We start from the raw sequence: 112,926 nt of genomic DNA, 5'->3' as shown, positions 1-112,926 counted from the left end.
CGGGGCACTGCGACTGGCAGCGACCACACTCGGTGCAGGTGGAGAAGTCCAGCCAGCCCTTCCAGGAGAAGTCCTCCATGCGGCCGACACCGAGGTTGTCGACATCGGGGTCGACGTTCTCCATGTCGAGGACCTTGCCGTTGGACATCATCGGCTTGGCCGCGCCGAGGGCGACGGTGCCGTCGGCCTCACGCTTGAAGTAGATGTTGAAGAAGGCCGAGAAGCGGTGCCAGGCCACGCCCCAGGTGATGTTGCGGCCGACTACGAGCAGCCAGACCATGCCGGACATCAGCTTGACGAACGCGAAGATCGAGATCAGCGTGACGTTGGGCGGGATGATCTTGGCGAGCTGGCCGGTGACCGGGTCGGTCCAGGTGGAGTGCCCGGTCAGCGACAGCACACCGGCCTTCACCAGCACCATACCGATGCCCTCGGTGAGCACGACCCACTCGACGAAGTACGCCGGACCGAACTTCGAGCCGCTGAAGCGGGAGAGGCGCGCGGGCAACCGCGGGTGGTTCAGCTGGCGGATGATCATCAGCGTCGCGATGCCGACGACGGTGCCGACGCCGAGGATCTCGTCACCGAGATGGAACCACCAGGTCTCGCCGATGAACGGCCACGACCAGGTGGGCTCGAAGGTCTGCCCGTAGGCCATGAACCAGAACTGCGCGCCGGCCAGGAAGCCGATCATGACCAGCCAGTGCGCCCAGCCGACGGTGCGGAACTTGTTCATCCGCGTATGCGCGATGAACTCGACGAGCATGGTCTTGAACCGCGGGAAGAACGGTCGCCACCGGTCCGGCGCGGACTGGCCGATCGTCACGGCCTTGCCGATGCTCCATGCGCCGCCGAGGAACGACGCCCAACAGAACAGGCTGAGCACTGCTCCAATCGTGCCCAACGTGATTGTCAGGGCATTCATGTCGCGACCTTTCTTTAGAGGCAACACGAGGGTCTTGGGGCGAGACGAACTCACCCGGTTGGCTCGTATCGTAACCGGCGCTAAGTTACCGGCCAGTAACTACCGGTGTCCACCGTAGGATCGGCATTTGCGCTCTGACCTTGTTTACTGCGGCTTGACCTAGGGTTTGCCTGTGAGCAATATCACATAAATGTTTGCCGCAAGGTGTCCAAGTCTGCTGGTGAACACCGTAAACCGTGCGTGATCTGCGGCGGAGCTAAGGTCAGGCTAACTCCGTCGACCGAGATTACTTCTGGCTTCCCGGGTTTCGGTCCATTAGGCTCCAGCTGTTCTGCTGCTGTGCCGGTCTTCACACTGCTCGGGGAGAAGTAAGGGACACCTCATGGTGTGTCCCTGCTTGACGGGTCTCGCGTGTCGCGGATCGCACATCACATCACACCTGATGGATTGGAACCCGAATGAACTTCCGTAGGACCACTGCGGCAGCCGCACTGGTTATCGGCGCAATGACTGTTTCGCTGGGGACTGCGCACGCCGAGCCGGTGCCCGCCCCGGCTCAGGACATCAAGTACTCGGTGAAGCTGGTCGACAAGACCATCGTCGCCACCCTGCAGAACGGCACCTTCTCGATCGTCGAGCAGGACGGCGAGACTCCCGAGGCGCCGAAGACCAAGGTCGCCGAGATCAAGGACACCACCGGCGCCACGGTCGTCTCGCTGCCGATCGACTTCACCGTCAACGGCACCGAGATCCCGACCAAGTCCGCGGTCACCAAGGACAGCACCGTCCTCGAGCTGACCCCGGAGAAGCCGGAAGGCCTGCAGCTGGGCACCGAGCCGGTCGGCGTGAAGCCGGTCCTCAAGGCTTATCCGATCGCCTCGGCGCAGGAGAACCAGAAGGCGATCAACGACTTCTCCAGCAAGTTCAGCATCGGCACCGCGATCGGCACCTTCGTCGGCACCGCCATCGGCGCCGTCGTCGGTTGCGTCTTCGGTCTGCCGCTGTTCGGTGTCGGCTGCCTGGCCGGTCTGCCGCTGGGCGCCGCTGTCGGCGGCATCCTGGGCATGATCGTCATCGGCGGTCCGACCATGCTGGCCGCGGGCATTGAGCTGCTCAACGTCATGCAGGCGCCCGAAGGCACCACCGTCTGGGCCGAGAAGCCGAAGGCTGCTCCGGCCGCCGCTCCGGCCAACTGATCCACAGCTTCACCGCGAAGGCCCCGCTCCGATCCGGAGCGGGGCCTTCCGCGTTCTCAGCCGAGATCGACGACCCCGGACAGTGATTCCGAGCCGCCTGCTTCACCGTGACGGCCGAATGTGCGCTCGGCCATGGTGTAGTGACCGTCCTCGCGCACCAGCAGCACCGTGCTCGCGCGGGTGCCGTGCAGATCGTGGGCGACGAAGCGCGCCGAGACGGCTCGCTCGAACTCCAGCGGGATGCCGGTGCGCGGCAGGAGCTCGTCGGGCGCTTCGGTGCGGTCGGCGAGCAGCGTGAAGTAGTCCTCGACGGAATGCGGCGCGGTCGCGACGATGTCGTGCAGACCGGCCAGCCCGGTGGCGACCTTCGGCCACAGCGGCGGCGCGCCCGCGCCGGTCACCACCGGAGCCTGGGGACGGGTGTGGATCAATCCGGGCTCCGACGCCAGGTGGGCGGAATTGGACAGCGCGTGCAGACCGGGCGCGAGTTCGGCGGGGCCGGTGCCGCTGCGATTGGAATGCCACCACAGCGTGCGCAGGTCGCCGACGAGCAGGTTGTAGCCGATGTAGTCGTCCGGCGCGGTGGCGATCCCGCCCAGGTAGTCCGACGGCGCCGCGGCGCCGCGCAGGTAGTCCATCAGCAGTGCGCCGCGCGAGCGCGGGTGCGGCGGGACGTCGTGCGGATTGCGGACATTGGTGACCGTGGCGAACCGCGGGTCGTCGGTGCGCAGACCCAGCCACGTACCCGGTGCGACGGCGCCGAGATCACGCCCGGCCAGCAGCATCTCCCCTGGCCAGCGGCGTAGCGACTCGGTGTCGCGGGTGTAGAACTCGTCCCGGTTGGCGGCCACGATCAGCCGGTACTCGGGGTGCGCCCGCCAGGCGAGCAGAACCAGACACATGCCCCCAGCATGCCCTGGACGCCGGAAAGGCCGGTAGCGCACTGCTACCGGCCTTTCCGAGCTGCTCTGTGCCCGCGGAAACCGCGATCAGTTGGTGCGGACCGCCAGGCCCGGGTTGTCCGAGAGGACGACGCTCAGCGGCTGCGCGAACAGCTGCGGGACGTCACCGGTGATCGCGCCGATGATGTTCGGGATCTCGCAGATCGGGTAGTCGGCGACCGACGACGCGCTGGAGATGCCGAGCGCCAGGCGACCGGTGACGATCGCGCCGCCCGAATCGCCGGGCAGGGCGCAGATGTTGGCCGAGAAGCTCTGGGTCATCTGCCGATCGCCGACCTGCACCGTCTGGTCGACACCGTTGATGATGCCGCAGCTGAAGCCGGTACGCGCACCCGACTTGCAGACCGGGGCGCCGACCACCGGGGTAGCCACGCCGTCGACCGCGATCGGGGCGTTGCCCGGCACGCGCACGAGGTTGTTCTCGAAGCGGGGACGGGAGTTGTCGTTGATCCGGATGATCGAGTAGTCCTGCGCGCCGAGCACCGACTTCTGGAAGGTGCCGACCTGGGCGCCCGCGCGATCACCGTTCAGCTCGTAGACGGCGGCCGCGTCGGCGGTACCGGCCGTACCGAGATCGGGGTTGCAGTGACCCGCCGAGATGTTGACGACGTTGCCGGCGCGGTCGGTGCCGTTGAAGCCGAGCGAGCAGCGCAGCGAGCTGCGGCCGACCACCGAGGCGTAGCCGTCGCCGCCTGCCAGTGCACCGTTGCCGTCGCCGGCCACGGGGGTGGCGTTCAGCTCGACGCGCTCGCCTGCCACGGGCGGCGCGGTGACGACGACGCGGGACGGGTCGATGAAGCTGGGCAGCGGCAGCCCGGCCTGGTCGACACGCACCGCGATCGCGTTGTTCACGGGATCGACGACGACGCCACGCACGAGGGCGGCGACCTCCGGCGGTGCGGCGGCCAGCCAGTTCTCGAACGCGGTCTTCTCGCCGCGCAGCGCGGACTCGCTCTTGGCGACATTGCGGACCTCGAAACCGGCCGACTGGGCGGCTTCGCGGGCCTCGTCGATACCGGGGCCCTGCGCGAGCGCGACGACGGCGTTACCGGCGTCGTTCAGCCAGGCGCCGGCGAACGTCGCCGGGAACTGCCGCTGGGCGGTGGTGGAGAACGCGGCGACCTGCTGCGCGATATCGGCGCGGCGCAGGTACTCCTCCGGGGAGATCTTCAGATCGCGGGTGACCGCCTCCACCAGCTGGGCGGGCAGGTCGGGGGTGGGCTGCGCATCGGCAACCGCCATCGTGGGGCCGAACAGCAGAATCGCCGCCGAAGCGGCGATCATGGACTTCCGAGCTCTTCTCGAGCTTCGCGCGGACGGGGTGCGACCCATACGTGGCAGGAGCATGATCGAACTATATGGGCTGGAGCGGGTTATGCCCACTCGGACCGGGCAAGAGATTTCGCTCACCCGGTCCGCGTGGTCGGATCGTTATCGGATCAGCCCGCGTTCGGCTTGGTGCGCACCGAGATTCCGCTGCCGAGACCCCCGCCGGAGGTGGCCTCGATATCGGCCAGAATGGGCCGGATCGGCACGCCGAGCGAGGCCGTACCGCCGTAGGGGGCCAGCTGGGTGTTGGCCTCGGTGCAGTTGGGCGCCTCGGAGGCGTTGGAGCCGCTGGTGATGCCGAGCGCGAGGGTGCCGGAGACGATCGCGCCGCCGCTGTCGCCGCCGAGGGTGCAGGCGGTGCTGGCGAAGCCACGGATGGTCTTGCTGACGCCCTCGGCGGTGAACAGCTGGGTCTCCACCCGATCCGCCGACACGAAGCCGCAGGTGAAGGTGGAGGACTGACCGGTCTTGCAGACCGGGGCTCCGGTGACCGGTTCGGCGGTGCCGGTGATCGCCAGCGTCGTACCGTTCGCGCCGCGCACCCGTGGCTGATCCATGCCCGCGTTGACCGCGCGCTCGTTCAGCGTGATCACCGAGTAGTCCAGCGCGGCGGGCCCGCCGAGCACGGCCTTGGCGAACGAACCGACCTCGGGGCTGCTGGGGATGTCGCGCACGTTCGGCACGTAGACCGGCGCGCTGCCGCCCTTGTCGATGTTCGGGTTGCAGTGGCCTGCCGAGATATTGAGCGCGTTGCCTGCGGCGTCGGTGCTGTTGAAGCCGAACGAGCACACGTCGACGCCGCGCAGGGTCGCGTCGCGCAGGTCCTTGGTCGCGGTGATGTAGGTGTCGCCGCCCATCGGCTTGCGCTCGACCGGTCCGCCGCCGCCGGGGGAGAGCACCACCTTGATGGTGGCGATCAGGGTCGGCAGGTTCAGCAGGTGGCCGGTGCCGGTGTTGGCGACGTTGAGCACCAGCTGGCTGTTCAGCACGTCGATGGCGATCGAGCTGATCGGCGCGGAGATCTCGCGCGGCAGGCTCGCGATCCACTGGCTCAGTTGCAGCAGCGCGCCTTCCAGGCCGCCGGCCGAGATCGGCGCGAGGTGGGTCTGGTACCCGTCCGCCGCGGCGAGCTTGCCCGCCTCGGCGTTGGTGACCGCGACGACGGCCTTGCCTTCCGGGGTCAGCCAGGCGCCTGCGAAGGTGTCGGGGTTCTCGGCGCGGAAGTCGGTCGCGTAGTCGCGCAGCTGCTGCGCGCGGGCGGCGCGGTCGAGGTATTCGGTCGGGGTCATCCCGAGATCGCGCGAGAGTGCCGTCACCAGCTCGGCGGGCAGGGCGTCCGCGGAAAGCTGAAGCGGCGCGGCGGGTTCAGCCGCGGCGATGCCTGAGCCGAGCAGGGGTGCCAGGAGAACAGTCGCGGCGAAACCGGCGGAGGCTGCCTTGACTGCGGCGCGACGCGCCACCAACTTGCGCATGAAATCCCTTCGTCGGCACGAGTGATCGAGACCACCGCCGGCGGCTGTGATGTCGATCAGCGCATCACTCTAGGGCACGATCGCGCGGCGGGCGCGGTTACGGTACCCCCGCACCGGATCAGTTGTAGCCGGGAATCCGCATGGGTGAGGGGAGCGAGCCCGGCGGGTAGTTCTCGAACGGCAGCAGCGGGCGGGTGGTGCTGCGGCCGGGCGTGGTCGACGGCGCGGTGGTGGTCGGTTCCGGCGTGGTCGTCGGCGGTGGTTCGGTGCTGGTCGTCGGCTCCGGTTCGGGCTCGGTGGTCGTGGTGACGACCGGCTCCAGCGTGGCGGTTTCGGCGACCGGCGGCGGGGGCAGCACGGGCGTCGGCGTCACGGTGAGCGAGTCGGGGCGCGCGTCGGAGATCGGCGGCGGCGCGGTCGGCTCGGCGCCGCTGAGGACCACCGAGACCGCGACGCCGCCGAGCAGCAGTCCGACGAGCGCGGCGGCGGCGATCAGCAGCGGGGTCCGGCTGCGCTGAGCCGGCGCAGGCGCCGGTGGTTCCACGGGCACGACCGGCATGGCCGTGGTCGGGTTCAGCGCCTTCGTCGGCTGCGACATCACCGGCATCGCCGCCGAATACGCCTGCGCGGTCGCCGCCGGACGCGGCACCGCGGGCATCACATCGGTGGCGACCATCGCGTTCTCGGTGACGATCGGATCGGGCGGGGTAGCGCCCGCCGGTGTCGCCAGCACCGCGACCAGCGCGGCCTGGGCGGCGGCCGTCGCGAACGAGCGGCCTGCGTCGGCATCGTCGGCGGCGGGCGGCAGCTCGTCCTCGCCGAGCAGCGCCACCGACTTCAGGCCCAGATAGTCCAGCGCCTCGCGCACACCGCGCACGATCTCCGGCGACCAGTGCGCCGGATGCGTCGCGTAGAACTCGGCGGGGCCGCTGAGGTGCTCGGTGGTGAGATCGATGAGGCAGAACATCGCCGTCGCCAGCAAATCCTCGGCGCGGTAGGCCTCGCCGCCGTCGACATCCACCCCGGCCGGGTCGCCGACCGCGCGGACGAAACCGGCGATCGAGTGGGTGTGCCCGGAGGGCGCAGGCCCGCCGAGCGCCGCGTCACCGTCGTCGGACATGTGCAGCACCGCGTCGCGCGCGACGATCCGCACCGTGTCGTCCTCGGTGACCACCGCGGCGATGCACTCGTCATCGGCCATGCGCAGGCCGACCCCAGTGGCCATCCGATTTACCTCGCTTCGGCGTCGACGTCCTCCGCGTCGGGTTACACGAGCAGTGAACCGTGTCCCATGGCGCGGAGCATTGACAATAATTCCGATCGTGAGCGCGCGCCTATCCGGCGTCGGATTCGCGCGACGTGATGCTCCACGGTTTTCGCGGAAATGTACAGCCGTGCGCCGATCTCCCGATAGGTCAGACCGAGCAGCACCAGCTCGGCAACCTCGCGCTCGCGATCGCTGAGCGCGGCGGCCTCGCCGGTCAGCGGCGCCGGCCCGTCCGGTGTCTGCGGCAGCGGCTGCGCCGCGGGTCGCGACGGTTCGACGGGCTGGGCCTGCACCCGCACCGACCGGGCGAGCTTGAGCAGGGTGGTCGCGGTCGCCGAATCGCCCGCCGCGAGCGCGGCCTCGCTGGCCAGGCGGGCAGCGTCCCAGGTGAGCCCTAGTTCGGCCAGCGCCGATACCGCGGCCTGCACCTCGGCCGCGGCCACGTTGCCGCGCAGCACGAGCACCCACGTGCGTCCGGCGTCGGCCAGCACGACCGCCTGCCGGTCGCCCGCCTCCGCGGCCGTCTTCAGCGCGTGGGCGTGGGGTAGCAGCTCCTGGGGCGATTCGTCGGCGAGCGCGGCCTGCACCCCGTACCAGTGGAAGGAGTTGGTCCAGGCGGGTGCGCGACCGAGCTTGCGCAGCAGCGCCTTGGCCGCGTCGACCAGCGGGCCGATCCGGCGCACATCGCGCAGCCGGATGCCGGCCAGCCACAGTTCGCCGATCGGCAGCAGGCTCAACAGGTCGGCTTCGAGCTGGTCGAACAGCGGGCAGGCGGCTTGCCAGGCGCGCGCGAGGGCCGCGTGATCGCCGCCGCGGCGGGCCAGCCCCACCGCGAGGGCGTGCGCGAGGAGCTGATCGCGCGGGGCGAGCGCGGGGATGTCGATCTCGGCCAGTGTGCTCGCCGCGCCGCGTTCGTCACCGCCGAGCAGGGCGGTCCAGGCCGCGAGCACCGGCAGCTGAGCGCCGCCGGCCGCCCTGGCCAGCGAGTCCCTGGCGCGGCTCGGCTCACCGGCGCCGAGGCAGAGCAGCGTGGCGATCGAGACCGCGGTGCAGGGCAGGTATCGATCGTCGCCTGCGTTGCCGGCTTGGATCAGTGCGGAAATCGCGGCGGTCGTGCCCGCGCCGTGCGGGTCGAGCGATTCGTGCAGCGCGGAGGCGATGAGCCGCGCGCCGGCGTCGGCCTCGGTCGGCGGCCAGTGCTGTGCGGCGCCGGACATCTGGGTAGCGCCGGCGAGGTCGCCCGCGAGGGTGAGCACCATCGCCGCGGAGGCCCAGTCCGCACCGACGCGGTCGGGTCCGAGCCAGGTGTAGAGCCCGGCCGCGCGGCTGACCAAGCCGCGCCGGGTGAGCACTCCCGCGCAGATGCGCACCGCGGCAACGAGTTCGGTGTGGGAGGCGTTGTCGGTGGTCAGCAGTGGTTCGGCCAGGCGGAGCGCGGTGTCGGTGTCACCGGCGTGTGCGGCGGCTTCGGCCCAGCGCACCGCGATCGACTCGACCGGGGCGCCCGCCGCAGCCGCGGCGGCGAAATAGCGGGTCGCCTGATCGGACTTCTCCGCTGTGCGGCACAGGAATTCGGCGAGACGGGGATCGACGACGCCGGACTCGGCCAGGATCAGTGCCGTCCGATCGCGCAGCAGGCCGGAGTCGATCCGCGCGGTGAGCAGCCTGCGCTGCACCTCGACATAGCGGCGGTCGCCGAGCAGGGTGCGCAGCGGGGCCACCGCGGGCGCGAGGAGCAGGTCGGCATCGGTGACAAGTGCGCCCGCCCTGGCGCGGTCGATCAGGTCGTGCGCGGTGTCGGTGCCGACACCGAGTACTTCGGTGAGTTCGGTTGCGTCCAAACCGGTTCCGGTCGCGGCGATGACCAGCGTCTCGAGCAGGTCGGGTTCGATCGTGTCCAGGATGGTGCGCGTCCACGCGGCGACGGCGACGTCGACGGCGCTCACGCACGACTCGAGCGGCGCCGAGCGGGCCGCGGTCAGCGCCGCGACCACGCCGCCGGGAATGCCTGCGGTCAGCTGGTGGATGTGCAGCGCGAGTGGCTGGGACACGGCCATGCCGAGTTCCCTGGCGAACGACGCGATGTCGGCGCTGCCCAGCGCCCGTAGGTCCACCGTGCGGCCGTGGCGCGCGACGGCTTCGGACAGGGCGCGCAGCCGGGGATCGTGCGGGCGCGGCTGGGTGGCGAGAACGATCGTTCGATTCCCGGATTCGATTGCCGCGCACAGGGTGTGTAGCTCGGTGTCGGTGTAGCGGTGCACGTTGTCGGCGATGAGGACCGAGCGACCGTGGTCGCGAGCGGATTCGGCGACCGGGATGTCGCGGCCACGAAGGTGCGCGCGAACGGCCTTGAGCAGCATCGACTTTCCGGTTCCCGCCCGGCCGCGGATCAGCAGCAGTACCGGCTGCTGAGCGGCGGTGTCGAGTTCGCGGAAGATGGTTCGGGCATTCGGGAAGGTGTCGAGTGCGATATCAGCCACCGTTTCCTCCGAGGACCCGGCCCGGCAGCTGCGTGCCCGTTTCGATGGTCTCCTCGACCGCGCCGCCGACGCCGTCGAGCAGGTCGCCGGGGTTCACCTTGATGGGTGGGACCTGTGGGCGCGGGGCTGGGGAGGGTGCGGGGGCTGGTGCGGGAGCAGGGGCAGGCGCGGGGGCGGGTGCGGGCGACTGCGGCTGTTCGGCGGGTGGCGCCTGCGCGGGTTGACCGGTGGCGGGTTGTCCACCTGCCGGTGCGGGTGCCGTGGTGCCGTCGGCGGTCGCACCGGCCGGTGCAGGCGTTCCCGCCGCGGGCGCGCCGCCGGGTGTCCCGGCTTCGGTGGTGCCGACCGGGATCGCACCCGGCGGCACGGCGGCGCTGGTCGCGCCAGGCCGGGACGGATCGGCGACGGTCGAGTCCGTGGTGTTCGGCGCCGACCCGGGAGTTCCGCCGGTGCTGGTCGACGCGGCGACGCCGGGAACCTGCGGCGCGCTCGTCGTCGCGGCGGGTCCGCTCGGCGTTGGCTGGGTGACGCCGCCGATCGCGAGGGTGCCGGTGGCCAGGGCGGCCATGGTCAATGCCGCCGCGGTGACGAGCGCCGCGCGTTTGGCCGACGACATCCGGGCAGGGGCGGGATCGGCGGGCGGCAGCGCGAGTTCCTCGACGACCGGTGCCGCCGATACCGGCGCGACGGGCACGGCGGGGATGGCCTCGGTGGGCACGGAGATCGCGGCCACGTCCAGCGCGATCTCGGCCGCGCCGTGCGCCGCGCTGGTCGCCGGGTCGGCGCAGGCGGTGACGGGCAGCCCGAATTCGGTCGAGATCAGCTCGGCGACCAGCGGGATCGCCCCGCCGCCGCCGGTGAGCAGCACCCGGCTGACGTCGCCGGGGGTGAGCCCGGCGCGGCGCACCGCGTCGCGGAGCAGGTTCATCGAGTCGAGCAGGATCGGCCGCAGCAGATCTTCGAGTTCGCCGCGGGTCAGCCTGACCTGTTCGATGCGGCCGGTGGGGTCGAGCATGCCCACCGGAACCACCGTCGCGGTAATTCTGGAGAGCTCCTCTTTCGCATTTCTGCAGCGGGCTCGCAATGCCGAGAGTTCTTCTTCGACGACCGGGTCGAATGGATCGATGTCATTTCCGTCCAGAACATTTGCCAGGACGTAGCGCATCGTCAGCAAATCGAATTCCGAGCCGGCGATCGCGGTGCTGTGCACCGGCGCGCCCAGCAGGCCCGCCTGTTCGCCGGTGCGTAGCACGGTGACCGTCAGGCCGCTCGCGCCCAGGTCGTACACGGCCAGCGCGCCGTCGTCGAGCAGGCCGTTCTCCATCTCGTACCGGCGCACCGCGGCCAGTGGCTCTGGGACCAATGTCACTTCGGGCAGTCCCGCGCGCGCGAGCGCGGCTCGCGCGTTCTCGATGGTCTGCTCCGGCCACCACGCCGGGCAGCACGCGACGATGGTCGCCACCTCGGCGGATTCGCCTGCGGCGCCGGACAGTTCGGTGACCAGCGCGCGTGTCGCGGCGGCGACGAGGTCGGCCGCGTCGTGTGTCGAACCGTCCTCTGCCAGCATGTCTACCGGGTCGCCGACCCTGGACAGGTAGTCGTCGACAACCACTCCGCGCGCGTGGCGGGTAGCGTCGGCGAACCCGATCGAGCCGTCCGCGCCGAGCAGCAAGGTGCTGCGGTGTCTGCGAACAGTGGCACCGGCCCCGTCGGCGGTCGTGGCCGCGGCGACCGAATTCGCGGCTCCGACAGTGATGCCGAGCGCCAGACGCTCTGTCATTGGACAACCCCGTTCGCAGGACTTCCGGTGGACCGGTAGGCAGTGTGGACAACGAGATCGCCAGGGTGGCCGACGTCCCACCCGATCTGTCGGTTGCCGATAGGCCGCTGTTACCTGCGCCGGGGCAAATACGGGGAAATGCCCCTAATCGGGGATGAGCCCCTAATGGACGCGCCCCGAGTGAACTAGGTATTCGCCCCATTACCTGTAACGACTGGCGGACCTAGCGTGAAAGACATTCCGACCACAACGGATCGGGCACCACCGCCCATGATCTGGAGGAGCTGATCTCGATGACCCCCAACGCGATTCTGGAATTCATCCTGAACCTGCTGCGCGACCCCGACGCGGCGGCGAGCTACTGCGCCAACCCGTGCGTCGCGCTGGCCCAGGCGGGACTCGAGGTGACCCCCGAAGACATCTCCGCCGTCGCCCCGATGGTGGCGGAATCCGCGCTGGTCAGCGGCGGCTCCCAGCTCCAGTCGATCGTCGCCGCGGGCGCCGCGGCAGGCACGAGCGCGGCCCTCGCCTCCACCGCCACCGCGGCCGCCGCCGTCACGGCCGCAGCCGCCGCCGACGCCGAACTCGGCCTCGACGTAGGCCTCGGCGCGGCCGCCTCGGCAGTCGCCGGCGCCGCCGCCCAGGTCGGCGCGGGCCTCGATGTCGCGTTGTCCACCGTCACCGGCGCCAACGTGGACGTCAACGCAGGCGTGAACGCGGCCGCCGACCTCGCCGCAGGCCTGAACGGCGCGGTTGGCGCGGGCGTCGACCTCGCTGCCGGCCTGAACGGTGCGCTGAACGGCGCGGCGGGCGTGGGCGCTGGTCTCGGGGGCGCCTTGAATGGCGCGGTTGGCGCGGGTGCGGACCTTGCCGCTGGTCTCGGCGGTGCCTTGAATGGCGCGGTTGGCGCGGGTGCGGACCTTGCCGCGGGCCTCGGCGGTGCCTTGAACGGCACGGTTGGCGCGGGTGCGGACCTTGCCGCGGGCCTCGGCAGTGCCTTGAACGGCACGGTCGGCGCGGGTGCGGACCTTGCCGCGGGCCTCGGCAGTGCCTTGAACGGCACGGTCGGCGCGGGCGTCGACCTGGCCACCGGCCTGAATGGCGCGTTGAACGGAGCGGCGGGCGTGGGCGCCGGTCTCGGAGGCGCCCTGAATGGCGCGGTTGGCGCAGGCGGCGACCTCGCTGCCGGCCTCGATGGTGCCCTGAACGGCGCCGTAGGCGCAGGTGCGGGCCTGGACGGTGCGCTGTCGGGTGTGGTGGACGCGGGTGGCGACATCACTGCCGGACTGGGCGGTGCACTGACCGGTGCGGGTGCCGGTCTCGAAACTGGCCTCGGGGGCGCCCTCAATGGTGCGGTTGGCGCAGGAACGGACCTCACTGCCGGTCTCGACGGTGCCCTGAACGGCGCGGTGGGCGCTGGTGCCGGCCTCGGTGGTGCGCTGTCGGGTGTTGTGGGCGCGGGTGGCGATGTCGCTGCCGGCCTGGGCAGTGCACTGAGCGGCGCGGCAGGAGTGGGTGCCGGTGTCGAAGCTGGTCTCGGGGGCGCCTTGAACGGCGCGGTGGGCGCTGGTGCCGGCCTCGGTGGTGCGCTGTCGGGTGTGGCTGGTGCGGGAGTTGGCATCGGCTCCGGTGTCGAAGCCGGCCTCGATGGCGCTCTGAACGGTGCGGCTGGCGCGGGCCTGGACGGCGCGTTGTCGGGTGCGGTCGACGCGGGTGGCGATCTCACTGCCGGATTGGGTGGTGCGCTGAGCGGTGGGGCGGGTGTGGGTGCCGGTGTCGAAGCTGGCCTCGATGGCGCCTTGAACGGCGCGGTGGGCGCTGGTGCCGACCTCGATGGTGCGCTGTCGGGCGCGGCTGGTGCGGGCGCCGACCTCTCTGCAGGCCTGAACGGTGCGTTGAATGGCGCGGCGGGTGTGGGTGCCGGTGTCGAAGCTGGTCTCGGGGGCGCCTTGAACGGCGCGGTGGGCGCTGGTGCCGGCCTCGGTGGTGCGTTGTCGGGCGTGGTGGACGCGGGTGGCGATATCGCTGCCGACCTGGGCGGTGCGCTGAATGGTGGGGCCGGTGTTGGTGCTGGTCTCGATGGCGCTTTGAACGGCGCGGTGGGCGCTGGCGCCGGCCTCGGTGGTGCGCTGTCGGGCGTGGCTGGTGCCGGCGCTGACCTCTCTGCAGGCCTGAACGGCGCAGTGGGGGCAGGTGCAGGTGTCGAAGCTGGCCTCGGGGGTGCTTTGAACGGCGCGGTGGGTGGTGGTGCCGGCCTCGGTGGTGCGCTGGCCGGCGCGGCTGATGCCGGCGCGGGCATCGGTGCCGGCCTCGATGGCGCCCTGAACGGTGCGGCTGGCACCGGCCTGGACGGCGCGTTGTCGGGTGCGGTCGACGCGGGTGGCAATCTCACTGCCGGACTGGGTGGTGCGCTGACCGGTGCGGCTGGTGTCGATGCCGGTATCGACGGTGCCTTGGACGGGGCGGCCGGTGTCGGTGGTGATGTCGCCGCTGGACTGGGCGGTGCTCTTACCGGTGCGGCAGGCGCCGGTGTGGACGGCGCGTTGTCGGGTGTCGTGGAGGCGGGTAGCGATCTCACTGCCGGACTGGGCGGTGCCTGGACCGGTGCGGCTGGCGCCGGCGCCGGTCTCGACGGTGCCTTGGAGGGGGCGACGGGTGTCGGTGGTGATGTCGCCGCTGGACTGGGCGGTGCCTTGACCGGTGCTGCTGGTGTTGGCGCTGGCCTCGATGGCGCGCTGACCGGTGCGGCTGGTGTCGGTGCCGGTCTCGATGGTGCCTTGAACGGGGCGGTCGGTGCTGGTGGTGATGTCGCCACTGGACTCGGCGGTGCCCTGACCGGTGCGGCAGGCGCCGGTGTGGACGGTGCCCTGAATGGGGCAGTTGGTGCGGGTGGCGATGTCGCGGCTGGGGTCGACGGTCTGGTCGATGGGGCCGCTGGGCTCACCATGGACTTCGGCGCGAACCTGGGGGGGCAGCTGGGTGGCGGACTGGATGCCGGGCTGAACGGTGTGGCCGGTGCAGTGGGTGGGCTCGGCGCCGGGGCCACTGCTGGGCTGGGTGCGGCGGCCAATGCCGGTGCGCAGGCAGCCGGCAGCCTCGGTGCTGCCGCGACCACCACGGCGATCACCGGGCTCGACGGTGTGGTCGGAGCGGGCGCGGAAATCGGTACCGGGCTGGAAACCGGTTTCGGCGGCGCCGCGTCGGCGGGCGGCGGTCTCATCGGCGGCTTGACCGGAGGTGCCGGCGGTAGCACCGGCATCGGTGTCGATGGGCTGATCACCGGCGGTGCTGCCGCGGAGGCCACCACCGGGCTGGACACGGCACTGTCCGCCACGACAGGTATCGGGCTGACCACCGGTCTGCAGGGCGGCCTCGATACCGCCGCAACCCTCGGCACCGGAGTGTCCGGCTCAGTCGCCACCGGTGCGCAGACTGGACTCGGCGCGGCGGTGGAGACCGGCGCCGGCCTGACCGGTGGCGCGCAGGCAGGTCTTGGCGGTCTCACCGAAACCGGTGTAGGCCTTGCGGGTTCGGCCGCCGGTGGGGCTCAGGCCGGTCTGGGCGGTGCCGCGGACGCGGGCTTGGGCTTGGCGGGTTCCGCGGCGGGCGGCGCGCAGGCGGGTCTCAGTGGTCTCGCGGAAACCGGTGTCGGCCTAGGGGGTTCGGCTGCTGGTGGTGCGCAGGCTGGTCTGGGTGGCGCCGTTGACACCAGCGCAGGCTTGGCGGGTTCCGCTGCCGGCGGCGCACAGGCAGGTCTCGGCGGTCTCGCCGAAACCGGTGTCGGCCTTGCAGGTTCGGCTGCCGGTGGCGCGCAGGCAGGTTTGGGTGGTGCCGTCGACACGGGCTTGGCGGGTACCGCCGCCGGTGGCGCGCAAGCGGGTCTGGGCGGTCTCGCCGAGACCAGCACCGGCCTGGCCGGCTCCGCGACCGGTGGCGCCCAGGCGGGCACCGGCCTCGAGACCGGCCTCGGCGGATCCGCCGACGCGGGCCTGTCGAGCACGATGACCGGCGGCACGCAGATCGCCGGCGGCCTCGGCGGCACCGTGGAAGGCGCGGCGCAGACCGGCACCACCGCGACCACCGAATTCACCGGCACGACCCAGGCCGACGCCTCCGGCACCACCCAGGGCGCGGTGACCACCGCGGCCGACACCTGGTCCTCGGTCGACGTGTCGAGCGCGTTCGGTTCCGGCCTGCACGGTTCGAGCCTCGGCGGCGAGACATCGCTGTTCGGCGAGTCGAGTACTGTCGCCGAGACCGGTGCCGACGTGCACTCCGACGGACTGTTCCACTGAGCGAAACGGGCGCTGCGATGGGGACTCTCGCACCGAATGCGGTGCCGCTGACGACGGTGTTGGCCGACACCGTCGCAGCGGCCCGCGCCGCAGGCCGCGACGACCTGGTCGGGCGCCTGGAGAAGGTCACCGAGCGGGTGCGCGATCCGCGGCACCGCATCGTCGTCACCGGCCAGCTCGGTCAGGGCAAGAGCCGGTTCGTGAACGCGCTGCTCGGGCTCGACGTGTGCCAGGTCGGCGACGACACGACCACCGTGCTCCCGCTGCAGCTGTCCTACGGCGCGCAGCAGCGGGCATACCTGGTGCTCAGCGCGCCCGGCGCCGAGGACGAACGGGTGGAGATCCCGTTCGACGAGATCGGCGTCGTCGATCAACGCAGCCCGCTGGCACAGGGCAGGCAGATCGTGCGGATCGAGGCCGAGCTGCCCAACCAGCTGCTGGCCGACGGCATCGTCCTGATCGACACCCCCGGTGTCGGCGGCCACGGAAGCGCCTGTGCCGCAGGAGTTCTCGGCCTGGCCGCAGCGGCCGACGCGGTACTGGTGCTCTCCGACGCCTCCACCGAGCTCACCGAACCCGAGCTCACCTTCGTCCGCCAGATCCGCGAACTCTGCCCCACGGTCGCCGTCCTGCTCACCAAAACCGACCTGTACCCGCACTGGCACCGGGTACTCGAAGCCGACCGATCACACCTGACCCGCGCCGAAGCCGACGTCGCCCTGATCCCGGTGTCGGCCCTGCTGCGCGCCCACGCCCTGCGCCTGCAAGACGCGCAGCTGGGCCAGGAGTCCGGGTTCGGTGTGCTGTTCGGTTTCCTTCGAGACCGGGTGGTCGCCCGCGACCAGGCCGTCACACGTCAGGCCGTCGCCCGCGAATTGCAATCGGCAGCAGAACATTTGGCACTGGCCCTCGGCAGCGAACTGGTAGCCCTGCGCGACCCCGCGCTCGGCTCCGCCGCCGTCGACGAGCTCCAGTCCGCCCGTGCCGCCGCCGAGGCACTTCAGCGGCGAACCGCGAGCTGGCAGCAGACACTCGCCGACGGCATCACCGACCTCGTCGGCGATGTCGACCACGACCTGCGCGAGCGCCTGCGCGGCGTCGCCCGCACCGGCCAGGAATGGATCGACGAGAACGACCCGGGCAGGCACTGGGGCGCGATCGCCGAATGGCTGTCCGGCACCGTCGACACCGCGCTCGGCGACAACCTCCTGCTGACCCACCGCCGCGCTGAACTGCTGGCCGAACGCATCGCCGACCACTTCAACGAGGTCGGCGCCGTCGAGCTGCCCGAGGTCCATGCCGGAATGGACGACGAAAGCACCCTCGCCAGCTCGGGTTCCCTGGCCGACCTGGAACCCGACATCGGTTTCACCAGCAAGGTGCTGGTCGGCATGCGCGGCTCCTACGGCGGCGTGCTGATGATCGGCCTCGCCACGACCTTCGCAGGCCTCGCGATGCTGAACCCGATCTCCCTCGGCGCAGGCCTGATCGTCGGCGGCAAGGCCTACCGCGACGACAAGACCGCACGACTGGCTCGCCGCCGCGTCGAAGCCAACGCCGAGGTGCGCCGCTTCCTCGACGACGTCGCGTTCCAGGCGGCCAAGGACACCAAGGACCGCCTGCACCGCATCCACCGCGCCCTGCGTGACCACTTCGCCGGTGTCGCCGAGCGCAGCCTGCGTTCGATCGACGCCTCGCTGCGCGCCGCCCAGGAAGCGGCCGCGATGGCAGCCACGCACCGCGCCGAGCGCACCGTCGTACTCGAACGCCAGCTGAACGCGGTCGCCGAGCTGCGTCGCTACGCGGAAACGATGCAACTCGAACCAGGACGGGCCGACGGTACGGTATCTGGGTGACCCACCGTTTCGACACCGCCGCGCCCGGCGGTCAGGCACCCAGGATCCTGGCCGAGGCGCACGAGCTGGTCGGCGCGGCGGCGCGGGTATTCGGTCGTGACGAGTACGCGCGCACGCTGCTGGCCGACTGCGAATTCCGGCTGCGTGAGCCGCTGCGGGTAGCGCTGGCCGGTTCGATCAAGGCAGGCAAGTCGACGCTGCTGAACGCACTGGTCGGCCAGGCTGTCGCCCCGACCGACGCCACCGAGTGCACCCGGGTCGTCACCTGGTACCGCGACGCCTCGACCCCCACCGTCACCGCCCACGCCGCCGACGGCGCGAGGGCCAATGTGATCGTGCGGCGCGGCGGCGGCGCGCACGGTCTCACCTTCGACCTGAGCGCCCTGAACTGGGATGCCTACGGCCCCCGCGAGGTGGACCACCTCGAGGTCGGCTGGCCGTCGGCCGCCCTGGCCCAGACGACGATCATCGATACTCCCGGCACCTCGTCGCTGTCACGCGAGGTCTCGCTGCGCACCGCGCGCTTGCTCACCCCCGCAGGCGCCGAAGGTAACCCGCGCGGCCGGTCGGCGATCTCGGCGCCCGGCGCCGACGCGGTCGTCTACCTGCTGCGCCGCCTCGACGCCACCGACGTGAGCTTTCTCGAACAGATCGGCGCGGGCGCCGGTGGTGCCGGCCCGCTCGGCGTGATCGGAGTGGTGTCACGCGCCGACGAGATCGGTGCCGGCCGCATCGACGCGCTGCACTCCGCCCGCGAGGTGGCAGCCCGGTTCGCCGGCGAACTGGAGCGAACAGGCCTGTGCCAGGCGGTGATTCCGGTGGCCGGCCTGCTCGCCTTCGCCGCCTCGACCCTGCGGCAACCAGAATTCGCGGCCTTCGAGGCCCTGTCCACGGTCCCCGCGGAAGACCTCGGCATCGCCCTGCTCTCGGCAGACCGATTCGCCCGCGCCGACATCGCCCTCCCGGTCGCCCCCGAACTGCGCGCCCAACTGGCAGACCGCTTCGGCCTGTTCGGAATCCGCATGGCCACCATGCTGATCCGCCTCGGCGTCCGCGACTCCTCCTCGCTGGCAGCCGAATTGGCCGCACGCAGCGGCATCGAGGAACTGCGTTCGGTACTGGAGATTCAATTCGGCCAGCGCGCAGAAGAACTGAAGGCCCATTCCGCCCTGAGCACCCTGAACCGCATCCTGTCCGCCTACCCCGGAACCGAAGCCGACCGACTGCTACCCCGCGTCCGCGCCCGCCTGGCCGACGTCCACGGCTTCACCGAACTCCGCCTCCTCGGCCGCCTACGCACCGACGAACTCCCCCTCCCCCCACCGGTACTCGCCGACCTGCACCGCATCCTCGGCGGCACCGGCGTAGCACCACACCTCCGCCTCGGCCTCCCCGCCGAAGCCGACCCGAACACCCTCCGCACCGCAGCCTCCACCGCGGTCCGCACCTGGCGATCCCGAGCCGCCCACCCCCTGGCCGACCAATCCACCGCCACCGCCTGCCGAGCCGCCGCCCGCAGCGCCGAAGGAGTCCTCTCCGAACTCCCCCGCTGACGCGGGCCATTCCGCAAGGGTGGTGCTAGCTCTGCAGCACCGGCACGATCTCCTCGGCGAGGTACTGCTCCACCCCGCGCCCGGCCCGCTCCGCCGCCACCACGGTGGTCCCGCGCTCATCGGCCCTGGCCGTCAGCGTCTTTCGTGATTCCGTTTCGACACCGCCGCCGATGACGAGCAGACGAACCCGCTCGCGGTCGAGGATGCCCAGCGCTTCCTCGTCGAGGGTGGTGCCGAGAACACGGAAGCCGAGGCCGTCGATGTAGGCGGTGGAGGTGTCGACCACACTCTGGCCGCGGCCGACGACGAGAAGATCAACGGTGTGCACGGTTTCTCCCTTGTCTAGGTGGACGACCCGTCCATCGTCGCGCGCAACCGCGCGATCAGGGTCTCGAACTGCTCGAGCTGGTGGGTCGAGTATTCGGCCAGGATCGCGTCCTGCTCGGTATTGACCGCGTGAAAGAACTCGTCGGCGAGGCGGCGGGCCTGCTCGCTGCATCGCAATGTCACCACCCGCCGGTCGGTGTGCTCGCGGCTGCGGGTGACGTATCCCGCCTGCTCCAGCCGGTTGATCAGGGTGGTCATCGCCCCGGAGGTGAGGGTGATCCGCTTGCCGAGCAACGCGGGGGACAGCGGAGTGCCTGCTGCCTCGGCGGCGGCGATCTCCATCAGCGCGAAGGCGTCGGTCGAGTGCACGCCGAGCGTCTCGGCGAACCGGCGGCCCAGTTCGGTGAAGCTCGCGCCGTAGCCGATGAGCCCGGCGGCGAGCCGCCGCCGTTGCCCCGCGACATCGCCGGATGTCTTCGCCATGTCGTCCTCTCGTTGGCCGCTCATTGACAACCTACCGGCTGCAATTTACCTTCATCATAAAGTCACTTGATAATGGAGGTAAATTGCAGACCGAAACCGAGACCCCACCGCTGCGGTTGTGGCTTGGCCTGATCGCCGTCTCGCTCGGCGTCGCGTTGATCGTGGTCGACCTGACGATCGTGAACGTGATCGTCGCGCCGATCGTCGACGACCTCGCGATCACCTCGATTCAGGCGCAATGGATCCAGGAGTCCTACGCGATCGTCTTCGCGGCGCTCCTGCTGCTCACCGGCAGACTCAGCGACCTCTACGGTGCGCGCAAACTGTTCCTGATCGGTCTCGTCGTCTTCGGCGTGACCAGCCTGCTCGCCGCGCTCGCTCCGAGCGGCGGTCTGCTGATCCTGGCCCGCTTCCTGCAGGGCATCGGCGGGGCGATGATCCTGCCGACCTCCCTGGCCCTGGTGAACTCCGCGTTCACCGGAAAGGCGCGCGGGCAGGCCTTCGCGATCTGGGGCTCCACGATCGGCGCGGCCGCCGCGGTCGGCCCGCTGCTCGGCGGCTGGCTCGCCGACTTCTCCTGGCGCTGGGCCTTCGGCGTCAACATCCCGATGGTCGCCCTGATCATGGCCGCGGTGCTGATCTATCTCCCGGTGTCGCCGAGCTCGGCGGGCCGCGTGGACTGGCTCGGCGCCGCGCTGTCGGCACTCGGCCTCGGCCTGCTCGCCTTCGCCCTGATCGAAGGCCGGCACTACGGATGGCTGATCGTCACCGAACCCCTGAGCATCGGTGAATTCACCTGGCGTAGTGGACCATCGCCGGTGCTCGTCGCGCTGGCCGGTGCGATCCTCGCGCTCGGGATGTTCTGGCGCAGGCAAGCGAGGCTCGCGGACGAACAGCCCCTGCTCGATGTGCGGCTGTTCGCCATCGACTCGTTCCGCAAGGGCAATGTGGTGACCCTGCTCGTCGGCCTCGGTGAATTCGGCATCATCGCGGTCCTGCCGCTGTGGATGCAGTTCGCCCTCGACTACACCGCCCTGCAGGCGGGCCTGGCCCTGGTGCCGCTCGCGATCGGCAGTTTCGTCGCCAGCGGCGCGAGCTTCTCGATGACCGCGTCGGTCTCGGCGCTGGGTCAGGTCAGGAGCGGCTTGCTACTGGAAGCCGCCGGTCTCGCCCTGCTCGGGCTGTTCGCCGCGGCCGACAGCAGCTGGTGGTCGATCGCCGTCGCCTTGTTCGTCTACGGTATCGGCGTCGGCTTCGCCACCGCCCAGGTCACCAATGTCGTGCTCGCCGACGTCCCCGCCGAGAGCGCCGGGCAGGGGTCGGGAATCCAGAGCGCCGCACGCGAACTCGGCTCGGCCCTCGGGATCGCCGTCCTCACCACCGTCTTCTTCAGCACCCTCGGAACCGGCCTGCGCGACCGCCTGACCGATACGGGACTGTCCGAATCCGAGGCACACCAGCTGACGTCGACAGTCACCGACAGCGCCGGATCGGTGATCCCGGCCCTCGCGGAAGACGCGCTCCCCGTCGCCGAGGCGGCCAGGGGAGCCATGGCGGCGGGTATCGAGGTGTCGAGCTACCTGTGCGCGGGCCTACTCGTCCTCGCCTTGGCGACAACCGCCTTCGTCGAACCCGCGCGAAACGGCATGAACGATCCGTCACGATCGCGCATCAGCCGCCGCAGTTGAGCGCGGTCGTGGCAAGAATGGCCCGGGGGCGGGAAAGATTTTTCGGGTGGCGGGAATGAATCGCCGCAGCTACCGGTTGTGCTGATCAACGACGTTGAGTGTGATGGACTCAAGTTCGGGTTGACGCCCGGAGGCCTCGGAAGGCAGGATTGAGCCCACCCCACTCAGCGTTGCTGAGACTATTGCCCCAAGTACGTCACACAGGAGGAAATCACTATGGCTCGTGCGGTCGGAATCGACCTCGGGACCACGAACTCGGTCGTCGCCGTTCTCGAAGGCGGCGAGCCGGTCGTCGTCGCGAACTCGGAAGGCTCGCGCACCACCCCTTCGGTCGTCGCGTTCGCGAAGAACGGCGAGGTCCTCGTCGGCCAGCCTGCGAAGAACCAGGCCGTCACCAACGTCGACCGCACCATCCGCTCGGTCAAGCGCCACGTCGGCACCGACTGGAGCACCGAGATCGACGGCAAGAAGTACACCTCGCAGGAGATCTCCGCGCGCACGCTGATGAAGCTGAAGCGCGACGCCGAGGCCTACCTCGGTGAGGAGATCACCGACGCGGTCATCACCGTCCCGGCCTATTTCGAAGACGCCCAGCGTCAGGCCACCAAGGAAGCGGGCCAGATCGCCGGCCTGAACGTGCTGCGCATCGTCAACGAGCCCACCGCGGCCGCGCTCGCGTACGGCCTGGACAAGGGCGACAAAGAGCAGACCATCCTGGTCTTCGACCTCGGTGGCGGCACCTTCGACGTCTCGCTGCTGGAAATCGGCGAGGGCGTCGTCGAGGTCCGCGCGACCTCCGGTGACAACCACCTCGGTGGCGACGACTGGGACGAGCGCGTCGTGACCTGGCTGGTCGACAAGTTCAAGGCCAGCTCGGGCATCGACCTGACCAAGGACAAGATGGCGCTGCAGCGTCTGCGCGAGGCCGCCGAGAAGGCGAAGATCGAGCTGTCCTCCAGCCAGAGCACCTCGATCAACCTGCCCTACATCACCGTCGACGCGGACAAGAACCCGCTGTTCCTCGACGAGCAGCTGACCCGCGCCGAGTTCCAGAAGATCACCTCCGATCTGCTGGATCGCACCCGCGCGCCGTTCCAGTCCGTCATCAAGGACGCGGGCATCAACGTGGCCGACATCGACCACGTCGTGCTCGTCGGTGGCTCCACCCGTATGCCCGCCGTCTCCGACCTGGTCAAGGAACTGACCGGTGGCCGCGAGCCGAACAAGGGCGTGAACCCGGACGAGGTCGTCGCCGTCGGCGCCGCCCTGCAGGCCGGTGTGCTCAAGGGTGAGGTCAAGGACGTCCTGCTGCTCGATGTCACCCCGCTGTCGCTGGGCATCGAGACCAAGGGTGGCGTGATGACCAAGCTCATCGAGCGCAACACCACCATCCCGACCAAGCGCTCGGAGACCTTCACCACGGCCGACGACAACCAGCCGTCCGTGCAGATCCAGGTCTTCCAGGGTGAGCGCGAGATCGCCTCGCACAACAAGCTGCTCGGCTCCTTCGAGCTGACCGGCCTGCCCCCGGCCCCGCGTGGCGTGCCGCAGATCGAGGTCACCTTCGACATCGACGCCAACGGCATCGTGCACGTGACCGCCAAGGACAAGGGCACCGGCAAGGAAAACAAGATCAAGATCCAGGACGGCTCGGGCCTGTCCAAGGAAGAGATCGACCGGATGGTCAAGGACGCCGAGGCGCACGCCGCCGAGGACAAGGCCCGCCGCGAGGAGGCCGAGACCCGCAACCAGGCCGAGTCGCTGGTCCACCAGACCGAGAAGTTCATCAAGGACAACGAGGACAAGGTGCCCGCGGACGTGAAGTCCAAGGTCGAGGCGGCCATCGCCGAGGCCAACACGGCACTCGCCGGTACCGACATCGCCGCGGTGAAGTCCGCCGTGGAGAAGCTGGCCACCGAGTCGCAGGCCCTTGGCCAGGCGCTCTACGAGGCCGGCGCCGCCGAGGGCCAGTCCGGTAACGGCGCGGGTCCGAGCCAGGCCGACGACGACCAGGTCGTCGACGCCGAGGTTGTCGACGAGCCGGTGGACACGGAGAAGAAGTGACCGAGGCCAACTCCGAGCAGGAGCTGATCGAAGACATCGTCGAAGACACCGAGACAGACTCCGCCGCCGAGGTGGCGGAGCCCTCCGGTGACGGCGAGGCCGAGGCGCCGGTCAGCGACGAGCTGGCCGAGCGCACCGCCGACCTGCAGCGGTTGACCGCGGAATACGCGAACTACCGCCGCCGGGTCGAGCGGGATCGTCAGGCCAACATCGACGCGGCCAAGGCCGTGGTGGTGACCGAGTTGCTCGGTGTGCTCGACGATCTGGACCGCGCCAGGGCGCACGGCGACCTGGAGACCGGCCCGCTCAAGGCCGTCGCCGACAAGCTCGAGACCGCGCTCACGAAGCAGGGTCTGGTCGAGTTCGGTGCGATCGGTGACCCGTTCGACCCGACGCTGCACGAGGCAGTGCAGCACGAGGGTTCGGGCGCCGACCCGGTCATCGGCGTTGTGATGCGCAAGGGCTATCGGTTCGGCGAACGGGTGCTTCGGCACGCGCTGGTCGGGGTAACCGATGCCGAGGCCGTGGGGGCATCGGATTCGGATGCCGACGGCGACGACCAATAGGAACGCGAGAGGAGGAGATGCTCGGTGAGCCAACGGGAGTGGATCGAAAAGGACTTCTACAAGGAGCTGGGTGTCTCCTCCGGCGCCTCGCAGGACGAGATCAAGAAGGCCTACCGCAAGCTCGCTCGTGACCTGCACCCGGACTCCAACCCGGGTGACACCAAGGCCGAGGAGCGGTTCAAGGCGGTCAGCGAGGCCAATGCCGTGCTGTCGGATCCGGCCAAGCGCAAGGAGTACGACGAGACGCGCCGCCTGTTCGCCGGCGGTGGCGGTCGCGGTTACGGCGGCGGGTTCACACCCGGTGCGGGCGGCGGCTTCTCGCAGGACTTCAACATCGGTGACATCTTCGGTCAGGCCGGTGGCGCAGGCGCACCCGGCGACGGCGGCCTCGGCGATCTGCTCGGCGGGCTGTTCAACCGGGGTGGCGCGCGCGGTTCGAGCCGTCCGCGCCGTGGCGCCGATGTGGAGACCGAGACGACGCTGGGCTTCCGCGAGGCGGCCCAGGGTGTCACCGTCCCGCTGCGGATGACCAGTCCGTCGCCGTGCACCACGTGTCATGGCAGCGGCGCCAAGCCGGGCACCAGCCCGCGGGTGTGTCCGCACTGCAACGGTTCCGGCGTGGTCAGCCGTAATCAGGGCGCGTTCGGTTTCAGCGAGCCCTGCGACGACTGCCGCGGCACCGGGTCGATCATCGACGACCCGTGCACCGACTGCTCGGGCACCGGCATCCAGAACCGCACCCGCACCATCACCGTGCGTATCCCGCCCGGTGTCAGTGACGGGCAGAAGATCCGGTTGGCCGGGCAGGGCGAAGCCGGCCTGCGTGGAGCGCCCTCCGGCGATCTCTACGTGACCGTGCACGTCAGCCAGGACAAGGTGTTCGGCCGCCAGGGCGACGACCTGACCCTGGTGCTCCCGGTGAGCTACAGCGAATTGGTGCTGGGGACAACTGTTTCCGTGCCGACGCTGGACGGCCGGGTCGGCGTGAAGGTGCCGCCGGGCACCGCCGACGGGCGTATCCTGCGGGTACGCGGTCGCGGTGTGCCCAAGCGCGGCGCGGCGGGCGGCGCCGGTGACCTGCTGGTCACGGTGAAGGTCGCGGTTCCGCAGAATCTGGACTCCGACGCCACCGATGCGCTCAAGCGCTATCAGGAGGCGGAGAAGGCCGGTGGCTTCGATCCGCGTGCGGGATGGGCGGGTGCTTGATGTCCGATAGTCCGAAGTCCGCGTCGGGTGGGACCTCGCGTGCCGAGTTCTTCATGATCTCGGTGGCGGCTCAGCTGGCGGGTATGCACGCGCAGACGTTGCGTACGTATGACCGGCTGGGTTTGGTCACCCCCCAACGCACTTCGGGTGGCGGACGCCGTTACTCGACCCGCGACGTCGAGCTGCTGCGCGAGGTGCAGCGGCTGTCGCAGGACGAGGGTGTCAACCTCGCGGGCATCAAGCGCATCATCGAGCTCACCAATCAGGTCGAGGCGCTGCAGCAGCGCGTCGAGGAGATGAGCGCGGAGCTGGAGCAGTTGCGGGCGGGCTACCGGCCCGACCTGTCGCCGCCCCAGCGCAGCACCGCGCTCGTGGTGTGGCAGCCGCGGCACCGGCGGTAGGGTTCCACGATTCGCCCGAGCCCCTGGTTCGCGATCCGCTCCGGCGGACGCGGGCCGGGGGCTCGTTCGTGCCCGGTCAATCCCCGGCGATCGGCTGGTGACTATCCAGCAACCTACTTATTCGCGATCTTGGCCGGGGCTTGTGGGGCCGCAGGGCTCTGAGGTGGGCGTATATCTCGGGATCATCACGAAAGGTTGCTGATAGGACGCTGAATTCGGCTCGATCGGAGGCTAATTCCCTCCCGTCGACCAGCCACTCCGGCACACCCTCCTCGCGTGTCGTGGCACGGCGCGTCGGGCCGGAGAGATTGGGTCCGTAGCGGAAAGGTCGCTCTACCAGGCACATTGGGTCGCTATTGCCGCAATTGCCGGGAAGATCGGAGAATCTTGAGGTCATGTTCACCCAAGATTCACGGTCCACTGGTATGTTTTTAGCTGGTACTGAACAGGTACCGCCCGGTTTTAAACGAATTACATGCGTGATGTTTAAGAGTACGATTCCTAAGCTGGCAAACCTCGCCTAGACTTCTCGCATCGGCTGCTGACGAGTGTCCTCCCCAGCCCGTCACTCGCCGGCGCGGCTAGCGTTCGATGGCGAAACGAGGTTGTGACACATATGGATTCGCGGACTGTCGCTTTGATCCGTACTACGTTCAAGGCGGTTGCTGCGGAAGACGGTGGGCCCGAGAAGCTAGCCAGGTCGTTCTACTCGATCCTGTTCACGGACTATCCAGGCATCCGTGACTACTTCCCGGCGGCCATGGATTCCCAGCGTGAACGGCTCGTCTCGGCGATCGGCTACGCGCTGGACCGGCTGGAAGAACCCGACAAGCTGCTGCCGTTCCTCGCCCAGCTCGGGCGCGACCACCGCAAGTACGGTGTGCAGCCGGCCCACTATGTCGCGGTGGCCAACTCGCTGAAGTCGGCCATGCGCCAGTTCGCGGGCACCGAGATGTGGACCGACGAGGTCGCCACCGCCTGGGACGAGGGCCTGGCCACCATCAGCGGCGCGATGATCAGCGCCGCCGACAAGGAGACGACACCCGCCGCGTGGTCGGCGACCGTGGTCGAACGCCGCGAGGTGCTGCGCAACCTGGCCGTCATCCGCGTTCAGCTCGACCAGCCGATGCAGTACGCGGCGGGCCAGTACCTCAGCGTGCAGATACCGGCGCGGCCGCGGATGTGGCGCTACCTCTCCCCGGCCAACCCCGCGAATGCCAACGGCGAGATCGAGTTCCATGTTCGCAGCGTGCTCGGCGGCTGGGTCAGCCCGTCCATGGTCTCGCACACCGCCGTCGGTGACCAGTGGCTGCTCGGTTCACCGCTCGGCGGCCTCGGTGTGCCGCGCAACACCAAGCGCAAGATGCTGATGGTCGGCTGCGGCACCGGCATCGCGCCGCTGCGCGCCCAGATCATGGCGATGGCCCAGCGCCGGGTCAACCCGAAGGTCCACCTGTTCGTCGGCGGCCACCACCCGTGCGACCTCTACGACCTACAGGTCCTGAGCCAGCTGGCCATGGCCAACAAGTGGCTCTCGGTCACCCCCGTCACCGAGAGCGACGAGAACCCCTGGTGGTACTACGAGTCCGGCGAACCGCAGGGCGACCTGCCCGGCCTGGAACCGCGAATGACCGGCCAGATCGGCAAGGTCGTCGCCAGCTACGGCTCGTGGGCGGATCGCGATGTGCAGATCGTCGGATCGCCATCGATGGTGCAGACCACCAAGTTCCGCCTGATGGCGGCGGGCACCCAGGCCAAGTCGATCCGCCACGACCCACTGTTCTGAGCGCGCGCCCCCGCGCCGTGAATCGACCTGTCGGTTCGCTTCGTCCTGGTTAGAGTGGTCTGACGAGGATGATCACAGTGAGGGAGGGCGGATCGATGGATGACGTTGTGCTGGTGATCAATTCCGGGGGGCGTCGCGACGCCGAGTGGCTGGACGAGGTGACCGGCGAGCTACAGACCGATCTGTCCGAGATCGGTGGACTACACGTCAGCCGGGTGACGACCGCCGCGGCGGACGGCCAGAAGTCTGGCGCCGTCGAGCAGATCGGTCAGCTGCTGGTGTCCAGCGGGACGATCGGTGCCGTGGTGTGGTCGATTCGGGATGTCAGCCTCAGGTTCCTGGAGCGAACCAAGGCGGATTCGATCACGATCAAGAAGGGTGATCGAGAGGTGACCATCGTCCGCCCGGGCATGGCCCAGGTCGACAATGCCATCGAGAAGTTCGGCGACCTGCTGGCCGATGAGTAGTCCGACCGGACGGCGAATCGCGCTCTTCGTAGCGAACGACACCTACCACTTCGACGGCTTGTCGCGGCTCTACGCGCCGATCTCGGACGCGGAGCAACTCCGGGAACTGTTGCGCGACCCCGAGATCGGCGGCTTCCGGCCGACCGAGCTGCTGATCAACGAGTCCAAGGCCGAGATCGAGCGCAGCATCGAGCGGGTCTTCCGCGGCGCCGAACCAGACGACGTCATCCTGTTCTACTTCTCCGGTCACGGACTGCGCACCCGCCAGAATCTGTACCTGGCTGTCGGAAATACCGACCCGCAGCTGCTGAGCAGCACGGCGGTGTCCTCGACGTTCATCCGCGAGCTGATCCGGGAGTCCGCGGCAGCGGCGAAGATCATCGTGCTCGACTGCTGCTACAGCGGCGCGTTTCTCGGCTCCGAGGTGATGAAGTCCGCACCGACCATCGACGATGTCGCCCAGCAACTCGCGGCGGGCGACGGGATCTGCGTGCTGACCGCGTCGAGCGCGGTGGAGACCGCGGCCGAGGGGCGCGCCGACGGTGACTCGGCACCCCTGTCGGTGTTCACCTCGGCGCTGGTGAAGGGAATCGGCACCGGTCAGGCCGACAACGGCAGCGGCTTGATCGGCACCCACGACCTGTGGACGTTCGTGCACGCCGATGTCCGCAGCCGGACAACCAGGCAGACGCCGAACCACTACGGGGTCTTCAAGGACGAGGTCTATATCGCCCGGGTTCGGCGGCGGCAATCGAGCCTCATCGAGGTGGGCGATCGAGTGCAGCTCGGGTCGCTCGTCGGGCGGCTCGAACAGACGCCCGACAGTGGACTGCGGGCGGCGAACTGGTGGGGGACCGGCCGATTGAAGGTTCCCATCGGGCAGGAGCGGCGGACCGACGGTGTGCCGGGCGAAACCGTGTGGCTGGACCTGGCCGGCGCGGATCGCAACCTCTTCATCGTCGGCCGCGCGGGGTCGGGCAAGAGCACGCTGCTGCGGACGCTCACCGGATCATTGGCGCTGACTCATTCACCCGACGAGGTGAAACTGTATGTGCTCGAATCCAGCAACCGTCTCGGTTCGATGAGCGCGCTACCCCATATCGCGAGCGCGGTGGGCGACGACGAGCTGGACAAGGTGGGCGCGGTCCTCGACCGGGTAGCCGCCGAGATCCGCAGCCGCAAGCGACTGTATCGGGAATCCGGTATCGATTCACCGGCCAGTCTGCGCGCCGCCCGGCCATCCCTGCCCGGCCCGGTGCCCGATGTATTCCTGCTCATCGACCGGCTCGGCGATTTCCGCGAGCAGATCCCCGGGTTCGACGGCCGGATCAAGCAGATCGCGAGCGCGGGCCCGGAGTACGGCGTCCATCTGGTGGTGACCGCGCGCGACTGGAACGAGGCGCCCGGTGAGCTGGTCGACTTGCTGTCGGCGCATATCGAATTGCGCTTGCACCGACCCGCCGATTCGCGTCTGCATCCGGAGCGCGCCGCCCGCCTTCCCGACGGGCCGGGGTGGGCGCTGTTCGGGGAGCGGCCGTTTCGCGTCGCGATGCCGGATCTGCGCGAGTTGCAGCCGGAGTTGCTGAGTGCGGCGGAAATTTCCGATGGCGCCGCCGAATTGGTCGATCTGGTGCGGGGATACCAGCAAGAGCTCGCGCTCGACGGCCTCGGCCGGTCTCCGCTGGACGGCGAGGTGGACTTCACCGATCTGCTCGGCATCGGTTCCGGTCAGGACTTCGACGTCGATGAGATGTGGCGGCCCAGGCACGGTCGCGACCGGTTGCGGGTACCGATCGGGGTCACCGCCACCGGGGACGTCGTCGAATTGGATCTCAAGGAGGCGGGCCAGTACGGCATGGGCCCGCACGGGCTGTGTATCGGCGCCACCGGTTCCGGCAAATCGGAGTTCTTGCGCACCCTGATCCTCGCCTTGGTCACCACCCATTCCCCGGATGCGCTGAATCTGGTTCTGGTCGACTTCAAAGGTGGTGCGGCCTTTTCCGGTCTGGAATCGCTGCCGCATGTGTCGACCGTCATCGCCAACGTGGAACAAGATCTGTCCCTGGTGGACCGGTTGCAGGACGCGCTGGCCGGCGAGCTCAAACGCAGGCAGGAGATACTCAGGGCGACGGGGAAATTCGCCGACGTTTCCGACTACGAGACAGCCCGTGCGGCGGGCATGCAGGTGGGTCCGCTGCCCGCGCTGTTGATCGTGGTCGACGAGTACTCGGAGCTGCTCGCCCAGAAACCGGACTTCATCGAGCTGTTCGTGATGATCGGCAGGCTCGGACGTTCGCTGCACGTGCACCTACTGCTCGCCTCGCAGCGGTTCGAGGAGGACAAGGTGCGCGGGCTGGAAAGACATCTGTCCTACCGGATCGTGCTGCGCACGTTCTCCGCCGCCGAGTCGCGGGCGGTCATCGGCACCGCTGACGCCTACCATCTGGCCAGCGATCCTGGCTCCGGCTATCTGAAGGTCGATGCTTCCGATCCGCTGCGGTTCAAGTCGGCCTACGTGAGCCGGTCGGAACGGGTCGGCCCCGGCGCGAGCACCGGCAGTGTCGAGCAGCGCACGTTGCTGGAAGCGGTGGTGTCGAGGATCCACGGGCACGGCAAGCCGGCGTATCCGCTGTGGGTGCCGCCACTGGACGAATCTCCGACGCTGGATCAGCTGTTGCCCGACCGGGATTGGCGGTCGACCGTGAATCGGGCCGGCCGGTTGCGGATGCCCATCGGAGTGATCGACAAGCCGTCCGAGCATCGTCGCGAAGTGCTGACGATCAATCTCTCCAGTGCCAAAGGGCATGTCGCCGTTGTCGGCGGTCCGCGCGCGGGCAAGTCGACGACGTTGGAGACGATCGTGCTTGCCGCGGCGGTGACGCACACTCCGGAGCAGGTGCAGTTCTACTGCCTGGATTTCGGCGGCGGCGGTCTCATGAGGTTGGCTCGGGTGCCGCATGTGGGTTCGGTGGCAGGCCGTTTGGACGGTGATCGGGTACGTCGCACGATCGCCGAGCTGACGACGTTGCTGCGCCTGCGCGAGCAGCGATTCGCCGAACTGGGTATCGAGTCGATCGTGGAGTATCGGCGACGGAAGTCCGCCGCGCCCGAGGCAGCGGATTCCGCGACTTCGTCGTCACCGGACAGGTTCGGTGACGTCGTCCTGGTCATCGATGGCTGGCGGGCGGTCGGTGAAGAGTTCGAAGTGCTCGAGCCGCAGATCAATGCCATTGCCACCCAGGGATTGTCCTACGGTATCCACCTGATGATCAGCGCGTCGCGCTGGCCGGAGATCCGGCCGATGATCCGGGATCAGATCGGCACCCGGATCGAACTGCGATTGGGCGATCCCTCTGATTCGGAAATCAATCGTCGTGTCGCGCAGCAGGTTCCGGACGAACGGCCCGGGCGTGGGATAACCGCCGATCACCTGCACATGCTGATCGCGTTGCCCCGCTTGGATTCCGACTCCGATCCGTCGTCCCTCAGCGAGGGGCTCGGCGAGGCCGCGGCCGAACTCAGCGCGATGTACGGGCGGCGCCGAGCGCCCGAGGTGCGGACGTTGCCGCTGGAATTCAGCCGGGAAGCGCTGCCCGCGCTCGCGGCGGAGCACGGTATCTCGCTGGGCCCGACGAAGGTGGTCGTCGGCCTCTGCGAATCCGAGTTGCAGCCTTTTGTACTCGATTTCGCGGCCGAGCCGCACTTCATGGTCTTCGCGGACGTAGCGCACGGCAAGACGACACTCTTGCGGAATATCATCACCGGCATCGTCGAGAACGCGAGCCCGGCGGCGGCGCAGGTAGTGCTGATCGACTATCGGCGCGGAATGCTCGGCGAGTTCGGGAACGCGCTGGCGGGATATTCCACCTCATCGCAGACGACGGCGCCGATGATCGCGGAGGTGGTGAATGCCTTGGCGGCGCGCATCCCCGGCCCCGGCATCACCGCGCAGCAGTTACGGGAGCGCGCCTGGTGGTCGGGGCCGGAGATCTACCTCGTGGTCGACGACTACGATTTGGTCGCTCCCAGTTCGGTGGCGAATCCGTTCCAGTCACTGGTGGAGTATTTTCCGCAGGCCCGCGATGTCGGACTGCATTTCATCGTCGCCCGCCGCACGGGTGGTGTCTCGCGGGCACTGTATGACCCCGTCCTCGGCGCTTTGCGGAACCTGTCCGTCGAAACGCTGGTGATGAGCGGCCCCCGCGACGAAGGAAGAATCATCGGCGACGTCCGGCCGATGAAGCTTCCCCCTGGCCGCGGCATCCTGGCGTCGCGCACCCGGGAGCAGGAAATGGTTCAGATAGCCAATTTTCCCGCGCCGCAGTGAATCTCAGGCGCCCTCGGCGGTGATGTTGGCCGACGGCGTGCCTGCGGCGACGAGCGTGTCCACCGTGGTGCGCACCATCGCGGGCGAACCGCAGACCAGCACCTGATGCTGGTGGAACGGGCCGTGGGCGGCGGCGACGTCGGCGAGGGTGCCGTGCAGCATCTCCGTCGGGGCGAAGCCGATGTCGACGCGCGAGTGCTCGTGCCATTCGTCGCGGACGGCGGGGTCGTCGGGGCTCTCGACCACCGGAATCACTGTCAGCCACGGCAATTCGCCGGATAGCAGGAACAGCATGTCCGAGGCGTAGAGGTCGCGGGGGGAGCGGCCGCCGTAGAACAGGTAGGTGCGCGGCGGGTTCTCGTGCCGGGCCAGATCGAGGATCTGCGCGCGCAACGGCGCCAGACCGGTGCCGCCCGCGATCATCACGACCTCGGCGGCCTCGGGATCGATGTGGAAAACGCTGTGCGGCGCGTTGATTCGCCACTGATCGCCGGGCTGGGTGTCGGCCACGATCGAACTCGAGCACCAGCCACCGGGCACGATGCGCACGTGGAACTCCAGCTTGCCGTCGAGCGAGGGCGGCAGCGCGGGGGAGAGCCTGCGCCGCACGCCGGGATGCTGCGGCACCTCCACCTCGACCGACCCGCCCGCCGCGAACGGCACGAAATCACCGATCAGCCGGATCACGGCGAGGTCGTTGCGCAGGCGGTGATGACCGACAACGGTCGCCGTCCAGCCGGTATCGGGGTACTCGCTGCTGCTCATCGGCCTCTTTCACGAAGGGCGGGAAGGGTTCTCAGCCGACCGGGTCGGCGGCGATGATCTGGGGCGGGGTGCCCGCCCTGATCAGCGCGCGGCGGGTGTCGGCGATCATCCGGGGCGACCCGGCGATCTGGATCTGGCGGTCGGACCACGCGCCGAAGCTGGTGACCACCGCACCCAGATTACCGACGAGACGGCGGTACATACCCGTCGACGGGGAAGCGGGCGCCTGCGGATACCACCAGGGATCGTCGCGTTCCTCGCACACCGGTACCACGGTCAGCCACGGGTTGGACTGCGAGAGCTGCCACATGTTGTCCACGTCGTAGAGGTCGCCGGGGTACCGGCCGCCGGTGAAGAAATGCACCCGCGGGTTGATGCCGCGCTGGCTCATCTCGATCAGCTGCGCGCGCAGCGGCGCGATCCCGGTGCCGGAGCCGATGAGCAGCACATCGCGCCCCGACTCCCGGTCGATGTGCAGGCCGCCGAGCGGACCGGCGATCTTCCACCGGTCACCGACCTTGGTGTCGTTGACGATCGCCGGGCTCACCCAGCCACCGCTGATCCGGCGCACGTGGAATTCGATCTCACCATAGGGATTGGCGGGGATCGCGGGGGAGAGGTAGCGCCACATGTTCGGCCGCTGCGGCACCTGCACCGGCACGTACTGGCCCGCCTTGAACGGGATCGGGCCGTCGGCCTGCAACCGCACGATCGCCAGGTCGTCGAGCACCCTGCGGTGCCCGACCACCGTCGCGCCCCAGAACGGCTGCGACTTGTCCTCGTTGGCGCCGATCGCCATCGACGCCGAGACGAGGATGGTGATGTCGCTCCAGCCCTCGTGCAATTCCCTGGTCCAGCGGTTGCCGTGGAAGGTGCGCAGCGCCGAGAGCAGCGCTCTGCCCGCCATGTCGTAGTGGTCGGCCTCGACCCCGTATTTCCGGTGGTCGCGGGCCAGTTGCTCGAGGAACCTCTGGGCGCGCTCGAAGTCCTCCAGATTGTCCAGGACATACTGCAGCGCCGTCACGAGACGCTTGGGCATCATGTCCATGGCGGGTGGGAAAAGCTCCCGTAACGCCGGGTTCTGCGCGAACAGGTGACCGTAGAAAGCGCTGATCAGCCGCTCAGGACCACCGGGTGTCTCCGACACCCCGCGGAAATCGGCGCGGACCAGCGCAAGCGAACGCGCATCCACGTCGTCAAGCTCCCTTTCCCTGGAATTGCTGCAATGTGGCCCCGCCTCGGAGCGGGTGCCGTGTCAAGTATCCCCCGAAACCTGCCGCTGGGTGCAGGGATGCTCGTCACGGTCCCATTCGCCGGACGGATCGTAAGCCCTCGACCGCGCCTCGGCGCGGTGTCGCCTGCATCGATATGCGTCGGTGACCTTGGCGGGTTCGGACCGCCAAGATCGACTGCACGGCGATACGCTGACGCAACTCCCGCAGGTGGCGCCCGTCCCGCTCTGGCCGCTGGACACACCCTTCGCTGTCGCCCATAACGCCAAGGACGCGGCAGAAAGCGTTGGGAAAATCCCAACGCCGCAGCTAGGCTTGATGCATGGACAAGGAACTGCTGGCGGCGGGGGAGCGGATCCGTTCACGAATGCCGTCTGAGATGAGCCAGCGAACGCTAGCCGACCTGGCCGGTATGAAGCCCGACGCGTTGTCGCGCGCTCTGAACGGGCAGCGTGGCTTCTCGTCGGTCGAGCTCGCGAGAATCGCCGATGTGCTCGGTGTCGAGCTCTACTGGCTAGTCACCGGTGAGCGGGACCCGCAGCGGGTCAGGATCGCCGCCCGGCACAGCTGGGACGTCGATCGTGGGGTGCGTGCCAATCCCGGCCGCGCGCGCGATGAGGCCCTCCTCGAGCAAGTTGCAGCCACCTACAACGCAGCATTCCCCGCAGGCCCTCCGCCCAGCAGACAGCTACCGGAGAGTCCCGCGGACTTGCGTGCCGAGTTGGGCGAGGACTTCGTCGAGAGCTTCGGCGAAGTCGTGGAAACCCGGCTCGGCGTCGATGTCATTCGCCTCCCGAGGATCACCACGTCCTACTCGCTCACCATCGGCACGCGCGGGATCGTCATGCTCGCGACCACGTCCAATTGGTTCTGGAGCAACTGGTCTCTGGCGCATGAGCTCGCACATCTAGCGCTCGGTCACCACGGTGGGAGTGCGGAGCCCGGAGAAAGGGATGAGCGCCCGGCCGACGACTACGCAGCGCAGCTCCTGCTCCCCGAAAGACTCGTCGAGCAGGAAGATTGGCATGAGATGGACGAGAGCGGCCTAGCGAGATTTCTCTGGCGAACAGGTGTGTCCACGAAGGCGCTGAAGAAGCGCTTGGCAGTGCTCAGAATCCAACCGTCGACAGAGGTGGCCTCGGCCTTGAAGCAGTCCACACCAACACTGATCCGAGCTCATGCGACTGGTGATCGAATGATCGGTGACCGGACGTACGTCACCTTGCGACAGCAGGCGTCCTCCGCCCGCGAACTACCTTCGCTGTTGGTCGAGGCGCTACAGCGTCGAGTCGAGCAGGGCGCCATCTCTCCCGAATACCTTGCGTGGGCGCTGGATGTGCCAGTCGACGAGATCGACTTTCCAGAACTGGAGGATGCCGACGAATCGACCGCCTTCTACCAGCAGGCGCTCGAGAGGCGGCCTAGCCGAACAGCTTTGGAGGATTGGCTGTCGACGAACGGCCTTCCTGCCCAGTGAATCCGACGACGGTCCGCTGGCAGACGATCACCGATCGCCGCGGAGCCACAGAACTCGAGATGTTCTCGTGCACGACCCCGCGGCCGCAAACCTCGAGTGGTCGGAAGATGCCGCACCCGAAACCATGGGAACGCGCTGCGCAGAGCATCATTCGACAGAGTCCGAAATGCCTGAAGGCCGGAAACATCCTCATTGTGGGCAGGCGAGAAGACAGCGAGGAGATCATCGCCGCAGCGCACCTGATATTCGAGAAGACGTCGCCCCCGCTCTTTGCTGCACACGTTGCAGCGATCGGGATAAGCGTCACTGCGCGAGGTCAGGGCGGCAAAGTCGCGGACGGTGCTCTTGACCAAGTGTGCAGGGTAGTCGGCGAACGAGCGCATCGGCCCACCGCTGGTCCGGTGCTGGTCACCGCGAATATTCACACGCGGAACTACCCGAGTCAGCTCCTGTTCGAGCGCGCAGGCTTCGAACCGCTCTCCCTTCCTGTCGGCGAACACCAACAGTGGATCCGCAACCTCGGAACTCGCCATGGCGAGTGACTCGTGCGCCGTGGCCCCATCATCGGACCCGCCGTGCTCTCAGGTTGCGTCGCAGATGGCCCGCAACTCGATCATGGCAACGATCACCGCTGGTCAGCCGACAACCAACCGCACCGCCGCCTGGCGCTCGTCCTCGCCGACCTCCCCGATCTCGAAGTTCTTGCCGACGATGTGCTGGACCAGCGCCGGTTCCGGCGGCAGGCCGTATTTGCGCAGGTAATGCGGGACAGCGCCCGGCCACACGAACACCCCGTCGGTGTGGAAGTTCATCGGCACATCCCGAACCTGCGCGTCGAAGTCGTCGGTGTCGTAGCTGCGTGCGCTCAAAACCACCGGCGCGTGGGCGAGGTAGTCGAGCACCCGCTCGCTGATCCGAGGGTCGATCGCCGGACGATTCACCACCGGTTTGCCCCCGGCGTCGCGCCCGTCGAACGGTGCCGAAAGTCGAAGTTCACTCATGATCGACCAACCTACGCGGCACCGTCCTCAGCCGCTTTCCCGTGCTAATGTCCCTGGTCAGAGCAGTGTCCGGCGAGAAGGGGTGGGGATGAAACGCGCAGGTACAGCGGTGCTGGTTGCGGGGTTGGCGGTGGCCGGGCTGGCCGGGTGTGCGGCGGGGGAGACGTCGCCCGAGGTGACGACCGCTGCGGCCAAGCCGGCGTTGTGGAATCCGTGTACGGAGATTGCGGATGATGTGTTGCGGGCCGCGGGGGTGGATCCGGGTACAGAGGAGACTGGACTCGCCGGTGTTCCACAGTCCGGCTGGGAGATCTGTGGTTGGCGGGGCCCCGAATACTCACTGACTGTCTATACGACGGACAAAACCCTGGCGCAGTTTGAGCAGAAGCCCGGGAACATCAACTTCGCCGACGTCACGATCGCGAACAGGTCAGGCCGCCAGTTCCGCATCGAGGGCGATACCCGCAACGCGTTCTGCGATGTGGTGTTCCCCGCAAGCCAGGGTGTAGTCCAGTTGGGGGTCAACAACTCTGCTATAGCGGATGGGCCGTTGGACGACCCGTGCGCGTACCTCCAACGTGCGGGGGCCGTGCTCGTCCCGGCGTTCCCGAAGTAGGCGGCAATGGCGGAATCGACGCCCTACAGCCAACTCCTCGCGCAGGCCCGCGGCGGGGAGGTCTACTTGAACAACGAAGCCGCCGCGTACCACATGTACAAGGCGTGCGATCAGCGCCTGACTGACCTCCAGGGAATGGTTGATTTCTCGAGGCGAACCCAAAACGTCACCGGATTCGGCGATTTCGATATGGCTCGCACACTCGAAGCAAAGTTTCGCGCCCAGGCCATCGGCGACCCGAACTCGCTGTATGAGGTCCTCATAAAGGACATCGAAGCCGTGAAACAACTCCGCGAAGTCTTCTCCATCTCCTTCACCCGCCTCACCGGCCAAGACATCGAAACCGCCAACGCCCTCGACTACACCGCAGGCCAGGTGTAACCCATGACCAACCCCACCTCACACCTCGCAGGCGTCGACTTCCTCTCCACCTGGAAGCGCCAGATCGGCGACCTGATCACCGGCAACGGTGAGGCCGAAGCTCCCGACGCCGCCGAGGTCCAGAACAAGTTCAACGACCAGCGCGCGACGGTCCGCCAGAATGCCAAAGATCTCGGTTTCGACGGTGAATACCGCCCGAAGGCGGTGAACGGCACCGATGAGTTCGACAAGCCGAATCTCGCCACTCTGCGGGCCAAGGTCGACCAGATCAATCTCGAGGCCGTGACGAACCTGGTCGACGCGTGGAAGGAGATAGCGACCCGCAACACCACCTCGCTGGACGAGTTCCGCAAGCAGATCACCCGCGGCATGTCTCCCGACGTCTGGTCCGGTGCGGCGGCGACCGCGGCCGCGCAAACCGTTGCGGCATATGACAACACCGGCAAGCGGGTCACCACAGCGGCGGCCCTCACCAGCAACAAACTCGACGAACTCCGCACCGGATTGGAGCCGACCAAGAATCTTGTGCCGTACCCGCCCGAGCACCGCAGCGGAGGCGACAATCTGCACAGTTTCCTGGCGGGCCGTGGCTGGCGCAATGACGATGTGGCGCAACGGAATGCGAAGGCCGAGGCCGTTCGGGTACTCGAGTCCGTCTACGCCCCGGTGGTCCACGAATCCGACACCGACGTTCCGGTCATCCCCATCCCGAAGGCCATCGACAACAGCGGCGACCCCGGAAATCCGGGCGGCACAAGGCAACCCGATTCAGGCAACCCGTCGTCCGGCACGCCCGATACGACGCAGCCGTCGTCGGCGGACCCCGGAACCACCCCGGAGCCTACTGACGAAACACCCGACACAGCGACTGACGACGACTCGCCCGACACCGCGACGTCAGACGACGACTCGTCGTCCCCCGAATCGACGAACCCGCAATCGACGAACCCGCAATCGACCGACCCCACGGCGACAACACCTTCCGGCGTCAACCCCGCCGGCGCCGGGAGCCCGTCCGGAAGTCCGGGCGGCGGGGGAAGTCCCGGCGGTGGCTCCCCCGGCGCGGGCGCTCTGTCCCCCGGCGGAGCGGTCTCCGGCTCACCCTCGACCGCGGGCAACCCGTCGGGCGTGGCGCGGGTGGGTGGTTCGTCCGCGGGCGCGGCAGGTCGCGCCGGGATGCCGGGCATGATGTCGCCCGGCGCGAGGGGTGGGGGCAAGGACGACGAGTCCACGAAAGGCATTCCCGACTATCTCGTCACGCAGGAACACGGTGACGAACTCACCGGCCTGGACGACATGCCCAAATCGGTCCCGCCCGTCATCGGCGCGGATTAGTCGTTGGTTTTCTGATGGAGCAGAGTAGATCTTCCGTGCACACCTGGCATCTCACCGCATTAGAGTTCCGCACGCTGTGGGAAGCGACGGGCCGCGACGTCCTCCCGTACCCCCTGCACCATCGCCACACGACCGATTTCCGCGCTGATACCGATCGGCTCCGCCGCAAGGCCGCCGAGTCACTGCAAGCCCAGTTCGACACCAATCTCGACTACGCCGTCGCGGCTCTGCTGGCCCCGCACGCACGCGTCGAGGTCGCCGGATCCTGCCGTGGCACAAGAACTATCCGCGCATACGGCGGCACCCGCGACAACTACGCCGCGCTGGCCGTCCAAGCCCCCGGCGACGAGGAGAACGCAGGCGATATCACCCTCCGCCTCCTCGCCACCGAAACACTCGCCGCCGCAGTTCTTTCCACGCTTCCCCAGGTCGCCCCCGGAAACGGCCGCGAAATCAGAGTCACCGCAGCAGAACTCGCGGCCCCCCGCCCGCACGTCCGCGACCCGTGGAACCCCACCCCACGGGAACAACTCGAAACCTTCCTCGCCAAACCCACCGACACCCTCACCCACATCGGCGTCTATGCCCACGGCAGCGTCGACAACCGCCACACCGAAGGCCGCGACGACTTCCAGCTCCACGACCTCACCAACGACGGCCGCTACGTCTTCTACGGCGAAACCACCTTCATCGCCAAACCCACCACCCCCACCCGCCTCCAGGCCACCCTCACCTCGATCCTCACCACCACCGCCACCAAGGCCCGTGCAGGCGCCTACCGCCCCCACTGACCACAGCGGTGTTCAGCTCGCCAGAGCCGACAGCTCACCGGCCTCGCCACCCATCAGCCGCCTGGCCCGCACCAAATGATCTGCGGCCGCGATGATTCGGTCGTAGTAAGTGGTGGTGTCCGGGATCCCGTAATGCTCGGCGAACCATCGAGCGACTTCGGTCCACGAGTACAGGGAATAGCCGTCGCCGCTCATCGGTGTGGGGAAGCCCCCTGGGCCGCGGTCCCCGTTGGCAAGTCGGCGGACCGCCTCGTAGGTCCGTGCGGTTCTCGCCGCGATAGTCTTCAGGGTGACCAGGTTCTCGGTTCGCACACCAACGACGGCAAATCCGGCCGCCTCGGTCTGCCCGACGGCACTGATGATGGCGGACGCCAACGAGTCGGCATCGCGATGTACATGCAGGACCGGGGTCGTGCGTGGTCCGAACTCCGGCGTCGAGTCGTCGAGCCCCGCTTCATACAGCGAGTCGAGCTCCTTGTCAGTCGGTGTGTGATCGAGCACCAGCGTGAACTCGTGGTGACTCATCGCGACTCCTTCGTATCGGTGTGCTGCCGCGCGAACCGTCGAATCGCATCGGCATTGTCCTCGGGTACACGTGGGGTCGACCAGATGGCGATTGTGTCACCGGTCGCCCGGTGGCGAACGACACCCCACCGGTGTCCACGGTGCATTTCCTCGACCTCGAAGTGGCCGAGGTCGAGCTCAGCGAGTGCCGCATTGATTGCCTTCTTCGGGTGCCGCCCCCTGCTGACCATGTGGTGTGACTATACACCAGTGCTGGTGTGTAGTCACACCGGCTGGGTGGCCCTCGGCTGCGCTACTCGAACCGTCACCTTCTTGCAGTCAGGCGCGATCGGCTCCGGCGCCCGTCGAGTGTGGTGAGGAGCCCCCAGCGATTCCGGGTAGTGGGATCGGGCGGCCATCTCGGCGGGCACGCCCGACCTCCAGAACCGCCATTGTGAGAGTTCTGTCCCAGCCGTCAGCATGTGCCATGGTTCCGAATCCGTTGTTCACCACCAGCGCATCTGAGGAGACCACTGTCAGAACGTCGCGGAGGAACTCGACTGTCGACGCCCAGACGGCTTCTCGATCGGAGCTCACCTCGAAATCGCAGTACAAAACTTGCCCGGCATGGCCGACAGTACCTGGATGAGAGTCCACTGCGACGGCTTCGTCGGCCGTGGCCAGGAGTGGGCACCACCGGCGGTCCCACCACACCATGCGCGCCGCGCCCTGGGCTGACCCGTCTAGTCTCGCGTATGGTACGCCGGGGCCGAAGGACTCCGCTTCGCTGGCGCGGGCGTCGCATAGTTCTCCAGCCGACTGGGGACTCTCCAAGCACATCCCCAAGATGTCTCTGCCGCCGAGAACCGACCACAACGCGATCGCTTCTGCCGGAGCTGGAACACCTGTCAGCTCTTCATATCGGGTAGCGGCATGGTTCTCGCGCCGCCGAGGAAGCTCGAAACCTCTGTCGGCGAGTGCTTCCCGGATTCGATGCGCCGAGACCGCTACGTCGCCCATCGGTCGCGTATCCTCGTCTTTCGCATTGATCAAAGATCCTGTGGGCGAAGTATTTCCACGAGTTCAGCAGGTTCGAGACCGCTGAAGACCTGATTTGCCCACTTGATTGCTTCGTCGATATCGTATGAATATTCGATCCGGAACTTTCCGGATCGCGCTACAGTGCATTTTATTCCCATGCACTCCTCACCCTGTGCGGTGAGCAACTTGTCTGTAGACATCTGTACACGGCGGTCCACCTCAACGTGGTCGAACAGGCTGACAACGGCTCCTTCGTCCGCACGGTAGGCGACGACAATCCAGGTGCCGACTCCCTGTACAGCCTGGACCCTCGTCGATACCGCGTACGTCCAGTCCGGATATCCGAGCGTGGCAGCTTCCCCGGTAGCAACCACCAGCTCTGTGGTGACTTCGGCCTCATCGATGTCTGTCATGAATCCTCCTGGTCTGATCGGAACTGTTACTCGCGATAGTTTTTGAAGTCGGCGGATTCGATTCCGTAAGCCTTACGTGCGAACGTATTTCCGCCATCTTGATGCCAGTATCAGACTCGGCTTGGGGGCCGATCATCATTGCGCGGACAACGAGCCGTGTCCATCCTTCGGAGAGAGTCTCGAGGATATCTCTGGTGATATCTGCAAGCTTTTCCTGCTGTTTTACCGGGCTGAGCGGTGGCCAATTGGCCATTGTTGAATTTCCTCCTCGTATCCTCCGGCTAGGAGAACCCAAGTGAATCTTCTTGTGCTCGATCAATCTTGTGCTGCAGCCATTTTGGTGTATGTGCCGAAGCTCGAGGGTAGCGTTGCTGGTCTAGGAGATATATGCCATTGACTAGACGTGGGAAGAAATCTGGTTCGCCATCGTAATCGAACTCGAGGGTCACGTCTCCTGAGTTGTCCAGGGTGTATACGGCGGTGAACCAGGTGCCGGTCCCGGGCACGTACATTCTCGTGCGCAGTGCGGTGAAAACGGCGAATATCTCTGGCTCACGCCAGTTTGTGAGTGGCCTGGGTGGGCACTTCTTGGCTGCGATTGCCTTCCTGCCCTCTTCCTGTGTGGCGAAGCTCAGCAGGGACTTGTTCGGCTCGTAGTCCGTCGCTTCGCCCCCGGCGGAAATCCACTGAAATTGCCTGGATGCGGAGGTGTCGACCTCACTGAACGAGTATCTGATCTTCGACCAGCCGTTCGGAGCGGCGCCGCGCAGACGTTCGCCGACAGCGACCAGCTGGTCGACCGTCGTCTTGTCGAATTCTGCACCCTCGATGGCTATGGCTGGGAGCGCTGAGGGCGCGGCAGGTGGCGGATTGAGCGGGACTCGTTCGGGGACTGTCAGATCTTGGTGACCGATGAGATTCGTCCCGGGTCGGATCCGCGTGGGGCGGTCCACCTTGCGTCGTGGCAGCCGAGATCCATCAGGCCGCGGTTGAACGAACCAGTCCGGAGGTGTTCGCGCAGCGGACAGTTGGGTCCTCAGCCAATCCGGGACGAACTCGATGTCGCGAGGAAAAAAGTCGAAGTCGTCAGCGTATGACTCAGCTGCGAGTGCTGGGTCGAAAGGGGCGTCGTCGTAGTCGAACAGCAGCTGCCAGCGATCGTCGCTGTGCACAGTGTAGTGCACCGAGAACCAAACTCCGAATGGTGCCATATTCATACGGGGCCGAAGGTCTCCCAACATTTCGAGCGCTTCCAGGCTCGGATCAAATTCCCTTCTGGAGCCATCATTCAGAACGGCAGTTGCGTCATAGCCGTAGTTACCGATCAATGTCCTCGCGCGAAAGGATATCTGGACCCAGTCATCAGGCGCGTCCTCTGTGACTATCTCGTACAGCTCTTCGTGAAGGTCCTCGGCGAAGGACTCTCGCCAAGCCGACACGGCTGCTGGGTCGCGTGGGTCTGGTCGACCAGGTATCGTCACGGATCTACCTTTCATCCGGCATCAGTACAATCGAATTCGCCATAGAAACCGAATCAGTTTTGGTTTCCGGCCTCGATCAATGCATCGGCTAGCCATGCCGGAATATGTGCAGGATCACGTGGAAATGCTCTCAGGTCTGACTCAAACACTCGGTTCGGCAGCGGAGAACCCAGATGTGGGGGTGACTCATAGTCGAACGAAGCATCGTATTCACCACTGTCCGTCACGGTGAGCGTCATGGTGAACCAGGTACCCTTCCCGGCCTCGTACATGCCGATCCGGAGCGCGGCGACACGTTCTGCTTGAGATGGCATGGCGAGAAATCGAGACTTGTCCACGGTGCCGTCCGTGCCGACAACTTCGTAGCTATGCCGATATGACTCGATCGTAGCCTCCATCACCAGACGCAGTTGTTTCCACTCAGGCGGTGCAGCCGAGACCATATCCACCCCGATCGAGCGCATGATCGTAGCTCTCTCCAACGGGGGCATCGATACGTACTGCACTGTTCACTCCTGAAATGGTGGCATATTCGGATAGCTGTGTGCTCCGAGCTGCCGGAGCACGCCGTCTATGTGTATGGTGGGTTGTATTGATATCGGTGTAAGGTCCGTTCGAGAAGGATTGTACGTCAGCTCGATTGTCAGGTGGATCACGGGTGGCGGAACTCTGGAGAGTTCGTTTCCGATCGCTATTTCGAGTGCACGCCAGTTATCCATGGCGGTTCGGCCTTCGCCGATCAGCCTGTTGAGATTACTCAATTCTGGAACCATGTTTATTTCCTCGCCGGGACCGTCGAATTGAGTAGCGAAGAGATGCCCGCCGTCGAAATTGACCAATTGGTATAGGGCCACCTCCTGCGGAGTGGGCTCCCGATCGTAGAGTTCCTTGAATGCGTCGATAGCTTCCTGGTTGATCTGTTCGATCTCGGCTTCTCCGATATTGCCGACATCGGCTTGTCGAGGTCCTCGTCTGGAGTCGAGGGAGTCAACCAGTTCGAGTCGTCCTCTTGCCTGTACCACTCGCCCGTGCTCGTCGGTGGTGTACGTGAACCGGCCACCGTCGACGGTGTACGTGCAGTTGGGCAATGGCATCCGGAGGTCCGGATTGAAGCCCTCTAGCTCTGCATCACCCGAATCTGTGTAAACCTCGGTGATATCGCCGTTTTCATCGGTGATGAACAATCCGCGATCTCGACCTTTTCGATCGGTTACCCGGTATGCGGTGTTCGGGCTGAGCCGTTCAGGCGCGGGCGGGTTGGCGAATGTGCCACCACGCTTCCGGCCGAATGGCCTCGATTTGGCAGGTGATCGGCGATCCGGTGGGCGGATGTGTTCGATTGGTCGATCGCCCGCAAGCGCGGTGTAGTCGTTGGGTGGATTGCGATCGGACCGATGGAAGACACTTCGGTCGACTGCAGTCTCGGGTGTCAAAGCCGTCGGCGTTGTCCCAGGCGCGTGCGAGTTGGGCCCCTCCGGCTTGGAGGTGCCGTCGGGCCGGTGCGTTTGCCATTGTCCATCCGGCGGCATTGTCGGACTTCGCGTGCCGTCTGGATTCACCGTTCCGCTGGCACTGAAGACATTTCCGTTGCTGTCGGTCCACGCTGCTTGGGTCGGCGCGAGTACTTCGACGCCCAGGTGCTGGGCCAGGCGGTCGGCGAAGCCGTTGGAGGAGGCGTCGCAGCCGATTAGGCGGATGGGGGTTACGCCGTCCCAGCCGGAGCGGCGGAGGAGGTCGCCGTATTGCTCGGGGGTGAGGGTGTGGGGGCCGATTCGGGCTTGGCCGTCGGGGGTGATGTGGGTGTCGGCGGTGAAGCGGGTGGGGTCGGTGGGGACTCGGTGGGGGAGGTCGCCCATGGTGGGGTCGCCGCGGTGGTGGGAGACGCCTGCGGGGGTGTTTTCGGCGAACTGGTTGTGGATGGCGTCGAGGTCGACCGTGGTGTCGGTGTCGGTGTCGGTCTCGGGCCTGGGAGTGGAGTCGGTGGGGGGTGGGGTGGAATCGGTGTGTTGGTCTGCCCAGGACGGGGTGGTGGACCTGGCTAGGTCGGCTCGGGAGATGTCGGCGCCGAGTTGTCTGATGTCGTCGGGGGTCAGAGTTGGGGTCGAGCTCGGTGGTAGGCCGAGGTTGGTGCGGACCGTGTTGGCCAGGTCGGTGAGGGTTGGGTCGGTGTCGGCGTCGATGGTGAGGTCGGCGGTGGTCGGGTCGGTGGTGGGGACGACGTCGACCATGAGCCAGTCGCCGAGGGGGAATTGGCTGCCTTGGTTGAAGGTGTGGTCGGTGGCCAGTTGGGTGCGGTCGGTGATGGTGGCGACGGTGTCGGGTGATGTTGTGGGGGAGCTGGTTACGGCTGCTGTAACGCGGACTACGCGGACCGGTGCGCCGAGGGCGTTCGGGTAGCTGGCGCTCAGGTAGGGGCGGCCGGTGGTGGGGTTTACCTGTAGGGCTTGGTTGTTTTCTGGAGAGAGCGGGCGTAGGGATTCGCGGGCCTGGCGGGCGCGGTTGGCGTTCTCCAGTTGTTGCGGGGTGAGATCGGTGTTGTGGGTCGGCCGGGTGTCGGTCGGGGTTGTGGGGTCGGTAGGCCGGGCCGGGTTTGTTGCGGGGTTGGATTCTGACGGGGTCGTCGAAGTGGCTGCAGGCGAATTGGTGTCGATGCGTGCAGGCGAGGCTGATCGTTCCGGCTCGGTATCGGCAGTGCCGCTCCCCGGCCGGGAAGTGGCTGGAGTAGGCGTCGTTGCCGGAGTTGATGTCGGTGTGGGGGTGGGGCTTGGCGTGTCTCGTGGCGGTGCACTCGACTGGTTGCCTGTGGACAACTGTGGAGTATTCGTCGTTGCCGGCTGATTCGTCGGCGGCGTGACCGGAGTGGTGCCGATCGGCGGGGTCGATCCAGGGAACGTGGAGGCGGGGTTGGAAGGTATTGCGGCAGTGGACGGCGGGGGCGTCGTCGTTGTCGGTGCGGTGGGTGTCGTGGCTGTCGGGGACGGAGCAGTTGTTGTCGCGGCCGCGGTGGTGTCTGTGTCGGTCGACTGGTTCTGACGGCTGGGGTCGGCTGGCGTCGGCGTCGTCGGCGTTACGGCCGCAGTCGACGGGTTGCCGGATTGCGGAGTCGTTCCGGGCACCGTGGTCGACGGGTTGGTGCTGGGGTTCGGGGTGGTGGAGGCCGGTTCGGCCGTGTTCGTCGGCTGGTTGACGGGCGCAGTAGATGTGGGGTTGGACGGCGGAGTCGAATTCGGCTGGGCTGGGGATGAATCAGTCGGCGTGGTGGGCGCGGTCGGCTGCGTGGTCGACGGGGTGTCGGCTGGCGGAAGGTCCGGTGATGACGGGCTGGGGGAAGGTGCAGCCGGTGTGCTGGGCTGACCGGTTGAAGTGGGAGAGGGGGATTCGGCTGGTGTCGCGGGGCTGGCAGGCGTGCTGGGGTTGCCGCTGCTGGGGGTCGAGGTAGGCGCGGTCGAGTCGCCATCATTCGGCGCGGCAGGTGCGGTGTTTCCGGCATCGTTGGGCGCGGGCGACGCGGTGTTTCCGGCATCGTTGGGCGCGGGCGACGCGGTGTTTCCGCCATCGTTGGGCGCGGGCGACGCGGTATTTCCGCCATCGTTCGGCGCGGGCGACGCGGTATTTCCGCCATCGCTCGGCGTGGGAGGCGCGGCATTTCCGTTGTCGCTCGGTGTGGAGGGGGCCCCGGGGTTACTCGGGTTTGTAGGAGTGGTGTCGCCCTGCGGCGACCGTCCAGGACTCGATTCGGCTGGCGTGGCGGGTGAATCGGTGTTCGGTGCGGGGGTCGAATCGGCAGGCGAGGCGGGGGTGCCAGGCTGTGTTCCACTGGGCTCGCTCGGGGAGTTCGGCGTGCCGCTCGGGTTGTCCGGTGCACCGGAATCAGACGGCGAACTCGGAGCCCCGTCGCTGGGTGTGTTGGGGCTGTCGGCTGGGCCGTCATTCGACGGAGTGCCGCTGGCTGGATCGCCGCTTTGTCCCGTCCCGGCGGGATTGGTCGAGGGCGATCCCTCACCCGGTGACGAGGGCGTTCCCGCCCCATCGGCCTGAGTTCCGTTGCCCTCCGCCGCCGACGGCGTCCCTGCTCCGGTCGACGCGGGAGAGGTGGCTCCCGGATCACCCGTCGACGCGGGTGAAGTCGGCTCCGGTGCCGAATCGCCCGGCTCACCAGTGCCCGCAGGTGTCGTGGGCGCGTCGGTATCGCCGGGCACATCATCGCCCAATTCGGGCACAGTCGGCGCGGGCGAGTTCCCGTTTCCACCACTGGATTCCAGCGCGCTCTGCACACCACCGGCACCCGCGCTGGTGAACGTGTCCACCCCGATATCGAGGTTGAAATCCTGCCCCATGAACAGGGATGCCGCTCCGGCGGAGGCGACCTGGGCGGACAGGTCGGCGCCGAGTTCGGTGGCCGCACCGGTCGCGGTCTTCGCGGCGAGCTTGCCCAGCCCGGACGTGATGCCGTCGCCGACACCGTCGAGCTTGCTGCCGAGGCTGCCGCCGACAGCGCCGCCGACAGCGCCGCCGAATGTCGCCAATCCCAGGTCGGACCAGCCGAATTCGTCCATCGAACGGTCGCCGTTGGCGACCTGGATGGTGCGCGCGATGCCGTCGATCCCGCCTTCTTCGAGCGCTTCGAACGCCGCTCCGCGCAGTGCCGCTCGGGCCGCCGCCTTGGCGATGCCGCGGGCGATCATCCGGGTGAGCAGTGATTTCATCGCGATGCGCACCGCGACCTGCGCCGCGATCCGCGCGGCTACACCGGCGGCGGCACCGATGCCGGTCCACGAGGTCGCCAGTGCGACACCGATTTCCACGGCGGCCACGATCATCGTGCCGATGATGACCATCTTGGTGTGCTCGATGTCGTTGGCGCCGTCGTCGAGGAGTTCGGCCTGCTTCTCACACCATTTGCGGATCGCGGTGAACGCGGCCTCGTCACCGGCGAGGAGTTTGTCGCGGTAGGCGGCGAGCGCGTTGTGCGTCTCGCCCTCGGACAACGCGGTCAGCGCGGAGTTGAGCGCCTTGGCCGCCTCGTCGTCGACGCTGTTGAGGGTTTGCGCCATGCTGGTCCACGCGTCGGCGGCTCGCCGCATGGCGGTTTCGTCGCCTTCGGGCCAATCACCGGCGCCGAGAATGTATTTCGCTACCCATTGCAGCGAATCGGGGATTTCGATTCCCACGCGGTCAGGTGCCGGTCTGGTTCAGCTGGGCCGCCGTCGCCGTGTCCTGCTCGGACAACTTGGTGGCGATGGTGACCATGTTCGTCCCGAGCTGAGTCATCGATTTCGCCAGATTGGTGACCGATGTCTTGCCCTTTTCCACACCCGGCGTGTAGTTCTGGGCGAACGCCTGCCCGATCTCGTCACCGCCCCAGCACTCGCCTTCGGCGGCGAGGGCGGCCGCCAGCTTGTCGACCGCGGTGGTGATGGTCGATGCGACAGCGTCGAACGAGGGTTGCGTGCTGCGTAGCGCAGCGGGATCAGCGTTGATCGAACTCACGGCAGCAGTCCCCGGAAAGGCTTCGGCGCCAACGAATCCGACGCCGGTCCCCTCTCGGTACGCGCCACGTCGTTCTCAGCCCACACCGCCGTGGGCAGCTCGTCGATCATCGAAAGTCCCACTCTCGGCACCAATGCTGTCGAGATATTGGACGTTTCGAATCAGACCGCGGATCCCGATTGTGCGCTATGTCTCGATAGTCGATCGCTCGCTATCAGTGCCCCATCTGCACGTCGATGCTCTTGGTTCGCGCCAGCTCGTCGAAGGTCAGGGTGGCCGTGAAACCTGGTCCGGTGACGGTGGATTGGGTGTAGTCGGCGGACCAGGTGATGGTGAGGCCGCGGTGGTTGGCGTAGGCGTGCAGGGCTCGGCGGTGGTCGTTGAGGGGGAATTCGGTGAGGCCCTGCTGGAGGACTCGGGTGATGCGCGGTGCCGCGGGTGCGGGGAGCTGGAAGAGCGGGTGTTCGATGAGGAATGCGGCGCGGGTGCCGCCGCCCACGGGGCCGTTGTAGGCGGTCCAGGCACCGGAGATCGCTTTGCAGGCGTCCATGAAGGTGTTCACCGCGCCCTCGGCCTGGGTTGGGGTGCCGGGTAGGGCGGCGAAGGGGACTTCCACGTTCGCGAGTTCGCTGATGCGGTGGTGGATTCCGAAGTCGCGGGCCGATTGGGCCAGGCCGGTGACGGTCTCCGGGTAGCCGGCCGGATTGCCCCACGACCACAGCCAGGATTGCGGACCGGGGGCGGCCGAGCCGAGCAGGTGGACGGCCGAGCATTCGATCGGCTGCTCACCGGTGAAGGTGAACCGGCCCGCACGCAGGTCGACGCTCCACGGGCGATCCCCCACCACGTCCATCAGATGCAGTTGATGCTCGAACGAGAACAGGGCCGCATCGTCCAACAGGTTCGCCAGTGTCACTCCAGACATGGTGGCGAGGGTACCGAGATAAACGGCGAATCAGATTGCGAGGACGGTCTTTCCGCGGGCGCTGCCGGCGCCGAGGACGGCGGGGGCGGCTTCCATGGGGACTGTTGCTTCGACCGGTACCACTACATCGCCGGAGGCGACTCGGGTGAGCAGGCGGGTCAGTTCTGGTCCGCGGCCCTTGGATTCGAAGTTGCCACCGGTGATGTCGTGCTCGTGCAACGAGTTTTCGTCGGCGGCCCAGGTGGTGGAGTAGGCGCGGCCGCCGCGGCGGACGAGGGTGGCGTGGGAGGCGAAATCGGCGGGGCCGCTGATCAGGTCGAAGAGGACGTCGATGCCGTCGGGGTGGGTGAAGCGGACGGCGCCGGTGACGCTGGAGTCGCGGCTGGTGGCCGGGTCGGGGTCGACGACGTCGGGGTCGGCGGGGCGGGTTTTGGTGTAGTCGATCGTTTCGGTGGCGCCGAGGCGGGCGACCTGGTCGGCGGCGTCGCCGCGGGCGGTGGCGATGACGTGGCCGCCCGCCATATTGGCCAGCTGGACCAGGAAGGATCCGACGCCGCCGGTCGCGCCGACGATCAGCACCGTCTGGCCGGGCCGGATCTGGGCGGCGTCGACGAGGTCCTGGGCGGTGACGCCGGCGACGGGGAGCGCGGCCGCGGCCACCGAGGTGACGCCGTCGGGGATCGGGACCAGGGTCGCGTCCTCGGGCAGGGTCGCGTACTGGGCCCAGCTGCCGTGGCCGGCCGGCGCGGTGAGGAACTTGCCGACCACCCGGTCACCGACGGCGAACGCGCGCACGCCAGGCCCGATCGCCGAGATCGTGCCCGCGCCGTCCACGCCGAGGATCATCGGGAAATCGGTGGGCATCTTGCCCTCGAGGATGCCGTCGGCCATCTTCAGGTCGAACGGGTTGACCCCCGCCGCGTCCAGCGCGACCTGCACCTCACCTGGTCCCGGCTCCGGCACCGGCACGTCGGCCAATTCAGGGGTGGCGCCGAACTTCTGAACCACGATCGCGCGCATATGTCTCCTGTGTCGGTGGAGCCGGGTGGTCGTCGAGCGCGCCGCGAAACGGGTTGCGGCAGATCGAGCATCTCGTTGCGCAATCTTAGGTGGGCAGGGCTGCGACGTGCGGTGATTGATCGTCTTCGGTGGTGTCGCGGCGTAGCGTGAACACCGATTCCGGCGTCCATCGGGAAAAGTTGGAGTTGAGCGGAACAGACTCAACTTTGTGCGCGTTGAACCAGTCGATACCGGACACACCCAAGGAGATCTGTGGACTCGTTCAATCCCACCACCAAGACACAGGCGGCGCTGACCGCCGCCCTTCAGGCCGCCTCGGCGGCAGGCAATCCGGAGATCCGTCCGGCGCATTTGCTGGTGGCGTTGCTGGATCAGACCGATGGCATCGCCGCCCCGCTGTTGAAGGCCATCGGAGTCGACCCGGCGACAGTCGAGCGCGAGGCGGGCGACATCGTCGACCGGCTGCCGCGCGCGACCGGGGCGACCACGACACCGCAGCTGGGCCGCGAGGCGCTGGCCGCGCTCACCGCCGCGCAGCGGCTAGCCACCGAGCTCGGCGACGAGTACGTCTCGACCGAGAATCTGCTGGTCGGGCTCGCCGACGGTGACTCCGAGATCGCCAAGTTGCTGCGCAGGCACGGCGCGAGCCCGGAGACGATGCGCGATGCCTTCGCCACGGTGCGCGGCAGCGCGCGGGTCACCAGCCCGGAGCCGGAAGCCACCTACCAGGCGCTGGAGAAGTACTCCACCGACCTCACCGAGTTCGCCCGCGCCGGCAAGCTCGACCCGGTGATCGGCCGCGACACCGAGATCCGCCGGGTCGTGCAGGTGCTCTCGCGTCGCACCAAGAACAACCCGGTGCTCATCGGCGAGCCCGGCGTCGGCAAGACCGCCATCGTCGAGGGTCTGGCGCGCCGCATCATCGAAGGCGACGTGCCGGAATCGTTGCGCGACAAGAAGGTCATCTCGCTGGACCTGGGCGCGATGGTCGCCGGCGCGAAGTATCGCGGTGAGTTCGAGGAGCGGCTCAAGGCCGTGCTCGACGACATCAAGAACAGCGCGGGCGAGATCATCACCTTCATCGACGAGCTGCACACCATCGTCGGCGCGGGCGGCACCGGCGATTCCGCGATGGACGCGGGCAACATGATCAAGCCGCTGCTCGCCCGTGGTGAGTTGCGTCTGGTCGGCGCGACCACGCTCGACGAGTACCGCAAGTACATCGAGAAGGACGCCGCCCTGGAACGCCGGTTCCAGCAGGTCATCGTGGGTGAGCCGTCGGTGGCCGACACCATCGGCATCCTGCGCGGCATCAAGGAACGCTACGAGGTGCACCACGGCGTGCGGATCACCGATTCCGCGCTGGTGGCCGCCGCGACGCTGTCGGACCGCTACATCACCTCCCGGTTCCTGCCCGACAAGGCGATCGATCTGATCGACGAGTCGGCCTCGCGGCTGCGCATGGAAATCGACTCGCGGCCGGTCGAGATCGACGAGGTCGAGCGGGCAGTGCGCCGGCTCGAGATCGAAGAGGTCGCATTGGAGAAGGAAACCGACGAGGCCTCCAAGCAGCGGCTGGAGAAGCTGCGCTCCGAACTCGCCGATGACCGCGAGAAGCTCGGCCACCTCACCACCCGCTGGCAGAACGAGAAGAACGCGATCGACTCGGTGCGCGGACTGAAGGAACAGCTCGAAACGTTGCGCGGTGAGTCCGAGCGCGCCGAGCGCGACGGTGACCTGGGCAAGGCCGCCGAGCTGCGCTACGGCCGGATCCCCGCGCTGGAGAAGGAACTCGCCGCGGCCGAGCAGGTCACCGGTGCGGCGGCGGACGGCGACGTGATGCTGAACGAGGAGGTCACGCCCGACGACATCGCCGACGTGGTCTCCTCGTGGACCGGGGTGCCGGTCGGCCGGATGCTCGAAGGCGAGACCGCGAAGCTGCTGCGGATGGAGACCGAGGTTGCCGGACGTGTCGTCGGGCAGGAAGAGGCGGTGCGGGCCGTGTCGGACGCGGTGCGGCGAGCGCGGGCCGGGGTCGCCGACCCGAACCGGCCGACGGGGTCGTTCATGTTCGTCGGCCCGACCGGTGTCGGTAAGACGGAGCTGGCGAAGTCGCTGGCGGACTTCCTGTTCGCCGACGAACGCGCCATGGTCCGCATCGATATGAGCGAGTACAGCGAGAAGCACTCGGTGGCTCGCCTGGTCGGTGCTCCGCCCGGCTATATCGGCTACGACCAGGGCGGACAGCTCACCGAGGCGGTGCGAAGGCGTCCGTATTCGGTGGTGCTGTTCGACGAGATCGAGAAGGCGCACCCGGACGTCTTCGACATCCTGCTGCAGGTCCTCGACGAAGGCAGGCTGACCGACAGTCAGGGCCGCACGGTGGACTTCCGCAACACCATCCTCATCCTCACCTCCAACCTCGGTGCCGGTGGCGACAAGGACCAGGTGATGGAGGCGGTGCGCCGGGCGTTCAAGCCGGAGTTCCTCAACCGGCTCGACGACGTGGTGATGTTCCACGCGCTCGACGCCGAGCAGCTGGAATCGATCGTCGACATCAACCTGCGGCAGCTGCAGAAGCGGCTCGCGCAGCGGCGGCTGACGCTCGATGTCACCGACGAGGCCAAGAAGTGGCTGGCGGTGCGCGGCTACGACCCGGCCTACGGCGCGCGGCCGTTGCGCAGGCTGATCCAGCAGGCCATCGGCGACAGCCTGGCCAAGGAACTGCTCTCCGGCGCGGTCACCGACGGCGACACGGTGCGGGTGAGCGTAGACGACGCCACCGACAAGCTGGTCGTCGGACGCGAGGTTGTCCACAGCTCGTGAAATATCCACAGCGCGGTGCGTAGGGACCTCCCAACGCACCGCGCTGTCCTACGCTGGAGCTCATGACGAACCCGAACGATCCGTGGGGGCAACGCCCGGAGGATTCGCCGACCGAACGGCTGGGTTCGCCGGGCATGGATTCGACCAAGCCGTACGGCGGTGGCGGGTTCGACGAGTGGGGGCAGCCGTCGAACCCGACGCAGGCGCTGCCGCCGCACGACGCGCAATGGGGTGCCTACGAAAGTGGATATCCCGCGGCGCAACCACCACCGCACCAACCGCCCCCCGGCTACGACCAGGGTTATCCGGGCGCACCGCCGCCGGGTTACCCGCCCCGCCCGCAGGACGGTGACCAGGGCGAACCGCCGAGGCGGAACACCGGATTGTGGATCGCGCTCGGCCTCGGCGTCCTCGCGTTGATCGCGGTCGGCGGCGTGCTGGCCGGTCTGGTCGTCAGCGGCGGCGAGTCCGACGACACCACGGCGGCGGCGCCGACGACCACTCAATTCCTGGTGCCGCCGACCGGCAGACAGACGACTCCGGTCGTGCCGCCGACAACGAGCGGCCTGCCCGGGCTGCCCGGTCTCGGCGGTGGCGACGATCTCGGCGCGACGATGGGCAGCATCACCGCCAACACCGGCACCGAGATCACCATGAGCACCCTCGGCGGGTCGACGGTCCGGGTGCTGATCGACGATGCCACCCAGGTGATCTCGCTGACCAGCACGAAGGCGAGCGAGCTGCCCGTCGGCGACATGGTTATGGTGCAGGGCGACAAGAACCCAGACGGGTCGATCCACGCCAAGATCATCATCAGTACGGCGTTACCAAGCGGCCCCCGATGAGCGACCCGCGCGTCGAAAGCCCGGCACTGCCGGGCAATCACGGCGACGGCTGGATAGGCTAGGCGACGATGACGGCTATGTGGTTCGGGTTGGCGGCGATCGCACTCGTTGGTGCGGTCGTACTGCTCTATTTCGATCGGGTCCAGCGACAGCGGACCGGGCACGCGCGCCAGGTCTGGGCGAAGTCCCAGGGCTATACCTACGTCTCGGTCGAGCCGGCGCTCGCCTCGACGTGGCGTCGTGGCGCGCTGGCCAAGCTCGGCTATCTCTCCGCGGTCGACGTGGTCTCCGGCATCCGCAAGGGCGAGAAGTTCGTGCTCTTCGACCTGGAAGACGCGGCGACCCTGGTGGCGGTGCGCCGCCAGATCGGCTCCGAGATCGACGTCGACATGCGGCTCAAGACCGCGTCGCCGCCGAAGGACCACGATCTGGAACTGCTCGGCGCGATCGGCGACAGGGTCGTGTTCGCGACCGATCCCGAGATCGCAAGGCACGCGGTCGATCAGCGGATGGTCGGCTTCATCGAGTCGCTCTCGGACACCGTGCAGATGCTGTGGAGTGAGGGCAACTGGACTCTCGGCATGCTGCCCGTCGGCAGTGGTTCCAAGGACTGGGAGACCGCGATCGACGCGGTGCTTCGCCTGTCCGGTCTGCTGCATGTGCTGCCGCCGGTGGCCGAGCCGAGCGAATACACCCGTCCGCGCAGCAATGCCGACGAGCCGCTGGGCGCGGGCTTCCGCGACGAGTACGACGACGACCGCGAGCCCGCCGAATTCGGGCGTCCCGCCGCCGGTGACAACGACGAGCCAGGCCGCGCCCGCTTCCCGGGACCCGACGACGCCGATCCCGACGACCGCTACGGAGGCGACAAGCCGTACGGCAGCCGTGGCCCGGCCGCCCAAGCCCCCGAACCGGACGACTTCGGCCGTCGCGGACCCGCGGGCCGACCGCAGGCCTACACCGGCGACGACTACGACCCCGACCTCGACGATCCCGACTTCGAAGACCAGCCGGCCCCTGGCCGTCGTCCACTCGGTGAGCCGCCGAAGCGGCCGTCGCTGGCGGTCGTCCCGGAACCGCGTCCGCGCGCCGATGCTCCCGCATCGCGCGACGAGGACGCCGACTCGGGTCAGCCCGGCGGACCGTTCCACCCCGGTTTCCGTCCGTACCAGGGTCCCGTACCGAAGTGACCGACAGCCCGATTCGCCTGCCCGGCTCGCATCGCCCCGTCGCCATGATCACCGGACCGACGTCCGGCATCGGGCAGGGCTTCGCCCACCGCCTCGCCTCGCTCGGCTACGACCTGGTGCTCGTCGCCAGGAACGAGGAGCGTCTGCGCGCGCTCGCCGACGAGCTCGGCCGCCGCTACGCCACCTCCACCGAGGTGCTCGTCGCCGACCTCGCCGATGACGACGACCGCGCCCGTGTCGCCGATCGGGCAGCCAAGGGGCTGGAATTCCTGGTCAACAACGCGGGTTTCGCGCATTCGGGGGAGTTCTGGACCCTGGAGCCCGCGGAACTGCAGGCTCAGCTGGATGTCAACGTCACCTCGGTACTGCAGCTGACCAGGGCCGCGTTGCCCGCGATGATCGCCGCGGCCACCGGGTCGATCGTGAATGTGGCGAGCGTGGCCGGACTGATCCCGGGACGGGGGTCGACCTACTCGGCGTCCAAGGCCTACGTCGTATCCTTCTCGGAAGGGTTGGCGGGTGGATTGGCGGGCACCGGTGTCCGCATCCAGGCGCTGTGCCCCGGGTTCGTGCACACCGAGTTCCACGAGCGGGCGGGCATCGAGATGAGCTCGCTGCCCAAGCGGCTGTGGCTCGACGTCGACCAGGTCGTCGACGGGTGTCTGCACGACCTGGACGCGGGCCGGGTGATCAGCGTGCCGGGCGTGCAGTACAAGGTGCTCACCGCGGTGGCGGGCTTCGTCCCACGAACCCTGGTGGCCCGCATGAATCGCGGACTCTTCAACGCGCGCGGACGGACCTAGGGCATGAGCGTCGGGCCCGGACGCGGAGCGTAGCGTAACCATAGGCCCGGATCATGACCGAAAGGACACGCAAACGATGATCGACCAGGCACGTCAGGCGCTCACCGAGGCAGATCGCGACCAGCTGGCCGCGCTCGTGCGCGAGCTCGCGGTCGTGCACGGCAAGGTGACGTTGTCCTCGGGCAAGGAGGCCGACTACTACGTCGACCTGCGCCGCGCGACGCTGCATCACCAGGCCGGCCCGCTGATCGGTTCGCTGCTGCGCGAGCTGGTCGCCGACTGGGACTTCGACGCCGTCGGCGGGCTCACCATGGGCGCCGATCCGGTCGCGATGGCGGTGATGCACGCGGCGGGCCGCCCGATCGACGCGTTCGTGGTTCGCAAGGCGGCCAAGGCGCACGGCATGCAGCGTCAGATCGAGGGCCCCGACATCGTGGGCAAGCGTGTGCTGGTCGTCGAGGACACCACCACCACCGGCAATTCGCCGCTCACCGCGGTGCGCGCGCTGCGTGACGCGGGCGCGATCGTGGTCGGCGTCGCTACCGTTGTCGACCGGGAAACCGGTGCTGACCAGGTCATCGCCGCCGAGGGGCTGGAGTATCGATCCATCCTCGGTCTCGATGACCTTGCTCTGAGTTAGCCTGAACAACGGTAACCCTGGATGACGATGTGGTCGTCCGGAAAGTCTGAAGGACGTGTGAGTCACCTGTGGTGAGCATTGCAGTAAACAAGAGTCGTGACAACGTTGCGATGCTCGGGATCGGTGCGTACCGACCGCAGCGCATCGTCAGCAATGCCGAGGTGTGTGAACAACTCGACTCCACGCCCGAGTGGATCTTCGACCGCACGGGGATCCACAATCGCCGCTGGATCAGCGGTGACGAGACGATCCGGTCGATCGCGGTGGCCGCGGGTGACCGCGCGCTGAGGAACACCCCGATCGAGCGCACGAAGATCGGCGCCGTCGTCCTGTGCACGTCGAGCTGGCTCAAGCTCACCCCGCACGGTGCCCCGTCGGTGGCCTCCGATCTCGGCCTCAACGGTGTCGCCGCCTTCGACCTCACCTCCGGCTGCGGTGGCTTCGGCTATGGCCTCGGTGTCGCCGCCGACCTCATCCGGGCCGGTTCGTTCGACTACGTGCTGGTGATCGGCGCGGAGACGATGACCGTCGGCCTGGACAAGGCCGACCGCGGCACCGCGATGATCTTCGGTGACGGCGCGGGCGCTGTCGTCGTCGGTCCGGCCGAGGAGAACGGCATCTCCCCGACGGTGTGGGGCAGCGACGGCGAGAACGCCGAGGCCATCGCCCAGAACATCGACTTCCTCGCGTTCCAGAAGCGCGCCCAGGACATGCAGGGCACCGACCCCGAGGTCGAGCTGGTCGGCCAGATGGCGCTGCGGATGGAGGGCCCGAAGGTCTTCCGCTGGGCCGCGGTGACGCTGCCGCGCGCGCTGTCGGCGGCGCTGGACGCCTCCGGTGTGGCCAAGGAGGACATCGAGGTGTTCATCCCGCACCAGGCCAACGCGCGGATCAACGAGCTGATGAAGAAGAACCTCGGCCTGGCCGAGGGCATCCCGATGGCCAACGACATCGAGAACACCGGCAACACCTCGGCCGCCTCGATCCCGCTGGCGATGGAGGAGATGCTGGTCACCGGCAAGGCGAAGGGCGGTCAGCTGGCGCTGCTGCTCGGCTTCGGCGCCGGTCTGAGCTACGCGGGTCAGGTCGTCACCCTGCCGCCCGCGCCGCAGGAAGCGAGCTTCTGACGTGCGACCGCTGCGCGCCGGCTATCTCGCAGCGGCGGCGGTCACCGTCTTCGGTGCCGTCACCGGCCGCGACCGGCTCCAATGGCTGACCAAGCCGCTGCTGATGCCGCTGCTGGCGGCCGATACCGTCACCAGCGGCGTCGAGCTCGATCCGGCCGAGCGCCGGATCCTGCTCGGTTCGCTGGCCGCGGCCACCGTCGGTGACGTGCTGCTCATCGATCCCGACGACGACCGGCGCCTGATCGCGGGCGCGTCCTCGTTCGCGGTCATGCAGACCGGCTACTCGCTGCTGTGGTGGCGGCGTGGCGCCCGGCCCCGCGCCGCGATCGCCGCACCTCGCCTGGTGGCGTGGGCCGGTGCGGCCGGTCTGCTGCGCGCGAAGGCACCGGTCCTCGCGATCCCGCTCACCGCCTACGGCGCCACCCTCGGCACCGCGGCGACCCTGGCATCGGACCCCGCGCTGTCACCCGGCACGAAGAACATTGCGGGACTGAACATTCCGAATAGCGACCCACGAAGCCGATTAGGTCTCGGCGCGCTGCTGTTCACGGTCTCGGATGGCCTGATCGTGCTCCGCCGCCTCTTCGCCCGCGACGACCGCACCCGCCGAATCAGCGAGGGCGTCATCCTGGCGACCTACGCGGCCGCCCAGTACCTGCTCACGGACCCCGAGGTGGCCGCGCCAGCGCGTGGTGCCTGATACCCCTGTCACACAGCGCTTACCTGAGTGTTCATCGCGCGCAACACCCGCCGCGCACGCTTCGAAGATGACCGGGCAGGTGCAGTTCATCGAGGTGCACGGCTATCGCCGCGCGTTCCGGATGGCCGGGTCGGGGCCGCCGCTGCTGCTCATCCACGGGATCTCCGACAGCTCGGGCACCTGGGCGCCGGTGTTCGACGCGCTGGCCGAGCACTACACCGTGCTCGCGCCCGATCTGCTCGGCCATGGCGAATCGGACAAGCCGCGCGCGGATTACGCCGTGGCGGCCTACGCCAACGGGATGCGCGATCTGCTCAGCGTGCTCGGCATCGAGCGGGTCACCCTGGTGGGGCACTCGCTCGGTGGCGGCGTCGCGATGCAGTTCGCCTACCAGTTCCCCGAGCGGGTGGAACGGCTCGCGCTGGTCTGCCCGGCCGGAATGGGCGCGGGGGTGCACCCGGTGTTCCGGCTGGCGACGCTGCCCGGCGCCGGACCCGGCCTGCTGGCGTTGACCAGCTGGCCGGTGCGCACGTTCGTGCGGGCATCGATCCCGGTCGTGCACGGCCTCGGCGGGCTCGGTCTCGGGCCGGATGCCGACTATGTGCTGCGGCTCTACGGCCAGCTGTCCGACACCGCGGCGCGCAACGCGTTCCTGCGCACCATCCGCGCGGCCGCCGATCGGCGCGGCCAGTCCATCACCATGCTCGACCGCGGCTACCTGGCCGCGCATCTGCCGACGCTGATCGTCGGCGGCACCCGCGACACCGTCATCCCCTCCAGCCACGCCGAACGCGCGCACCGCGCCTTCCCCGGTTCCATGCTGGAAATCTTCGAGGGCGCAGGCCACTTCCCGCACCACTACGACCCGGACCGCTTCGTGAAACTGATCCGCGCGTTCATCGACAGCACCCAACCGGCCGTCTTCGATCCGCAGCGCTGGCAGCGGACCTTGCGCCGCGGCAAGCCGATCGTCGCCCTGCCCTCCCTGGACGCGGCCCCCGGCTGAGCGGACACAGTCACAGGACGAGGATGATTCGGTCCCGGTCCGTCGGGTCGACGCGGATCGGGATGGTTTGCCCGATGGCTATCCGTGGCTTGTCCACCGGCATCACGTCGACCACGATCTTGCCGTGGTAACTGTCGGACCCGGGCACCGTCAGCTCGACATCGAGTTCGGTGAGCTCACTGGAATGATCGGTGCGGGTCAGCGGCCGCACGCCGTTGATGCGCGCCCAGCCTTCCAGGCCGTGTTTGCGCAGCTGCCGGTCGGCTCTGGTCGGCATCGAGGCGATCGCCATGGCGATGCCCGCGGCGGCGCCGAAGAGCCCGACCATGATGAAGACCTGATAGGGCAGCGTCCCCGGCGGTGTGTGCGGCGCGAGCCAGCCGAGCCACACCGCGAGCGCGACAAGATACATCGCGACGACGCAGGTCAGCGCCTGAACAATGCGCGTGTGCTCCATACCGACAACCACCCGTGAGCCCTACGGTTCCAGGATAGGTCGCGTGTTCGTGTCGTCGGCGGCCTCGCGATCACGATTCGCGCAGGTGTACCCAGCCCCGGCCGGGTCGTCGGCCGGACCGGGCCCCACCTAGCATTCTCGGGGTGAACGAGTCAGTGCCATCGCCCGAGGTCGAGGTCGCGGGTCCGACCGAATGGGGCGAGCATCCGTACGGACTCGGACCGTGGGAGCAGGAATACGGCACCCCCGCCCCCACCGACGACCGCTACGACCCGCAGCTGCTTGCCGAGGGTGACCGGCGCAATGTCGTCGACGCGTACCGGTACTGGACCCGCGAGGCGATCGTCGCCGACATCGACGCCCGCCGCTTCCCCTTCCACGTCGCCATCGAGAACTTCGGCCACGACGCCAATATCGGCACCGTGGTCCGCACCGCCAACGCCTTCGCGGCGGCCGCCGTGCACATCGTCGGCAAACGGCGCTGGAACCGGCGCGGCGCCATGGTCACCGACCGCTACCAGCACCTGATGCACCACGCCGATCTGGCCGAACTGCGCGAGTACGCCGCAGGCGAGGGGCTGACCGTCGTCGCGGTCGACAATGTGCCCGGCGCGGTCCCGCTGGAGACAGCCCAGCTGCCGCGCGACTGCCTGCTGCTGTTCGGCCAGGAAGGCCCCGGTGTCAGCGAGGATGCGAAAGACGCTGCGGCGCTGACTGTTTCGATCGCCCAGTTCGGTTCGACCCGTAGTATCAACGCCGGTGTCGCCGCCGGCATCGCCATGCACGCCTGGATCCGCCAGCACGCCGACCTCTCGCTGGCCTGGTGACCGGTCGGTTCCTGACCGTCCTGATGTGTGTACCGGCCTGGTTGTGATCGAATCAGCTTCGAATCGGTAACAGAACGGGCGCGAAAACCGGGCGGCAACTGGCACCATGGTCCCATGACCTCGCGCAGCGGCCGGCGCCCACAGCCCACTGATCGCGCCGGATCCGTGCCGACTCCGGCGTTGTGGTCCGAGCGTGCCGACATGGCCGAGTCGGCGATCGTCTCGCGGCACCTGCGCATGCTGTGGGGTTGTCCCGGAACGGAATTGGGTGTCGTCGGCTGGCCTGCGACCCGGCGCGAGCGCGCGTTCGCCGGCTGGCACTACTGGTGGCAGGCGCACCTGCTCGATATCGCGGTCGACGCCGCCAACCGGGTGCCAACCCCCGCGCGCCGCAGGCGCATCGGCGCCATCGCCCGCGCCATCCGCATCCGCAATCTCACCGGCTGGACCAACCGCTACTACGACGACATGGCCTGGCTCGCGATCGCGCTGGAACGCGCCGAGCGCACCCAGGACCTGACCGAGGCCCGCCGCGGCCTGGTCGCGCTCGAGCAGCAGCTCTACGGCGCCTGGGCTCCCGAGACCGGCGGCGGCATCCCGTGGCGGCTCCGCTCCGACTTCTTCAACGCACCGGCCAACGGTCCGGCGGGCATCGCGCTGCTGCGCCTTGGCCGGGTCGAGCGCGCGCAGGAGATGGCCGACTGGCTCGACGCCACCCTGCGCGACCCCGAATCCGGCCTGACCCTCGACGGCATCCACCTGCCGTCGGGCGAGATCGAGCGTCCGGTGTTCAGCTACTGCCAGGGCGTTGTGCTCGGCCTGGAGACCGAACTGGCCGTGCAGACCGACGACGACCGGCACGCCGAGCGGGTCAGCAGGCTGCTGGCCGCGGTCGAGGAGAACATGACCACCCGGCTGGTGATCTCCGGCGGCGGCGGTGGGGACGGCGGCCTGTTCAACGGCATCCTCGCCCGCTACCTGGCGGTCGTCGCCCTGATGCTGCCCGGCGAAGGCAAGCAGCAGGAGGGTGATCGGCGCATCGCGGCGGCCATCGTGAAGGCCTCGGCCACCGCGGCCTGGGCCAACCGCCTCGAGGTGGAGGGCGAGCCGCTGTTCGGGCACGACTGGAGCAAGCCTGCCCGCTTACCCGGCGGCACGGCGGGTGCGGGCAAGTTCACCGCGGGCGGTTCGGTGACCGCCTCCGCCGTGCCGGAACGCGACCTGTCGGTGCAGCTGTCCGGCTGGATGCTGATGGAAGCCGCCTACCAGGTGACCGCCGCGGGGTTGTGACCCTCAGTGGTCGGCGTCGGCGGCCGCCCGATCCAGATCGAAGTCCTCGACCGGCTTGGCCATCTCCTGGCGGTAGTGCCGCAGGCCGAGGATCGTGCCGACGACCAGGCCGACGATCATGATGCCGATCACGGCAGGCATCAGCCAGGGCACCTGCTCGAGGAACTCGCCGGCGTAATAACCGATCAGCAGCAGCACCGGCGCCCAGATGATCGCGCCGAGGGTGCTGGCGACGGTGTAGCGGCGGTGATCCATCTTGGCAGCGCCCGCCACCATCGGGCACAGCGTGCGCACCCACGGAATCCAGCGCGCGATCAGCACGGCGAAGAAGCCGTGTTTCTCCAGCAGGGCGGTGACCTTCGCCAGATTCCTGGTGTTGATATAGCGGCCGTTCTTGCGCGCGACCAGGTGATGCCCGGTGCGCTGGCCGACGACATACCCCACCTGATTGCCCGCGATCGCGGCCAGCATGGTGCCCACCGACAACGCCCACACCTGGGCCTCGCCGTTGGCATGCGAGGCCATCACGATGCCGGCGGTGATGAGCATGGAGTCACCGGGCAGGAACAGCCCGATGATGAACGCGCACTCCAGGAAGACGAAGACCAGCACCACCGTCCAGACCACGGCGGGGCCTGCCGAGATCAGCGGATCGAAGCTGCCCAGAGCGTGAATCGACGGTACTGCGGTCACGTGATCAGTGCGCCTCGTTCGTCGAAGCTGCCAGCTCGGTGGCGGGCGCGGCCTCGGTGGGCGCGGCGCCGCGACGATCGAGGACCTTCTTACCGACCGTGATGATCGCGGGCAGGATCGAGACGAACACGATCAGCAGGAAGATCGCTTCCACATGGTCGCGAATGAACGGCACATTGCCGAGGAAGTAGCCGATGATCGTGACACCGCCGCCCCAGAGCACGGCGCCGACGATGTCGAACGCCACGTACTTGCGGTAGCTCATCTTCGACACACCCGCCAGCACCGGCATGAACGTGCGCACGATCGGCACGAACCTGGCCAGGATGATCGTCTTGGGGCCGTGCTTCTCGAAGAACTCGTGCGTCTCCACGATGTACTGCTTCTTGAAGAAGCGGCTGTCCTCCTTGCGGAAGATCGCGGGCCCGATCTTACGGCCGATCCAGTACGCGCACTGATCGCCCGCGAAGGCGGTGATGATGACCAGCGGCACGAGCACCCAGATGTTCGGGCTGCCCTGCGCGGCCAGCATGCCGCCGGTGAACAGCAGCGAGTCACCGGGCAGCAACGGGAAGAGCAGGCCGGTCTCGATGAAGACGATCGCCAGGATGGCGGGTAGAACCGCGTTCTTCAGCCAAGTCTCCTGGAGCAGATACAACGGGTCCAGCAACTGGGTCAACGCAAGGTTGTTCGTCACCGCATCGGATACCGCCAGCAAAGTCACGGCCCCCACAGTACCGGTCCGATCTGTGACATGAGTGTCCTGCGGTGTTCGCAGATGCGCGGGGAACAAGCCGGTGAACCCCGCGATCGCTTCCTAACTTAGGGTGTGGCCTGACAGAATTGGTTTTTCGCTTCCCCCACAGACGGAGGTCACTGCTGTGCCTATCGCGACTCCGGAGGTCTACGCCGAGATGCTCGGCCGGGCCAAGGCGCACTCGTTCGCATTCCCGGCTATCAACTGCACCTCGTCGGAGACGATCAACGCCGCGATCAAGGGCTTCGCGGAGGCGGGCAGCGACGGCATCATCCAGTTCTCGACCGGTGGCGCCGAGTTCGCCTCCGGTCTGGGCGTGAAGGACATGGTCACCGGCGCGGTGGCGCTGGCCGAGTTCGCGCACGTGGTCGCCGCCAAGTACGACGTGACCATCGCGCTGCACACCGACCACTGCCCCAAGGACAAGCTGGACACCTACGTGCGTCCGCTGCTCGCGATCTCGCAGGACCGTGTCAACGCGGGCCTGAACCCGCTGTTCCAGTCGCACATGTGGGACGGCTCGGCCATCCCGATCGACGAGAACCTCGAGATCGCCAAGGAGCTGCTCAAGCTCTCGAAGGCCGCCAACATCATCCTCGAGGTCGAGATCGGCGTCGTCGGCGGTGAAGAGGACGGTGTCGAGGCCGAGATCAACGACAAGCTCTACACCTCGCCCGAGGACTTCGAGAAGACCATCGACGCGCTCGGCGCGGGCGAGAACGGCAAGTACCTGCTGGCCGCCACCTTCGGCAACGTGCACGGTGTGTACAAGCCGGGCAACGTGGTGCTCAAGCCCGAGGTGCTGGCCGAGGGCCAGCGCGTCGCGGCGGCCAAGCTCGGCCTGTCGGCCGACGCGCAGCCGTTCGACTTCGTCTTCCACGGTGGTTCGGGCTCGCTGAAGTCCGAGATCGAGGACTCGCTGCGGTTCGGCGTCGTGAAGATGAACGTCGACACCGACACCCAGTACGCCTTCACCCGCCCGGTCGCCGGTCACATGTTCACCAACTACGACGGTGTGCTGAAGATCGACGGTGAGGTCGGCAACAAGAAGGTCTACGACCCGCGCAGCTACCTGAAGAAGGCCGAGACCTCGATGGCCGATCGCGTCGTCGAGGCCTGCAACGACCTCAATTCGGCCGGTCGTTCGGTGTCGGGTTCCTGATCGGTTTTTCGCAACAATCAAACGGGGCCCGAGCTCATGAGTCTTGATGTCCGTGTGCTCGGGCCCGTTCGACTGCTGGTCGGCGGTGAGCCGGTGGCGGTCGGCGGGCCCAAGCCGCGCGCTCTGCTTGCCGCGCTCACCGTCAACAGGCGGCGCGCGGTGTCTTCTGCCGTGCTGGCCGAGATGGTGTGGAACGAGGATCCGCCGGACTCCTACGCCGCCAGCCTGCAGGTGTTCGTCTCCAACATCCGCAAGGCGCTGCGCAACGCCGGTATCGACTCCGCGCAGGTCCTGCGGACCGAGGGCGCGGGCTACCGGCTCGAAATCCCGGACACCGCCTGCGATCTCGGCCGGTTCGAGAACGCCCGCGAGGCGGGTTCGCGCTGCCTCGAGGTGGGCGACCACCCCGGCGCGGCCAATCTGTTCGGTGTGGCGCTGCGCGAGTGGACCGGCCGGGCACTGTCCGACCTGGCCGGACTGCAGTTCGCCGACGGTTTCGCGACCGCGATGGACGAGGAGCGGCTGCTCGCCGTCTCCGCCCGTGTCGACGCCGAAATCGCCTGTGGGCGCGCCTCTTCGGTGATCGGTGAGCTGGTCTCGATGACCAACGAGCACCCGCTGCGCGAGCCGCTGTGGGGTCAGCTGATCACCGCTCTGTACCTGTCCGGCAGGCAGGCCGACGCGCTCGAGGCATGCAGGCGGGTGCGCGGCGTGCTGGCCGAGGAACTCGGCATCGACCCCGGCGCCGCGCTGATCGAGCTGGAACAGCGGGTGCTGCGGCAGGAACCGCTGAATCTGGTGGAGGTCAAGCGATCCGAGCAGCTCGCCGCCGCGATGACCGAGACGGTCACCGAGGTGCCGCGCTCGATCCGCAACGGCAACCTGCGCTTCGCCGACGGCCGCACCATCCCGATTCCGCACGGCGGCATCAGGATCGGGCGCATGACGGACAACGAGCTGGTGCTCGACGACCCGAAAGCCAGCCGCTACCACGCGCACATCATGCCGAGCCGCGCCGGACTGCTGATCAAGGACCTGCACTCGGCCAACGGTGTCTACGTGAACGAGGTGCCGATCGACAGTGGTGCGTTGCTGGCCGACGGTGATGTCATCCGGGTCGGCGCAACGGTTTTGACGTTTATCGCCGTTTCGTAGGCGCAGCACGAGCTACCCACAGATCTCGCAAGCACATGGGTAACTCGTGGGGGACGGGCTAACCCCGCTCCGCACGCACCGCCGACCCAAGGCGACACCTGCCCTGAGTCTGGCCAGAATTCGCGGGGAGGCGGTTAGGTGAGGCGGACGTCGGCGACGGCGCGGCCGAAGAGCTTGCGCCCCTCGGAGATTCCGCTCAGCAGGATCGTGGCGGCGCGGCGTTCGGGGTCGATCGACTTGATCTTGCCGGAGAACTCGATGATGCCCGCTTCGGCCGGGGGGACCGGGACGAAACCGGAGAAGCGGACGGCCAGCTTCTCGATCGCGGTGGGGTCGCCGAGCCAGTCGGTCAGGTACTGGGCGGCCAGGCCCATGGTCAGCAGGCCGTGGGCGACGACGGTCGGCAGGCCCGCCAGTTCGGCGGCGCGGTCGCTGAAGTGGATCGGGTTCGGGTCGCCGGAGACGCCGGCGTAGTTGGCCAGGTCGCCGCGGGTCACCCGGGCGATGCCGGCGGGCAGCTCGCCGCCCTTGACCAGGGAGTCGAACTCGGGGGTGGTGTTGACCGGGGCGAACTCGCGCGGCGCGGTAGCCGGTGCGGGGCCGGTGCGGCGGATCAGTGTGTCGGCGGTGTCGAGACCGGCGATGGTGGCCGGGCGCGGGTGCATGCTGATGTTCTCGACGGCATCGACGATGCCGGGGTCGACCTCGACGCCACGCCGGGCAACGATGGTGGTCGTGCCCTGCACGGCTGTCTCGCCGTCCTGATTGATCAGCTTGAAGCCGACGTTGATGAAGTCGTTGTCGCTGAACTGGCGGATCGACTCGATATCGATCTCGGTGCTGATCCGGTCGCCCGCCAGCATCGGCCGGTGGATCTCGAAGACCTGGTCGGTCTGCAGGACCTGGGACAGGTCGTACTCGGTGAGCACGGTGTCGAGCAGTGCCCTGGTGGCGCTCATCCCGATCACCGAGGCGAAGGTCGGCGGCGCGACGATGCCCTCATAGCCGAGCTTGCGCGCGTCGACTTCCTGGTGATGGGCGGGGTGCAGATTCTGCACGGCCCTGGCGAATTCTCGGATCTTCTCGCGGCCGACCTCGTAGTGATCGCGGAACCCGAATCGCTGGCCGACCAGCGACGCGTCCGGGACCACAGCTTCGATGTCCGGCTGCGACACTGTCTGTACCTTGCTCATGATCCGGAAAATGTTAGTCGAGAATCCAACCGGATGCCCAGTTATGTGTGACCCGTCATAGCAGGCAGGAATGCCCGCTACGACGGGTCGCGGCTGGGTTACGGGGTGCCGGCGGGGTCGCACACCTTCCAGTTGCCGTCGGTGCGCTGCAGGTCGAACGTGCGCGCGGTCCGCTTCGACGGGTCGGCGGAGGTGTACACCGTCGCCTCGGCCAGCGCGGTGTCGCCGGTGACGCGCACCGCATCCACGCTGTCGACGACCGGGATCGAACCACGCTCGGTCGAGAGCTGATGCACGCCGTTGAACTGCTCGGCGGTGATGCCCTGGTAGAACTCGTGCAGCTGACCGCACGTGCTCGACCGCAGGTCATCCAGGTCACCGCTGCGCAGTGCGTCAGCGTAGGCCCCGATCGCCGTACGGACCTGACCCTCGGGCGAGTTGTCGCCGGACATCAATGCCACGACGGTCGCGATCAGGGCGACCACCAGCACCGCGGCGCCGCCCGCGGCCAGCAGCCAGCGCTTCGAGCTCGCGGCGGCCTTCGGGTCCTCGGCCACCGCGACCGGTGGCGCGTCGAACCGCTGCGGCGGTGGGACCGGCCGCGGGCCGTCCTGCTGACCAGCCCACCCGGTCGAGGGCTGCTGACCCTGGCCGCCCGGTGACTGCTGGCCTCGGCCCGGTCCGTCCTGCTGGCCCGGCCGTCCGCCTGACGGCTGTTGGCCCTGCCGTGGGCCGTCCGGTGACTGCTGCCCTCGGCCCGGCCCGTCTTGCTGACCCGGCTGGCCGCCCGGCTGGCCCGGCCGCGGGCCGTCCGGCGGCGCGACCTGGCGCTTGCCCTCGGCCAGCTGCTGCGCGGGGCGCGTCGGCTGGATATCGGCGGGCGAGGGAGCCGACGCCGGCTTCGGCGGAACACTCGGCCCACGCGGCGGCGAGGGCTGCGTCTCCTCGACCCCGGGTCCGTGCGGCCCACTCGGACCCTGATGCCCCGCCTGTCGCGGCCCGGCGGGCCCACGCGGCGTATTCGGCGGCGGCGTCATCGGCCTGCCACCGGCGGGCGGCACCACTCGATCCGTCGGCCGCTGGATCGGCATGGCCGTCGTCGGCGCATCCGCCGCATCGACCACCCGCATCACCATGGTCTGATCCTCGGACGGGGGAACTTCGCCCCCACCCTTCTTCACCAGCGAGCTCGCCCCAGCGGCTGCCGCCACCCCAGCAGCTGCCGCCGCGGCCGCGGCAGCACCCGGCCGCACGCCGGACTTGTCGCCCGGCCCGGCCTGCCGTGCACCCGGCCCGGCCTGCCCTGCGCCCGGGTTGCCACCCGGCCCGGTGCGGTCGGCGCCCGGCTTGTCGCCTGCTGCACGCCCCGGCGTTCCGGTCTGGAACTTCTCGGTCGCATCCGTGTCAGCGGGTGAACCACCCTTGCCGACGACAACTCCGGAGACCGTGGGTGCATCCGCATCCGCGCCGCCGTCAGCTCCGCCCGAGCCGCGAGTCCTCGAATCGTCGCCGCCATCGGTCGACCTGTAGCCTGCGCCGGTCGAATCCTGGCGATTCGCGTCGCGTCCCGACTCGGCGTCCGCAGCACCCGCACCGGTCGCGGAGCCTGTGGTCGCTGCCGCGGTGCCCCTGTCCGCCGTGTCACCCGTGGCCGACGCGGAGGCATCCGCTGCTTCGGTGGTGCCAGCCGCGGCAGCACCCGCTGATGCGGCGGCCGTGCGGTCCGCAGGGCCTTCGTTCGAAGCCGGACGATCCGCGGCAGCAGATGTGTCGTCGGCCGAGGTGCCGTCAGGTGCTGCACCTGTTGTGGTAGCACCGGCGAGCGCCGCACCCGCTGCTGCACCTGCGGCGGCGGATGCCTTGCCGGACTTCGCAGCCGACGTCGACGGACGGTCGACCTGGCTCATGCCGGCCGTCGGGATATCCGCTTGCGCGGCTTTCGACTGAGCGCTCGAAATCTTCGCGGTGACGTCGTTCGTCGAATCACCCTGAGCTGCAGATGCTTTCTGACCAGGGATGGGCATCGCGGTGGTCGGCGCATCAGGGCTCGCGGGGTCGACAGGGCGATCGCCCTGACGGCCTGTGCTCTCCGAACTCGCCTGCTCGGAACGGTCCCCGCCGGGCAGACCCTGCGACAGTCCAGCCAACGGCGAGGCGGCCGCGGCATTCGAGCCCTGGTCCTGCGCGGAGTTCTGCGCGCCACGCCCCTGGTCGCCGACCCGACCCGCAGCGGGCACTTGCCCGCCGACGTCCTGCGATCCCGCGACAGCAGAGCCCGCTCCCGGTCCGCCTGCTCGCGGCGCACCTTCCGGCCTGTCGACCGGTCGCTGCCCGGCGCCCTGCGATCCACCGGAGGCGTAGCCGCCACCCGAACGCTGCTGCCCACCAGGCGCGTTGCCCGCGCCCGCACCTGGCCCGCCCTGGGGCCGCGGTCCGACAGGGGCGTTGCTACCACCCGGATGCTGTTGTCCACCAGGCGCGTTGCCCGCGCTCGCGCCTGGCCCGCCCTGCGGCCGCAGTCCGCCAGGTGCGTTGCCGACACCTGAAGGCCGTTGTCCGCCCAGCACATTGCCGGGGCGCCCACCCGGCTGTGGCCCACCGGGCCCGCCTTGGGGACGTGGTCCGCCGGGGCCGAGGGGCTGTCGCCCACCAGGCGCAGTGCCTTGACCGGACGGCTGTCCGCCAGGCGGGTTGCTGGACGGCTGCCCGCCAGGCGAGTTGCCTGGGCCGTGCGGCGAGTCGGGACCGCTCTGGGGGCGTGAACCAGCCTGCGGCGTCCCGGGTCGGCCCGTTGGCTGTTGGCCGGGAGCGCTGCCCGGTCGCGAGGCTTGCTGTCCACCCGCGGCATTCCCCGATCGACCGACGGGCTGCGCGCGGCGGGGTGGTGCCGGAGGGTGCTGGGGTGCGTTGCCGGGGTGACCCGCCTGCTGCGGCGCGCCGGGGCCGCCCTGGGACCGCGGTCCGCCGGGCGCGCCCGCGGCACCCGGCAGCTCACCGCGCCGGATGACGACCGTCTCCGCGGTCCCCCCTGCGGTAGGGGTGACCGTCGCCCTGCCCGGTTCGGTGACCGCTTCCGGGGTCGACTTGGGTGCGCCGGTCGGCGGCGCGGTGCTCGACGAATCGGCGCCACGCTGGGCGCTCGGCCCGGTCGCGCCGGGGTCGGCAGGCTCGGCTGCCGGGTTGTTCTCGTCGGTCGGGTCGGACACCTAGTACCCCTCGCTCAGGCTCGAACGTTGCCACTCCTGCGTCAGCCTAATGCGCGCCGCGCGGGGGAGTTCGCCGATCGCCCCGCGGCGGGCCGGGCGACGTCGTTCGGCGGCTCGGTGCACAATGAACCCATGACCTCCTTCGGTGACCTGCTCGGACCGCAGCCGGTCCTCCTTCCCGAATTGATCGACGCCGAAGACGCCATCGCGGCGGGCACCGACCCGGTCAAGGTCGCCGCCGACCACCCGGCCGCGTCCATCGCCTGGGCCCAGCTCGCCGAGAACTCGCTGCAACGCGCCGGCGGCGAGGTCAATCACGACACCGTCGCCGCGTACGCGTTCGCCCGCACCGGCTACCACCGTGGCCTCGACCTGTTGCGCCGCAACGGCTGGAAGGGTTTCGGCCCGGTCCCGTGGAACCACGAGCCGAACCAGGGCTTCCTGCGCAGCGTCGGCGCGCTGGCCAGGGCCGCGAAGACGATCGGCGAGACCGAAGAGTACGCCCGCTGCCTCGATCTGCTCGAAGACTGCGATCCGCGCGCGGCCGCCGAACTCGGCCTGGACTGAGTCGTGGCCGATTCGTAGGTGAGCGATTCCCACTCCGTCGTCGCCGCGGCGTCCCCGGTAGTAGCGGCCGCTAAAACCAGCACCGTCGATCGCTTCAAGGCGTCCTCGGTGCGGCTGCGGCTGTCGGCGATCCCGATCATCCAGTGCTCGCTCGGTGCGGCACTGGCCTGGTTCATCGCGCACAACATCCTCGGCCATCCCGAGCCGTTCTTCGCGCCGACGGCGGCGGTCGTCTCCATCGGCATCTCCTTCGGTGCCCGCGTCCGCCGGTCGGTGGAGCTGGTGGTCGGCGTCGCCGTCGGCATCGGCATCGGTGACCTGTTCATCGCGCAGGTCGGTACCGGTGTCTGGCAGGTGGGACTGGTCGTCGCTTGCGCGATGGCGTGCGCGGTGTTCCTGGACGGTGGTTCGATCATCTCGATCCAGGCGGCGGGCTCGGCGGTGCTGGTCTCCACGCTGAGCCAGGCCGCCGGGGCGGGACCGAGCCGCATGATCGACGCGCTGGTCGGCGGCCTCGTCGGCGTGCTGATGGTCGGGCTGATCCCCCTGCACCCGGTGCGCCGGGCTCGCGAACACGCGGCCGATGTGCTGTCGGTGATGAGTAAATCCATGATCACCTGCGCCGACGGCCTGCTCGAGCAGGACTCGGCCAAGGTGCACGACGCGCTGTCGGCGGTGCGCGCCACCCAGGGCCAGATCGATGCGCTGCGTTCGGCGCTGGCGGGCGGCCGTGAGGTCAGCCGGATCTCGCCGCTGTACTGGAACTCCCGCCAGCGGCTCGCCCGCATCCATTCGGCGGCCGATCCGCTCGACAACGCCGTCCGCAATACCCGTGTGCTGCTGCGCCGTTCACTCACCCTGGTCCGCGACGACGAGGTGCTCGACCCGCGCCTGATCGACCTGGTCAACCAGCTGGGCAATGCCACCGACGTGGTCCGCAAGATGATGCTGGCCGACCCCGGCGAGCAGCCGGATCAGGCCGAGGCCACCCGCGCACTGCGCAGTGTCGCCAAGAACGCCCGCCCGGAACTGGTTGCCGGGGCGGGCCTTTCGGCGCATGTGGTGTTCGCCCAGATCAGGTCGATCGTGGTGGATCTGATGGTGGTGTGCGGGATGCAGCGCATCTCGGCGATGGCGCTGCTCCCGCCTACCGTGCCCAATCCGTATGTGACGCCGGAGGAATGAGGGTTCAGTCGCCGACGGGGGAGACCCGGGGGCGGCCCGGCCGCAGCGAGAACCGCTTGCGATCGAAGTCCCACACCCGGTAGATCGGCCACTGCGAGGTGTGCATCAGCCAGGCGCCGGTGATCACGGCGCGGTGGAAGGGCACCACGGTGTAGCCCTGATTGGCGATGGTCTGCAGGCCGCGCAGCTGGTACGTCCACCAGACGCTCGGCGGGGTCTTGCGGCGGCGCGCGGAGATCTCGGCCCGTAGCTGCGGCAGCTGATCGATGCGCAGCTTCGCCTTGGTCAGGCACAGCGCCAAGTCGAGGTCTTCGTGCAGGTCGCGCCGGGTGGTGGTGGCTTCCTGGACCTGCTGCCAGGCGCTGCGCCGGATCGCCATGTTCGCGCCGTGCACATTGCCGACGGGCTGATGCTTGATCAGGCCGAGGCGCTCCTGCCCACCGATGACGGCCGCGAGGAAGAAGCCGATCGGGGAGTCGTGGTAGGTGCTGATACCGGTCACCGCCATGGTGTCCGGATGCGCGTCGAGGTGCGCGCGCACGGTGGCGCCCCAGTCGGGCCCGACGAGGGTGTCGGCGTCGATGCGGCCGATGTAGTCGCCGCGGGACTTGTCGAAGCCGGTATTGCGCGCGTGCGCGACGCCAGGATCCGGCTCCTCCAGCAATTCGATCTTGGGGTGGCGGATGGCGAGTTCGGCGACGATCTCGCGGGTGCCGTCGGTGCTGCCGTTGTCGACGACGACGATCTCGTCGACGGCGTCCTGGCCGATTAGGCGTTCCAGGCAGGCGGTGATGCAGGAAGCTTCGTCCAGCGTCGGGATGACGACGGACAGGACTACGGGCGATTCGGTGGGGCCCATATGCGTTTCCGTTCCAGAGTCGTGGCTGACCCGCGACAGGCTATCAACGCCAGAAACGAGTCATGTGGCCGCCGTAGGCAGCCCAACCCTCTGGTACCCCGGAAAGTTCGAACAAAGCGTAAACGCCGTTGAAGAAAACCTGGCTCAGCGGTGTGAAAAAGATGACAGCGAAGAGAATCAGCATGCCGTACGGCTTGAACTGGTCGAGCGCCCTGCGGGTCTCGTAACTCAGCGACGGCTCGATGATGCCGTATCCGTCCAGGCCCGGCACCGGCAGAATGTTCAGCAGAAATGCCGTGATCTGCAGGAACGCAAGAAAACTGAGCCCGACCCAGAACGCCGCGTGCTCCTGGACCGACCCGAACACCCGCACGATCACGAGCAGCACCACCGCGCACAGCGCGTTGGACGCGGGACCGACAGCGCTCACCAACCGCTGCACACTCGACCGGAACCGGGTGGTGTCCACATACACCGCGCCACCGGGCAGACCGATTCCGCCAAGGGCGATAAACACGAGCGGCAGGCCGATCGACAGCACCGGATGGCTGTACTTGAGTGGATTCAGGGTGAGATAGCCCCGCACTTGCACTTCGTGATCGCCCGCCCGCCACGCGACGTAGGCGTGCGCGAATTCGTGCAGGCACAGACTGATGATCCAGCCGAACACCACGAGGATGAACACGCCGAACTTGGCTCGCACCGACTGGATGTCGGCATCCCAGGCCAGCGCGCCACCGGCCACGGTGATCAACACGATGAGCAGGAAGACCGGGCTGGGACGGACGGCGTTGTGGCCGGTGCGCCTGCCCGGCGTGAAGGAATAGGTCATCGCACCAAGAGCCAGGGTTGTTCGAATCGGTAGAAGGTCGAGCGCGGCACCTTGCGTTCGGTGGTGATGCCGTCTCTGGTGACGATCGCGCCCGGAGTGCCGAGCTGCGCGGCGCGCCCGGACACCCAGGTGCGCTTGCGGAAGCCCTTGCGCACGCGCGCGCGGACCCCGGGCATCGTCATGGTCGGCGAGATCAGCATCGTCGCCACGGTGCCGCTGAACAGCAGGGTGTCGTCGACGTAGGCCTCACCCTCCAGCGCGGCGCCGTCGATGCCGGTGATGCTGGCCCGGCCGACGAGCACGGTGCCGGTGTCGTCGCGGATCAGCGGGGTCTCGATCGCGCGGCCGTCGATCGCGATCTTCGCGGCGGCGTTACCGGTAGCGGTCTGATAGACCCGCGCGGCGTAGGTCGTCTCGACCGGCACGAATCCCACCTCGACGTGCAGCCGTTCGGTGCGCATCAGATGGGTGAGCACGGCGGCGAGGCCGGCGTCGGAGCCGAGCACGATCAACCGCGGCAGGCTGTCGGCGGCCAGCACGGGCAGCAATTCGTCGATGACGGCGACGTCGGGCAGCGGGCCGGTCTGGGTGGTCGGTAGCGAGGCGAGCGCGATCGGGACCGGTATGTCACCACATCGGAGAACGTGGGTACTCAAACTGCGGTACACCCTCCTCGGTACGGCCGACGGTGTGTCGCCCACAAGCACACGGCAAAACCCCCTGCCGGCAAGTAACGGTAGCCGATCCTGGCGTCGGCGAGGGCCGGGGGGCGGCACGCTCGGGCAGGGCACGTCGAGGGTCCCTGATCAGGCGTCGGCTAGACTGTGTCTCCGGCCACCGCCTCAGTGACTGGACGCGCAGCGTCCTACGGCAGGTAGCTGCAGTACACAGTGTGCTGCTGTCGATCTGTAGGAGACGCGAAATGCCGGCAATCGTCCTCATCGGCGCCCAGTGGGGCGACGAGGGCAAGGGCAAAGCTACCGACCTGCTCGGTGAGCGGTTGCAGTGGGTCGTCCGTTATCAGGGCGGCAACAACGCGGGCCACACGGTGGTCCTCCCCAACGGTGACAAGTTCGCTCTGCACCTGATCCCGTCCGGCATCCTCACCCCGGGCGTCAAGAACGTCATCGGCAACGGTGTCGTCGTCGACCCGGGTGTGCTGCTCGACGAGCTCGCCGGTCTGGAAGAGCGCGGAGTCGACACCTCCGGCCTGCTGCTCTCCGCCGACGCGCACCTGATCATGCCGTACCACGTTGCCATCGATAAGGTCGCCGAGCGCTTCCTCGGCAGCCGCAAGATCGGTACGACCGGCCGCGGCATCGGCCCCTGCTACCAGGACAAGGTCGCCCGCGTCGGCGTCCGCGTCGCCGACGTGCTGGACGAGAAGATCCTCACCCAGAAGGTCGAAGCCGCACTGGAGTTCAAGAACCAGGTGCTGGTGAAGATCTACAACCGCCGCGCGCTCGACCCGCAGCAGGTGGTGGACGAGGTGCTCGAGCAGGCCGAGTCGTTCAAGCACCGCATCTCCGACACCCGCCTCGAGCTGAACCTGGCGCTCGAGCGCGGCGACACGATCCTGCTGGAAGGCTCGCAGGGCACCCTGCTCGACGTCGACCACGGCACCTACCCGTTCGTCACCTCGTCGAACCCGACCTCCGGCGGCGCCGCGGTCGGTTCGGGCATCGGCCCGAACAAGATCGACACGGTGCTCGGCATCCTCAAGTGCTACACCACCCGCGTCGGCTCCGGCCCGTTCCCGACCGAGCTGTTCGACAACTTCGGCGAGTTCCTGGCCAAGAACGGCGGCGAGGTGGGCGTCACCACCGGTCGTGCCCGTCGCTGTGGCTGGTTCGACGCGGTGATCAGCCGTTACGCCACCCGCGTCAACGGCATCACCGACTACTTCCTCACCAAGCTCGACGTGTTGTCGGGTCTGGACACCGTGCCGATCTGCGTCGCCTACGAGATCGACGGCGAGCGGGTCGAGCAGATGCCGACCACCCAGACCGAGTTCCACCACGCCAAGCCCATCTACGAGGAGATGCCCGGCTGGTGGGAGGACATCTCGCACGCCCGCACCTTCGAGGAGCTGCCCGCCACCGCGCAGGCCTACGTGCTGCGGCTCGAAGAGCTGTCGGGCGCGCGGATCTCGTGCATCGGCGTCGGCCCCGGCCGCGACCAGACCATCGTCCGCCACGACGTGCTGGGCTGAGTTTCCTTCGCGAACTGCCCCTTCCCGGTTTCGGAGAGGGGCAGTTTCGCTGGTTCAGGGCCCGGGGTACCGTCGAAGCGGTTCCGGACGGAGGTGGCTGATGGCGATGCGTGCAGGTCTGGCCCTGTCGGCGCTGCTCACCCTCGCCGTCCTGCCCGGCTGTAGTTCGCCCGACGAACCGACCCCGCCGCCCAGCCCGTCACCGGTGAGCTCGGTGCTCCCGCCAGCCCAGACACTCACCCCCTCCCAGCAGCGCAACGAGCGAATCCGCGGGATGCTCTACACGGCGGGTTGCACCAGCAACGCCTGCGTCCAGACCTACTTCGCCTGCATGGACGGTTACCTCACCGGCGATCCCTGCCAGTTCTACCGGGACCACCCGCCACCACCCTGACCGCCGCTGCGCTCAGCGTGGATCATCGTGTGCGGGTGAGGAATTCGCCGATCGCGGGGGCGAGGATCGAGACCTTCGGGTTGTGGCTGACGCCGGGCAGCTCGGCGAAGTTCGCGTTCGGCAGGACGTCGGCGGCGGCCTTGGCGCCCTTGGTGAGCATCGGCGCGGTGCGGTCGCCGGCGAGGACGAGCACCGGAACGGTGACACCGCTCCACTCCGTGGCGTCGAGCTTCTTGCCGCGCATGTACGGCTTCATCACGGCCCAGTCGTGGGCGGTCGAATTGGCCGTCGCGGCAAGGGCTTTCCAGAACGGGGTCACGCGCATCGCGGTGACCATCAGCCAGGGCATGCCCATCGCCTTGGTCATGTAGTAGCGGACCGTCTTGTTGCGGTTGTCCGCGGCGATCAACGGATGCAGCTTGGCCTCCAGATCCTTCGGCGGCACATGGTCTTTCGGGTCGACCACGAACGGCGGCTCGAAGGCGACCACCTCGGTCACGCCCGGCACCTCGGCCGCGGCAAGCAGCGCGAGCGCGGCGCCGGACGACCAGCCGAACAGCGCGGCCTTCCCGCCGGCGGCCTCGACCAGCGCGGCGATATCGGCGATCTCGTTGGCCACGTCGTACACGCCGGGGGAGTCGGCGCTGTCACCGCGCCCGCGCCGGTCGTAGTTCAGCACCGTCAGGCCGAAGTCGGCGGCCAGCGTCTTGGCGAGCTCGACCATGGTCGCGAACTCGCGGTAGCTGAACGCGCCGCCGATCAGGATGACCGTCCCCGCCGTGCCGTCCCCGACCCGGTCGTAGGCGATCGTTGTGCCGTCGGCCGACGTCACAGTCTGCATTGTGGTTCCTCTCGATACGGGCCGTGTGACCACCGGACTCGACGTTACGCGATCGGGTTCGGTGCAGGTCGGCACGGGTTTACGCCGTGGCGATGCCTGGGCTATCCGTACAGACGGTGCTCGCCGCGAGGATTCATCGGTCTTCGAGGATCAGAACAGCGTCGGCTCACCGAAGCCGGGAGTCCGCTCGATCTCCAGCAGCCGCGCCTTGGTGCCGATCCCGCCCGGCGCCGAGAAACCGTGCAGCGCGTGATCGGCGGCGAGCACCCGGTGACAGGGGATGATCAGCGGAACAGGGTTGCGCCCCAGCGCCTGCCCGACGGCTTGGGCCGAGCCCGGCGCGCCGAGGCGGGTGGCGATGTCGCCGTAGCTCAGCGTGTGGCCGGGGTCGATCTCGCGGGTCACGGCATAGACGGCGCGGTAGAACTCGGGCACACCGCGCAGGTCGACGTCGATCCAGCGCAACGGGTCGACCGTGCCCGCCAGATGGGTACGAATCCCCGCGATCGCCGCGGTGATCGCGGGCCCTGGTTCGTCCTCGACCACCGGCACGCCGCCCAGTGGCCTGGTGATCCGGGCAAGCGTCTCCTCCTCGCTCGCCTCGGGTAACTGGAACCGCACGACGGTCTCGCCGTGCCAGGCGATCGCGCACAGGCCGATCGCCGTGTCGAACAGTGCCGCGGCAACCGGTTCGGTCCTGGTTCCGGAACTCATGATCACAGTGTGCGCCGACCCGGTGACAGATTCCGGCCCGCCCCTGCGCTCACGCGGCGAGCGGCCCGCGCTCGCCGGATTCGAGAGGTCCAGTTTTCGGCAACTGGACTTGACTGCCTCCGTCGACCGCCGGTGACACCGACTCGTCCTCGTGCACCCGCACCGCATCGAGATCGCGGAACAGGCGCTGGTCATCGTAGGTGCCGAAAGCCCTGTCGTGCGGCAGATATTGGAACGGCCAGAACGGCAATTCCCCTCGTTTCGGCGAGAAGTGATAGACGGCGTACCCGAAGGCGGTGGCGACGGCGAGGGCGAGGAAAGTGGTCATGTCGTAAGAATCCTCCGACTGGCCTTGCCCATAAATATCCACTTACGGAATACTGGACTTCATGGCGACAAGAGTGATCGGCGCATCCGGCCTGGCCCGCGACCTCGGCCGGTGGCGTGACCCCGAAACCGGCGGCGATTCCCCCGAGCGTCGCCCGCACCGCCCCGCCTATCTGGCTCTGGCCGAGGCGATCCGGCTGCTGATCCACGACGGCCGCGCCCCGCTCGGCGTCGCCCTGCCCAGCGAGCGCGATCTGGCCACCACCCTCGGCGTCAGCCGCACCACCATCACTTCGACGTACTCGCTGCTGCGCGAGCACGGCTACCTGATCAGCCGCCAGGGCTCCCGCAGCACGGTGGCGCTGCCGCCGGCCATCCAGCACGACGGCTCCAAGCCGACCCGCGGGATCATGGCGCTGATGGCCCAGCCCGAACTGCCGACCATCGACATGACCTACGCGGCGATGTCGGCCCCGCCGGAATTGCACGAGGCGTATTCGACCGCACTGCAAGGCATTCCGGCCTATCTCGGCACGCACGGCATGGACCCGGTCGGCGTGGTCGCCCTGCGCGAGGCGCTGGCCCGCCGCTACACCGCCCGCGGCCTGCCCACCGAGCCCGAACAGATCCTGGTGACGCTCGGCGCCCAGCACGGGCTCCGGCTGCTGCTCAACGTCCTCACCTCACCCGCCGCGCGCGTGCTGATCGAGCACCCCACCTACCCGAACGCGATCGAGGCGATCCGCGATGTCGGCGCCCGCCCCATCCCGCTCCCGCTGCGGCCCGAATTCCCGCACGCCGGTTGGGATCTCGACGGCCTGCGCAGCACAGCCAGGCAGACCGCGGCGACGCTGGCCTACCTGGTCCCCGATTTCAACAACCCCACCGGCCTGCTGCTCGACGCCGACGGCCGCGCCGAACTGGCCGCCATCGCCCGCGACACCAGGATGACCGTCGTCGTCGACGAGTCGATGAGCGATCTGAACCTGTCCGGCGAGACCATGCCGCCACCGGTCGCCGCGTTCGCGAAGGGCTCGGAGATCATCACCATCGGTTCGGCGTCGAAGTCGTTCTGGGGTGGTCTGCGGGTCGGCTGGATCCGCACCAATCAGGCGCTGATCACCAAGCTGCTCGGCATCCGCGCCACCGTCGACCTCGGCACCCCGGTGATGGACCAGCTGGCCACCGTCCACCTGCTGGAGAACGCCGAGCCCATCCTCGACCGCCGCCGCGAGCAGCTGCGCACCCAGCGCGCCGCCCTGCTCGACGCCGTCGCCGAAGACCTCCCCGGCTGGTACATCGCCCCCGGCGCTGGCGGCATGTCGGTCTGGGCCCAGCTCCCGAGCCCCGTCTCCACCGCACTCGCCGCCACCGCACCCAATCACGGCGTACTACTCGCCGCCGGACCACGTTTCGGCGTCCAGGGCGCCTTCGAACGCTTCCTGCGCCTGCCCTTCACCCACCCCGAACCAGAGCTGCGCCTGGCCGTGAAGTCCATCGCCGCCGCCTACGAAGCCCTCACCCCGCGCGCCGCCGATCCGCTGCAACCGCTCACCTGCTACTGAGTCAGCCGAATCCGCACGGGTGGGAGCCGGCCGACGCGGAGGCGGGTCGCACGGTCTCGTAGCCCGCGCCGAGCATGAACAGCATCGAGATCAGGACGGCGACCGTGGTGAGCGGCACCGCGACGGCGCTGCGCGCGGACGGATACCGGAACAGCAGCACCAGCAGGCACATCAGCGAGATGGTGCTGGCCAGTAGCAGTCCGGCCGCGAGGCCGTTGAGCGCGCTGACCGCCGCGGGCACCGGGGACTCGCTGCGGCAACGGGATTCGATGAGCCGGGTCTTGCGGTCGTCGAGCATTCCTTCGGCCAGGGTGAAAGCGAGCAGCGCGGCACCGAAGGTGGTGACCGCGATGAGCGCGGCGAGCACCTTCGGTGGCCGGTGGCCGGTGCGGGTCCGTGGCTTGTCGTCGATAGCCGATAAGACTACCGACGACAGGCAGGCAAATCAGTCAACCCAGACCGTGTCGATCGGTGTCGTTTCCGACGGCGGCGGTGTCGGCACGCCACCGGGAGTGCGGGAGAACCGCGGCGCAGGCGCGTGCTGGACGACGCCCTCGATATCGATCAGGCCGGTACGGGCCACGATGTGCGGATTCTGCTCGGCCTCGGTGAAGGTCAGCACCGGGGTGGTGCAGGCGTCGGTGCCGTCGAAGATCGCGGCCCACTCGTCGCGGGTCTTGGTCTTGAACTTGTCCGCGAACAGCTTGCGCAGCTGCTCCTGCCCGTTCGGATCGATCTGCATCGGCAGACCCTCCGGGTCGATCTCCAGCCCGGCCAGCAGCTCGGCGTAGAACTGCGGCTCGATCGCGCCGACGGCCATGTACTTGCCGTCGGAGGTCTCGTAGGTGTCGTAGAACGCCATGCCGGTATCGAGCAGGTTGGTGCCGCGCTCGTCGGACCACAGGCCGACCCCGCGCATGCCCCAGATCATGTGCGACAGGGCGAGCGCCCCATCGATCATCGCGGCGTCGATGACCTGGCCCTTGCCGGAGCTCTGCCGCTCGACCAGCGCGGCGAGCACGCCGAACACCAGGAACATCGAGCCGCCACCGAAGTCGCCGACCATGTTCAGCGGCGGCACCGGCCGCTCACCCTTGCGGCCGATGGCGTTGAGCACGCCGGTCAGCGAGATGTAGTTGATGTCGTGGCCCGCGCGATCGGCGAGCGGGCCGTGCTGGCCCCAGCCGGTCATCCGGCCGTAGACCAGGCGCGGGTTGCGGGCGAGCGCGTCGTCGGGGCCGAGGCCCATGCGCTCGGTGACGCCGGGACGGAAGCCCTCGAGCAGCACGTCGGCCTTCTCGACCAGGTCGAGGATCTTGGCGACGTCGGCGGGATCTTTGAGATTCGCTTCGACAATGGTCCGGCCACGCCACTGCGGCCGCTCCATGAATCCCGGCATCATGCCGGGGCGCTGCACGCGGACCACGTCGGCGCCGAGGTCGGCCAGCAGTAGCGCGGCATGGGGGCCCGGCCCGATGCCGGCCAGCTCGATGACCTTGATCCCCGCGAGGGGGCCCTGCTTGGCGTTGGTGGACTCGCTCACACCTGACCTCTGTTCATCGTCGAACGGTATTGACAGTCTGACAATAGCGTCGGGATGGCGGCCCGGGTAGGGCATGGGCGAGAATTCCGGTGGCGCGACTCGGCGCCACAATGGGAGGACCCGTAGTGAGCGTGTGGGGTGAGGTCATCATAGGCCTCGTCATTCTGGTCGGTCTCGTCGGCGTGATCGTGCCGATTCTGCCCGGCGTCATCCTGATCTTCGCCGCGATCGCGGTGTGGGCCTTCATGACCGGCGGCGCCGAGGCCTGGACGGTGCTCGCGATCGCCACGGTCGCGCTCGGCATCTCCGGCGTCGTGAAATACACCTGGCCGGGCAGGCGGATGCGCGAGGCGGGAGTGTCGAACCGGGCGCTGCTGGCCGGCGCGATCCTCGGCGTCGTCGGGTTCTTCGTCATCCCGATCGTCGGCCTGTTCATCGGCTTCGTGCTCGGCGTCTACCTGGCCGAGCTGTACCGCTTGAAGACCAACCAGCTGGCCTGGCCCGCGACGGTGCACGCGCTCAAGGGCGTCGGGCTGTCGATGCTGGTCGAGCTGCTCGGTGCGCTGGTCGCCGCCGGTGTGTGGCTGACCGGCTCGATCCTGGCCTGACCTACTCGATGACCGGCAGCGGGCGGGTGTGCTCGCCGGCGCCGGGCAGCTGGTTGCGTGGAATCGGCACGGTCGGATTGTCGGTGCGCCGGATCGGCATCGTCGGTATCGGGTCGGTCACCGCGCGCTCCACGGCGGGCAGCCGGTAGGCCTCGCGCGCGTTGTCCTCGAGCACCGCGTGCAGATCGGCGCCGACGACCTGGCAGATCAGGTCGACATCGGCGTCCTCGAACGGCCTGCCCGCGCGGGTGCCTGGCAGGTCGGTGCCGAACATGAGCGCCCCGGGATTGACCGCGTGGATGCGGCGCAGCGTCTCGGCCACGTCCATGTCGACCCGGCCGAAACCGGTCGCCTTCACCCTGGCGCCGCGATCCACCAGATCGAGCAGATAGGGCAGACCCTCCTCGGACATGCCGAGGTGGTCGATCGAGAGCGCGGGCAGCTTGGAGATGACCGGCTGCAACGAGGCCAGCATCTGCCCGTCGATGTAGAGCTCCACGTGCCAGCCGGCCAGCTCGTGCGCGCGCAGCGCCTGCAGGGTCATCTCGGTGATGTCGGCGGCGGCGCGCTTGAGGTTGAACCGCAGGGCGCGCACGCCGGCGCGGTCCAGTTCGATGATCTCGTCGTCGGTGGCATCCAGATCCAGCCGGGTGACCCCGACCCAGCCGTCCCCGAGTTCGGCCAGCGCGGCCTTCAGGTACGACTGGTCGGAACCCTGGAACGACGCGCTGACCACCGCACCACCGCGAACATCGAAGTGCGCCATGCGCTTTCGATAGGCGGCGATGGTGTAGGGGTCAGGCAGGTAGCCTTCGTTCTCGATCAGCGGGAACCGCGGATCGATGATGTGGACGTGGGCATCGAACACTTGTACAGAATGCCTCGAGTTAGGCGGGATAGAACAGTCCGGCCCCTGTGACAGTGGCCGTAGAACAGAAAAGCCGGTGGGTTGCAGAACGTGGCGTCCTGTCCCCACCGGCCTCTGGGAGTCCGATCCTAGACCTTGTTCGGCTCGGAGGCGCGCAGCATGTCCTCGCGCTCAACGACCTTCACGCGCTCACGGCCTTCGGGCTCGCCGAGGGCGCGCTCGTGCGCGTCGAGGCGGTACCAGCCCGCCCACGTGGTGAACGGGATGCCCTTGCCCTCGAGGAACGTGGTGACCGCGTCCAGCTCGGGCTGCGGCGCCGGGGCGAAGTCCTTGGCGTCGTCGAGCAGGCAGGCGATGGTCTCGTTTGCGTCGCCCTTGGTGTGGCCGATGAGGCCGACCGGGCCGCGCTTGATCCAGCCGGTCACGTAGGTGGCGGGCATGAAACGGTCCGAGCCCTCGGCGGTCTCGTCGGAGATCACGCGACCGGCCTCGTTGGGCACGGTGCCCGCCTGGTCGTCGAACGGCAGCTGGGTGACGTTCTGCGACAGGTAGCCCACGGCGCGGTAGATCGCCTGGACATCCCACTGCTTGAACTCGCCGGTGCCCTTGACGTTGCCGGTGCCGTCGAGCTGGGTGCGCTCGGTCTTGAGACCGACGACCTTGCCGTCCTCGCCGATGACCTCGGCCGGGGATTCGAAGAAGTGCAGGAACAGCTTGTGCGGGCGGCCGCCATGATCGCGGATGGCCCACTGCTCCAAGGTGTTGGCGACCATGTCGACCTGCTTGGAGTTACGACGCGCGGCCTCGGAGCCCTCGTCGTAGTCGATGTCCTCGGGGTTGACGATGACCTCGATCGTCGGCGAGTGATCCAGTTCGCGCAGCTCCAACGGCGTGAACTTGGCCTGGGCGGGGCCACGACGTCCGAAGACGTGGACCTCGACGGCCTTGTTCTCCTTGAGCCCCTTGTAGACGTTCGGCGGGATCTCGGTCGGCAGCAGCTCGTCACCGGTCTTGGCCAGCACGCGCGCCACATCCAGGGCGACGTTGCCGACGCCCAGGACGGCGACCTTCTCCGCGTCCAGCGGCCACGAGCGCGGCACATCCGGGTGCCCGTCGTACCAGGAGACGAAGTCGGCGGCACCGTAGGAACCGTCGAGGTCGATACCAGGGATCGGCAGGGCGCGGTCGGCGTTGGCGCCGGTGGAGAAGATCACCGCGTCGTAGAACTGACGCAGGTCGTCCAGGGTGATGTCAGTGCCGTAGTCGATGTTGCCGAGCAGCCGCACCTGCTCTTTGTCGAGGACCTTGTGCAGGGCGGTGATGATGCCCTTGATGCGCGGGTGGTCGGGGGCGACGCCGTAGCGGATCAGGCCGAAGGGCGCGGGCATGCGCTCGTAGAGGTCGATGCTCACGTCGGCATCGGACTTCATCAAGGCGTCGGCGGCGTAGATACCGGCCGGTCCTGCGCCCACGATCGCAATGCGGAGCGGGCGGGTCGCTGCACTCTGTTCGGTCATTTTCTACGCGCACCCTTTGGTCGAGAACTATTGACGGCGTCAATTTAGCTTAGGCTAAGTTGGCGATCCGGCGGCTGGCAGCTGCCTTCGACGTCGGCGGCAGGCCGCATTCGAAGGCGATTCTATCTGCGGCGTTGTAGCCACCCGGCGCGCGGTGTGGTTGCCCGCGCCCGGTCTGTCAGGATTACAGCATGAACGAGGAACAATCAGGCTCGGAAGACCAGCCCATCGTGGTGGATCAGACCGACAAGCGTTCCGTCGTCCCGTTCGTAGCGGCCGCGGTGATCGCGGTGATCGTGCTCATCGGCATCGTGCTCGGCGGGCTGCTCTCACCCGCTGAGAAAAATGTCACAGAGGCCGACCGGCTCACGGCCGCTGTCTCCAACTATATCGACGCGCGCTCGCGCAGCGAGCTGCGGCCGCCGCCCGGTGTCGCGTGCCCCGGCTTCGACGAGGAGAAATCCGGCCTCTCCGAGCGGCTCGGCGGCCCGAAATCGGCCGTGGCGATCGACAAGAAGGGTTTCGACAAGGCGACCGTCAACGGCGACCGGGCCAAGATCGACGCCACCGTGCAGATCGGCGACAAGTCGTCCACCAGCACCTGGAATCTGACCAGGGTCGACGGCGCCTGGCTGGTCTGCACGCCATGAACCGTTTGACACGGTGACCTGTGCCGGGGCAATCTCAGTTCGCAAGGTCATGAGTACCAGCCCCAAGCCCCGGCTCGCTGGTCGGCAACCCTCCTCCGCGGTGGGGTGCTCCGGGTGACGACCTGGCCGTGCGCTGGATAACCGCCACGGCAAGAGCGGATTCACGCAGGAGGTTTCGACATGACTTACGCCGGCGACATCACCCCTGAGAAGGCGTGGGAGATCCTGGCCGAGCACCCCGGCGCGGTGCTGGTCGACGTGCGCACCGAGGGCGAGTGGGCACACATCGGCATCCCCGACACCAGCTCCATCGAGCGCCCGGCCCACTTCATCGAGTGGGTCGACGGCACCGGAACCCGCAACCCGAACTTCGGCGCCGAGCTCGAGCAGGCGCTGGCCGGGCGGCCGGACGAAGCGCCCGTGGTGTTCCTGTGTCGCTCCGGTCAGCGCTCCATCGGCGCGGCGACCGTGGCGACCGCGGCGGGCATCGCCCCGTCCTACAACGTGCTCGACGGTTTCGAGGGCGGCCCCGACGCGTTCGGGCAGCGCGGCAGCACCGGTTGGCGCGCGGTCGGCCTGCCGTGGCGTCAGGCATAAGGAGAAACGCATGATCACCGGTGGTTCGTTCGACAAGCCACTGCCCGAGGGCGTCGGCCCAGCCACCCTCGGCGTCCGCGGCGGCCTGCGCCGCTCCGGCTTCGAGGAGACCTCCGAGGCGCTGTATCTGACCTCGGGGTTCGTCTACGAGAGCGCCGAGGCCGCCGAGGCCTCGTTCACCGGCGAGGTCGAGCACTTCGTCTACTCCCGCTACGGCAACCCGACGGTGTCGATGTTCGAGGAGCGCATCCGGCTGCTCGACGGCGCCGAGGCCGCGTTCGCGACCGCCTCTGGCATGTCCGCGGTGTTCACCGCGCTCGGCGCGCTGCTGAAGGCGGGCGATCGCCTCGTCGCGGCGCGGAGCCTGTTCGGCTCCTGCTTCGTGGTGTGCAACGAGATCCTGCCGCGCTGGGGCGTCGAGACCGTTTTCGTCGACGGTGACGACCTCGAGCAGTGGGAGCAGGCGCTCTCGGTGCCCACCCAGGCCGTGTTCTTCGAGACCCCGGCCAACCCGATGCAGACCCTCGTCGACGTCCGCAAGGTCACCGAGCTCGCCCACGCCGCGGGCGCGAAGGTGGTGCTGGACAACGTCTTCGCCACCCCGCTGCTGCAGCGCGGCTTCGAACTCGGCGCCGACGTGGTCGTCTACTCCGGCACCAAGCACATCGACGGCCAGGGCCGCGTCCTCGGCGGCGCCATCCTCGGCGCCCAGGACTACATCGACGGCCCCGTCAAGAACCTGATGCGCCACACCGGCCCCGCCCTGAGCCCGTTCAACGCCTGGACCCTGCTCAAGGGCCTGGAGACGATGCCGCTGCGCGTGCGCCAGTCCACCGAATCCGCCCTGAAGGTCGCCCAGTTCCTGGAGACCAGCAAGTCGGTCAACTGGGTGAAGTACCCCTTCCTGGAATCCCACCCCCAACACGCCCTCGCCACCTCCCAGATGTCCGGCGGCGGCACCGTCGTCACCTTCGAACTGGCAGGCGACGACGGCAAGAAGCGCGCCTTCGAGGTCCTGAACCGCCTCCGCATCATCGACATCTCCAACAACCTCGGCGACGCGAAGACGTTGATCACCCACCCCGCCACGACCACCCACCGCGCGATGGGCCCCGAAGGCCGAGCCTCCATCGGCCTCTCCGACGGCGTGGTCCGCATCTCGGTCGGCCTCGAAGACATCGAAGACCTCCTCGGCGACCTCGACCACGCCCTGAGCTAGCACGAACAAGAATCGGCCCTGGACCGGATAGTCCAGGGCCGATTCCTGTTCGGTGCCCATGGGCCTACCGGAAGTCGTCGATAGAGGCGGCCGTGTGGAGCTCATGGCGGGGGATGGTGCTGGTGTTGGGCCGTCCGGCAACTTTGCGCGGGATGATCTGGGTCGAGGAGACGGCGGGCACGATGAAGCCGACCCGGTGATTGTTCCGGGTCAGCTCGTAGACCTCGCCTGACTCGACATCGGCGACGATGGCGGTCGGGTTCCGTCGGAGCTCGCCAACGCTGATGGACTTCATGACGCCAGTATGCGGCGCAATTGCCTACGTCACTGGTCGCGGCGGCGTCGATAGGTTGCCCTCGGCGTCACGAGGGCCTGGCGGCGTCGAGTTTCGCGATCACCTCGTCGATCTTGTTGACGACGAAGAGTTCGGTGCCTGCGCCGGTGTCTATGCGAAGGCGAGTGCGGAGGCCGCCGCTGAACACGCCACCGTCCGGGCTTTGCTGCCCGACGGCGCGCAGCTGGGCCAGGGGAGTTTCCCAGCGCTTGCCGCCGGTGATCGCGTCGACGTGGGTGGGCACGAAGAGGAGACGGATCTCGGTCAGGTAGAGGCAGCCGCCAACAGCCCGACTGCCCTGTGTTCGATTGGCGAGCTTGCGCCAGACGACGTTCTCGGATGCGCCCAGTGTGGGGCTACCGATCCACAATCCCATCAGTCATTCCTTGGTTCGATCCCGGAGTTCGTCACAGTGAATCGGCGGCTGGCCGGGCACCGTTAATAGCGCCTGGCCAGGAAGCGGATCAGACTTTGTCGGCCTCCCCGTTCGACAGCGCCTTCTGCAGGGAGTTGAAGACGGTCAGACCCTGGCCCACCATCCCGTTGACCAGTTCGCCGACGCCGTCGGGGCCGTTGAGGACGGTGAGGTTGGCTCCCGCGAGGCCGTTGGAGGCCTGCTTGACGATTTCGGGGAGTTGTTCGATGAGCAGCTGGTCGAGGGCGATGCGGTTGTTGGAGGCGGCGGCTTCGGCCTGGATGCGGGTGCGGTCGGCTTCGGCCTCGGCGAGGATGCGGACGCGTTCCGCCTCGGCGAGTGCGGGTTTCACGACTTCGGCCTGGAGTTCCTGCTCGCGCAGTTCGGCGTTCTTGCGGGCCTGCTCGGCCTGGGCGGTGAGGACCGCCTGCCTGGCGATGGCGTCGGCGAGCGGACCCGCCTGGGCCGCTTCGGCATTGGCCTTGTCGATGTCGCGCTGATACTGCGCCTTGAGGATCGAGGTCTCGCGCTCGTATTCGGCACGGCGGCGCAGGGATTCCTGTTCGGCCTCGGCGGCGCGCTGGGCTGCCTGGGCCTGGGCGATCTGGGCGTCACGCTGCACGGCCGCGTTGTGCGGCGCCGCGAGGGCATTGATGTAGCCGAGGTTGCCGTCGTCGATGGACTGGATCTGGAACGAGTCGACCCACAGGCCGATATTGCTCATCTCCACCTTGGAGGCGATCAGCACCTCGTCGGCCAGCTTCTGGCGCTCGCGGATGATCTCCTCGACCGTCATCGAGCCGACGATCGAGCGCAGGTGTCCGGAGAAGATGCGGCCGGTGAGCACCGACATCTCCTGCTCCTGCTCGGACAGGAACCGTTGTGCCGCATTGACGATCGACTGGGTGTCGTTGGCGACCTTGAACGCGATCACCGCGCGCACGTCGAGCTGGATGGCCTGCTTGGTGACGCAGCGCTCCCTGATCTCGGACTCGAACATCGCCAGCGAGAGGTAGCGGACCTTGCGGAACAGCGGCACCACCCAGGCGCCACGGCCGATGACCACCTTGAACGGCGCGTTGTCCTTGGTCTTGGCGCCGCTGACCAGCATGGCTTCGTCGGGATCGGGAACGTGATAGCCCAGCATGTTCATTTCTCCTCTGTGAGCGGAATCCAGGCGACGACATCGACCAGGCGACCCGGATGGACCGCGACGATCAACACGGTCGAGCCCGCGGCGATCGGTTCGTCGGCGCGGGCGAGGTAGGTCTCGGTGCCCCCGCGGATCGCGACGAGGACCTCACCCAGCGCACCGGCCGCCCGGATCGGTGACGTGAGGGTTCCCGTCAGGCCGTGCACGGGGTCGATCATCGCGCTGAGTCTCCTTGTCTCGCACCGAATGACGTCAGCGTACGACGCGCGGCCTTTCGGCGGGTTTCGATTTTCTTATTGACAGCATTCTGTCAAATATGACAGGATACTGTCATGTCGATCTCAACAGTTCACGTAGCCGTCTACGACACCCTCGCCGACTGGGAGGTGGGCGCCGCCACCGCGCACATCGCCAACGGCAACTGGCATCGCGAGCCGGGAAAGTTCCAGGTGAAGACCGTCGGGCTGAGCACCGAGCCGATCACCACCATGGGCCGGATGCGGGTGACGCCCGACCTGGCGATCGCCGATCTCGACCCCGCGGACAGTGCGATGCTGATCCTGCCCGGCGCCGACCTGTGGGCCGGTGACGAGCTGATTCCGTTCGCGCGCAAGGCAAGGCAGTTCATCGAGGCGGGCGTGCCGATCGCCGCGATCTGCGGCGCCACCTTCGGGCTGGCGAGGGAAGGGCTGCTCGACGACCGCGCGCACACCTCCAATGCGGCCGAATACCTTGTCTACAGCGGATATTCGGGTGCCGAGCGCTATGTGGAGGCGCCTGCCGTCACCGATCGCGATGTCATCACCGCCGATGGCATGTCCCCGTTCGAGTTCGCGCGGGAGGTCTTCGCCCGCCTCGACCTGTACGAACCGCGCGTCCTCGACGCCTGGTACCAGTTGTACGCACGCAAGGACGCGGCCGGGTACGCCGTACTCGCCGACTACGAAGGGAGCCTCGCCGGTTGAACGAGGAACAGGACTTACTCGACGGCGCCGCGCTCACCGTCTACCGGCTCAACGGCCAATTCCTCACCATCGGTGACGGATTGGCCGCCCCGGCCGGGATCTCGGTCGCCTGGTGGCAGGTGATGGCGGCCGTGCAGGAACAACCGCTGCCGGTCGCCGGGATCGCCCGCGCCATGGGCATCACCAGGCAGAGCGTGCAGCGGGTGGCCGACCTCCTCGTCGCCAAGGGGATGTGCGAATACCGCCCCAACCCGGCGCACAAGCGGGCCAAGCTGGTGGCGATCACCGCGGCCGGTGCGGCGGCCATCCGGCGCATCGATCCGCAGCACGCGGTGATGGCGCGGCGGCTGGCCGATGCGCTCGGACCTGCGGCGTTCGCCGAGACCGTCGCGGTGCTGACGCGCCTGTCCGACGCCCTCGACACGATCATCGCCGCCGACGAGTCGGCTAGCTGAACATCGCGACACACCAGCGGTCGAAGTCGTGCAGGTTCTTGCCCTGCTCCAGCCTCGGCCAGTACTGCTCCTGCGCCAGGACGATGAAGCGGTTGCGGCGGCTGTCGGTGAACGCGTGCGCTTTCCAGAACTGCACCGGGTTGGCGGTGTCGGCAGTCTGCCAGCTGTAGGCGTTGTACATCAGGAAGCTCTTCTTGTTGGGCGGCAGCTGCTCGATCGCCTTCGAGACGTCGGACTGCTCGGGGTAGGCGAGCACGACGTAGGTCGGCTTGTCGACATGACCCCAGCAGTCCCAGGCATCGGTCCAGTTGCCGAGCAGGAGGGCGTCGTTCTTCGGCGCGCGCAGCTTGCCGCCCGACTCGTGCCAGCAGATCTGGCCGTCGTACCCGGCCCCGGTCAACGACCCGTCGGGCTTGACCAGCGCGGGGAACGCCTCGGCCATCTCGTCCGCGCTGGTGCCGCTGTTGTCCACGTAGACGACCGCGGCGATCACGAGCAGGACGACGGCCGCGATCGCGCCGAGCAGGCCGAAAATCCAGCCGTTCCCCGACGATCGGCGCGGCGGCACACCGTAGGGCGGGCGCATCGGCAGCTGTTGCCTCGGCGGCATGGCGTAACCACCGTTGGGGTAGTAGCCGTTGGGCGGGTAGCCAGGGGGCGGCTGGTAGTTGGGCGGGGCCGTGGCCCCTCGATGTCCCGCCGATTGTCCAGGCGTCGACCACCAGTCCCCGTTGCCTTGCACATTCCCCCCTTGGGTACTACCAGCGCTGGTCACCCTACCAAGGTGGGCCGCGGTGCCGATGGGTGTCGGCCCGCCGAGGAGACCGTGGCGTGATGTGGACTTGCTATCGTTTCGCACCACAAGAGATAGCCGCGTCCAACGGAACGGATCGGATATGTCAAGAGCAATCGCAGCAGTAGGCGCAGTACTGGCAGCGCTCGGCATGACGATGGCCGGGCAGATCGGGACGGCGAACGCCGCGGATCCAGCCGTCCTCGGCGGCGGTTCCGGCATCGGCGTGAACGACGCCACCTGCACGCTCACTACGATCGGGCACGATTCCGGCGGTCGGCTGGTCGGGCTCACCGCCGCGCACTGCGGTCCCCTCGGCGCCGACATCACCGCCGAGGCCAATGCCGGCGCAGGCGTCGTCGGCGAGATCGCCTACCTCAACGAAAACATGGACTACGCCGTGATCACCTTCGACCCGGCCATGGTCGTTCCGGTGAACCGCGTCGGCAACACCACGATCACCGGGACCGGCGGACCGGCGCAGTTCCCCGCCATCGCCTGCAAAGAAGGCCGCACCACCGGCCAGACCTGTGGCATCACCTGGGGCGATCCGCTGCAATCCAACGTCGCGACCATCACGCAGATCTGTGTCATCTCCGGTGACTCCGGCGGCCCTGTCGTGGTCGGCACCACCCTGGTCGGCATGGTCAACGGGTACATGTACGTGCCGTGCCTCGGACCGGAGGTCGGCATGAACATGGCCAGCATCCTCGGCGACATCGATGCGCACGGTGGCGTCGGAGCGGGGTTCCGCCCGATCTGACCGAATGCTCAGTCGGCGGCACCGGGCTTGCGATCGGCCAGCACGCCGCTGGCGAGGGCCCGCTCGACCAGGACGACCCGTTTCTGGTTCTGCGGGAAATCGTCGACCTGGAACCTGCGGCACAGGGCCCGCAGGTGGGTCTTCACGGTGGCGATGCTCAGGCACAGATCCTGGGCGATCTGGCAGTTCGAGGCGGGGTAGCAATGCGCGATCTCCTCCTCGCGGGACCCGCACAGTGCCTCCAGAACCAGGTATTGGGCATCGGTGAGCGAATTCCGTGACACCCGCAGGACGGGCGTCGTCGGCACTTCTTCCACAGGCAAGCGGCCGCCCTCGGTGAACGCGAACACCGTTTGCCCGACCTTGAGGGTGTCGCCGGATTCGAGAGTCCGGCGCCCGCCGATGCGCTCGCCATTGACGAATGTCCCATTTGTCGACATTCCGTCGTCGACGACGACCCAGCAGTCACAGATCTGCTCGATGACGGCGTGCAGCCGCGACACTGTCGAATCGTCGGAGACCACGATGTCGGCGGCATCCGAGCGCCCGATGGAAACGGTGCCCCCGTAGCGATCGAGGCGGTACTCGCGGCGATTCCCGTTCCCGAACGCCGAGGTCAGCGTGCAAATACCGGGTGGTCGCGGCCACACATGCCAGTCCACCACCGTGCTCACGTTGTTCCCGAGTGTCCTCGCACCGCTCGATCTGGCCATGACCTGCCCTCATTCTGCTGCGATGGATCCAGTGTGCCGCGCCGCGGTAACGATCACATGAGTAGTCGACCACTCGAATGCGCCGCCGCCAGGGATGAGGGTTTTCAACCCTCGGGAGGATAGTGGCCCCGCATATCCCCGACGCAGAATCGATGCATGGAATCACGCCAGCCGTGAGGCCGTGTCGCACGCGGCCTTCGACATCAGTTGATGGAGGTTCGTCATGAGTGGAAAGTTCCGGGCGGCGGCGGCTGCCTTCGCGGTGGCTCCGGTGATTGCCCTTGGCTCGGGTATGGCGGCCGCCGATTCGGCGCCTGCGCCCGCGCCGACACCGGTATCGGCCGTCGAAGAGGCCCAGCCGGTCTTCAATGCGTTGCTGTTCCCGTTCAATTTCGTCATCTGCGTTCCCGCGATCTTCGGCGGCCTTCCCGCCTACTTCACGTGCGTGGCTTAGGACATCGGCCTCAGACGTCAGTTTTGATGGAGAAACATCATGAGTGGAAAGTTTCGGGCGACGGCAGCAGCCTTGGCGATCGCCCCGATGATCGCCTTGGGTTCGGGTATGGCCACCGCCGAACCAGCACCAGCACCGGTACCAGTACCGATTTCGGTCCCGGCTTCCGTCCACGAGGCCCAGCCGGTCTTCTGGATGATCATGTTCCCGTGGAATTTCCTGACCTGCATTCCCGCGTTCTCCGCCGGCATCATCGGCTACTTCGCTTGCGTGGCGTGAGCCCCGGGCCCGGGTAGCCGAACAGCACGAAGCCCCCGCCGACCGGTAGGCGGCGAGGGCGACGGGTGGTGCGTGGTCAGCTCTGCAGGGCGACCTCGATCTCCAGGGTGAGAGTGATCTTGTCGCCGATGACGGCGCCGCCGTCGGGGAGCGGCATGTCGATGTCGAGGCCGAAGTCGCGGCGGGAGACCACGGTCTTGGCTTCGAAGCCGGCGACCGGGCCGTTGCCCATGCCCGGGTTGACGCCGAGGAACTCGACCTCGAGCGAGACCGGCTTGGTGTTGCCGCGCACGGTGAATTCGCCGTCGACGACGAAATCGCTGCCATCGCCGCGGAATCCGGTGGACTTGAAGGTCATCACGGGGAACTGTTCGGCGTGGAAGAAGTCGGCGGTGCGCAGGTGGCCGTCGCGCTGGGCGTTGTCGGTGGTGAGGGAGTCGACGCGGATCTCGGCGTGCGCGGAGGCGGTGCCGTCTTCGCCGATGACGAGGGCGCCGTCGAAGTCGGTGAAGCGGCCGCGGACTTTGCTCACCATCAGGTGGCGTACGGAGAAGCCGACGGTGGAGTGGGTGGGGTCGATGGCCCAGGTACCTGCGGTGAGGCCGGTGGCGAGTGCGGTGGTCATGAGTTCTCCTTCGGGGGTTGGGTTCAGCGGGGGAGGTTGGCGGCGAGCAGATCCTCGAACGGGGTCGTCTCGGCGTAGGGGTCGGTGGGTCGGTGGGCTTTCTTGCCGAGCAGCAGGCCGGTGAATTCGGCTGCGGCGCGGTCGATTCGGTTGTTCAGTGCCTGGTCGGCCCCGTGCGCGCCCCAGTCGGTCGATGCCGCGTAGACGGCGGTGGGGACGACGGTCGAGCGCAGGTAGGCGAACAGCGGGCGCATCGCGTGTTCGAGCGCCAGTGAGTGGCGCTCGGTGCCGCCGGTGGCACCGGTCAGCACTGGCATGCCTGCCAGCGCATCCGCTTCCAGCACATCGAAGAACGTCTTGAACAAGCCGCTGTAGGAGGCACTGAAGATCGGCGTCACCGCGATCACTCCGTCGGCGGAGACGACCTTGTCGATCGCCGACCGCAGCGACGGCGCGGGGAACCCGGTGAGCAGATTGTCGGCGAGATCGCGGGCGTGGTCGCGCAGGTCGACGAACTCCAGCTCGACTTCACCGCCTGCCGCACGCAATTCGCGAGCGGTGGCCGTGGCCAGCCGGTCGGCCAGCAGCCGTGTCGACGAGGGCTGCGACAGCCCGGCCGACACCACCGCGATCCGAGTGGTCATGCGGTCACCTCCGTCGCGGTCTTCGCGGCGAGCTGCGAGGCGTGGGTCGGCGCGTCCGGCACGTGCGCGGGCCTGCGTGCCGCGAACTCCTTGCGCAGCACCGGAATTACCTCCTCGCCGAGCAGATCGAGCTGTTCGAGCACCGTCTTCAACGGCAGGCCCGCGTGGTCGACGAGGAACAGCTGGCGCTGGTAGTCACCGAAGTGCTCGCGGAAGGTGAGCGTCTTCTCGATGACCTGTTCCGGGCTGCCGACGGTGAGCGGGGTCTGCTCGGTGAACTCCTCCAGCGACGGGCCGTGCCCGTAGACGGGCGCGTTGTCGAAGTACGGCCGGAATTCCCGGATCGCGTCCTGGGAGTTCTTGCGCAGGAACACTTGTCCGCCGAGACCGACGATGGCCTGGTCGGCGCTGCCGTGTCCGTAGTGCTCGTAGCGACGGCGGTACAGATCGATCAGCCGCTGGAAGTGGTCGGTGGGCCAGAAGATGTGGTTGGCGAAGAAGCCGTCACCGTAGTACGCGGCCTGCTCGGCGATCTCCGGGCTGCGGATCGAGCCGTGCCAGACGAACGGCGGGACGTCGTCGAGCGGACGCGGCGTCGAGGTGAACGACTGCAGCGGCGTACGGAACTTGCCCTCCCAGTCCACGACGTCTTCGCGCCAAAGCCGGTGCAGCAGATGGTAGTTCTCGATGGCCAGGGGAATACCGTCGCGAATGTCCTTGCCGAACCACGGATAGACCGGCCCGGTGTTGCCGCGACCGAGCATCAGGTCGACCCGGCCGTCGGCCAGGTGCTGCAGCATCGCGAAGTCCTCGGCGATCTTGACCGGGTCGTTCGTGGTGATCAGCGTGGTCGAGGTGGACAGCAGGATGTTGTCGGTGCGGCCCGCGATGTAGCCGAGCATGGTGGTCGGCGAGGACGGCACGAAGGGCGGATTGTGGTGCTCGCCCATCGCGAACACATCCAGACCCACTTCCTCGGCCTTCTGCGCGATCGCGACCATCGCCTTGATCCGCTCGGCCTCGGTCGGGGTGCGGCCGTTCGTGGGATCGGTGGTCACATCGCCGACGGTGAAGATTCCGAACTGCACGGGCCCTCCTTTGGTTGCCATGGCAACTATAACCAGCGAGTGGCGGAACCTATTCCGGTGAGACGCAGCTCACATCGGGGGTCAGTCCACGAACGGGGTGCGGGTGCGGTTGATCAGGTCGGCGACCGAGTCGACGACCAGGGTGGGGCGGAACGGGTACTTCTCGACCGAGGCCTTGGTGGAGATGCCCGAGGTGACCAGGACCGTGCGCATGCCCGCTTCCAGGCCGGCGATCACGTCGGTGTCCATCCGGTCGCCGATCATCACGGTGGACTGCGAGTGCGCGCCGATGCGGCGCAGGGCCGAGCGCATCATCAGCGGGTTCGGCTTGCCGACGTAGTACGGCTCCTTGCCGGTCGCGCGGGTGATCAGCGCGGCGACCGAGCCGGTGGCGGGCAGCACGCCGTCGCGCGACGGTCCGGTGGCGTCCGGGTTGGTCGCGATGAATTTGGCACCGCGGTCGACCAGGCGGATCGCGGTGGTGATCGCCTCGAAGGAGTAGGTGCGGGTCTCGCCGAGTACCACGTAGTCGGGGTCGCTGTCGGTGAGCACGTAGCCGATCTCGTGCAAAGCGGTGGTGAGCCCGGACTCGCCGACCACATAGGCGGTGCCGTTGGGCCGCTGGTCATCGAGGAAGGTCGCGGTGGCCAGCGCCGAGGTCCAGATGGACTCCTCGGGGATGTCGAGGCCGGTGTGGCGCAGGCGGGCCTGCAGGTCGCGCGGGGTGCGGATCGAATTGTTGGTCAGGACGAGGAACGGGATCTCGTTCTCGCGCAGTTCGGCCAGGAACTCGTCGGCGCCGGGGATCAAATGATCCTCGTGCACCAGCACACCGTCCATGTCGGTCAGGTACGACAAGATCTGCTCATCCTTGGTGGTCACCAGCAAATCATCCGCTAAACACGGCAGCGGTGCGAGCCCACTGCTACCGGACAGTCGCACTCGGCGTTGGTTAGTGTCGATGCGGCAGGGGCTGCGACGAAGCGAACGACAGGAGTGGCTGAGATGGTTGATCTCAAGCTCGGATACAAGGCATCGGCAGAGCAGTTCGGGCCGCGCGAGCTCGTCGAGCTGGCGGTGGCCGCCGAGGAGCACGGTCTCGACAGCGCGACCGTCAGCGATCACTTCCAGCCGTGGCGGCACAACGGCGGGCACGCGCCGTTCTCGCTGGCCTGGCTGGCCGCCGCCGGTGAGCGCACCGAGCGGATCATGCTCGGCACCTCGGTGCTGACGCCCACCTTCCGCTACAACCCGGCGGTGATCGCGCAGGCCTTCGCCACTTTCGGCTGCCTGTACCCGGGCCGGGTCATGCTCGGTGTCGGTACCGGCGAGGCGCTCAACGAGATCGCCACCGGATACAAGGGCGAATGGCCCGATTTCAAGGAGCGTTTCGCCCGGCTGCGTGAGTCGGTGAATCTGATGCGTGAGCTGTGGACCGGTGAGCGCGTCGATTTCGAGGGCGAGTACTACCACACCGTCGGCGCCTCCATCTATGACGTGCCCAAGGGCGGCATCCCCGTCTACATCGCCGCGGGCGGCCCGGTCGTGGCCAGGTACGCGGGCCGCGCCGGTGACGGTTTCATCTGCACCTCCGGCAAGGGCATGGACCTCTACACCGAGAAGTTGCTGCCCGCCGTCGCCGAGGGCGCGGCCAAGGCCGACCGCGACCTGGCCGCCATCGACAAGATGATCGAGATCAAGATCTCCTACGACACCGATCCCGAACTGGCACTGCAGAACACGCGCTTCTGGGCACCGCTGTCGCTGACGGCCGAGCAGAAGCACGACATCACCGATCCGATCGAGATGGAGGCGGCCGCCGACGCGCTGCCGATCGAACAGGTCGCCAAGCGGTGGATCGTGGCCAGTGATCCCGACGAGGCCGTCGCCCAGATCAAGCCCTACCTGGACGCGGGTCTCAACCATCTGGTCTTCCATGCACCCGGCCACGACCAGCTGCGTTTCCTCGACCTGTTCAAGCGGGATCTGGCGCCGCGGCTGCGCGCTCTGGGCTGACCGCGTCCCGCCCGGCCGATTCCGGCATCTCGCCGACGGCCGGGCGGGTCCGCGCGTCGTCACGCCGGCGACAAACGGCACTGGACGAACGATCATCGGAGCGAGCAGGCGGGATCCCCGGATTCGGCGGCGAGCGCGTCGACGAGCTGAGCGGCCAGTTGCCGCCGGATCGCGGCGAGCCGCTCGGCCGCCGCGTCGACCTCGTCGAGTTTGCGGCGCAGTTCCTCGACGGAGTCGGGACAACCGTCGCCCGAGCCGTCGCCCGCGCGCAGACAAGCGACGAACGGATGCATGTCGGCCAGCTCGAACCCGACGGTGCGCAGCGCGTGGATCTTGTGCACGACGCGCAGTTCTATCTCGTCGTAGATCCGGTAGCCCTTGGCGTCGCGCCGCGGCTCGACCAACCCGTGCTGCTCGTAGTAGCGCAGCGCGCGAGCACTGGACCCGGTGCGTTCGGCCAGTTCGCCGATCAGCATGCGACCTCCTCGATGACCGTCGCCGTCAAGGTAGACCTTGCCGTCGGTGTCAAGGCAAGAACGCCGCGTTGGTACTCGCTATGCCCGGCGCAGGGCGAACATGCGCAGGTTGCGCGTGGTGCGGTCGCGGTAGGCGGCGTAGGCGCCGGTGATCTCGATGAACCGGGCGAACAGCGCGTCCTTGTCCGCGTCGGGCACCGGGGTGGCCACGACCGGGATGCGCTCGCCCGCGATGGCGACGGTGGCCGACGGATCGGCGAGCAGATTCCCCGTCCACGCCGGGTGGTGGTCCTGGCCGAAGTTGGAACCGACCACATACAGGGCGTCGCCGTCGTGGACGTAGAGCAGCGGCTGGGTGCGCGCGACACCGGATTTGCGGCCGGTGGTGGTCAGCAGGATGACCGGGGCGCCGATCGGGCCGAGCACGGTGTACTTGGCGTCGGTGCGCTCGAGCACGGCTCGGTCCAGCGGCGTCACCGTGCGGATCAGCCAGGATCCCGGCTTGGTCGCCGCGAAACGATTGGCCGCGCGGGACAGGAGATTGGTGCGTGAACCCCACTGCCGATCCGGGAACTGCGAAGTCATGGGCCGGACTATAACGCGGCCGATCGCGCCACACCGAACTCCGGAATCGCCGTCGATTAACTAAGCTCGCGACCATGGTCGAACATGCCCCGTCCACCGTGTACATCGCCTCACCCGAGGGTGACACCGGAAAATCCACGGTGGCGCTCGGCGTTCTCCAGATGTTGTGCGCCACCACGGCCAGGGTCGGGGTGTTCCGCCCGATCACCCGCTCGACCGCCGAGCCCGACTACATCCTGGAACTGCTGCTCGAGCACAGCACCGCCGATATCGGTTACGACCAGGCCATCGGCGTCACCTACGAAGACGTGCACCGCGACCCCGACGCCGCGATCAGCGAGATCGTGATGCGGTTCCATGACGTCGCCAAGGCCTGCGACGCGGTGGTGATCGTCGGCAGCGACTACACCGACGTCGCCAGCCCGAGCGAGCTGCGCTACAACGCCCGCATCGCGGTGAACCTCGGCGCGCCGGTGCTGCTGGTGGTGCGCGGCGCCGACCGCACGCCCGCCGAGGTCAAACAGCTGGTGGAGCTGTGTTCGACCGAGCTGGCCGCCGAGCACGCCCAGCTGGTCGCGGTCGTCGTCAACCGGTGCGTGCCTGCCGAGACCGACGAGATCTGTTCCAGCCTGGACGGTTTCGATGTGCCGTCGTGGACGCTGCCCGAGGTGCCGTTGCTGATGGCGCCCACCATGGGCGAGCTGTGCGGCGCCATCGACGGCGAGATCTACAGCGGCGACCCGGAACTGCTGCAGCGTGAGGCGCTCAGGATCATGGTCGGCGGCATGACCGCCGAGCACATCCTGGAACGACTCTCCGACGGTGTGGTCGTGATCGCGCCGGGCGACCGCTCCGACGTCCTGCTCAGCGTGGTGAATGCCCATGAGGCCGAGGGCTTTCCGTCGCTGGCTGGCATCATCATGAACGGCGGCATCCGCCCGCATCCGGCGATCGCGCGCCTGATGGAAGGCCTGCACCCGAAGCTGCCGATCCTCACCACCGAGCTCGGCACCTACGACACCGCCAGCGCCGTGCACCGCACGCGCGGCCGGATGTGGGCGGGCAGCCCGCTCAAGGTCGACACCGCGCTGGCGCTGATGGAGGAGCGGGTCGACGCGCCCGAGCTGCTGAAACGCATCCAGGTGCCGCCCTCGCACGTGGTCACCCCGCAGATGTTCGAGTACCAGCTGATCGACCGGGCCCGCGCCGATCGCAAGCGAATCGTGTTGCCCGAGGGCGACGACGACCGCATCCTGCGCGCCGCGGGCCGGGTGCTGCAGCGCAAGATCGCCGACCTCACCATCCTCGGCGACGAGACCGCCGTCCGCGCCCGCGCCGCCGAGCTCGGTGTCGACATCGCCGCCGCGCAGGTGCTCGATCCGCGCAGCTCCGGCTACCTCGACGAATTCGCCGCCGAGTACACCGAATTACGCAAGCACAAGGGCATGACGCTCGAGCGGGCCCGCGAAACCATGGCCGACATCTCGTATTTCGGCACGATGATGGTCTACAAGGGGATCGCCGACGGCATGGTCTCCGGCGCCGCGCACACCACCGCGCACACCATCCGCCCCTCGTTCGAGATCATCAAGACCGTGCCGGGCGTCTCGACGGTGTCGAGCGTGTTCCTGATGTGCCTGGCCGATCGTGTCCTCGCCTACGGCGACTGCGCGGTGGTGCCGGACCCGACCTCCGAGCAGCTCGCCGATATCGCGATGTCGTCGGCCGAGACCGCGGCCCGCTTCGGCATCGATCCGCGGGTGGCCATGCTGTCGTACTCGACCGGCGCGTCGGGCACCGGCGCCGATGTCGACAAGGTCCGCGCCGCAACGGTATTGGTGCGCGAGCGCGCACCGCAGCTGCCGGTGGAAGGCCCGATCCAGTACGACGCCGCGATCGAGCCCGCCGTGGCCAGCACCAAACTGCCGGATTCGGAGGTAGCAGGCCGGGCGACGGTGTTCGTCTTCCCCGACCTCAATACCGGCAACAACACCTACAAGGCGGTGCAGCGCAGCGCGGGCGCTGTCGCGATCGGCCCGGTGCTGCAGGGTCTGCGCAAGCCGGTCAACGACCTGTCGCGTGGCGCGCTGGTCGCCGACATCGTCAATACAGTGGCCATCACCGCCATCCAGGCTCAGGGAGATCAGGCATGAGAGGTCAGCGCCCGGAGGAGGTAGCTTGCGTGACCACGCAGGGCGCCCGAGCATGCCGCATGGAGGCAGTGTGAGCGACTTGGTGCTGGTGCTGAACTGCGGCTCCTCTTCGATCAAATATCAACTGCTGCACGCAGACTCGGCGCAGGTGCTGGCTTCCGGACTGGTCGAGAAGATCGGCGAGGCACACGGCGGCCGGATCGTGCACGAGTGCGGTGACCGAAAGCTCGTGCACGAGGGGACGATCGCGGATCACCGGGCCGGCCTGCGGCAGGCGTTCGAGATGTTCCGCGAGACCGGCATCGACCTGACCACGATCGGGATCGGCGCGGTCGGGCACCGGGTGGTGCACGGCGGCGAAGTGTTCTGGCAGCCGACGCTCATCACCGACGAGGTCGTGCGCACCATCGACGAGCTCTCGGTCCTCGCGCCGCTGCACAACCCGGCCAATGTGATCGGCATCGAGTCGACCAGGGAACTGCTGCCCGGCATCCCGGAGGTCGCGGTGTTCGACACCGCCTTCTTCCACACCCTTCCCGAGGCCGCCAAGACCTACGCGATCGACGCGAAAGTGGCTGCCGCGCACGGTGTCCGCAAGTACGGCTTCCACGGCACCTCGCACCAATACGTGTCCGAGAAGGCGGCGGAGTTCCTGGGCAGGCCCACCGAGGAGCTCAACCAGATCATCTTCCACCTCGGCAACGGCGCGTCTGCCTCGGCCGTCGCCGGTGGCGTAGCGGTCGACACCACCATGGGCATGACCCCGCTCGAGGGTCTGGTGATGGGGACGCGACCGGGCGACCTCGACCCCGGGATCATGCCGCACCTGATGAACGTCGCCGGGCTCGATCTGCCCGCCGTCGAGCAGCTGCTCAACCGCGATTCCGGAATCAAGGGCCTGTCCGGCGTCAACGACTTCCGCGAGCTACAGCAGCTCATCGACAACGGCGACACAGCCGCGAAACTGGCCTACGACGTCTACATCCACCGCCTGCGCCGCTACCTCGGCGCCTACCTGGTCGAACTCGGCACCGTCGACAGCATCGTCTTCACCGCGGGCGTCGGCGAGAACAGCGCGTCCGTGCGCGCCGACGCCCTGGCCGGGCTGCAAAACCTCGGCGTCGAGGTCGACCCGGTCCGCAACGAGACGAGAACCCCTGGCATCCGGGCGATCTCGCCGGAGTTCGCGCCGGTGACGGTGCTGGTGGTGCCGACCAACGAAGAGCTGGCGATCGCCCGCGCCGCGCACAAGCTGGCCACCGGCTAGAACCAGGACTTCGCGCGCAGGGAGTTGGCCAGGTCGACCAGGGCGTAGCGGTGGGTTCGGTCCGGGGCGTTGCGGGCGAGGGCGCGTAGGCCGGATTCGGTGCCGTCGCGGAGGTCTCGTTCGTCGAAGGGGCGGCCGAAGAGTTTGGCGTCCTTGCGTTTCGGGGTGTTGCCTGCCTGCAGCCAGGCCAGTGCGGTGCCCTGGACGAGGGTGCGCATGAGCGTCGCGCGGTGCTCGCCCGGTGGGATGGACTGGGCGCGGGAGGCGGCCAGGCGCAGGGTCTGTTCGTCGAGGTCGGCGACGGGGGCGCTGGTGAGCAGCAACAGGATCGCTGTGGTCTGGGCCGTGGTGAAGTGGCGGGATGCCGCGGGGACGTCGTCGAGGGCGTGCACCGCCTCGCCGACCCGGTTCGCCACCGCGAGCTGTCTGGCCAGGCCGAAGGCGGCGCTCACCACGGCGCGGTCGGTGCGCCACACGGTGTCGTAATAGCGTTCGGCGAAGGATCGCCACTGTTCGGGGGCGTCGGAAACCCAGTGCTGCAGAATGAGTTCCGCGGTGGCGGCCAGTGCCAGCTTGGGGGCGATCTCGCCGGGCAGCACCCGCAGGACGGCCTCGAAGGAGGCGAAGGCGGCCTCGTAGTCCAGTTCGAGCAGGTGTGCCTGGCCGGTGAACCAGTCGGCGCGCCAATCGGATTCGCCTCGGACGCGGTCGAGCAGGTGCAGCACCGCCGCCGATTCGCCGAGGTCGAGGCGGGCGCGTACCTCGGCGAAGACCAGCTCGCCCGCGAGGGTTTCCGGGGCGTTGTCCGGGTCGGCCTCGGCGCGCTCGCGGGCGTCGTGCAGTGCTTCGAGTACCCGCTCCGGCTCCAGGTTCGCGGTCGCCGCCAGCAGCGGGGCGGACGGGTCGGCCGGATCGATCAGCGGAATCGGCAGGGCCGCGACGACATCGTGAGAATCCAGGAGTGGGGAACGGCCGACGCCGTCGAGGTAGGCGTCGGTCTGGCTGATCAGTTCCTCGGTGCCGAAGCTGGTGCGCTGCGGACTGAAGACGGTGGACAGCTGGGGGTGTTCGGTGCCGGTGTCATAGGCGAGGATCTCCCGCAACACACCGGCCAGCTGCGCCGACATCGCCCGCGCCGACGGAAACCGCTGTGCCGGATCGGGTTCGGTGGCGGTGAGCAGGAATCGGTGGAAGAACTCGTAGCGGGCCAGCAGCGGCTCGCCTGCGGGATCGGGGATACCGTCGAGGTAGCGGCCGTGCTCGCTGGGCAGCGCCAGGGTGAGCGCGGCCAATGTCCGGCCGACCGTGTACACGTCGGAGGCGGGCGTCGGGCCCGTCCTGGCGATCTCCGGCGCCTGGAAACCTTTGGTTCCGTAGAGGTTTCCGTAGGCTTCGATGGTGGCGACCGCGCCGAGGTCGATCAGCTTCACCTGGTCCTCGGTGACCATCACATTGTCGGGCTTGAGGTCGTTGTAGGTCAGGCCGGTCGAGTGCAGGTGGTCCAGCGCGGGCAGGATCTCCAGCACGTAGGCGATGGCCTCGGCCAGCGGCATCCGCTCACCGGGTGGCATCGCGTCGAGAATGTCGCGCAGTGATTGGCCGCCGACGTATTCCATGACGATGTAGCCGATGCCGGACCCGTCGGGCGCCGTGTGCTCGACGAAGTTGTGGATCTTGACGATGCTCGGATGCGCCACCTCCGCCAGGAACTGCCGCTCGGCCACCGCCACGGCCTGCGCCTCGGCGTCCCCGGCGTGCAGCAGTCCCTTGAGCACCACCCAGCGGTCGCTGACATTGCGGTCGATGGCCAGATAGATCCAGCCGAGACCGCCGTGCGCGATACAGCCCTGGATCTCGTACTGCCCGGCGACCATGTCGCCCTCGTGCAGTGAAGGCCGGAAATCGTAGGCGGCGCCGCAGGTTTCGCACTTGCCCGCCGACGACGCGGCGCGCGCCGGGGTCGATCGGCCCACCGGATTCGCGCAGCGCCAGCAGAATCGCCTGCCCTCCGACACCACCGGATCGGCCAGCACCGCCGCGCGCGGATCGGCGGGGGAGACGGTCGGGATCGGCACCAGGCCCGCACCGAGTCTGCGGGTCGGGCGCGACCTGGCGGTGCGAACGCTGCGGCCCGATCGGGCGGTGCTCGGACCGGTTTGCGGTGTGGAAGACCAGGATTCGGCGGGCGTCGCCTGGGTGCCAGGTGGTTCGGCGACCCGGTGGGCGAGCTCGGTGGCAGCCGACGCTCCGGGGCGCTGGGAGGCTCGGGTGGCGGGCGCTTCCGCGACGCCCTGGGTGGCAGGCGGTTCCGCTGACCTTTCCGCGGCGATCTCGGTGGCCGCGTGCGCGGGAAGGATGGGCAGCGGCTGGGTCTCGTCGTCGGCCGGTGCCGGCGGCAGCGTCCACCCGCCGGGCAGCTCACCCTCGTCGCGCCGGGACAGCTGCGTCGGCTGCTGCCGCTCCGGATCATCCTGTGCTGGTTCGCCGTTCGGCGGTGGTGTCGTGCTCATGGCGGTCAGTCCCGGTACGTCGGTGCGGGCGGGCTCGGCGTCTCCCCGAGGGAGGCGAGCCAGCGGCGGTGGATGCGGACCCAGGTGCCGTCGTTGCGGATGCGCTCGAGCGTGGCGTTGACGAAGCGGACCAGATCGTCGTCGCCCTTGGGGATGCCGATGCCGTACGGCTCGGCGCTGATGCTGTCGCCGACCACCTCGGTGTAGGGGTCCTGCGCGGCCAGGCCGGCCAGGATCGCGTCGTCGGTGCTCACCGCGTCGACCTGGCGTTGCTGCAGCACCACCAGGCAGTCGGCCCAGGTCGGCACGGTCAGGATGGTGGCGGCGGGCTGGTCGCGCCGGATGTGGTCGAGCGAGGTGGTGCCGCGCGCCACGCACACCCGCTTGCCCGCCAGGTCGGCCAGGCCGTTGATGCCCGAGTTCTTCACCGCGAGCACCCGCTGGTCGGCGCGCAGGTACACGGTGGAGAACGCCACCCGCTCCTTGCGCTCGCAGGTGATCGTCATCGTCTTGGCGATCAGGTCGACGGTGTGGTCCTGCAGCGCCCGTTCGCGTTCTTCCGAAGCGAGACTGCGGTATTCGATCAGATCGGGGTTGCCGAGCAGGTCGCGGGCGATCTCGCGGGCGATGTCGGCGTCGAAGCCGACGATGCGCCCGGTCAGCGGATCGCGGAAGCTGAACAGGTTGCTGCCTGCGTCAAGGCCGACGATCAGCCTGCCGCGCGCGCGGATGGCGTCGACCGTCGGGCCGCGCGAGGTGCTCGGCCGCAGGCTGGCTGTCGGGTCGCCGCACTGCTTGTCGTCGGGGGTGGGCAGCGGTGTGTCGGTGCCGATCGGAATCGCCTTGGCGGGCAGGGGCGGCTCGGAGTAGACGGCGCGGTCCGCGGGCTCCGGGGTGCTGTCGGAACAGCCGCCGAGCAGCGCCGCCGCCGCGAGCAGCAGCGCCGCGGTGGCGCGTCCCGGCCTCATCGGTACTCCCGCAGTCGCGGCCACAGGCCGAGCGCGACGCACGCGGCGGCCACGATGCCGAGGACGAACGCGCCGGGAGCCAGGAACGCCAGCACGTCGATGGCCTGGGAAACCCTGTCACGCAAGGTATCCCGGGTGGCCGCCGAGGCCTCGTCGAGTGCCCGGTCGAGCGCGTCGACCTGGGCGGTCGCGTCGGCGGCGCTCGGTCCGGTGGCGACGGCGGTGGCGCCGGTGAAGTCGCCGCGGGCGAGGGTGTCGTTCATCCGCTGATGCGCGGACTGCCAGCGGGCCAGCGCGGCGCGCGCGTCGGCGACCTCACTGCGGGCCGGCGCGTCCTCGGGGTAGCCGTCGAGCAGTTCGGTCAGCCGGGTGGTGTTGGTGTCGAAGGTGCGGTCGTAGTCGCCGGTCGCGTCGCGGCGCACCAGCTTCACCATTTCCGCCGCCCTGGCCTGCTGCACCAGGATGCGGCTCTCGGCCAGCCGGGCCGCGGGGACGGCGCCCTGGTCTCGGCAGCGGATCATCGACACCGCGGACACCGAGCCGGCCGCCACGGTCCAGATCAGGGTCAGCGTCAGCGCGCCGGTGCCGATCAGTAGTCCCATATTGAATACACGCCGCGACCGGCGGGCCAGTTCGACCTGAACCCAGATCAGTGCGCCGAGCGCCAGCATCAGCAGCACGATCGCGGGCCACGGCGGCAGCACATGCCGGTTCTGCGCGGCGGTGATCGCGTCGAGCCGGTGGCTCTCGAGTTCCTCGGCCATCGGCAGCAGGGTCGTCTGCATCTGATGCGAGGCCTCGCTGAGATAGGCCGCGCCGACCGGGTAGCCGTTGCGGTTGTTGGCGCGCGCGGTCTCGATCAGGCCGGTGTACACGGGCAGGCCGGTGGCGATACCGGTGCGCAGCTTGCGGTCGGTGCCGGACGGGTCGGCGGCTTCCTCCATGGAGATGTGGCCCGCCTGGGTCACCAACTCGGCGGCCGCCTCACCGATGGCCTGGGTGTAGCGATCGCGCACGGCCGCCGGTTCCAGCCCGCCAGCCAGGAACGCGGTGCCCGCGGCGGCGTCGGCGATCGACAGGGAGGTGTAGAGGTGATTGGCCGAGTGCGCGTCGGGTTCGGTGTCGTCGAGCAGCACGCCGAGAGCTTGCTGGCGATCGCTGACGGTCGCCGAAGTCACCGCACCCGCGGTCACACACAACACCATCAGCACCAGTCCGGCCACCATCAGCCGGCCCGGCGAGGACTGCGCGAAACCACGCAGGCGCGCCGGATCGAACAGCGCACGCAGCGCCTTCACATCCGGAGCGGGCGGCCGGTCGGCGACGATCGCGGGCCGCCGCGACGGCGTGCGACCGCTCGTCACCGGCTTGGCGATTACCCTCTCCGTGCCGTGCGTACCGCCCGTGGCCTGCGGCGACGGGCCGGAACGGACGGCCGCCACCTCGGTCGAGGCATCGCGATTCCCCGAGTCGACCATCGTTCACCTCCCCGTCCTGTCCGCGCACCACTTGTGGTGCGGAGTTTATTGTTGTCGTACCGGTGGCGCAGCCCCTCAGACACCCCCGAAGCGGTTGCTGCTCGGCTGCTACGGAGGAAAGAGTATTGGATGCGCGGTGACGGAGACGGGTGGTCGAACAGCCCGGGCGGAGTTCGGCACTGGGGCAAGTACGGCGCGGCGGGCCTGTTGCTGCGCGCGCCGCTGCCCCGTGGGGGTTCGGCGGTGCTGCTACAGCACCGGGCGCCGTGGAGTCATCAGGGCGGTACCTGGGCCATTCCCGGTGGCGCGCGGGATTCGCACGAGAGCGCCGAACACGCCGCGGTCAGGGAAGCCTGGGAGGAGGCGGGTATCACCGCCGACCTCCTGCGCGTGCGCGCCGAACGGCTGACGATGACCGCGCCGAGCGGGTGGACCTACATCACCGTGGTCGCCGACGCCGAGAGCCCGCTGGCCACCGTCGCCAACAAGGAGAGCTCCGAGCTGGTGTGGGTGCCCGAGGACGAGGTCACCGACCTGCCGCTGCATCCGGGGTTCGCGCTGGCCTGGATCGCCCTGCGCGCGGTACCGGTGCGCGTCCGATTCGCCGACGCTCCCGTACCCGATCTGCCGCGCACGGTCGAGATCGCCGATCGGGGATTCTTCTGGCTGCACACCCAGGCCGACGGCCCTGGCGACGAGGTGACCATCGGCCCCGACCAGCCCGGCGAGCTCGCCGCCGCGCTCACGAAGCTGCTGTCCTGAACGTCTTGCTCAGTCGGTAGCCGCGAGCAGGGCCTGCTTGAGCTCCCTGGCCGCGGCTTCCGGATCGGCCGCTTCGGTGATCGCGCGGACAACGACGACCCGACGCGCACCCGCGGACAGCACTTCGGGCAGACGAGCCGCGTCGACACCGCCGATCGCGAACCACGGCATCGACGGATGGGCATCGGCGGTGGACCGCACCAGGTCGATGCCAGCGGCCTGACGGCCCGGCTTCGTCGGGGTTGTCCAGATCGGGCCGGTGCAGAAGTAGTCCAGGTGGCCGTCGATCGCGGCGAGACCGGCCTGGGCGCGGTTGTGGGTGGACCGGCCGATCACCACGTCGGGACCGAGGATGCGGCGCGCGTAGGCGGGCGGTAGGTCGCCCTGGCCGAGATGCAGGACGTCGGCGCCGGCGGCCAGCGCGATGTCGGCGCGGTCGTTCACCGCGAGCAACGCACCGTGCCTGCGGGTGGCCGACTTGATCTCGGCGAGCGCGCCGAGCTCGGCCTTGGCCTCCAGCGGGCCGAATTCGGCCTCACCGGGTGACCCCTTGTCTCTGAGCTGCACGATGTCGACGCCACCCGCGAGCGCGGCATCGACGAACCGGGCCAGATCACCCTTGTCCCGGCGCGCGTCGGTGCACAGATACAGCAGCGCGCTGGACAAGCGCTCCCTTGGCGGGACGGAACGATTCGGATGGGAGGGCTGCACGGTGTCGACGGTAGTCGCGCTACCGTGGAGACGCGAACGCCGAGGCGTTCGACAGGCGGAAAAAGACAGGTGGAACGTGATGCGGACTCTGGCGGTCGTTGGCGGCGGCGCCGTCGGACTCGCCGTCGCGTGGCAGGCCGCCGAGGCGGGCTGGACCGTCACCGTCTTCGATCCGGCGCCCGGCTCCGGCGCGTCCTACGTGGCGGGCGGCATGCTCGCGCCGCTGTCGGAGGGCTGGCCCGGTGAGGACCGGGTGCTGGCTTTCGGCGCGGCCGCGCTCGATGCCTGGCCCGCGTTCGCCGAGCGGCTGCACGCGGTGACCGGCGAATCGGTGTTCGTCGCCGACGAGACACTGACCGTCGCCCTCGACGGCGCCGATGCCGCCGACCTGCGCACCGTCGCGGACTGGCTGGCCGGCTTCGGTCACGACCTGCGGGTGCTGGATCGCGCCGGTGTGCGCGCGGTGGAGCCCGTGCTGGCCCGCACGGTCCGGGCCGGTCTGCTGGCCACCACCGAACCCGCGATCGATAACCGCAGGGTGCTGCGTGCACTGCGTGCCGCGTGTACCGCCGCCGGTGTCGAGATTCGCGCGGAAGCCGTTGCCGCACTGGACGATCTACCGCACGACCGGGTGGTGCTCGCCGCGGGCGCCCGCTCCGCCGACCTGTGGCCCGGCCTGCCGGTGCGGCCGGTGAAGGGCGAGATCCTGCGGCTGCGGCAGCGTCCCGGCGTGAGTCCGGCGCCGAGCCGGGTGATCCGGGCGCGCGTGCACGGCAGGCAGGTCTACCTGGTGCCACGCGAGGACGGCATCGTCGTCGGCGCCACCCAATACGAAGCCGGTTTCGACACCACGGTCACCGTCGGCGGCGTACGCGACCTGATCGCCGACGCCGAGGCGATCCTGCCCGGCATCTCGGAATACGAACTGGCCGAGGCGAATGCGGGCTCCCGCCCCGGCACCCCCGACAACCTGCCGCTGCTCGGCCCGCTCGACGACCGGGTCGTCGCCGCCACCGGCCACGGCCGCAACGGCATGCTCACCCTCGCCCTCACCGCGACCCTCGTCCCGCGCCTGCTCGGCGACGAGTCGCCCGCGATCGCGGAAGTCGCATCACCGCAACGCTTTCCGGCGTTGCAGCTGTTCCAAGGAGGAGTTCGATGACCTCGACCATTCCGATCGGTGTCACCGTCAACGGTGTCGACCACGAGTTCGCCGAGCCATTGAGCATCCGCGAACTGCTCACCCGACTCGAATTGCCGTGCCAGGGCGTGGCATTGGCGGTCGACGGCGCGGTCTTCCCGAAGTCGCGCTGGGACGAGCCCGTCGGCCGCGGCTGGACCATCGAGGTGCTGACGGCGGTGCAGGGTGGCTGAGCCGACGCCACTGCGCATCGCGGACAAGGAATTCGGCTCGCGCCTGATCATGGGCACCGGCGGCGCCGAGAACCTGGCCGTCCTCGAAGAGGCCCTTGTCGCCTCCGGCACCGAGCTCACCACCGTGGCCATGCGCCGGGTCGACGCCGCGGGCGGTACCGGGGTCCTCGACCTGCTCAAGCGCCTCGACATCACCCTGCTGCCCAACACCGCGGGCTGCCGCACCGCCGCCGAGGCCGTGCTCACCGCGCAGCTGGCGCGCGAGGCGCTCGACACCAACTGGGTCAAGCTCGAGGTCGTCGCCGACGAACGCACCCTGCTGCCCGACCCGTTCGAGCTGCTCGACGCCGCCGAACAGCTGGTCGACGACGGTTTCGTCGTCCTGCCCTACACCAACGACGACCCGGTGCTCGCCAAGCGCCTCGAGGACGCGGGCTGCGCCGCGGTCATGCCGCTCGGTTCCCCGATCGGCACCGGTCTCGGCATCGGCAACCCGCACAACATCGAGATGATCGTCGCCGCCGCGGGCGTGCCGGTCATCCTCGACGCGGGCATCGGCACCGCCAGCGACGCCGCCCTCGCCATGGAACTCGGCTGCTCGGCGGTGCTGCTGGCCACCGCGGTCACCAGGGCCCGCGAGCCGGAGCTGATGGCCTCGGCGATGGCGGCGGCCGTGCGGGCCGGTTACCTCGCCCGCGAGGCGGGCCGCATCCCCAAGCGGTTCTGGGCTCAGGCTTCTTCCCCAGCAAGGTAAGGGTCGGGGTCATCCTCGAGGATGACCCGACTCGCGACCTCCCGGCGACGCGCTCGCCACTTTTGTCGGGCAAGCTGTGGCTCATGATCGAGCTGAGGGGCCTGACCAAGCAATTCGGCCAGACCGTCGCGGTGCAGGATCTCTCGTTCACCGTCCACCCAGGACAGGTGACCGGGTTCCTCGGACCCAACGGTGCCGGTAAATCGACGACCATGCGGATGATCCTCGGCCTCGACCGGCCGACTTCGGGTACCGCGCTGATCGACGGCAAGCGCTACGAGGATCTGGAGCGTCCGCTGACCCAGGTCGGCGCGCTGCTGGACGCCAAGTGGGTGCATCCGAACCGTTCGGCGCGCGCGCACCTGGAGTGGTTGGCCGTGTCCAACGACCTGCCGAAGTCGCGGGTCGAGGAGGTGCTGCGGCTGGTCGGCCTGTCCGAGGTGGCGGGCAAGAACGCGGGCGGGTTCTCGCTGGGTATGTCGCAGCGGCTCGGCCTGGCGGGCGCCCTGCTCGGCGATCCGAAGGTGCTGCTGTTCGACGAGCCGGTCAACGGCCTCGATCCCGAGGGCATCCTGTGGATCCGCCGGTTCATGCAGCGGCTGGCCGCCGAGGGTCGCACTGTGCTCGTGTCGAGCCACCTGCTCTCGGAGATGGCCCAGACCGCCGAGCACCTGATCGTCATCGGGCGTGGTCAGCTCATCGCCGACACCACCACCAAGGACTTCATCGACCGCGCCTCCGAGCAGTCGGTCCGGGTCCGCAGCCCCCAGCTGGACCAGCTGCGCAGCCTGCTCACCTCGCACGGCATGACCGTGCGGGAAGAGGGCGATGCCGCGCTGATCGTCGCGGGCGTGACCAGCGACGAGGTCGGCAAGGTGGCCGGAACCAACAACGTCACGCTCTACGAGCTGGCACCGCAGCAGGCCTCCCTCGAGGAGGCGTTCATGCGGATGACCGGCGGCGCGGTGGAGTACCACGGCGCAGGCTTCGACCAGGTGATGGGAGGTGCGCTCTGATGGGCGTGCTCGCTGCGGAACGAATCAAGCTCACCTCGACCCGCTCGCCCTGGTGGTGCTCGGCGATCGTGGTTGTCCTCGGCATCGGCTTGGCCGCGCTGATCGCGCTGGTCACCCGGGCCGAGAACACCCCGCCCGGGGAAATGCCGACCCTGCTCACCCCGAGCCTGGTGACCTCCGGCGTCTCCGGCTTCGGCGTGATGGTGCTGATGATCATGGCCGCGCTGACGGTGACCAGCGAATACCGCTTCGGCGTCATCCGCGCCAGCTTCCTCGCGGTGCCGAACCGGTCGAAGGTCATCCTGTCCAAGGCGGGCCTGGTCGGCGTGTACGCCGCGGTGCTGACCGGTGTGCTCGCGCTCATCGCCTTCGCGGTATCCAAGCTGTTCGTCGGTGACGACGCGCCGCTGCTGGTACTCGACGGCAACTGGCGGGCCATCTACGGCATCCCGATCTACGCCTTCCTGTGCGTGGTACTGGCCATCGGCGTCGGCGTGCTGGTGCGCCAGTCCGCCGCCGCGATCTCGCTGATCGTGCTCTGGTCGCTGCTGCTGGAGGGTCTGCTCGGCGCGTTCGGCAGCTTCGGCCGCACCGTGAAGCCGTTCCTGCCGTTCCAGAACGCGCAGCGCTTCCTGACCGTCGAAGAGGTCGCGGGCAACTGGCACTGGGGCGTGTGGGGCAGCCTGATCTACTTCGCCGTCTTCGTGGCGATCGTGTTCGCCGGTGCGCTCGTGGTGGTCAACCGCCGCGACGCCTGACAAGCCAGCCCGGGCTGCCCTCGCAAGAGCCCGGGCCGCGAGGGTCGCGACCTTGTCGGGAGGTCGCGCGACCCGGCCTTCGGCTGCCGCTGCCCGGTTGCCGAAGGTGCGACCGCCGGTCCGCTGCACACAAGCAGCGG

General features: G+C 68.4%; 105 protein-coding genes, 1 pseudogene and 1 riboswitch (1 of these 107 only partly in view). Of the genes and pseudogenes, 55 read left to right on the top strand and 51 right to left on the bottom strand.

Annotation, left to right across the window (positions count from 1 at the left end):
• Positions 1–925 carry part of the coding region annotated (locus ACFWF2_RS07260; RefSeq protein ID WP_379305530.1) for a 4Fe-4S dicluster domain-containing protein on the bottom strand (this coding region is incomplete at its 3' end). 291 nt of the annotated region lie to the left of the window's left edge, so 925 of the 1,216 annotated nt are shown.
• A gap of 506 nt (positions 926–1,431) precedes the next feature.
• Between ACFWF2_RS07260 and ACFWF2_RS07255 the strand changes: the two genes are divergently transcribed.
• Complete coding sequence (locus ACFWF2_RS07255; RefSeq protein ID WP_379305528.1) at positions 1,432–2,121, top strand: hypothetical protein; 690 nt, start codon at positions 1,432–1,434, stop codon at positions 2,119–2,121.
• 56 nt (positions 2,122–2,177) lie between these two features.
• Here ACFWF2_RS07255 and ACFWF2_RS07250 read toward each other — a convergent pair whose 3' ends face one another.
• The 6 genes from ACFWF2_RS07250 to ACFWF2_RS07225 all read right to left on the bottom strand — a co-directional run bounded on the left by ACFWF2_RS07250 (position 2,178) and on the right by ACFWF2_RS07225 (position 11,411).
• Positions 2,178–3,023 carry an NRDE family protein gene (locus ACFWF2_RS07250; protein ID WP_379305526.1) on the bottom strand — a complete coding sequence of 282 codons (846 nt, stop codon included), beginning with the start codon at positions 3,021–3,023 and terminating at the stop codon, positions 2,178–2,180.
• Between the two features lie 87 nt (positions 3,024–3,110).
• Positions 3,111–4,367, bottom strand: coding sequence for a S1 family peptidase (locus ACFWF2_RS07245; RefSeq protein ID WP_379305524.1), 1,257 nt, complete (start codon positions 4,365–4,367; stop codon positions 3,111–3,113).
• A 155-nt stretch (positions 4,368–4,522) separates the two neighbouring features.
• Positions 4,523–5,884, bottom strand: a complete 1,362-nt coding sequence (locus ACFWF2_RS07240) for a S1 family peptidase (protein ID WP_379305522.1) — start codon at positions 5,882–5,884, stop codon at positions 4,523–4,525.
• 118 nt (positions 5,885–6,002) lie between these two features.
• Positions 6,003–7,109, bottom strand: coding sequence for a hypothetical protein (locus ACFWF2_RS07235; protein ID WP_379305520.1), 1,107 nt, complete (start codon positions 7,107–7,109; stop codon positions 6,003–6,005).
• Between the two features lie 41 nt (positions 7,110–7,150).
• Complete coding sequence (locus tag ACFWF2_RS07230; RefSeq protein WP_379305518.1) at positions 7,151–9,631, bottom strand: LuxR C-terminal-related transcriptional regulator; 2,481 nt, start codon at positions 9,629–9,631, stop codon at positions 7,151–7,153.
• Entirely contained in the window at positions 9,624–11,411 is a 1,788-nt protein-coding gene (locus tag ACFWF2_RS07225) for an Hsp70 family protein (protein WP_379305516.1), read from the bottom strand. The genes ACFWF2_RS07230 and ACFWF2_RS07225 overlap by 8 nt, the downstream gene beginning before the upstream one ends.
• Before the next feature lie 293 nt (positions 11,412–11,704).
• Between ACFWF2_RS07225 and ACFWF2_RS07220 the strand changes: the two genes are divergently transcribed.
• Genes ACFWF2_RS07220 through ACFWF2_RS07210 form a run of 3 tightly spaced genes read left to right on the top strand, consistent with a single transcriptional unit; the run spans position 11,705 to position 19,115 of the window.
• Entirely contained in the window at positions 11,705–15,706 is a 4,002-nt protein-coding gene (locus tag ACFWF2_RS07220; protein ID WP_379305514.1) for an IniB N-terminal domain-containing protein, read from the top strand.
• A gap of 17 nt (positions 15,707–15,723) precedes the next feature.
• Positions 15,724–17,562 carry a dynamin family protein gene (locus tag ACFWF2_RS07215; protein WP_379305512.1) on the top strand — a complete coding sequence of 613 codons (1,839 nt, stop codon included), beginning with the start codon at positions 15,724–15,726 and terminating at the stop codon, positions 17,560–17,562.
• Positions 17,559–19,115 carry a dynamin family protein gene (locus tag ACFWF2_RS07210; RefSeq protein WP_379305510.1) on the top strand — a complete coding sequence of 519 codons (1,557 nt, stop codon included), beginning with the start codon at positions 17,559–17,561 and terminating at the stop codon, positions 19,113–19,115. Before ACFWF2_RS07215 ends, ACFWF2_RS07210 begins: the two co-directional genes overlap by 4 nt.
• A 25-nt stretch (positions 19,116–19,140) precedes the next feature.
• Here ACFWF2_RS07210 and ACFWF2_RS07205 read toward each other — a convergent pair whose 3' ends face one another.
• Together ACFWF2_RS07205 and ACFWF2_RS07200 are read right to left on the bottom strand one after the other, a co-directional pair.
• Positions 19,141–19,443 carry a hypothetical protein gene (locus ACFWF2_RS07205; protein ID WP_379305508.1) on the bottom strand — a complete coding sequence of 101 codons (303 nt, stop codon included), beginning with the start codon at positions 19,441–19,443 and terminating at the stop codon, positions 19,141–19,143.
• 14 nt (positions 19,444–19,457) lie between these two features.
• Complete coding sequence (locus tag ACFWF2_RS07200) at positions 19,458–19,925, bottom strand: MarR family winged helix-turn-helix transcriptional regulator (protein ID WP_379305506.1); 468 nt, start codon at positions 19,923–19,925, stop codon at positions 19,458–19,460.
• Positions 19,926–20,008: 83 nt separating this feature from the next.
• Between ACFWF2_RS07200 and ACFWF2_RS07195 the strand changes: the two genes are divergently transcribed.
• The 8 genes from ACFWF2_RS07195 to eccCb all read left to right on the top strand — a co-directional run bounded on the left by ACFWF2_RS07195 (position 20,009) and on the right by eccCb (position 32,430).
• Positions 20,009–21,613, top strand: coding sequence for a DHA2 family efflux MFS transporter permease subunit (locus ACFWF2_RS07195; RefSeq protein ID WP_379305504.1), 1,605 nt, complete (start codon positions 20,009–20,011; stop codon positions 21,611–21,613).
• Between the two features lie 216 nt (positions 21,614–21,829).
• Complete coding sequence (gene dnaK, locus ACFWF2_RS07190; protein WP_379305502.1) at positions 21,830–23,677, top strand: molecular chaperone DnaK; 1,848 nt, start codon at positions 21,830–21,832, stop codon at positions 23,675–23,677.
• The gene (grpE, locus tag ACFWF2_RS07185) at positions 23,674–24,243 is read left to right on the top strand and encodes a nucleotide exchange factor GrpE (RefSeq protein ID WP_379305500.1); all 570 of its coding nucleotides are present in this window, start codon (positions 23,674–23,676) and stop codon (positions 24,241–24,243) included. The genes dnaK and grpE overlap by 4 nt, the downstream gene beginning before the upstream one ends.
• Before the next feature lie 24 nt (positions 24,244–24,267).
• On the top strand, positions 24,268–25,449 hold the full coding sequence (dnaJ, locus tag ACFWF2_RS07180) for a molecular chaperone DnaJ (protein WP_379305498.1): 1,182 nt from the start codon (positions 24,268–24,270) through the stop codon (positions 25,447–25,449).
• Positions 25,449–25,850 (top strand): heat shock protein transcriptional repressor HspR, encoded by a 402-nt coding sequence (locus ACFWF2_RS07175; protein WP_189034456.1) that lies wholly within the window; start codon positions 25,449–25,451, stop codon positions 25,848–25,850. Before dnaJ ends, ACFWF2_RS07175 begins: the two co-directional genes overlap by 1 nt.
• 616 nt (positions 25,851–26,466) lie before the next feature.
• A complete protein-coding gene (locus ACFWF2_RS07170) occupies positions 26,467–27,636 on the top strand; it encodes a globin domain-containing protein (RefSeq protein WP_379305497.1) in 1,170 nt (389 codons plus the stop codon).
• Positions 27,637–27,731: 95 nt separating this feature from the next.
• Positions 27,732–28,103 (top strand): hypothetical protein, encoded by a 372-nt coding sequence (locus ACFWF2_RS07165; protein ID WP_379305496.1) that lies wholly within the window; start codon positions 27,732–27,734, stop codon positions 28,101–28,103.
• Complete coding sequence (gene eccCb, locus ACFWF2_RS07160; RefSeq protein WP_379305494.1) at positions 28,096–32,430, top strand: type VII secretion protein EccCb; 4,335 nt, start codon at positions 28,096–28,098, stop codon at positions 32,428–32,430. The genes ACFWF2_RS07165 and eccCb overlap by 8 nt, the downstream gene beginning before the upstream one ends.
• 3 nt (positions 32,431–32,433) lie before the next feature.
• On the opposite strand, the gene ACFWF2_RS07155 is transcribed toward eccCb, so the two are convergent.
• Together ACFWF2_RS07155 and ACFWF2_RS07150 are read right to left on the bottom strand one after the other, a co-directional pair.
• Positions 32,434–33,195, bottom strand: a complete 762-nt coding sequence (locus ACFWF2_RS07155) for an FAD-binding oxidoreductase (protein ID WP_379305492.1) — start codon at positions 33,193–33,195, stop codon at positions 32,434–32,436.
• A gap of 31 nt (positions 33,196–33,226) precedes the next feature.
• A complete protein-coding gene (locus tag ACFWF2_RS07150; RefSeq protein WP_379305490.1) occupies positions 33,227–34,387 on the bottom strand; it encodes an FAD-binding oxidoreductase in 1,161 nt (386 codons plus the stop codon).
• Between the two features lie 362 nt (positions 34,388–34,749).
• On the opposite strand from ACFWF2_RS07150, the gene ACFWF2_RS07145 reads away from it, so the two are divergent.
• Together ACFWF2_RS07145 and ACFWF2_RS07140 are read left to right on the top strand one after the other, a co-directional pair.
• Positions 34,750–35,904 carry a helix-turn-helix domain-containing protein gene (locus ACFWF2_RS07145; protein ID WP_379305488.1) on the top strand — a complete coding sequence of 385 codons (1,155 nt, stop codon included), beginning with the start codon at positions 34,750–34,752 and terminating at the stop codon, positions 35,902–35,904.
• A complete protein-coding gene (locus tag ACFWF2_RS07140) occupies positions 35,871–36,446 on the top strand; it encodes a hypothetical protein (RefSeq protein ID WP_379305486.1) in 576 nt (191 codons plus the stop codon). The genes ACFWF2_RS07145 and ACFWF2_RS07140 overlap by 34 nt, the downstream gene beginning before the upstream one ends.
• A gap of 93 nt (positions 36,447–36,539) precedes the next feature.
• Here ACFWF2_RS07140 and ACFWF2_RS07135 read toward each other — a convergent pair whose 3' ends face one another.
• A complete protein-coding gene (locus ACFWF2_RS07135; protein ID WP_379305484.1) occupies positions 36,540–36,905 on the bottom strand; it encodes a hypothetical protein in 366 nt (121 codons plus the stop codon).
• Positions 36,906–36,993: 88 nt separating this feature from the next.
• Between ACFWF2_RS07135 and ACFWF2_RS07130 the strand changes: the two genes are divergently transcribed.
• The 4 genes from ACFWF2_RS07130 to ACFWF2_RS07115 are packed head-to-tail and all read left to right on the top strand — an operon-like array spanning position 36,994 to position 40,028.
• Positions 36,994–37,521, top strand: a complete 528-nt coding sequence (locus ACFWF2_RS07130) for a DUF3558 domain-containing protein (RefSeq protein ID WP_379305482.1) — start codon at positions 36,994–36,996, stop codon at positions 37,519–37,521.
• Positions 37,522–37,527: 6 nt separating this feature from the next.
• On the top strand, positions 37,528–37,902 hold the full coding sequence (locus tag ACFWF2_RS07125) for a hypothetical protein (RefSeq protein WP_379305480.1): 375 nt from the start codon (positions 37,528–37,530) through the stop codon (positions 37,900–37,902).
• A 3-nt stretch (positions 37,903–37,905) separates the two neighbouring features.
• Complete coding sequence (locus tag ACFWF2_RS07120; protein WP_379305478.1) at positions 37,906–39,237, top strand: hypothetical protein; 1,332 nt, start codon at positions 37,906–37,908, stop codon at positions 39,235–39,237.
• Positions 39,238–39,251: 14 nt separating this feature from the next.
• A complete protein-coding gene (locus ACFWF2_RS07115) occupies positions 39,252–40,028 on the top strand; it encodes an ESX secretion-associated protein EspG (protein WP_379305476.1) in 777 nt (258 codons plus the stop codon).
• Between the two features lie 12 nt (positions 40,029–40,040).
• Here the strand turns inward: ACFWF2_RS07115 and ACFWF2_RS07110 are convergent, their stop codons facing one another.
• On the bottom strand, positions 40,041–40,553 hold the full coding sequence (locus ACFWF2_RS07110; protein ID WP_379305474.1) for a hypothetical protein: 513 nt from the start codon (positions 40,551–40,553) through the stop codon (positions 40,041–40,043).
• 110 nt (positions 40,554–40,663) lie between these two features.
• Here ACFWF2_RS07110 and ACFWF2_RS07105 point away from each other — a divergent pair, with 110 nt between their 5' ends.
• Complete coding sequence (locus ACFWF2_RS07105) at positions 40,664–40,792, top strand: hypothetical protein (protein WP_379305472.1); 129 nt, start codon at positions 40,664–40,666, stop codon at positions 40,790–40,792.
• Between the two features lie 789 nt (positions 40,793–41,581).
• On the opposite strand, the gene ACFWF2_RS07100 is transcribed toward ACFWF2_RS07105, so the two are convergent.
• The 7 genes from ACFWF2_RS07100 to ACFWF2_RS07070 all read right to left on the bottom strand — a co-directional run bounded on the left by ACFWF2_RS07100 (position 41,582) and on the right by ACFWF2_RS07070 (position 50,902).
• Positions 41,582–41,986, bottom strand: coding sequence for a hypothetical protein (locus tag ACFWF2_RS07100; protein ID WP_379305470.1), 405 nt, complete (start codon positions 41,984–41,986; stop codon positions 41,582–41,584).
• Positions 41,987–42,267: 281 nt separating this feature from the next.
• Positions 42,268–43,467, bottom strand: a complete 1,200-nt coding sequence (locus tag ACFWF2_RS07095) for a hypothetical protein (protein ID WP_379305468.1) — start codon at positions 43,465–43,467, stop codon at positions 42,268–42,270.
• Between the two features lie 53 nt (positions 43,468–43,520).
• Positions 43,521–43,973 carry a hypothetical protein gene (locus ACFWF2_RS07090; RefSeq protein WP_379305466.1) on the bottom strand — a complete coding sequence of 151 codons (453 nt, stop codon included), beginning with the start codon at positions 43,971–43,973 and terminating at the stop codon, positions 43,521–43,523.
• Positions 43,974–43,976: 3 nt separating this feature from the next.
• Positions 43,977–48,305 carry a DNA/RNA non-specific endonuclease gene (locus tag ACFWF2_RS07085; RefSeq protein ID WP_379305464.1) on the bottom strand — a complete coding sequence of 1,443 codons (4,329 nt, stop codon included), beginning with the start codon at positions 48,303–48,305 and terminating at the stop codon, positions 43,977–43,979.
• Between the two features lie 337 nt (positions 48,306–48,642).
• The gene (locus tag ACFWF2_RS07080) at positions 48,643–48,957 is read right to left on the bottom strand and encodes a WXG100 family type VII secretion target (RefSeq protein WP_379305462.1); all 315 of its coding nucleotides are present in this window, start codon (positions 48,955–48,957) and stop codon (positions 48,643–48,645) included.
• A 214-nt stretch (positions 48,958–49,171) separates the two neighbouring features.
• Entirely contained in the window at positions 49,172–49,882 is a 711-nt protein-coding gene (locus tag ACFWF2_RS07075; RefSeq protein ID WP_379305460.1) for a DUF6882 domain-containing protein, read from the bottom strand.
• A gap of 30 nt (positions 49,883–49,912) precedes the next feature.
• On the bottom strand, positions 49,913–50,902 hold the full coding sequence (locus ACFWF2_RS07070; protein WP_379305458.1) for an NADP-dependent oxidoreductase: 990 nt from the start codon (positions 50,900–50,902) through the stop codon (positions 49,913–49,915).
• A 252-nt stretch (positions 50,903–51,154) separates the two neighbouring features.
• Here ACFWF2_RS07070 and clpB point away from each other — a divergent pair, with 252 nt between their 5' ends.
• From clpB to ACFWF2_RS07030, 8 genes are all read left to right on the top strand, one after another.
• Positions 51,155–53,728 (top strand): ATP-dependent chaperone ClpB, encoded by a 2,574-nt coding sequence (clpB, locus tag ACFWF2_RS07065; protein ID WP_379305456.1) that lies wholly within the window; start codon positions 51,155–51,157, stop codon positions 53,726–53,728.
• A 62-nt stretch (positions 53,729–53,790) separates the two neighbouring features.
• The gene (locus ACFWF2_RS07060; RefSeq protein WP_379305454.1) at positions 53,791–54,573 is read left to right on the top strand and encodes a DUF5666 domain-containing protein; all 783 of its coding nucleotides are present in this window, start codon (positions 53,791–53,793) and stop codon (positions 54,571–54,573) included.
• Positions 54,574–54,641: 68 nt separating this feature from the next.
• Positions 54,642–55,763, top strand: a complete 1,122-nt coding sequence (locus tag ACFWF2_RS07055) for a hypothetical protein (protein WP_379305452.1) — start codon at positions 54,642–54,644, stop codon at positions 55,761–55,763.
• Positions 55,764–55,807: 44 nt separating this feature from the next.
• Positions 55,808–56,566, top strand: a complete 759-nt coding sequence (locus ACFWF2_RS07050; protein WP_379305540.1) for an SDR family NAD(P)-dependent oxidoreductase — start codon at positions 55,808–55,810, stop codon at positions 56,564–56,566.
• A 76-nt stretch (positions 56,567–56,642) separates the two neighbouring features.
• Entirely contained in the window at positions 56,643–57,206 is a 564-nt protein-coding gene (gene pyrE / locus ACFWF2_RS07045; protein ID WP_378853601.1) for an orotate phosphoribosyltransferase, read from the top strand.
• A 68-nt stretch (positions 57,207–57,274) separates the two neighbouring features.
• Positions 57,275–58,333 carry a beta-ketoacyl-ACP synthase 3 gene (locus ACFWF2_RS07040; protein WP_379305450.1) on the top strand — a complete coding sequence of 353 codons (1,059 nt, stop codon included), beginning with the start codon at positions 57,275–57,277 and terminating at the stop codon, positions 58,331–58,333.
• Position 58,334: 1 nt separating this feature from the next.
• Positions 58,335–59,033, top strand: coding sequence for a lysoplasmalogenase (locus ACFWF2_RS07035; protein WP_379305448.1), 699 nt, complete (start codon positions 58,335–58,337; stop codon positions 59,031–59,033).
• Between the two features lie 67 nt (positions 59,034–59,100).
• Positions 59,101–60,039, top strand: coding sequence for an alpha/beta fold hydrolase (locus ACFWF2_RS07030; RefSeq protein ID WP_379305446.1), 939 nt, complete (start codon positions 59,101–59,103; stop codon positions 60,037–60,039).
• 10 nt (positions 60,040–60,049) lie between these two features.
• Here the strand turns inward: ACFWF2_RS07030 and ACFWF2_RS07025 are convergent, their stop codons facing one another.
• Positions 60,050–60,496 carry a hypothetical protein gene (locus ACFWF2_RS07025; protein WP_379305444.1) on the bottom strand — a complete coding sequence of 149 codons (447 nt, stop codon included), beginning with the start codon at positions 60,494–60,496 and terminating at the stop codon, positions 60,050–60,052.
• A gap of 143 nt (positions 60,497–60,639) precedes the next feature.
• Here ACFWF2_RS07025 and ACFWF2_RS07020 point away from each other — a divergent pair, with 143 nt between their 5' ends.
• Both ACFWF2_RS07020 and ACFWF2_RS07015 read left to right on the top strand, forming a co-directional pair.
• The gene (locus ACFWF2_RS07020; protein WP_379305442.1) at positions 60,640–61,323 is read left to right on the top strand and encodes a TrmH family RNA methyltransferase; all 684 of its coding nucleotides are present in this window, start codon (positions 60,640–60,642) and stop codon (positions 61,321–61,323) included.
• A 201-nt stretch (positions 61,324–61,524) separates the two neighbouring features.
• A complete protein-coding gene (locus ACFWF2_RS07015) occupies positions 61,525–62,613 on the top strand; it encodes a glycoside hydrolase family 76 protein (protein ID WP_379305538.1) in 1,089 nt (362 codons plus the stop codon).
• Between the two features lie 3 nt (positions 62,614–62,616).
• Here the strand turns inward: ACFWF2_RS07015 and ACFWF2_RS07010 are convergent, their stop codons facing one another.
• Both ACFWF2_RS07010 and ACFWF2_RS07005 read right to left on the bottom strand, forming a co-directional pair.
• Positions 62,617–63,306 carry a DedA family protein gene (locus ACFWF2_RS07010; protein ID WP_379305440.1) on the bottom strand — a complete coding sequence of 230 codons (690 nt, stop codon included), beginning with the start codon at positions 63,304–63,306 and terminating at the stop codon, positions 62,617–62,619.
• Between the two features lie 4 nt (positions 63,307–63,310).
• Positions 63,311–64,030: a DedA family protein gene (locus ACFWF2_RS07005; RefSeq protein ID WP_379305438.1), complete on the bottom strand. Its 720-nt coding sequence runs from the start codon at positions 64,028–64,030 to the stop codon at positions 63,311–63,313.
• Between the two features lie 157 nt (positions 64,031–64,187).
• Here ACFWF2_RS07005 and fbaA point away from each other — a divergent pair, with 157 nt between their 5' ends.
• A complete protein-coding gene (gene fbaA / locus ACFWF2_RS07000; protein ID WP_379305436.1) occupies positions 64,188–65,225 on the top strand; it encodes a class II fructose-bisphosphate aldolase in 1,038 nt (345 codons plus the stop codon).
• Positions 65,226–65,261: 36 nt separating this feature from the next.
• Positions 65,262–66,380 (top strand): BTAD domain-containing putative transcriptional regulator, encoded by a 1,119-nt coding sequence (locus tag ACFWF2_RS06995; protein WP_379305434.1) that lies wholly within the window; start codon positions 65,262–65,264, stop codon positions 66,378–66,380.
• Between the two features lie 134 nt (positions 66,381–66,514).
• Here ACFWF2_RS06995 and ACFWF2_RS06990 read toward each other — a convergent pair whose 3' ends face one another.
• Positions 66,515–67,573: a fused (3R)-hydroxyacyl-ACP dehydratase subunits HadA/HadB gene (locus ACFWF2_RS06990; protein WP_379305432.1), complete on the bottom strand. Its 1,059-nt coding sequence runs from the start codon at positions 67,571–67,573 to the stop codon at positions 66,515–66,517.
• Positions 67,574–67,671: 98 nt separating this feature from the next.
• Entirely contained in the window at positions 67,672–68,709 is a 1,038-nt protein-coding gene (locus tag ACFWF2_RS06985) for a hypothetical protein (RefSeq protein WP_379305430.1), read from the bottom strand.
• A gap of 1,867 nt (positions 68,710–70,576) precedes the next feature.
• On the opposite strand from ACFWF2_RS06985, the gene ACFWF2_RS06980 reads away from it, so the two are divergent.
• The 3 genes from ACFWF2_RS06980 to ACFWF2_RS06970 all read left to right on the top strand — a co-directional run bounded on the left by ACFWF2_RS06980 (position 70,577) and on the right by ACFWF2_RS06970 (position 72,531).
• Positions 70,577–70,783, top strand: coding sequence for a hypothetical protein (locus tag ACFWF2_RS06980; protein WP_379305428.1), 207 nt, complete (start codon positions 70,577–70,579; stop codon positions 70,781–70,783).
• A 128-nt stretch (positions 70,784–70,911) separates the two neighbouring features.
• On the top strand, positions 70,912–71,346 hold the full coding sequence (locus ACFWF2_RS06975; RefSeq protein ID WP_379305426.1) for a DUF3151 domain-containing protein: 435 nt from the start codon (positions 70,912–70,914) through the stop codon (positions 71,344–71,346).
• Between the two features lie 18 nt (positions 71,347–71,364).
• Positions 71,365–72,531 carry an aromatic acid exporter family protein gene (locus tag ACFWF2_RS06970; protein ID WP_379305424.1) on the top strand — a complete coding sequence of 389 codons (1,167 nt, stop codon included), beginning with the start codon at positions 71,365–71,367 and terminating at the stop codon, positions 72,529–72,531.
• A 4-nt stretch (positions 72,532–72,535) separates the two neighbouring features.
• Here ACFWF2_RS06970 and ACFWF2_RS06965 read toward each other — a convergent pair whose 3' ends face one another.
• Genes ACFWF2_RS06965 through ACFWF2_RS06955 form a run of 3 tightly spaced genes read right to left on the bottom strand, consistent with a single transcriptional unit; the run spans position 72,536 to position 74,878 of the window.
• On the bottom strand, positions 72,536–73,390 hold the full coding sequence (locus ACFWF2_RS06965; protein ID WP_379305422.1) for a glycosyltransferase family 2 protein: 855 nt from the start codon (positions 73,388–73,390) through the stop codon (positions 72,536–72,538).
• Between the two features lie 43 nt (positions 73,391–73,433).
• Positions 73,434–74,222, bottom strand: a complete 789-nt coding sequence (locus tag ACFWF2_RS06960; RefSeq protein WP_379305420.1) for a site-2 protease family protein — start codon at positions 74,220–74,222, stop codon at positions 73,434–73,436.
• Positions 74,219–74,878, bottom strand: a complete 660-nt coding sequence (locus ACFWF2_RS06955) for a hypothetical protein (RefSeq protein ID WP_379305418.1) — start codon at positions 74,876–74,878, stop codon at positions 74,219–74,221. The genes ACFWF2_RS06960 and ACFWF2_RS06955 overlap by 4 nt, the downstream gene beginning before the upstream one ends.
• Before the next feature lie 266 nt (positions 74,879–75,144).
• Here ACFWF2_RS06955 and ACFWF2_RS06950 point away from each other — a divergent pair, with 266 nt between their 5' ends.
• Together ACFWF2_RS06950 and ACFWF2_RS06945 are read left to right on the top strand one after the other, a co-directional pair.
• Entirely contained in the window at positions 75,145–76,434 is a 1,290-nt protein-coding gene (locus ACFWF2_RS06950; RefSeq protein WP_379305416.1) for an adenylosuccinate synthase, read from the top strand.
• 100 nt (positions 76,435–76,534) lie between these two features.
• A complete protein-coding gene (locus ACFWF2_RS06945; RefSeq protein WP_379305414.1) occupies positions 76,535–76,828 on the top strand; it encodes a hypothetical protein in 294 nt (97 codons plus the stop codon).
• Between the two features lie 22 nt (positions 76,829–76,850).
• On the opposite strand, the gene ACFWF2_RS06940 is transcribed toward ACFWF2_RS06945, so the two are convergent.
• The 3 genes from ACFWF2_RS06940 to ACFWF2_RS06930 form a co-directional block, all read right to left on the bottom strand.
• Entirely contained in the window at positions 76,851–77,669 is an 819-nt protein-coding gene (locus ACFWF2_RS06940) for an alpha/beta fold hydrolase (RefSeq protein WP_379305412.1), read from the bottom strand.
• A 150-nt stretch (positions 77,670–77,819) separates the two neighbouring features.
• Complete coding sequence (locus tag ACFWF2_RS06935; RefSeq protein WP_379305410.1) at positions 77,820–78,383, bottom strand: methylated-DNA--[protein]-cysteine S-methyltransferase; 564 nt, start codon at positions 78,381–78,383, stop codon at positions 77,820–77,822.
• 49 nt (positions 78,384–78,432) lie between these two features.
• A complete protein-coding gene (locus tag ACFWF2_RS06930) occupies positions 78,433–78,711 on the bottom strand; it encodes a hypothetical protein (RefSeq protein WP_379305408.1) in 279 nt (92 codons plus the stop codon).
• A 61-nt stretch (positions 78,712–78,772) separates the two neighbouring features.
• Between ACFWF2_RS06930 and ACFWF2_RS06925 the strand changes: the two genes are divergently transcribed.
• On the top strand, positions 78,773–80,275 hold the full coding sequence (locus ACFWF2_RS06925; protein WP_379305406.1) for a PLP-dependent aminotransferase family protein: 1,503 nt from the start codon (positions 78,773–78,775) through the stop codon (positions 80,273–80,275).
• Position 80,276: 1 nt separating this feature from the next.
• Here the strand turns inward: ACFWF2_RS06925 and ACFWF2_RS06920 are convergent, their stop codons facing one another.
• Both ACFWF2_RS06920 and ACFWF2_RS06915 read right to left on the bottom strand, forming a co-directional pair.
• Positions 80,277–80,642, bottom strand: coding sequence for a hypothetical protein (locus ACFWF2_RS06920; RefSeq protein WP_379305404.1), 366 nt, complete (start codon positions 80,640–80,642; stop codon positions 80,277–80,279).
• A gap of 78 nt (positions 80,643–80,720) precedes the next feature.
• On the bottom strand, positions 80,721–81,818 hold the full coding sequence (locus tag ACFWF2_RS06915) for a CaiB/BaiF CoA transferase family protein (RefSeq protein ID WP_379305402.1): 1,098 nt from the start codon (positions 81,816–81,818) through the stop codon (positions 80,721–80,723).
• A gap of 125 nt (positions 81,819–81,943) precedes the next feature.
• On the opposite strand from ACFWF2_RS06915, the gene ACFWF2_RS06910 reads away from it, so the two are divergent.
• Positions 81,944–82,426, top strand: a complete 483-nt coding sequence (locus tag ACFWF2_RS06910) for a DUF456 domain-containing protein (protein ID WP_379305400.1) — start codon at positions 81,944–81,946, stop codon at positions 82,424–82,426.
• 1 nt (position 82,427) lies between these two features.
• Here ACFWF2_RS06910 and ACFWF2_RS06905 read toward each other — a convergent pair whose 3' ends face one another.
• A complete protein-coding gene (locus tag ACFWF2_RS06905; RefSeq protein WP_379305398.1) occupies positions 82,428–83,294 on the bottom strand; it encodes an amidohydrolase family protein in 867 nt (288 codons plus the stop codon).
• 128 nt (positions 83,295–83,422) lie between these two features.
• On the bottom strand, positions 83,423–84,811 hold the full coding sequence (locus ACFWF2_RS06900) for an FAD-dependent oxidoreductase (RefSeq protein WP_379305396.1): 1,389 nt from the start codon (positions 84,809–84,811) through the stop codon (positions 83,423–83,425).
• A gap of 191 nt (positions 84,812–85,002) precedes the next feature.
• On the opposite strand from ACFWF2_RS06900, the gene ACFWF2_RS06895 reads away from it, so the two are divergent.
• The 3 genes from ACFWF2_RS06895 (at position 85,003) to ACFWF2_RS06885 (ending at position 87,277) form a co-directional block, all read left to right on the top strand.
• Entirely contained in the window at positions 85,003–85,461 is a 459-nt protein-coding gene (locus ACFWF2_RS06895; RefSeq protein WP_379305394.1) for a hypothetical protein, read from the top strand.
• A 45-nt stretch (positions 85,462–85,506) separates the two neighbouring features.
• A riboswitch (SAM riboswitch) is annotated at positions 85,507–85,623 on the top strand.
• A gap of 18 nt (positions 85,624–85,641) precedes the next feature.
• Positions 85,642–86,058: a rhodanese-like domain-containing protein gene (locus ACFWF2_RS06890; RefSeq protein ID WP_379305392.1), complete on the top strand. Its 417-nt coding sequence runs from the start codon at positions 85,642–85,644 to the stop codon at positions 86,056–86,058.
• 10 nt (positions 86,059–86,068) lie between these two features.
• The gene (locus ACFWF2_RS06885; RefSeq protein WP_379305390.1) at positions 86,069–87,277 is read left to right on the top strand and encodes an O-succinylhomoserine sulfhydrylase; all 1,209 of its coding nucleotides are present in this window, start codon (positions 86,069–86,071) and stop codon (positions 87,275–87,277) included.
• Positions 87,278–87,419: 142 nt separating this feature from the next.
• Here the strand turns inward: ACFWF2_RS06885 and ACFWF2_RS06880 are convergent.
• The 4 genes and pseudogenes from ACFWF2_RS06880 to ACFWF2_RS06865 all read right to left on the bottom strand — a co-directional run.
• Positions 87,420–87,572 (bottom strand): annotated as a pseudogene (locus ACFWF2_RS06880) (type II toxin-antitoxin system Phd/YefM family antitoxin); the annotation flags it as partial.
• Between the two features lie 67 nt (positions 87,573–87,639).
• Complete coding sequence (locus ACFWF2_RS06875) at positions 87,640–87,987, bottom strand: hypothetical protein (RefSeq protein ID WP_379305388.1); 348 nt, start codon at positions 87,985–87,987, stop codon at positions 87,640–87,642.
• A gap of 88 nt (positions 87,988–88,075) precedes the next feature.
• Positions 88,076–89,173, bottom strand: a complete 1,098-nt coding sequence (locus tag ACFWF2_RS06870; RefSeq protein ID WP_379305386.1) for an SPFH domain-containing protein — start codon at positions 89,171–89,173, stop codon at positions 88,076–88,078.
• A gap of 2 nt (positions 89,174–89,175) precedes the next feature.
• Positions 89,176–89,397, bottom strand: coding sequence for a hypothetical protein (locus ACFWF2_RS06865; protein ID WP_379029625.1), 222 nt, complete (start codon positions 89,395–89,397; stop codon positions 89,176–89,178).
• 114 nt (positions 89,398–89,511) lie between these two features.
• On the opposite strand from ACFWF2_RS06865, the gene ACFWF2_RS06860 reads away from it, so the two are divergent.
• Positions 89,512–90,144, top strand: coding sequence for a type 1 glutamine amidotransferase family protein (locus ACFWF2_RS06860; protein ID WP_379305384.1), 633 nt, complete (start codon positions 89,512–89,514; stop codon positions 90,142–90,144).
• Positions 90,141–90,599 (top strand): MarR family winged helix-turn-helix transcriptional regulator, encoded by a 459-nt coding sequence (locus ACFWF2_RS06855; protein WP_379305382.1) that lies wholly within the window; start codon positions 90,141–90,143, stop codon positions 90,597–90,599. The genes ACFWF2_RS06860 and ACFWF2_RS06855 overlap by 4 nt, the downstream gene beginning before the upstream one ends.
• Here the strand turns inward: ACFWF2_RS06855 and ACFWF2_RS06850 are convergent.
• The gene (locus ACFWF2_RS06850; RefSeq protein ID WP_379305380.1) at positions 90,592–91,341 is read right to left on the bottom strand and encodes a hypothetical protein; all 750 of its coding nucleotides are present in this window, start codon (positions 91,339–91,341) and stop codon (positions 90,592–90,594) included. The genes ACFWF2_RS06855 and ACFWF2_RS06850 overlap by 8 nt on opposite strands.
• Positions 91,342–91,495: 154 nt before the next feature.
• Between ACFWF2_RS06850 and ACFWF2_RS06845 the strand changes: the two genes are divergently transcribed.
• Positions 91,496–92,155 carry a serine protease gene (locus ACFWF2_RS06845; protein WP_379305378.1) on the top strand — a complete coding sequence of 220 codons (660 nt, stop codon included), beginning with the start codon at positions 91,496–91,498 and terminating at the stop codon, positions 92,153–92,155.
• Positions 92,156–92,163: 8 nt separating this feature from the next.
• On the opposite strand, the gene ACFWF2_RS06840 is transcribed toward ACFWF2_RS06845, so the two are convergent.
• Positions 92,164–92,868, bottom strand: coding sequence for an FHA domain-containing protein (locus ACFWF2_RS06840; RefSeq protein ID WP_379305376.1), 705 nt, complete (start codon positions 92,866–92,868; stop codon positions 92,164–92,166).
• 223 nt (positions 92,869–93,091) lie between these two features.
• On the opposite strand from ACFWF2_RS06840, the gene ACFWF2_RS06835 reads away from it, so the two are divergent.
• On the top strand, positions 93,092–93,322 hold the full coding sequence (locus tag ACFWF2_RS06835) for a hypothetical protein (protein ID WP_379305375.1): 231 nt from the start codon (positions 93,092–93,094) through the stop codon (positions 93,320–93,322).
• 39 nt (positions 93,323–93,361) lie between these two features.
• Positions 93,362–93,601, top strand: coding sequence for a hypothetical protein (locus ACFWF2_RS06830; RefSeq protein WP_379305373.1), 240 nt, complete (start codon positions 93,362–93,364; stop codon positions 93,599–93,601).
• A gap of 76 nt (positions 93,602–93,677) precedes the next feature.
• Here the strand turns inward: ACFWF2_RS06830 and ACFWF2_RS06825 are convergent, their stop codons facing one another.
• From ACFWF2_RS06825 to ACFWF2_RS06810, 4 genes are all read right to left on the bottom strand, one after another.
• Positions 93,678–94,226, bottom strand: a complete 549-nt coding sequence (locus ACFWF2_RS06825; protein ID WP_189025063.1) for a YceI family protein — start codon at positions 94,224–94,226, stop codon at positions 93,678–93,680.
• Between the two features lie 23 nt (positions 94,227–94,249).
• Positions 94,250–94,870: an FMN reductase gene (locus tag ACFWF2_RS06820; RefSeq protein WP_379305370.1), complete on the bottom strand. Its 621-nt coding sequence runs from the start codon at positions 94,868–94,870 to the stop codon at positions 94,250–94,252.
• Entirely contained in the window at positions 94,867–95,958 is a 1,092-nt protein-coding gene (locus ACFWF2_RS06815) for an LLM class flavin-dependent oxidoreductase (RefSeq protein WP_379305368.1), read from the bottom strand. Before ACFWF2_RS06815 ends, ACFWF2_RS06820 begins: the two co-directional genes overlap by 4 nt.
• An 81-nt stretch (positions 95,959–96,039) precedes the next feature.
• On the bottom strand, positions 96,040–96,798 hold the full coding sequence (locus ACFWF2_RS06810) for an HAD-IIA family hydrolase (RefSeq protein WP_379305536.1): 759 nt from the start codon (positions 96,796–96,798) through the stop codon (positions 96,040–96,042).
• Positions 96,799–96,963: 165 nt separating this feature from the next.
• Between ACFWF2_RS06810 and fgd the strand changes: the two genes are divergently transcribed.
• Positions 96,964–97,974, top strand: a complete 1,011-nt coding sequence (fgd, locus tag ACFWF2_RS06805; protein ID WP_379305366.1) for a glucose-6-phosphate dehydrogenase (coenzyme-F420) — start codon at positions 96,964–96,966, stop codon at positions 97,972–97,974.
• A gap of 92 nt (positions 97,975–98,066) precedes the next feature.
• On the opposite strand, the gene ACFWF2_RS06800 is transcribed toward fgd, so the two are convergent.
• Together ACFWF2_RS06800 and ACFWF2_RS06795 are read right to left on the bottom strand one after the other, a co-directional pair.
• Positions 98,067–98,450 (bottom strand): MerR family transcriptional regulator, encoded by a 384-nt coding sequence (locus tag ACFWF2_RS06800; RefSeq protein WP_379305364.1) that lies wholly within the window; start codon positions 98,448–98,450, stop codon positions 98,067–98,069.
• Positions 98,451–98,528: 78 nt separating this feature from the next.
• Positions 98,529–99,035, bottom strand: coding sequence for a nitroreductase/quinone reductase family protein (locus ACFWF2_RS06795; RefSeq protein ID WP_379305362.1), 507 nt, complete (start codon positions 99,033–99,035; stop codon positions 98,529–98,531).
• A gap of 74 nt (positions 99,036–99,109) precedes the next feature.
• Between ACFWF2_RS06795 and pta the strand changes: the two genes are divergently transcribed.
• Together pta and ACFWF2_RS06785 are read left to right on the top strand one after the other, a co-directional pair.
• Positions 99,110–101,188 (top strand): phosphate acetyltransferase, encoded by a 2,079-nt coding sequence (pta, locus tag ACFWF2_RS06790; RefSeq protein WP_379305360.1) that lies wholly within the window; start codon positions 99,110–99,112, stop codon positions 101,186–101,188.
• A gap of 52 nt (positions 101,189–101,240) precedes the next feature.
• The gene (locus tag ACFWF2_RS06785) at positions 101,241–102,455 is read left to right on the top strand and encodes an acetate kinase (protein ID WP_379305534.1); all 1,215 of its coding nucleotides are present in this window, start codon (positions 101,241–101,243) and stop codon (positions 102,453–102,455) included.
• Here ACFWF2_RS06785 and ACFWF2_RS06780 read toward each other — a convergent pair.
• The 3 genes from ACFWF2_RS06780 to ACFWF2_RS06770 are packed head-to-tail and all read right to left on the bottom strand — an operon-like array spanning position 102,452 to position 107,411.
• Positions 102,452–104,965 carry a tetratricopeptide repeat protein gene (locus tag ACFWF2_RS06780; RefSeq protein ID WP_379305358.1) on the bottom strand — a complete coding sequence of 838 codons (2,514 nt, stop codon included), beginning with the start codon at positions 104,963–104,965 and terminating at the stop codon, positions 102,452–102,454. The two genes, ACFWF2_RS06785 and ACFWF2_RS06780, sit on opposite strands and share 4 nt — an antisense overlap.
• A gap of 5 nt (positions 104,966–104,970) precedes the next feature.
• The gene (locus ACFWF2_RS06775) at positions 104,971–105,933 is read right to left on the bottom strand and encodes a glutamate ABC transporter substrate-binding protein (protein WP_379305356.1); all 963 of its coding nucleotides are present in this window, start codon (positions 105,931–105,933) and stop codon (positions 104,971–104,973) included.
• Positions 105,930–107,411, bottom strand: a complete 1,482-nt coding sequence (locus tag ACFWF2_RS06770) for a hypothetical protein (protein WP_379305354.1) — start codon at positions 107,409–107,411, stop codon at positions 105,930–105,932. Before ACFWF2_RS06770 ends, ACFWF2_RS06775 begins: the two co-directional genes overlap by 4 nt.
• Positions 107,412–107,540: 129 nt before the next feature.
• Here ACFWF2_RS06770 and ACFWF2_RS06765 point away from each other — a divergent pair, with 129 nt between their 5' ends.
• Positions 107,541–108,173, top strand: a complete 633-nt coding sequence (locus tag ACFWF2_RS06765; RefSeq protein ID WP_379305352.1) for an NUDIX domain-containing protein — start codon at positions 107,541–107,543, stop codon at positions 108,171–108,173.
• Positions 108,174–108,182: 9 nt separating this feature from the next.
• Here the strand turns inward: ACFWF2_RS06765 and thiE are convergent, their stop codons facing one another.
• Positions 108,183–108,884 carry a thiamine phosphate synthase gene (gene thiE, locus ACFWF2_RS06760; protein ID WP_379305350.1) on the bottom strand — a complete coding sequence of 234 codons (702 nt, stop codon included), beginning with the start codon at positions 108,882–108,884 and terminating at the stop codon, positions 108,183–108,185.
• Positions 108,885–108,963: 79 nt separating this feature from the next.
• Here thiE and thiO point away from each other — a divergent pair, with 79 nt between their 5' ends.
• From thiO to ACFWF2_RS06735, 5 genes are all read left to right on the top strand, one after another.
• Positions 108,964–110,046, top strand: a complete 1,083-nt coding sequence (gene thiO, locus ACFWF2_RS06755; protein WP_379305348.1) for a glycine oxidase ThiO — start codon at positions 108,964–108,966, stop codon at positions 110,044–110,046.
• Complete coding sequence (thiS, locus tag ACFWF2_RS06750) at positions 110,043–110,258, top strand: sulfur carrier protein ThiS (protein WP_189025092.1); 216 nt, start codon at positions 110,043–110,045, stop codon at positions 110,256–110,258. The genes thiO and thiS overlap by 4 nt, the downstream gene beginning before the upstream one ends.
• A gap of 49 nt (positions 110,259–110,307) precedes the next feature.
• On the top strand, positions 110,308–111,012 hold the full coding sequence (locus ACFWF2_RS06745; protein WP_379305532.1) for a thiazole synthase: 705 nt from the start codon (positions 110,308–110,310) through the stop codon (positions 111,010–111,012).
• 83 nt (positions 111,013–111,095) lie between these two features.
• Positions 111,096–112,028, top strand: coding sequence for an ABC transporter ATP-binding protein (locus ACFWF2_RS06740; RefSeq protein WP_379305345.1), 933 nt, complete (start codon positions 111,096–111,098; stop codon positions 112,026–112,028).
• The gene (locus tag ACFWF2_RS06735; RefSeq protein WP_379305343.1) at positions 112,028–112,786 is read left to right on the top strand and encodes an ABC transporter permease; all 759 of its coding nucleotides are present in this window, start codon (positions 112,028–112,030) and stop codon (positions 112,784–112,786) included. Before ACFWF2_RS06740 ends, ACFWF2_RS06735 begins: the two co-directional genes overlap by 1 nt.
• Positions 112,787–112,926: the final 140 nt, after the last annotated feature.

Origin of the sequence: Nocardia sp. NPDC060259 (assembly GCF_042728775.1) — a bacterium.
Lineage (GTDB): Bacteria > Actinomycetota > Actinomycetes > Mycobacteriales > Mycobacteriaceae > Nocardia.
This window is presented reverse-complemented; position numbering and strand designations above follow the sequence as displayed.

Bases quoted from the DNA above. Each gene is read 5' to 3' on its own strand.
- ACFWF2_RS06840 (WP_379305376.1), bottom strand. From the start codon at position 92,868: ATGGCCAGATCGAGCGGTGCGAGGACACTCGGGAACAACGTGAGCACG.
- ACFWF2_RS06965 (WP_379305422.1), bottom strand. From the start codon at position 73,390: ATGGGCCCCACCGAATCGCCCGTAGTCCTGTCCGTCGTCATCCCGACG.
- ACFWF2_RS07060 (WP_379305454.1), top strand. From the start codon at position 53,791: ATGACGAACCCGAACGATCCGTGGGGGCAACGCCCGGAGGATTCGCCG.
- ACFWF2_RS06810 (WP_379305536.1), bottom strand. From the start codon at position 96,798: ATGGACGGTGTGCTGGTGCACGAGGATCATTTGATCCCCGGCGCCGAC.
- ACFWF2_RS06745 (WP_379305532.1), top strand. From the start codon at position 110,308: ATGGGCACCGGCGGCGCCGAGAACCTGGCCGTCCTCGAAGAGGCCCTT.
- ACFWF2_RS07235 (WP_379305520.1), bottom strand. From the start codon at position 7,109: ATGGCCACTGGGGTCGGCCTGCGCATGGCCGATGACGAGTGCATCGCC.
- ACFWF2_RS06860 (WP_379305384.1), top strand. From the start codon at position 89,512: ATGTCGATCTCAACAGTTCACGTAGCCGTCTACGACACCCTCGCCGAC.
- ACFWF2_RS06950 (WP_379305416.1), top strand. From the start codon at position 75,145: ATGCCGGCAATCGTCCTCATCGGCGCCCAGTGGGGCGACGAGGGCAAG.
- fgd (WP_379305366.1), top strand. From the start codon at position 96,964: ATGGTTGATCTCAAGCTCGGATACAAGGCATCGGCAGAGCAGTTCGGG.
- ACFWF2_RS06995 (WP_379305434.1), top strand. From the start codon at position 65,262: ATGAGTCTTGATGTCCGTGTGCTCGGGCCCGTTCGACTGCTGGTCGGC.
- ACFWF2_RS07025 (WP_379305444.1), bottom strand. From the start codon at position 60,496: ATGGAGCACACGCGCATTGTTCAGGCGCTGACCTGCGTCGTCGCGATG.
- ACFWF2_RS07075 (WP_379305460.1), bottom strand. From the start codon at position 49,882: ATGTCTGGAGTGACACTGGCGAACCTGTTGGACGATGCGGCCCTGTTC.
- ACFWF2_RS07055 (WP_379305452.1), top strand. From the start codon at position 54,642: ATGACGGCTATGTGGTTCGGGTTGGCGGCGATCGCACTCGTTGGTGCG.
- ACFWF2_RS06765 (WP_379305352.1), top strand. From the start codon at position 107,541: ATGCGCGGTGACGGAGACGGGTGGTCGAACAGCCCGGGCGGAGTTCGG.
- ACFWF2_RS07245 (WP_379305524.1), bottom strand. From the start codon at position 4,367: ATGATCGCCGCTTCGGCGGCGATTCTGCTGTTCGGCCCCACGATGGCG.
- ACFWF2_RS07220 (WP_379305514.1), top strand. From the start codon at position 11,705: ATGACCCCCAACGCGATTCTGGAATTCATCCTGAACCTGCTGCGCGAC.
- pta (WP_379305360.1), top strand. From the start codon at position 99,110: ATGGTCGAACATGCCCCGTCCACCGTGTACATCGCCTCACCCGAGGGT.
- ACFWF2_RS06925 (WP_379305406.1), top strand. From the start codon at position 78,773: ATGGCGACAAGAGTGATCGGCGCATCCGGCCTGGCCCGCGACCTCGGC.
- ACFWF2_RS07100 (WP_379305470.1), bottom strand. From the start codon at position 41,986: ATGACAGACATCGATGAGGCCGAAGTCACCACAGAGCTGGTGGTTGCT.
- ACFWF2_RS07120 (WP_379305478.1), top strand. From the start codon at position 37,906: ATGACCAACCCCACCTCACACCTCGCAGGCGTCGACTTCCTCTCCACC.
- ACFWF2_RS06975 (WP_379305426.1), top strand. From the start codon at position 70,912: ATGACCTCCTTCGGTGACCTGCTCGGACCGCAGCCGGTCCTCCTTCCC.
- ACFWF2_RS07135 (WP_379305484.1), bottom strand. From the start codon at position 36,905: ATGAGTGAACTTCGACTTTCGGCACCGTTCGACGGGCGCGACGCCGGG.
- ACFWF2_RS06740 (WP_379305345.1), top strand. From the start codon at position 111,096: ATGATCGAGCTGAGGGGCCTGACCAAGCAATTCGGCCAGACCGTCGCG.
- ACFWF2_RS07145 (WP_379305488.1), top strand. From the start codon at position 34,750: ATGGACAAGGAACTGCTGGCGGCGGGGGAGCGGATCCGTTCACGAATG.
- ACFWF2_RS07085 (WP_379305464.1), bottom strand. From the start codon at position 48,305: ATGGTCATCATCGGCACGATGATCGTGGCCGCCGTGGAAATCGGTGTC.
- ACFWF2_RS07255 (WP_379305528.1), top strand. From the start codon at position 1,432: ATGACTGTTTCGCTGGGGACTGCGCACGCCGAGCCGGTGCCCGCCCCG.
- ACFWF2_RS06835 (WP_379305375.1), top strand. From the start codon at position 93,092: ATGAGTGGAAAGTTCCGGGCGGCGGCGGCTGCCTTCGCGGTGGCTCCG.
- thiO (WP_379305348.1), top strand. From the start codon at position 108,964: ATGCGGACTCTGGCGGTCGTTGGCGGCGGCGCCGTCGGACTCGCCGTC.
- ACFWF2_RS07170 (WP_379305497.1), top strand. From the start codon at position 26,467: ATGGATTCGCGGACTGTCGCTTTGATCCGTACTACGTTCAAGGCGGTT.
- ACFWF2_RS07115 (WP_379305476.1), top strand. From the start codon at position 39,252: ATGGAGCAGAGTAGATCTTCCGTGCACACCTGGCATCTCACCGCATTA.
- ACFWF2_RS06945 (WP_379305414.1), top strand. From the start codon at position 76,535: ATGGCGATGCGTGCAGGTCTGGCCCTGTCGGCGCTGCTCACCCTCGCC.
- thiS (WP_189025092.1), top strand. From the start codon at position 110,043: ATGACCTCGACCATTCCGATCGGTGTCACCGTCAACGGTGTCGACCAC.
- ACFWF2_RS06985 (WP_379305430.1), bottom strand. From the start codon at position 68,709: ATGGTGATGCGGGTGGTCGATGCGGCGGATGCGCCGACGACGGCCATG.
- ACFWF2_RS07030 (WP_379305446.1), top strand. From the start codon at position 59,101: ATGACCGGGCAGGTGCAGTTCATCGAGGTGCACGGCTATCGCCGCGCG.
- ACFWF2_RS06885 (WP_379305390.1), top strand. From the start codon at position 86,069: ATGATCACCGGTGGTTCGTTCGACAAGCCACTGCCCGAGGGCGTCGGC.
- ACFWF2_RS06895 (WP_379305394.1), top strand. From the start codon at position 85,003: ATGAACGAGGAACAATCAGGCTCGGAAGACCAGCCCATCGTGGTGGAT.
- ACFWF2_RS06795 (WP_379305362.1), bottom strand. From the start codon at position 99,035: ATGACTTCGCAGTTCCCGGATCGGCAGTGGGGTTCACGCACCAATCTC.
- ACFWF2_RS07110 (WP_379305474.1), bottom strand. From the start codon at position 40,553: ATGAGTCACCACGAGTTCACGCTGGTGCTCGATCACACACCGACTGAC.
- ACFWF2_RS06930 (WP_379305408.1), bottom strand. From the start codon at position 78,711: ATGACCACTTTCCTCGCCCTCGCCGTCGCCACCGCCTTCGGGTACGCC.
- ACFWF2_RS06900 (WP_379305396.1), bottom strand. From the start codon at position 84,811: ATGACCGAACAGAGTGCAGCGACCCGCCCGCTCCGCATTGCGATCGTG.
- ACFWF2_RS07240 (WP_379305522.1), bottom strand. From the start codon at position 5,884: ATGCGCAAGTTGGTGGCGCGTCGCGCCGCAGTCAAGGCAGCCTCCGCC.
- ACFWF2_RS06845 (WP_379305378.1), top strand. From the start codon at position 91,496: ATGTCAAGAGCAATCGCAGCAGTAGGCGCAGTACTGGCAGCGCTCGGC.
- ACFWF2_RS06800 (WP_379305364.1), bottom strand. From the start codon at position 98,450: ATGCTGATCGGCGAACTGGCCGAACGCACCGGGTCCAGTGCTCGCGCG.
- ACFWF2_RS06940 (WP_379305412.1), bottom strand. From the start codon at position 77,669: ATGCAGACTGTGACGTCGGCCGACGGCACAACGATCGCCTACGACCGG.
- ACFWF2_RS06865 (WP_379029625.1), bottom strand. From the start codon at position 89,397: ATGATCGACCCCGTGCACGGCCTGACGGGAACCCTCACGTCACCGATC.
- ACFWF2_RS06825 (WP_189025063.1), bottom strand. From the start codon at position 94,226: ATGACCACCGCACTCGCCACCGGCCTCACCGCAGGTACCTGGGCCATC.
- eccCb (WP_379305494.1), top strand. From the start codon at position 28,096: ATGAGTAGTCCGACCGGACGGCGAATCGCGCTCTTCGTAGCGAACGAC.
- pyrE (WP_378853601.1), top strand. From the start codon at position 56,643: ATGATCGACCAGGCACGTCAGGCGCTCACCGAGGCAGATCGCGACCAG.
- ACFWF2_RS06830 (WP_379305373.1), top strand. From the start codon at position 93,362: ATGAGTGGAAAGTTTCGGGCGACGGCAGCAGCCTTGGCGATCGCCCCG.
- ACFWF2_RS07050 (WP_379305540.1), top strand. From the start codon at position 55,808: ATGATCACCGGACCGACGTCCGGCATCGGGCAGGGCTTCGCCCACCGC.
- ACFWF2_RS06780 (WP_379305358.1), bottom strand. From the start codon at position 104,965: ATGAGCACGACACCACCGCCGAACGGCGAACCAGCACAGGATGATCCG.
- ACFWF2_RS06935 (WP_379305410.1), bottom strand. From the start codon at position 78,383: ATGAGTTCCGGAACCAGGACCGAACCGGTTGCCGCGGCACTGTTCGAC.
- ACFWF2_RS06875 (WP_379305388.1), bottom strand. From the start codon at position 87,987: ATGGGATTGTGGATCGGTAGCCCCACACTGGGCGCATCCGAGAACGTC.
- ACFWF2_RS07015 (WP_379305538.1), top strand. From the start codon at position 61,525: ATGGCCGAGTCGGCGATCGTCTCGCGGCACCTGCGCATGCTGTGGGGT.
- ACFWF2_RS07125 (WP_379305480.1), top strand. From the start codon at position 37,528: ATGGCGGAATCGACGCCCTACAGCCAACTCCTCGCGCAGGCCCGCGGC.
- ACFWF2_RS07175 (WP_189034456.1), top strand. From the start codon at position 25,449: ATGTCCGATAGTCCGAAGTCCGCGTCGGGTGGGACCTCGCGTGCCGAG.
- ACFWF2_RS07130 (WP_379305482.1), top strand. From the start codon at position 36,994: ATGAAACGCGCAGGTACAGCGGTGCTGGTTGCGGGGTTGGCGGTGGCC.
- ACFWF2_RS06820 (WP_379305370.1), bottom strand. From the start codon at position 94,870: ATGACCACTCGGATCGCGGTGGTGTCGGCCGGGCTGTCGCAGCCCTCG.
- dnaK (WP_379305502.1), top strand. From the start codon at position 21,830: ATGGCTCGTGCGGTCGGAATCGACCTCGGGACCACGAACTCGGTCGTC.
- ACFWF2_RS07070 (WP_379305458.1), bottom strand. From the start codon at position 50,902: ATGCGCGCGATCGTGGTTCAGAAGTTCGGCGCCACCCCTGAATTGGCC.
- ACFWF2_RS06870 (WP_379305386.1), bottom strand. From the start codon at position 89,173: ATGCTGGGCTATCACGTTCCCGATCCCGACGAAGCCATGCTGGTCAGC.
- ACFWF2_RS06770 (WP_379305354.1), bottom strand. From the start codon at position 107,411: ATGGTCGACTCGGGGAATCGCGATGCCTCGACCGAGGTGGCGGCCGTC.
- ACFWF2_RS06775 (WP_379305356.1), bottom strand. From the start codon at position 105,933: ATGAGGCCGGGACGCGCCACCGCGGCGCTGCTGCTCGCGGCGGCGGCG.
- ACFWF2_RS06980 (WP_379305428.1), top strand. From the start codon at position 70,577: ATGACGACCGTCTCCGCGGTCCCCCCTGCGGTAGGGGTGACCGTCGCC.
- ACFWF2_RS06735 (WP_379305343.1), top strand. From the start codon at position 112,028: ATGGGCGTGCTCGCTGCGGAACGAATCAAGCTCACCTCGACCCGCTCG.
- ACFWF2_RS07165 (WP_379305496.1), top strand. From the start codon at position 27,732: ATGGATGACGTTGTGCTGGTGATCAATTCCGGGGGGCGTCGCGACGCC.
- ACFWF2_RS07155 (WP_379305492.1), bottom strand. From the start codon at position 33,195: ATGAGCAGCAGCGAGTACCCCGATACCGGCTGGACGGCGACCGTTGTC.
- ACFWF2_RS07250 (WP_379305526.1), bottom strand. From the start codon at position 3,023: ATGTGTCTGGTTCTGCTCGCCTGGCGGGCGCACCCCGAGTACCGGCTG.
- ACFWF2_RS06960 (WP_379305420.1), bottom strand. From the start codon at position 74,222: ATGACCTATTCCTTCACGCCGGGCAGGCGCACCGGCCACAACGCCGTC.
- ACFWF2_RS06990 (WP_379305432.1), bottom strand. From the start codon at position 67,573: ATGAGCAAGGTACAGACAGTGTCGCAGCCGGACATCGAAGCTGTGGTC.
- ACFWF2_RS07215 (WP_379305512.1), top strand. From the start codon at position 15,724: ATGGGGACTCTCGCACCGAATGCGGTGCCGCTGACGACGGTGTTGGCC.
- ACFWF2_RS06785 (WP_379305534.1), top strand. From the start codon at position 101,241: ATGCCGCATGGAGGCAGTGTGAGCGACTTGGTGCTGGTGCTGAACTGC.
- ACFWF2_RS07225 (WP_379305516.1), bottom strand. From the start codon at position 11,411: ATGACAGAGCGTCTGGCGCTCGGCATCACTGTCGGAGCCGCGAATTCG.
- ACFWF2_RS06890 (WP_379305392.1), top strand. From the start codon at position 85,642: ATGACTTACGCCGGCGACATCACCCCTGAGAAGGCGTGGGAGATCCTG.
- ACFWF2_RS07200 (WP_379305506.1), bottom strand. From the start codon at position 19,925: ATGGCGAAGACATCCGGCGATGTCGCGGGGCAACGGCGGCGGCTCGCC.